Annotated in this window: 99 protein-coding genes, 1 pseudogene and 1 riboswitch (1 of these 101 running past the window's edge); of the genes and pseudogenes, 55 read left to right on the forward strand and 45 right to left on the reverse strand. The window is 59.2% G+C overall.

All coding sequences use genetic code 11. From position 1 onward, the window contains the following. Positions 1-198: 198 nt before the first annotated feature. Positions 199-1,164 (reverse strand): GlxA family transcriptional regulator, encoded by a 966-nt coding sequence (locus JZX87_RS15295; protein ID WP_148146756.1) that lies wholly within the window; start codon positions 1,162-1,164, stop codon positions 199-201. A gap of 105 nt (positions 1,165-1,269) precedes the next feature. Here JZX87_RS15295 and bcoG point away from each other — a divergent pair, with 105 nt between their 5' ends. Together bcoG and JZX87_RS15305 are read left to right on the forward strand one after the other, a co-directional pair. Beyond that, complete coding sequence (gene bcoG, locus JZX87_RS15300) at positions 1,270-2,172, forward strand: 3-dehydrocarnitine:acetyl-CoA trimethylamine transferase BcoG (protein ID WP_206826586.1); 903 nt, start codon at positions 1,270-1,272, stop codon at positions 2,170-2,172. A 184-nt stretch (positions 2,173-2,356) separates the two neighbouring features. Beyond that, positions 2,357-3,838: pseudogene (locus JZX87_RS15305) on the forward strand (carnitine 3-dehydrogenase); the annotation flags it as partial. Between the two features lie 153 nt (positions 3,839-3,991). Here the strand turns inward: JZX87_RS15305 and JZX87_RS15310 are convergent. The 5 genes from JZX87_RS15310 to JZX87_RS15330 form a co-directional block, all read right to left on the reverse strand. Further along, complete coding sequence (locus JZX87_RS15310; RefSeq protein ID WP_148146762.1) at positions 3,992-6,172, reverse strand: malate synthase G; 2,181 nt, start codon at positions 6,170-6,172, stop codon at positions 3,992-3,994. A gap of 104 nt (positions 6,173-6,276) precedes the next feature. Beyond that, positions 6,277-7,188, reverse strand: coding sequence for a LysR family transcriptional regulator (locus JZX87_RS15315; protein WP_148146763.1), 912 nt, complete (start codon positions 7,186-7,188; stop codon positions 6,277-6,279). Between the two features lie 324 nt (positions 7,189-7,512). Continuing rightward, complete coding sequence (locus tag JZX87_RS15320) at positions 7,513-8,127, reverse strand: flavin reductase family protein (protein WP_206826589.1); 615 nt, start codon at positions 8,125-8,127, stop codon at positions 7,513-7,515. Between the two features lie 81 nt (positions 8,128-8,208). Further along, a complete protein-coding gene (locus tag JZX87_RS15325) occupies positions 8,209-9,057 on the reverse strand; it encodes a transporter substrate-binding domain-containing protein (protein WP_286194715.1) in 849 nt (282 codons plus the stop codon). 264 nt (positions 9,058-9,321) lie between these two features. Further along, positions 9,322-10,230, reverse strand: a complete 909-nt coding sequence (locus tag JZX87_RS15330; protein WP_206826591.1) for a LysR family transcriptional regulator — start codon at positions 10,228-10,230, stop codon at positions 9,322-9,324. Positions 10,231-10,464: 234 nt separating this feature from the next. Here JZX87_RS15330 and JZX87_RS15335 point away from each other — a divergent pair, with 234 nt between their 5' ends. Further along, the gene (locus JZX87_RS15335; RefSeq protein ID WP_206826593.1) at positions 10,465-10,611 is read left to right on the forward strand and encodes a hypothetical protein; all 147 of its coding nucleotides are present in this window, start codon (positions 10,465-10,467) and stop codon (positions 10,609-10,611) included. A 4-nt stretch (positions 10,612-10,615) separates the two neighbouring features. Then, positions 10,616-12,031 carry an amidohydrolase family protein gene (locus JZX87_RS15340; protein WP_206826595.1) on the forward strand — a complete coding sequence of 472 codons (1,416 nt, stop codon included), beginning with the start codon at positions 10,616-10,618 and terminating at the stop codon, positions 12,029-12,031. A gap of 151 nt (positions 12,032-12,182) precedes the next feature. Here the strand turns inward: JZX87_RS15340 and JZX87_RS15345 are convergent, their stop codons facing one another. The 6 genes from JZX87_RS15345 to JZX87_RS15370 form a co-directional block, all read right to left on the reverse strand. Beyond that, a complete protein-coding gene (locus JZX87_RS15345) occupies positions 12,183-14,054 on the reverse strand; it encodes an ABC transporter ATP-binding protein (protein WP_286194717.1) in 1,872 nt (623 codons plus the stop codon). A gap of 5 nt (positions 14,055-14,059) precedes the next feature. Beyond that, positions 14,060-14,923: an ABC transporter permease gene (locus JZX87_RS15350; protein ID WP_206826596.1), complete on the reverse strand. Its 864-nt coding sequence runs from the start codon at positions 14,921-14,923 to the stop codon at positions 14,060-14,062. Between the two features lie 13 nt (positions 14,924-14,936). After that, positions 14,937-15,878 carry an ABC transporter permease gene (locus JZX87_RS15355; protein ID WP_206826599.1) on the reverse strand — a complete coding sequence of 314 codons (942 nt, stop codon included), beginning with the start codon at positions 15,876-15,878 and terminating at the stop codon, positions 14,937-14,939. 11 nt (positions 15,879-15,889) lie between these two features. Then, a complete protein-coding gene (locus JZX87_RS15360; protein WP_206826601.1) occupies positions 15,890-17,227 on the reverse strand; it encodes a hydantoinase/carbamoylase family amidase in 1,338 nt (445 codons plus the stop codon). Between the two features lie 118 nt (positions 17,228-17,345). Further along, positions 17,346-18,926 carry an ABC transporter substrate-binding protein gene (locus tag JZX87_RS15365; protein WP_206826602.1) on the reverse strand — a complete coding sequence of 527 codons (1,581 nt, stop codon included), beginning with the start codon at positions 18,924-18,926 and terminating at the stop codon, positions 17,346-17,348. A gap of 236 nt (positions 18,927-19,162) precedes the next feature. Continuing rightward, on the reverse strand, positions 19,163-20,080 hold the full coding sequence (locus tag JZX87_RS15370) for a LysR family transcriptional regulator (protein ID WP_183685551.1): 918 nt from the start codon (positions 20,078-20,080) through the stop codon (positions 19,163-19,165). A 231-nt stretch (positions 20,081-20,311) separates the two neighbouring features. Between JZX87_RS15370 and argH the strand changes: the two genes are divergently transcribed. The 8 genes from argH (at position 20,312) to JZX87_RS15410 (ending at position 29,348) form a co-directional block, all read left to right on the forward strand. After that, a complete protein-coding gene (gene argH, locus JZX87_RS15375) occupies positions 20,312-21,772 on the forward strand; it encodes an argininosuccinate lyase (RefSeq protein ID WP_148146782.1) in 1,461 nt (486 codons plus the stop codon). Further along, positions 21,769-22,641, forward strand: a complete 873-nt coding sequence (locus JZX87_RS15380) for an amino acid ABC transporter permease (protein WP_206826603.1) — start codon at positions 21,769-21,771, stop codon at positions 22,639-22,641. Before argH ends, JZX87_RS15380 begins: the two co-directional genes overlap by 4 nt. 8 nt (positions 22,642-22,649) lie before the next feature. Beyond that, positions 22,650-23,420, forward strand: coding sequence for an amino acid ABC transporter ATP-binding protein (locus JZX87_RS15385; protein WP_210349062.1), 771 nt, complete (start codon positions 22,650-22,652; stop codon positions 23,418-23,420). Positions 23,421-23,504: 84 nt separating this feature from the next. Continuing rightward, the gene (locus JZX87_RS15390; protein ID WP_183826503.1) at positions 23,505-24,332 is read left to right on the forward strand and encodes an ABC transporter substrate-binding protein; all 828 of its coding nucleotides are present in this window, start codon (positions 23,505-23,507) and stop codon (positions 24,330-24,332) included. Between the two features lie 101 nt (positions 24,333-24,433). Next, entirely contained in the window at positions 24,434-25,825 is a 1,392-nt protein-coding gene (locus JZX87_RS15395) for an MmgE/PrpD family protein (protein WP_148146790.1), read from the forward strand. 11 nt (positions 25,826-25,836) lie between these two features. Further along, positions 25,837-26,712 (forward strand): polysaccharide deacetylase family protein, encoded by an 876-nt coding sequence (locus JZX87_RS15400; RefSeq protein WP_183685552.1) that lies wholly within the window; start codon positions 25,837-25,839, stop codon positions 26,710-26,712. A 27-nt stretch (positions 26,713-26,739) separates the two neighbouring features. Then, entirely contained in the window at positions 26,740-27,798 is a 1,059-nt protein-coding gene (gene speB / locus JZX87_RS15405; RefSeq protein ID WP_148146794.1) for an agmatinase, read from the forward strand. A gap of 71 nt (positions 27,799-27,869) precedes the next feature. After that, complete coding sequence (locus tag JZX87_RS15410; protein ID WP_206826604.1) at positions 27,870-29,348, forward strand: FAD-binding oxidoreductase; 1,479 nt, start codon at positions 27,870-27,872, stop codon at positions 29,346-29,348. Positions 29,349-29,496: 148 nt separating this feature from the next. Here the strand turns inward: JZX87_RS15410 and JZX87_RS15415 are convergent, their stop codons facing one another. Beyond that, positions 29,497-31,011 carry an aldehyde dehydrogenase (NADP(+)) gene (locus tag JZX87_RS15415; RefSeq protein WP_206826835.1) on the reverse strand — a complete coding sequence of 505 codons (1,515 nt, stop codon included), beginning with the start codon at positions 31,009-31,011 and terminating at the stop codon, positions 29,497-29,499. A gap of 74 nt (positions 31,012-31,085) precedes the next feature. Further along, entirely contained in the window at positions 31,086-31,811 is a 726-nt protein-coding gene (locus tag JZX87_RS15420) for a ribonuclease activity regulator RraA (protein WP_148146797.1), read from the reverse strand. Positions 31,812-32,350: 539 nt separating this feature from the next. Here JZX87_RS15420 and JZX87_RS15425 point away from each other — a divergent pair. The 7 genes from JZX87_RS15425 (at position 32,351) to JZX87_RS15455 (ending at position 38,299) form a co-directional block, all read left to right on the forward strand. Next, the gene (locus JZX87_RS15425) at positions 32,351-33,058 is read left to right on the forward strand and encodes a GntR family transcriptional regulator (protein WP_206826605.1); all 708 of its coding nucleotides are present in this window, start codon (positions 32,351-32,353) and stop codon (positions 33,056-33,058) included. A 499-nt stretch (positions 33,059-33,557) separates the two neighbouring features. Beyond that, positions 33,558-34,304, forward strand: a complete 747-nt coding sequence (locus JZX87_RS15430; protein WP_148147062.1) for a FadR/GntR family transcriptional regulator — start codon at positions 33,558-33,560, stop codon at positions 34,302-34,304. Positions 34,305-34,368: 64 nt separating this feature from the next. Continuing rightward, positions 34,369-34,683: a cupin domain-containing protein gene (locus JZX87_RS15435; protein WP_183826480.1), complete on the forward strand. Its 315-nt coding sequence runs from the start codon at positions 34,369-34,371 to the stop codon at positions 34,681-34,683. 105 nt (positions 34,684-34,788) lie between these two features. After that, the gene (locus JZX87_RS15440) at positions 34,789-35,811 is read left to right on the forward strand and encodes an ABC transporter permease (RefSeq protein WP_148146802.1); all 1,023 of its coding nucleotides are present in this window, start codon (positions 34,789-34,791) and stop codon (positions 35,809-35,811) included. Beyond that, the gene (locus tag JZX87_RS15445; RefSeq protein WP_148146804.1) at positions 35,811-36,698 is read left to right on the forward strand and encodes an ABC transporter permease; all 888 of its coding nucleotides are present in this window, start codon (positions 35,811-35,813) and stop codon (positions 36,696-36,698) included. The genes JZX87_RS15440 and JZX87_RS15445 overlap by 1 nt, the downstream gene beginning before the upstream one ends. A 3-nt stretch (positions 36,699-36,701) precedes the next feature. Next, complete coding sequence (locus JZX87_RS15450; RefSeq protein ID WP_148146806.1) at positions 36,702-37,541, forward strand: ABC transporter ATP-binding protein; 840 nt, start codon at positions 36,702-36,704, stop codon at positions 37,539-37,541. Next, positions 37,538-38,299: an ABC transporter ATP-binding protein gene (locus JZX87_RS15455; protein WP_148146808.1), complete on the forward strand. Its 762-nt coding sequence runs from the start codon at positions 37,538-37,540 to the stop codon at positions 38,297-38,299. The genes JZX87_RS15450 and JZX87_RS15455 overlap by 4 nt, the downstream gene beginning before the upstream one ends. Before the next feature lie 85 nt (positions 38,300-38,384). Here JZX87_RS15455 and JZX87_RS15460 read toward each other — a convergent pair whose 3' ends face one another. Continuing rightward, a complete protein-coding gene (locus tag JZX87_RS15460; RefSeq protein WP_148146809.1) occupies positions 38,385-39,281 on the reverse strand; it encodes a LysR family transcriptional regulator in 897 nt (298 codons plus the stop codon). Positions 39,282-39,416: 135 nt separating this feature from the next. On the opposite strand from JZX87_RS15460, the gene JZX87_RS15465 reads away from it, so the two are divergent. Then, the gene (locus JZX87_RS15465; protein WP_206826606.1) at positions 39,417-40,394 is read left to right on the forward strand and encodes an MBL fold metallo-hydrolase; all 978 of its coding nucleotides are present in this window, start codon (positions 39,417-39,419) and stop codon (positions 40,392-40,394) included. A gap of 135 nt (positions 40,395-40,529) precedes the next feature. Here the strand turns inward: JZX87_RS15465 and JZX87_RS15470 are convergent, their stop codons facing one another. The 3 genes from JZX87_RS15470 to JZX87_RS15480 all read right to left on the reverse strand — a co-directional run bounded on the left by JZX87_RS15470 (position 40,530) and on the right by JZX87_RS15480 (position 43,997). Next, positions 40,530-42,125, reverse strand: coding sequence for an ABC transporter substrate-binding protein (locus JZX87_RS15470; RefSeq protein WP_206826607.1), 1,596 nt, complete (start codon positions 42,123-42,125; stop codon positions 40,530-40,532). An 89-nt stretch (positions 42,126-42,214) separates the two neighbouring features. Continuing rightward, on the reverse strand, positions 42,215-42,844 hold the full coding sequence (locus JZX87_RS15475) for an SGNH/GDSL hydrolase family protein (RefSeq protein WP_148146815.1): 630 nt from the start codon (positions 42,842-42,844) through the stop codon (positions 42,215-42,217). 4 nt (positions 42,845-42,848) lie between these two features. Then, positions 42,849-43,997, reverse strand: a complete 1,149-nt coding sequence (locus tag JZX87_RS15480) for a mandelate racemase family protein (protein WP_148146817.1) — start codon at positions 43,995-43,997, stop codon at positions 42,849-42,851. Positions 43,998-44,230: 233 nt separating this feature from the next. Between JZX87_RS15480 and kduI the strand changes: the two genes are divergently transcribed. Beyond that, positions 44,231-45,055, forward strand: a complete 825-nt coding sequence (kduI, locus tag JZX87_RS15485) for a 5-dehydro-4-deoxy-D-glucuronate isomerase (RefSeq protein ID WP_148147063.1) — start codon at positions 44,231-44,233, stop codon at positions 45,053-45,055. A gap of 248 nt (positions 45,056-45,303) precedes the next feature. On the opposite strand, the gene JZX87_RS15490 is transcribed toward kduI, so the two are convergent. The 7 genes from JZX87_RS15490 to JZX87_RS15520 form a co-directional block, all read right to left on the reverse strand. Then, a complete protein-coding gene (locus JZX87_RS15490; RefSeq protein WP_148146819.1) occupies positions 45,304-46,173 on the reverse strand; it encodes a D-psicose 3-epimerase in 870 nt (289 codons plus the stop codon). A 112-nt stretch (positions 46,174-46,285) separates the two neighbouring features. Beyond that, positions 46,286-46,975: a nucleoside triphosphate hydrolase gene (locus tag JZX87_RS15495; protein WP_353654202.1), complete on the reverse strand. Its 690-nt coding sequence runs from the start codon at positions 46,973-46,975 to the stop codon at positions 46,286-46,288. A 21-nt stretch (positions 46,976-46,996) separates the two neighbouring features. Next, positions 46,997-47,863: a sugar phosphate isomerase/epimerase family protein gene (locus tag JZX87_RS15500; protein ID WP_206826611.1), complete on the reverse strand. Its 867-nt coding sequence runs from the start codon at positions 47,861-47,863 to the stop codon at positions 46,997-46,999. Between the two features lies 1 nt (position 47,864). Beyond that, positions 47,865-48,860 carry an ABC transporter permease gene (locus JZX87_RS15505; protein WP_148146825.1) on the reverse strand — a complete coding sequence of 332 codons (996 nt, stop codon included), beginning with the start codon at positions 48,858-48,860 and terminating at the stop codon, positions 47,865-47,867. Beyond that, positions 48,860-49,888 carry an ABC transporter permease gene (locus tag JZX87_RS15510; protein ID WP_148146827.1) on the reverse strand — a complete coding sequence of 343 codons (1,029 nt, stop codon included), beginning with the start codon at positions 49,886-49,888 and terminating at the stop codon, positions 48,860-48,862. The genes JZX87_RS15505 and JZX87_RS15510 overlap by 1 nt, the downstream gene beginning before the upstream one ends. Beyond that, positions 49,881-51,371, reverse strand: a complete 1,491-nt coding sequence (locus JZX87_RS15515; protein WP_148147064.1) for a sugar ABC transporter ATP-binding protein — start codon at positions 51,369-51,371, stop codon at positions 49,881-49,883. The genes JZX87_RS15510 and JZX87_RS15515 overlap by 8 nt, the downstream gene beginning before the upstream one ends. Before the next feature lie 115 nt (positions 51,372-51,486). Then, positions 51,487-52,464, reverse strand: a complete 978-nt coding sequence (locus JZX87_RS15520) for a substrate-binding domain-containing protein (RefSeq protein WP_148146828.1) — start codon at positions 52,462-52,464, stop codon at positions 51,487-51,489. A gap of 241 nt (positions 52,465-52,705) precedes the next feature. Here JZX87_RS15520 and JZX87_RS15525 point away from each other — a divergent pair, with 241 nt between their 5' ends. After that, positions 52,706-53,794 carry a LacI family DNA-binding transcriptional regulator gene (locus tag JZX87_RS15525; RefSeq protein ID WP_148146831.1) on the forward strand — a complete coding sequence of 363 codons (1,089 nt, stop codon included), beginning with the start codon at positions 52,706-52,708 and terminating at the stop codon, positions 53,792-53,794. Between the two features lie 140 nt (positions 53,795-53,934). Here the strand turns inward: JZX87_RS15525 and JZX87_RS15530 are convergent, their stop codons facing one another. Together JZX87_RS15530 and JZX87_RS15535 are read right to left on the reverse strand one after the other, a co-directional pair. Then, the gene (locus JZX87_RS15530; protein ID WP_206826612.1) at positions 53,935-55,467 is read right to left on the reverse strand and encodes a DegQ family serine endoprotease; all 1,533 of its coding nucleotides are present in this window, start codon (positions 55,465-55,467) and stop codon (positions 53,935-53,937) included. 113 nt (positions 55,468-55,580) lie between these two features. Beyond that, the gene (locus JZX87_RS15535) at positions 55,581-55,898 is read right to left on the reverse strand and encodes a hypothetical protein (RefSeq protein WP_206826613.1); all 318 of its coding nucleotides are present in this window, start codon (positions 55,896-55,898) and stop codon (positions 55,581-55,583) included. A gap of 446 nt (positions 55,899-56,344) precedes the next feature. Between JZX87_RS15535 and JZX87_RS15540 the strand changes: the two genes are divergently transcribed. From JZX87_RS15540 to JZX87_RS15570, 7 genes are all read left to right on the forward strand, one after another. Then, a complete protein-coding gene (locus JZX87_RS15540; RefSeq protein WP_286194730.1) occupies positions 56,345-56,587 on the forward strand; it encodes a hypothetical protein in 243 nt (80 codons plus the stop codon). A 110-nt stretch (positions 56,588-56,697) separates the two neighbouring features. Next, the gene (locus JZX87_RS15545) at positions 56,698-57,474 is read left to right on the forward strand and encodes a DUF1194 domain-containing protein (protein ID WP_206826614.1); all 777 of its coding nucleotides are present in this window, start codon (positions 56,698-56,700) and stop codon (positions 57,472-57,474) included. A gap of 298 nt (positions 57,475-57,772) precedes the next feature. Then, positions 57,773-60,562 (forward strand): bifunctional aconitate hydratase 2/2-methylisocitrate dehydratase, encoded by a 2,790-nt coding sequence (locus tag JZX87_RS15550; protein WP_148146840.1) that lies wholly within the window; start codon positions 57,773-57,775, stop codon positions 60,560-60,562. 166 nt (positions 60,563-60,728) lie between these two features. Then, on the forward strand, positions 60,729-61,103 hold the full coding sequence (locus tag JZX87_RS15555) for a hypothetical protein (protein ID WP_206826615.1): 375 nt from the start codon (positions 60,729-60,731) through the stop codon (positions 61,101-61,103). A 121-nt stretch (positions 61,104-61,224) separates the two neighbouring features. After that, positions 61,225-61,626 carry a FixH family protein gene (locus tag JZX87_RS15560; protein ID WP_183685562.1) on the forward strand — a complete coding sequence of 134 codons (402 nt, stop codon included), beginning with the start codon at positions 61,225-61,227 and terminating at the stop codon, positions 61,624-61,626. Beyond that, a complete protein-coding gene (locus JZX87_RS15565) occupies positions 61,623-63,032 on the forward strand; it encodes an efflux RND transporter periplasmic adaptor subunit (protein WP_206826616.1) in 1,410 nt (469 codons plus the stop codon). Before JZX87_RS15560 ends, JZX87_RS15565 begins: the two co-directional genes overlap by 4 nt. Beyond that, positions 63,029-66,202, forward strand: a complete 3,174-nt coding sequence (locus JZX87_RS15570; protein ID WP_206826617.1) for an efflux RND transporter permease subunit — start codon at positions 63,029-63,031, stop codon at positions 66,200-66,202. Before JZX87_RS15565 ends, JZX87_RS15570 begins: the two co-directional genes overlap by 4 nt. A 61-nt stretch (positions 66,203-66,263) precedes the next feature. On the opposite strand, the gene JZX87_RS15575 is transcribed toward JZX87_RS15570, so the two are convergent. Beyond that, complete coding sequence (locus JZX87_RS15575; protein ID WP_206826618.1) at positions 66,264-66,623, reverse strand: ArsR/SmtB family transcription factor; 360 nt, start codon at positions 66,621-66,623, stop codon at positions 66,264-66,266. A gap of 198 nt (positions 66,624-66,821) precedes the next feature. Between JZX87_RS15575 and JZX87_RS15580 the strand changes: the two genes are divergently transcribed. From JZX87_RS15580 to JZX87_RS15600, 5 genes are all read left to right on the forward strand, one after another. After that, the gene (locus JZX87_RS15580; RefSeq protein ID WP_206826619.1) at positions 66,822-67,925 is read left to right on the forward strand and encodes an NADH:flavin oxidoreductase/NADH oxidase; all 1,104 of its coding nucleotides are present in this window, start codon (positions 66,822-66,824) and stop codon (positions 67,923-67,925) included. Between the two features lie 275 nt (positions 67,926-68,200). Continuing rightward, positions 68,201-68,746 (forward strand): OsmC family protein, encoded by a 546-nt coding sequence (locus tag JZX87_RS15585; RefSeq protein ID WP_206826621.1) that lies wholly within the window; start codon positions 68,201-68,203, stop codon positions 68,744-68,746. Between the two features lie 94 nt (positions 68,747-68,840). Continuing rightward, entirely contained in the window at positions 68,841-70,154 is a 1,314-nt protein-coding gene (locus JZX87_RS15590; RefSeq protein WP_206826623.1) for an NAD(P)/FAD-dependent oxidoreductase, read from the forward strand. Positions 70,155-70,174: 20 nt separating this feature from the next. Next, positions 70,175-70,456, forward strand: a complete 282-nt coding sequence (locus JZX87_RS15595) for a hypothetical protein (RefSeq protein WP_206826625.1) — start codon at positions 70,175-70,177, stop codon at positions 70,454-70,456. Between the two features lie 63 nt (positions 70,457-70,519). Next, positions 70,520-70,681, forward strand: coding sequence for a hypothetical protein (locus JZX87_RS15600; protein WP_404945540.1), 162 nt, complete (start codon positions 70,520-70,522; stop codon positions 70,679-70,681). Positions 70,682-70,801: 120 nt separating this feature from the next. On the opposite strand, the gene JZX87_RS15605 is transcribed toward JZX87_RS15600, so the two are convergent. After that, on the reverse strand, positions 70,802-71,659 hold the full coding sequence (locus JZX87_RS15605) for a VOC family protein (protein WP_206826627.1): 858 nt from the start codon (positions 71,657-71,659) through the stop codon (positions 70,802-70,804). A 229-nt stretch (positions 71,660-71,888) separates the two neighbouring features. Next, positions 71,889-72,782, reverse strand: a complete 894-nt coding sequence (locus tag JZX87_RS15610; RefSeq protein WP_206826629.1) for a LysR family transcriptional regulator — start codon at positions 72,780-72,782, stop codon at positions 71,889-71,891. Positions 72,783-72,992: 210 nt separating this feature from the next. Between JZX87_RS15610 and JZX87_RS15615 the strand changes: the two genes are divergently transcribed. Beyond that, positions 72,993-74,003, forward strand: a complete 1,011-nt coding sequence (locus JZX87_RS15615) for a GlxA family transcriptional regulator (protein ID WP_206826631.1) — start codon at positions 72,993-72,995, stop codon at positions 74,001-74,003. A gap of 113 nt (positions 74,004-74,116) precedes the next feature. Here the strand turns inward: JZX87_RS15615 and JZX87_RS15620 are convergent, their stop codons facing one another. Next, entirely contained in the window at positions 74,117-75,319 is a 1,203-nt protein-coding gene (locus tag JZX87_RS15620; protein ID WP_206826633.1) for a M24 family metallopeptidase, read from the reverse strand. Positions 75,320-75,359: 40 nt separating this feature from the next. Then, on the reverse strand, positions 75,360-77,225 hold the full coding sequence (locus tag JZX87_RS15625; protein ID WP_206826635.1) for an adenine deaminase: 1,866 nt from the start codon (positions 77,223-77,225) through the stop codon (positions 75,360-75,362). Positions 77,226-77,528: 303 nt separating this feature from the next. Between JZX87_RS15625 and adhE the strand changes: the two genes are divergently transcribed. Next, positions 77,529-80,183: a bifunctional acetaldehyde-CoA/alcohol dehydrogenase gene (gene adhE / locus JZX87_RS15630; protein ID WP_206826637.1), complete on the forward strand. Its 2,655-nt coding sequence runs from the start codon at positions 77,529-77,531 to the stop codon at positions 80,181-80,183. 138 nt (positions 80,184-80,321) lie between these two features. On the opposite strand, the gene JZX87_RS15635 is transcribed toward adhE, so the two are convergent. Beyond that, entirely contained in the window at positions 80,322-81,290 is a 969-nt protein-coding gene (locus JZX87_RS15635; protein ID WP_206826639.1) for a LacI family DNA-binding transcriptional regulator, read from the reverse strand. 319 nt (positions 81,291-81,609) lie between these two features. Between JZX87_RS15635 and JZX87_RS15640 the strand changes: the two genes are divergently transcribed. From JZX87_RS15640 to JZX87_RS15685, 10 genes are all read left to right on the forward strand, one after another. Continuing rightward, the gene (locus JZX87_RS15640; protein ID WP_206826641.1) at positions 81,610-81,915 is read left to right on the forward strand and encodes a type 2 periplasmic-binding domain-containing protein; all 306 of its coding nucleotides are present in this window, start codon (positions 81,610-81,612) and stop codon (positions 81,913-81,915) included. Then, positions 81,864-82,790, forward strand: a complete 927-nt coding sequence (locus JZX87_RS15645) for a hypothetical protein (RefSeq protein ID WP_206826643.1) — start codon at positions 81,864-81,866, stop codon at positions 82,788-82,790. Before JZX87_RS15640 ends, JZX87_RS15645 begins: the two co-directional genes overlap by 52 nt. A gap of 128 nt (positions 82,791-82,918) precedes the next feature. Continuing rightward, positions 82,919-83,248 (forward strand): hypothetical protein, encoded by a 330-nt coding sequence (locus JZX87_RS15650; RefSeq protein WP_206826645.1) that lies wholly within the window; start codon positions 82,919-82,921, stop codon positions 83,246-83,248. Positions 83,249-83,434: 186 nt separating this feature from the next. Next, positions 83,435-84,340, forward strand: a complete 906-nt coding sequence (locus JZX87_RS15655) for a LysR family transcriptional regulator (protein WP_206826647.1) — start codon at positions 83,435-83,437, stop codon at positions 84,338-84,340. A 177-nt stretch (positions 84,341-84,517) separates the two neighbouring features. Continuing rightward, positions 84,518-85,462, forward strand: coding sequence for an ABC transporter permease (locus tag JZX87_RS15660; protein ID WP_148146885.1), 945 nt, complete (start codon positions 84,518-84,520; stop codon positions 85,460-85,462). Next, positions 85,459-86,277: an ABC transporter permease gene (locus tag JZX87_RS15665; RefSeq protein ID WP_206826649.1), complete on the forward strand. Its 819-nt coding sequence runs from the start codon at positions 85,459-85,461 to the stop codon at positions 86,275-86,277. Before JZX87_RS15660 ends, JZX87_RS15665 begins: the two co-directional genes overlap by 4 nt. Positions 86,278-86,285: 8 nt before the next feature. Beyond that, positions 86,286-87,920, forward strand: a complete 1,635-nt coding sequence (locus JZX87_RS15670; protein ID WP_206826838.1) for an ABC transporter ATP-binding protein — start codon at positions 86,286-86,288, stop codon at positions 87,918-87,920. 13 nt (positions 87,921-87,933) lie between these two features. Then, the gene (locus JZX87_RS15675) at positions 87,934-88,776 is read left to right on the forward strand and encodes a serine hydrolase (RefSeq protein WP_148146889.1); all 843 of its coding nucleotides are present in this window, start codon (positions 87,934-87,936) and stop codon (positions 88,774-88,776) included. 31 nt (positions 88,777-88,807) lie between these two features. Further along, positions 88,808-90,352, forward strand: coding sequence for an ABC transporter substrate-binding protein (locus JZX87_RS15680; RefSeq protein ID WP_206826651.1), 1,545 nt, complete (start codon positions 88,808-88,810; stop codon positions 90,350-90,352). A 125-nt stretch (positions 90,353-90,477) separates the two neighbouring features. Continuing rightward, positions 90,478-91,926 (forward strand): M20 family metallopeptidase, encoded by a 1,449-nt coding sequence (locus tag JZX87_RS15685; protein ID WP_206826653.1) that lies wholly within the window; start codon positions 90,478-90,480, stop codon positions 91,924-91,926. Between the two features lie 65 nt (positions 91,927-91,991). Here JZX87_RS15685 and JZX87_RS15690 read toward each other — a convergent pair whose 3' ends face one another. From JZX87_RS15690 to JZX87_RS15700, 3 genes are read right to left on the reverse strand one after another with little or no spacing between them, the layout of a single operon-like run. Continuing rightward, positions 91,992-92,834 carry an FTR1 family iron permease gene (locus tag JZX87_RS15690; RefSeq protein ID WP_206826655.1) on the reverse strand — a complete coding sequence of 281 codons (843 nt, stop codon included), beginning with the start codon at positions 92,832-92,834 and terminating at the stop codon, positions 91,992-91,994. Position 92,835: 1 nt separating this feature from the next. Next, positions 92,836-93,168: a cupredoxin domain-containing protein gene (locus tag JZX87_RS15695; RefSeq protein WP_148147068.1), complete on the reverse strand. Its 333-nt coding sequence runs from the start codon at positions 93,166-93,168 to the stop codon at positions 92,836-92,838. Between the two features lie 40 nt (positions 93,169-93,208). Then, positions 93,209-93,760, reverse strand: a complete 552-nt coding sequence (locus JZX87_RS15700) for an iron transporter (protein WP_206826657.1) — start codon at positions 93,758-93,760, stop codon at positions 93,209-93,211. 228 nt (positions 93,761-93,988) lie between these two features. On the opposite strand from JZX87_RS15700, the gene JZX87_RS15705 reads away from it, so the two are divergent. The 3 genes from JZX87_RS15705 (at position 93,989) to JZX87_RS15715 (ending at position 99,890) form a co-directional block, all read left to right on the forward strand. Continuing rightward, the gene (locus JZX87_RS15705) at positions 93,989-95,449 is read left to right on the forward strand and encodes a 4Fe-4S binding protein (protein WP_206826658.1); all 1,461 of its coding nucleotides are present in this window, start codon (positions 93,989-93,991) and stop codon (positions 95,447-95,449) included. Positions 95,450-95,580: 131 nt separating this feature from the next. Continuing rightward, positions 95,581-96,810: an efflux RND transporter periplasmic adaptor subunit gene (locus JZX87_RS15710; RefSeq protein WP_206826659.1), complete on the forward strand. Its 1,230-nt coding sequence runs from the start codon at positions 95,581-95,583 to the stop codon at positions 96,808-96,810. Next, positions 96,807-99,890 (forward strand): efflux RND transporter permease subunit, encoded by a 3,084-nt coding sequence (locus JZX87_RS15715; RefSeq protein ID WP_206826660.1) that lies wholly within the window; start codon positions 96,807-96,809, stop codon positions 99,888-99,890. Before JZX87_RS15710 ends, JZX87_RS15715 begins: the two co-directional genes overlap by 4 nt. A 416-nt stretch (positions 99,891-100,306) precedes the next feature. On the opposite strand, the gene JZX87_RS15720 is transcribed toward JZX87_RS15715, so the two are convergent. Both JZX87_RS15720 and JZX87_RS15725 read right to left on the reverse strand, forming a co-directional pair. Next, positions 100,307-100,600 (reverse strand): acyl carrier protein, encoded by a 294-nt coding sequence (locus tag JZX87_RS15720; protein WP_206826661.1) that lies wholly within the window; start codon positions 100,598-100,600, stop codon positions 100,307-100,309. A gap of 93 nt (positions 100,601-100,693) precedes the next feature. Further along, entirely contained in the window at positions 100,694-101,425 is a 732-nt protein-coding gene (locus JZX87_RS15725; RefSeq protein WP_206826662.1) for a phosphatase PAP2 family protein, read from the reverse strand. A 245-nt stretch (positions 101,426-101,670) separates the two neighbouring features. On the opposite strand from JZX87_RS15725, the gene JZX87_RS15730 reads away from it, so the two are divergent. Beyond that, the gene (locus tag JZX87_RS15730; protein WP_206826663.1) at positions 101,671-102,393 is read left to right on the forward strand and encodes a response regulator transcription factor; all 723 of its coding nucleotides are present in this window, start codon (positions 101,671-101,673) and stop codon (positions 102,391-102,393) included. Between the two features lie 92 nt (positions 102,394-102,485). Here JZX87_RS15730 and JZX87_RS15735 read toward each other — a convergent pair whose 3' ends face one another. Next, positions 102,486-103,334, reverse strand: a complete 849-nt coding sequence (locus JZX87_RS15735) for a MipA/OmpV family protein (protein WP_183685601.1) — start codon at positions 103,332-103,334, stop codon at positions 102,486-102,488. A 234-nt stretch (positions 103,335-103,568) separates the two neighbouring features. Between JZX87_RS15735 and JZX87_RS15740 the strand changes: the two genes are divergently transcribed. Continuing rightward, complete coding sequence (locus JZX87_RS15740; RefSeq protein WP_206826665.1) at positions 103,569-104,933, forward strand: ATP-binding protein; 1,365 nt, start codon at positions 103,569-103,571, stop codon at positions 104,931-104,933. Between the two features lie 49 nt (positions 104,934-104,982). On the opposite strand, the gene ribB is transcribed toward JZX87_RS15740, so the two are convergent. From ribB to JZX87_RS15770, 6 genes are all read right to left on the reverse strand, one after another. After that, a complete protein-coding gene (gene ribB, locus JZX87_RS15745) occupies positions 104,983-105,615 on the reverse strand; it encodes a 3,4-dihydroxy-2-butanone-4-phosphate synthase (protein WP_148146912.1) in 633 nt (210 codons plus the stop codon). A 112-nt stretch (positions 105,616-105,727) separates the two neighbouring features. After that, a riboswitch (FMN riboswitch) is annotated at positions 105,728-105,871 on the reverse strand. Positions 105,872-105,969: 98 nt separating this feature from the next. After that, positions 105,970-106,779: a DeoR/GlpR family DNA-binding transcription regulator gene (locus JZX87_RS15750; RefSeq protein ID WP_183826337.1), complete on the reverse strand. Its 810-nt coding sequence runs from the start codon at positions 106,777-106,779 to the stop codon at positions 105,970-105,972. Between the two features lie 94 nt (positions 106,780-106,873). Then, positions 106,874-107,956 (reverse strand): ABC transporter permease, encoded by a 1,083-nt coding sequence (locus JZX87_RS15755; protein ID WP_183685605.1) that lies wholly within the window; start codon positions 107,954-107,956, stop codon positions 106,874-106,876. Beyond that, complete coding sequence (locus JZX87_RS15760; RefSeq protein ID WP_183685607.1) at positions 107,953-109,482, reverse strand: sugar ABC transporter ATP-binding protein; 1,530 nt, start codon at positions 109,480-109,482, stop codon at positions 107,953-107,955. Before JZX87_RS15760 ends, JZX87_RS15755 begins: the two co-directional genes overlap by 4 nt. Further along, the gene (locus tag JZX87_RS15765; protein WP_183685609.1) at positions 109,479-110,096 is read right to left on the reverse strand and encodes a DUF2291 family protein; all 618 of its coding nucleotides are present in this window, start codon (positions 110,094-110,096) and stop codon (positions 109,479-109,481) included. Before JZX87_RS15765 ends, JZX87_RS15760 begins: the two co-directional genes overlap by 4 nt. A gap of 70 nt (positions 110,097-110,166) precedes the next feature. Further along, a complete protein-coding gene (locus JZX87_RS15770) occupies positions 110,167-111,108 on the reverse strand; it encodes a D-ribose ABC transporter substrate-binding protein (RefSeq protein ID WP_148146921.1) in 942 nt (313 codons plus the stop codon). A gap of 379 nt (positions 111,109-111,487) precedes the next feature. Here JZX87_RS15770 and JZX87_RS15775 point away from each other — a divergent pair, with 379 nt between their 5' ends. The 4 genes in view from JZX87_RS15775 to JZX87_RS15790 are tightly spaced (at most 58 nt apart) and all read left to right on the forward strand, a layout consistent with a single transcriptional unit that may run on beyond the window. Continuing rightward, complete coding sequence (locus JZX87_RS15775) at positions 111,488-112,468, forward strand: sugar phosphate isomerase/epimerase family protein (protein WP_206826667.1); 981 nt, start codon at positions 111,488-111,490, stop codon at positions 112,466-112,468. A 58-nt stretch (positions 112,469-112,526) separates the two neighbouring features. Next, positions 112,527-113,348 carry a transketolase gene (locus JZX87_RS15780; RefSeq protein ID WP_206826669.1) on the forward strand — a complete coding sequence of 274 codons (822 nt, stop codon included), beginning with the start codon at positions 112,527-112,529 and terminating at the stop codon, positions 113,346-113,348. Next, positions 113,348-114,310: a transketolase family protein gene (locus JZX87_RS15785; protein WP_206826671.1), complete on the forward strand. Its 963-nt coding sequence runs from the start codon at positions 113,348-113,350 to the stop codon at positions 114,308-114,310. The genes JZX87_RS15780 and JZX87_RS15785 overlap by 1 nt, the downstream gene beginning before the upstream one ends. After that, a protein-coding gene (locus JZX87_RS15790) for an FGGY family carbohydrate kinase (protein WP_206826673.1) crosses the window boundary here: on the forward strand, positions 114,307-115,343 show its 5' portion. It continues 442 nt past the right edge of the window; only the first 1,037 of its 1,479 coding nucleotides appear in the window; the start codon lies at positions 114,307-114,309; the stop codon falls past the right edge of the window. Before JZX87_RS15785 ends, JZX87_RS15790 begins: the two co-directional genes overlap by 4 nt.

The following is a 115,343-nucleotide window of genomic DNA, read 5'->3' on the forward strand; positions in this document are numbered from 1 at the left end:
CGCTTCGTCATGAAAGAAGAATCTCATGATTTGCAGAAAACGGGAATCCCTCCTGCCACCGGATTTGCTCCAGTTACGATCTCGACACCATCTGTCCCCTATCCAGGCTATGCCCAAGGGTTTCACGATCCGTTAACGGACAGGCTGCTGCGGCTTCATCTTTCGTGCTCGAGACACGTTTGGCCGTAGGATCCGCTCTCAGTGTCCGATCGCAGGTTTCAGTCGGCGGCGTGTCTCGCTGGGGCTTTCGGCGTAACTGGCGCGGTAGCTGCGCGAAAACGCCGAAGCGGAATTGAAGCCGGTTTCGGCGGCAATATCGGCAAAGCTCGCTCTGGTCTCGATCACCTTTCGACGAGCGGCGTTGAGGCGGAGTGCGAGATAGTGGGCATGAGGCGCGACACCCATCGTCTGGTGAAAGAGATCCTGAAGGTGGCGGATGCTGACGCCAGATCGTCTGGCAAGTTTTGACAGAGAGAGCGGTGCCTCGACCGTCTTCTCCATGAGCTTCACTGCAGCCTGTACGCGCGGGTCGATTTTTCCCGTGCTGCTGATGAGCGGATGATCGGGACGGTCTTTTTCGCTGCGCTCCTGTTCGTAAATGAACAGCCTCGATATTTCGAGTGCCAGTGAATAGCCGTTGGTACGGCGGATCAGTTCCAGCATTAGGTCGAGCGTCGGGAGAGGCCCACCGGTGGTGATACGCTTGGCGTCGATGACGAACCGCTCGCGGACCATGATGACCTGCGGGTAGGCGCGGGAGAAATCGTCGAAATCCTCCCAATGGCTGGTAGCCGAAAAACCGTTGAGCAGACCGGCTTCGGCGAGGATGAAAGCGCCGCTCTCTATGCCGGCGATCGATGTCCGGTGGCGGGCGGTGCGCGACAGGAGAAATTTCAGCTCGCGGGTTGCCGCGCTTTTCCAGTTGTAACTGGCCAGAACAAAAAGCGGATCGGTTTCGCGGCCAGGGCGGAATGCGCCTGATACAGGGGCGGGGATGCCGGACGTTGTCTCGACCGGCCGGCCGTCAGGAGAGTAGATCGTCCAGCGGTAGAGATTTCGCCCGGCGATACGGTTTGCGGCGCGTAAGGGCTCGATGACCGAGGATAGCAGAATGAGGTTGGTTTCAGGCAGAAGGAGAATGTCGATATGCTGGTTATCATCCATGCGCTTCCCTTTGCAGCATTCCGAAAATGTATAGAGCAGCGCCGATAGTGGAAAGCATTTTCCTTTTCCCTCGCTCGTAATGGCGGCAGCGAAAAGGAGGGAACAATGCCGCTCGAGATGAACCGCGAGGTCTTCATTACCTGTGCCGTGACCGGTGCCGGCGATACGACCGGAAAATCCGGTCACGTTCCGATTACCCCGAAAGAGATTGCGGACTCGGCTATCGATGCCGCCAGGGCAGGGGCGGCGGTGGTTCACTGTCACGTTCGAAACCCCGAGACCGGGGCAGCGGCGCGCAACCTTGAACTCTACAGGGAAGTCACCAATCGCATTCGGTCTGCTGATGTGGATGTCGTGTTGAACCTGACGGCTGGCATGGGTGGCGATCTGGTCTTCGGCAATGTCGAGGCGCCATTCCCTTATAATCCCGATGGCACCGATATGGCGGGTGCGACCGAGCGTGTTGCGCATGTGGCCGACTGCCTGCCGGAAATCTGCACGCTCGATTGCGGCACAATGAACTTTTCACTCGGCGATTACGTGATGACCAACACGCCCTCGATGCTGCGCGAAATGGCGCGGCAGATGACGGCGCTCGGCGTGCGTCCCGAGATCGAAGCTTTTGATACCGGTCACCTGTGGTTCGCCAAGCAACTTGTGGAGGAGGGGCTGATCGAGGACCCGGTGCTGATCCAGCTCTGCATGGGCATTCCCTGGGGTGCGCCGGACGATCTCAACACATTCATGGCAATGGTCAACAACGTGCCGAAGAGCTGGACGTTTTCGGCCTTCTCGATCGGCCGCAATGCGCTCGCCTATCCGGCGGCCGCGGTTCTGGCTGGCGGCAATGTCCGGGTCGGGCTTGAGGACAATCTCTACGCCGGCAAGGGGCAGCTCGCGACCAATGCGCAACTGGTGGAGAAGGCCGTCGGGGTGATCGAGGGCATGGGGGCGAAGATCATCGGGCCGGATGCGGTGCGCGAGAAGCTGAAGCTGGTGAAGCGGTAGAGGTCGGGGTGTGCCCCTCATCCGCCTGCCGGCACCTTCTCCCCGCGCGCGGGGAGAAGGACAGATGTCGCAACGTCTCCGTTCCTCTCGAAAGTTGAGCAGGGCACGTCCCCTCTCCCCGCTTGCGGGGAGAGGGTTAGGGTGAGGGGCAGTGGTTAGGCCGGACGAAACAAGGGAAGAATTCATGACGAGCATCCAGAAGGCCGCCTGTATCGGCGGGGGCGTGATCGGCGGGGCATGGGCGGCCCGCTTCCTGCTCGGCGGGATAGACGTGTCGATGTACGATCCGCATCCGGAAGCCAAACGTATCGTCGGCGAGGTACTGGCGAATGCCGAGCGCGCCTATGCCATGCTGACCATGGCGCCGCTGCCGCCGAAGGGAAGGCTGACCTTTTGTGGGAGCGTGGAAGAGGCCGTCGCAGGGGCTGACTGGATTCAGGAAAGCGTACCCGAGCGCGTCGACCTCAAGCGAAACGTGCTCACCGAGATCGACAGATATGCCGATCCGGAAGCACTGATCGGTTCGTCGACCTCGGGCATCATGCCGACCGAACTGCAACGTGACATGCAGCATCCCGAGCGGATGTTCGTCGCCCATCCCTATAACCCCGTCTATCTTCTGCCGCTGGCCGAACTGGTCGGTGGGGAGAAGACATCGCCCGAGACGCTGGAGCGCGCCAGAGACAGGCTGGCGCCGATCGGGATGAAGGGCGTCATCCTGAAAAAGGAGATAGAGGCGTTTGTCGGCGACCGGCTGCTGGAAGCCATATGGCGCGAGGGGCTGTGGCTGATCCATGACGACATCTGCGATACCGAGACGCTTGATGACGTAATCCGCTATTCCTTCGGCATGCGCTGGGCTCAGATGGGCCTGTTCGAAACCTATCGGATTGCCGGCGGCGAGGCGGGCATGCGCCATTTTCTCGCGCAGTTCGGCCCCTGCCTTTCATGGCCCTGGACGAAGCTGACGGATGTGGTCGATCTCGATGATGCGCTGGTCGACAAGATCGCGGCGCAATCGGACGCGCAGTCCGGTGCCCGTGGCATACGCGAGCTTGAGCGTATCCGCGACGAGAACCTGGTCGGCATCATGCAGGCTCTCAAGGCAGGAGATGGCGGAAAGGGCTGGGGTTCCGGGAAGGTGCTGGCCGATTTCGAAAAGCTTCTCTGGGCAAGGGGTGGCGGCAGGAAGGATGCGCCGGACATTTCGCAGCCGTTGCGGCTGGTCGATACAAGGGTAAGCGCTGCATGGGTGGATTATAACGGTCACATGACTGAACACCGTTATCTGCAGGTTTTCGGCGACACGTCCGATGCGCTTTTGCGGCTGATCGGTGTCGACTTCGCCTATGTCGAAGCGGGACACAGCTATTATACGGTCGAGACCCATATCCGGCATCTCGGCGAGGCAAAGCTCGGGCAGATGCTTTATGCAACGCTGCAGGTGCTCGGCTTCGATGAAAAACGCATCCGGTATTTTACCACCATTCATGATGCGCAGAGCGGCGAGGTTCTTGCGACCGCCGAACAACTGATGCTGCATGTGAGTGCCAAGGCCGGCAAGTCTTCCGCCGCACCGCCGGAAATTCTGGCCAGACTTGCGCCCATAGCAGACGCTCATGCCAGGCTGCCGGTGCCGCAAGGGGTAGGGCGGTCCGTGGGGCAGACGGTCATGCAGGGTGCGGTTACGTCCAGCAAGCGATCCTTCTTGCCAGATCAGGGAAACGGCCTGATCCGGTAAGGACGCCACAATTGCGAAACCGAAAAAGCCGCCGAGGACATTCCCGGCGGCTTTTTGCTCATTGGAGGTGGCTCTGGATCAACCGGCCTTTGCCTTCAGCTCCAGCCTGCGACGGTGAAGGACCGGCTCGGTGTAGCCGTTCGGCTGCTCGCGCCCTTTCAGAACCAGATCGAGTGCCGCCTTAAACGCGATAGAGCCGTCGAAGTCTTTTGCCATCGGACTATAGAGCGGATCGCCGGCGTTCTGGCCATCGACCACCTTTGCCATGCGCTTCATCGTCTCGACGATCTGGCCTTCGGTCACGACCTTGTGGTGCAGCCAGTTGGCCATGTGCTGGGCCGAGATGCGCAGGGTCGCGCGGTCCTCCATCAGGCCGATATTATTGATGTCCGGCACCTTGGAGCAGCCGACGCCCTGGTCGATCCAGCGCACGACATAACCAAGAATACCTTGTGCATTGTTGTCGAGTTCGCGGCTGATTTCCTCCGGCGTCCAGTTGGGGCGCGGCGCCACCGGCACGGAAAGGATGTCGGAAAGCTTGGCTCGGGTACGGCTCTTCAGGCTCTTCTGAACTGCTGCCACATCCACCGTGTGATAGTGGGTAGCATGCAGCGTTGCCGCCGTCGGTGACGGAACCCAGGCGGTATTGGCGCCCGCCTTCGGGTGGCCGATCTTCTGCTCAAGCATCGCCGCCATGAGGTCGGGCATCGCCCACATTCCCTTGCCGATCTGGGCATGGCCGGAAAGACCGCATTCGAGCCCGATATCGACATTCCAGTTCTCATAGGCCGCGATCCATGCAGCCTGTTTCATGTCACCCTTGCGGATCATGGGGCCGGCTTCCATCGAGGTATGGATTTCGTCGCCAGTGCGGTCGAGGAAGCCAGTGTTGATGAAGACGACACGATCCTTCGCAGCCCGGATCGCTTCCTTGAGGTTGACCGTCGTGCGACGCTCCTCGTCCATGATGCCCATCTTGATGGCATTCCTGGGCAGGCCGAGCGCCTCTTCCACGCGCGAAAAAATTTCGGCGGCGAAGGCTACTTCTTCCGGCCCGTGCATCTTTGGTTTCACCACATACATCGAGCCAAGCCGTGAATTCTTCCGGCGGCCCTTGGGGCTGCCAGTCCGGCCAATATCGTGGATGGCGATCAATGCGGTGACCATTGCATCCATGATGCCTTCCGGCACTTCAGCGCCGTCGCGATCGAGGATGGCCGGGTTGGTCATCAGATGGCCGACATTACGAACCAGCATCAGCGATCGGCATTTGAGCTCGAAACTCGAGCCGTCCGGTGCCGTATAGTCGAGATCAGGATTGAGCTTGCGGGTGAATGTCTTACCCCCTTTGGACACCTCTTCCGTCAGATCACCCTTCATCAGGCCGAGCCAGTTGCGGTAGACGACGACCTTGTCTTCGGCATCGACGGCTGCGACCGAATCCTCGCAGTCCATGATCGTGGTAATCGCCGATTCAACCCAGACATCCGAGATATGGGCCGGATCTTGCCTGCCGATTGCGGTCGTCGCATCGACCAGGATCTCGACATGGAGATTGTTCTTCTTCAGGAGGATCTGCGTCGGCGCCGCAGCTTTACCCAGATAGCCGGCAAACTGAGCCGGATCGGTGAGCCCCGTCACCTGTCCATCGGTGAGCGTCACGAACAGGGCCGAGGCATCGATCTTGAATGACGCAACATCGTTCCAGCTCGCGCCGGAGAGCGGCGCGGAGCGATCAAGAAAATCGCGCACCCAGGCAATGACTTTCGCACCGCGGATCGGATTGTATCCCTTGCCCTTATCGGCGCCCTCGTTTTCCGGGATCGCATCGGTACCGTAAAGCGCATCATAGAGCGAACCCCAGCGAGCATTGGCAGCATTCAGGGCGTAGCGGGCATTCATCACCGGCACGACCAACTGAGGGCCGGCGATAGTGGCGATTTCCGGATCGACGTTTTCTGTCGAAACCTGGAAATCGGGGCCTTCGGGCAGAAGGTAGCCGATCTCACGCAGAAAGGCCTCGTAGACAGACATATCGCTCGGCGCACCGTTCTTCCGGTACCAGTCGTCGATCTTGGCCTGGAAGGCATCGCGCTTGGCGAGAAGGGTGCGGTTTTTCGGAGCCAGCTCGTGGACGATCGCCGAGAACTGCTCGAAAAAGCGATCGGTATCGACGCCCGTATCGGGAAGAGCTTCCTCCACCAAGAAGCGATAGAGTTGCTCGTCAATCTGAAGACCGGCGATTTCCTTGCGTGCCATACGGTTTCTCCCCTAAAACGTTTCTATTCTGCGAAAGATGGCGGCGAATGATTGGTAATTACAACAGACATCAATGAAAATGACTTGTTCCCAAAAGGATAAAATCATTTTTTTGAACCTGTCGTTTCCCAATAAGGTTCTGATCCGTAGATCCGCTGAAGATGTTCCGAAAATGCGCGAACCTTTGGCGGAATGAACTGACGGCTGGGGTAGACGGCCGAGACCGTTGTGTTTTGCGGCCCTTCATAACCTGGAAGCACCTGCACCAGTCTGCCTGTCGAAAGCTCCGTGCCGATATCCCACGTGGAGCGCAACGCTATGCCAAGTCCGGAAATCACCGCTTCACGGATAACTTCGCTGGAATTCGTCTTCAGTTTGCCCTCGGGCCGATAGGTGAGAGATCCTTCCGGCCCCTCCAGTCGCCAAGGCTCTCCGTTGTGCGCCGGCAGGCATGTGTGATTTGCAAGCTCCCGCATTGTTTTTGGAACGCCGAACCTCTCGAGATACTCTGGAGAGGCGCAGAGTATCCGTCGGGTTGCTGCCAGTTTTCGCGCGACCAGTCCGGAATCCTTGAGGGCGGAGATACGGATGGCGAGATCATACCCTTCACTGATGATATCCGTGAAGGCGTCAGACAACACGAGCTCTACAGAAACATTCGGATAAAGCTCCATAAAGCCTCTGAGATGCGGTGCTACATGCATGCGCCCGAAAGAAGTGGGAGCACTTACCCTCAACTCGCCTGCGATTTCTGCGGAACGTCCCGAAACGAAATTCTCGGCTTCCTGCACGCTTGCCAGAATTTCGATAACACGCTCGTAAAATGCTTGCCCCGTCTCGGTGACCGCGATCTGTCGGGTCGTTCTCTGGAGTAGTCGCACCCCCAGTGAAGTCTCGAGCCGCTTGATCGCCTTGGAGACGACGGCAGGAGAAAGGCCGAGAATGCGGCCGCTCTCCGACATGCTGCGCGTCGACGCGACCTTGGCGAAAATCTGGAGATCGCCCAAGTCCTTCATCGGTATTTTCTCCCCGCCAGAATAAATAGCTTTCATTAATTCCCATAGCGGACCTGAGAGGACTGCACCAGATTTCGATTTCTTCGTGCAGGAACCCTGCCGAATTCTGGAGGTCTTGGTGGTGTTGGCTGTCAAGCGTCTTGAGGATAGCGCTCCATCCGCAACGCTGACCGCACTTCCCGGTGTGCCGAGCGGCATCTTTGCCAGTTCCACGCCTATGTTTGGCGTGTGTGCCTACAAGATTTCGGCGTTCGAGAGCGGACACAACCGGATGAAATCCTACATGGTTTCAACCAGGGGTGTCCCCCGGTTGGAACGTAGATTTCACAGGGTGGGCGGCTTGATATCGAAACAGTCTCTCGTTGTTGAATAGGCGCTACCTCCCATCCTTCCAACGGCGTCGAGTGCTATTGGGTCTATGTGGAACCGCTCGTTGACGATGTCGCTTCGCAGTCGTGCGGCGACGATCTCGCCGAGAATAATCTCTCGCGATTTGCCCAGGTCGATGAAGCTATGCAGCCTGCATTCCAGCGCCGCGGGAGATTCAGCGATTGCCGGAGACGCGACCTTGATGCCCGTACGAAGGGTCAATCCCGCCATTTCGGCTTCGTTGACATGTTCGTCAAATGGGAAAGCAGTGGTGTTCATTGCATCGGCGAGCGAATGGGAGACTATGTTCACCGTAAAAACGCCGACATCGCGAATGTTGCGAGCGGTGTCCTTTGAACGGCCATCGGCTCGGTATTCGATGCCCAGGCCGATGATCGGCGGATCGGAACTGAGGCAACCGAAAAAGCTGTAGGGGGCTGCATTGGGCCGGCCGCCGGCGTCGACAGTCGTTACCCAGGCGATTGGCCTGGGTACGATCGTGCCGATCATGATCTTGTATTTGTCACGCGGCTCTATTTCCGAAAAATCGATGGTAATCGTGTCTGTCATTGACCTGCTTGAATTCCTGAAAGAGATACCTTCGGCCATGATGACGGCCGAAGGGAAAGAAGGCTTGCCTTTCGGCGGCTATTACTGGCCTGCGTCGATTTTCACCTCGGCCATCGCTTGTCTTTCCAGGCCGTACTTCTTGAGCAGGGACATATAGGTACCGTCCTTGATGAGGGAGGTGACCGCTCCTGCCACCGCGTCCCGCATGGCCGGATCTTTCTTGCTAACGGCAAGACCGAAAAGCGTCTCGATCAGCGGGTCGCCTACGAGAACATAGGTGTCAGGCTCGTCTCGCATCAGGTGGCTTACATATTCCGGGCCAAGCACGGCGGCATCGAGACGGCCCTGCTTGAGATCCAGGCGCGCCGCAGTGGCGCCTTGCGTGCCGTTCACGGTCATTGCAGCCTTGCCGGTGCCGACGCAATTCTTTTCATTCCATGCTTTTGTAGCAGGGAAATAATTCGTTGAGCTGGGCGCTCCTACGGTCAATCCGCAGAGGTCGGCACTGGTCTTCAACTTTTGCGCATTGGCAACGGTCGTGAAGGGCTGTGCCCCGGTGCGCAGATAATCCACGAATGTCATTTTCTCGCGGCGGCTCGGAAGATCGCTGATCGCAGTTCCCACCAGATCGACGCGCCCAACTTCCAAGGCGGTCGCCAACTGTTCGAAACTCAGTTCTTCCCATTTGACTTCAATACCCATTTTTTGGGCCATTGCGGTGACCAGGTCGACATTGAAGCCAAGTCGCTCATTGGTCTTTGGGTTCCGATAGGCCATCGGCGGATAGGTCGATTCGATCGCGACAATTATGCTGCCTTTTTCCTTCAGTGCCGGCGGCACGACAAGATCGGAGGCATTCGAGGTGTATGGAGCAAGCAGTGTCGCGGCGAGAAAAACGGCCGGGGCGAATATTGATTTTGCACTTTTCATATCTGTTCCCATTTTTTCTTTGTCACAGAGTATCCGGCCGCTAGCGGTGCCGGACTGGTATGCGCGGAAAGAATGCGAATGAGAATTTTTTCAGCCCAACGAATTAATTTCGTAGAATCTAGTCGCATTTGGACTAGATCGGGCTGACGTGATGAAAACCGGGCGGTTGGCAAGAATGTCTATTCGCGCGCCGAATAATCCTGCCCGATTTATTATAGTCAGGGCCAAAAGTACTCAGGGAGTGCGACCACGTGAATAGAAGGCTCAAGCCTTTGTATTCCGTGTGGTGTGTTGTTCCATCGCGACCTTAACGCTTCGAAGAAAGGCTCTTGCCACACGCGATAACGGCCTTTTCCCTGATTGCACGGCCGACGCACTGACCTCGCAGGACGTGCTGAGCGGGCGCACCACGATCGCATCCTGTTGTACACAGAGCGGCGATAAAGGATCGACGATCGCAACCCCTACCCCATTGCTGGCCAATATGCAGGCCGCGTGGCAATAGCGAACCTCGATCGAGAATTGATACGGCACGTTGGCCTTGTCGAAAATTGAGCGAACAAGATTTCCCATGCGCGTGTGGCGGTCGAGCGCAATGAACGTGTGCTGTGCCAAATCCTCCGGCATGATGATGGTTTTATCCGCAAGTGGATGTCCGAGCGGCATGACGCAAACCATGCTGCCGGAGTAGAGCCGTTCGGTGTCAAGCATCGGCTGGTGCTCGCCCAGCGCCATGACAAAGCCCAGCTCTGCAATGCCGGCGTCGACGCTGTCCAGCACATGCTCCAATCGCCGTACATCGAAGGAGACCTTCACATTGGGCATATCGCGTCGGAACGCCGACAGCGCCTTGGGGATGATGCTGTAACCCATGGGCGGGGTCGCAATGATCCGCACATGGCCGGCCTTGTGTTCCCGAAAGTCCTGCACCCGCAATTCAAGCGCGGCGTGCAGCGAGAAGATCGGCTCGGAGTCTTCATACAGCGAACGCGCTTCCATGGTCGGAAACAGGCGGTTGTTAATCCGCTCGAACAGGGGAAAGCCGAGTTGCGTTTCCAGATGCTTGATTGCATTGCTGACCGCCGGCTGAGAGAGCCCTAGCTCACGCCCCGCGCCTATCGTCGTTTCGTTGCGAATGACCGCCCGAAGCAGTTCCAGTTGACGCAGGTTCATATAATTTCGCTCGATATATCCATGCTGTTCCATTCAATATGCAAATAGTATGCCGCATGGGAACTCATTCCCCTATAATCACCTCGAATAGCAGGACGGTTTTTATAATAGCCGTCTCGACTGCCGCCATGAGCACCTCTCGGCTAAGCTATGGCAATCAGGTGCTCCGGATTTTGTGATCCTGCAAATCCAGCGCCAAGTGCTTTGTCGGCTTCCTTTCCTCGAATAAAAGTCATGCAGATACTGATCATCAATCCGAACTCGTCGCTCGAAGCAACGGAGGCCATCGATGAAAGCATCGCGGCGATGCGCCTTGCGGGCGCGCCGCAACTGCGTGTCGAGAGGCCTGAGGACGGCGCGTTTTCACGATTAATGGAGTAAGGACATGCCGCAAGTGCCGCAGAAGGCAACCGGAACCACAGCCGTTTATGGCAGCTACGTCCTCGTTCGCGAGGAAGGCTTGCCGGTTGTCAAACGCGACCAGTGGGTGGTGATCGAAGGAGACCGGATCGCTGCCGTTTCCGCATCCCGGCCGGCGAGTGCCGATCATGTGCTCGACCGTCCCGGACGGTTCATTCTTCCGGGATTGTTGAACCTGCACAATCACTGCTTCTCTGAAGCTGTCGCCCGTACCCATGCGGAGGATGGTGGCGGTCGCAAGAATAGCCAGAGCGTCGTCTACAGCGTGCTTCTGCCTCTGACGAAAAGCGGCATCGACATCCTGACGCCCGAGGAACGCATGGCGATCGGCCGCCTTGGCATCCTGCAGCTTCTCAAGGGTGGTGCGACGACGGTGATGGAACCGTTCCGCAACGGGATACCCGAAATGTTCGATGCGGCGCTCGAAATGGGACTGCGTTTCTATGGTGCTCCCTATCTGTTTTCCAGCGCCAACCCCAAGGCGGATGCAAAGGGTGTCGTGCAATATGATGTCGCCGATGCGTCAGGAAGCGATTCCGAGCGAGATCTCGCGACATGGAGCGATATCCACGGCAAATGGCATGGACTGGACGGCGGGCGTATCCAGGTCACGATGAGCCCGCATGCCACGGATACCTGCGATCCCGACTTGTTGAGGGCAGCGCATGCACGTGCCCGCGAACTCGGTGTCCAGGTGACAACTCATCTTGCCCAGAGCGTGCGGGAAGTCGAAGTGATTGGCCAGCGATACAACGGGCGCACCCCTGCGGAATATCTCGACTGGTTGGGGCTGCTTGGACCGGATTTGCTTGCGGCTCACTGCATCGCATGCTCCGACAGCGATCTCGACCTGATGGCGAAACGTGACATGACGGTTCTCAACTGCCCGCGTGTCTTCGCGCGCACGGGCAAGACGGCCGCCTTCTCCCGTTTTGCCGAAAAGGGCATTCGGACGGTGGTCGGAACCGACGGTTACAATATGGACCTGCTTGGAGAGATCAACGCGGCAGCGATGATTTCCAAGGTCGTTTCTGGCGATGCGACCGTCGCATCCTCGCAGACGATGATCGATGCCGTAACGGCGCAGGCCGCGGCCGCCATCAAGCGCCCTGATCTCGGAGAAATCCGCCCCGGCGCCACCGCAGATTTGACGATAGTCGACATGACCCATCCTCATCTGCAGCCGCTGTTCGATCCCATGAAGGCGCTTGTCGCGCTCGCCAACAGGGCCAATATCGACAGTGTCATCGTCGATGGCCGGGTTCTGGTCGAGAATGGCGGCTACACGCTGGGTGATGAGGCAGTAATCACCGCGGCAGGAAGTGCCGCTATCGCCCGCATATGGGATATGCCGGAAGCTAGGGCGGCTTTCGGGGCCTGATCAGCAGGCAGATGATCGGGAGGCAAGCCTGATCATCTGCGAATTCATCTGGCAAATACGACAGGTTCGCCGGTTAGTAGCGAGGAACGGAAAAGGGAGGCAGTGCCTCCCTTTTCCGTTCCTCGCTTGTGATCTGCCGATATGAACCTCTTCAGGCTTCGGTTTCCCATTCCTTCCCCCAGACCTGAACCTTGTGATCCGCTGAAATCTCGCGGAATTCGCGCTTTTGCGGAACATAGTCGATCGAGCGAATGGGGCTTTTCAATTCCAATGGCGCAGCGGCGCTTGGCCCCCGGCGTAAAGTGGGATCGGGGATCGGGACGGCTGAAAGCAGGCGCTTGGTATAGGGATGCTGCGGGTTCTCGAAAATTGCGGTCCGCGAGCCGATCTCTACGATTTCGCCCAGATACATGACTGCCACCCGATGGGCGATGCGTTCCACCACCGACATGTCGTGACTGATGAAGAGGAAGGAGACGCCGAGAGACGCCTGCAATTCCATCATCAGGTTGACGACCTGTGCCTTCACGGAAACGTCCAGCGCCGAGACGGATTCATCGGCGACGATCAGCTTCGGGTCCAGCATAAGCGCACGCGCTATGCAGATGCGCTGACGCTGGCCGCCGGAGAACTGGTGTGGAAACCGGTCGATCGCATCCGGCCCCAGGCCGACACGGCGCAGAATTTCCGCGACCTTCTCCATGGCCTCAGCGCGTGTGCCAAGGCCGTGTTCGAGGAAAGGCTCGGCAATCGAAGAACCAATCCGCGCGCGGGGATTAAGGCTGGAGAATGGATCCTGAAAGATCATCTGGATGCTGCGACGCATCCGACGCAGATCGGGGCCACGAACCGACTTGGCATCGAAACCGTCGACGGTGATGGAGCCCGAGACCGGCTCGGTCAGCCTCATGATCGAGCGCCCGGTCGTCGACTTGCCGCAACCGGATTCTCCGACCAGCGCCAGCGTTTCGCCTTCGGCGATCGAAAAGGAAACATTCTCGACCGCATGAACCCGCCCTGAGATGCGGTTGAGCAGGCCTGAACGGATGTCGAACCGCGTCACCAGGTTCTGCACGTCAAGGACCATCGGCCGGTAACGAGCCGGTGCCGCTGCCGGTTTCTCCGGTTCCTGAATTGCGCCGGTTTCCATATCCACTTTGGGGAAAGGAACCGGTAGTTCGGTGCCGCGCATGGAGCCGAGCCGAGGCACGGAAGCCAGCAATGCCCTTGTGTAAGGATGGGCGGGCTGCTGGAATATCGCTTCGGTACGCTCGGTTTCCACCTGATCGCCTCGGAACATCACCACCGTGCGGTCGGCGATCTCGGCGACGACGCCCATATCGTGGGTAATGAAAAGCACGGACATGCCGCCATCGGCCTGCAATTCCCGAATGAGGTCGAGGATCTGCGCCTGGATGGTGACGTCGAGCGCCGTCGTCGGCTCGTCAGCAATGAGCAGTTTCGGGCGGCAGGCGAGCGCCATCGCGATCATAACGCGTTGCCGCATCCCGCCGGAAAGGTTGTGCGGATACTCCGCCAGCCGCCGTTCGGCGGCCGGAATGCGGACACGGTCGAGTAGCCTGCGTGCCTCGGCGAGCGCCTCGGCATTGGAAAGATCGCGATGCCATTTTAACGCTTCCGCCAGCTGGAAGCCGATGGTCAGCACCGGATTGAGGCTGGTCATCGGCTCCTGGAAGACCATTGCCGCCTCATCACCGCGCAGGGCCTGCATGGCCTGCGGCGGCAGATCGAGCACATTGCGGCCGTTGAGCAATATCTGGCCGTCGATCCGGCTTGTCGCCTTGGGCAGGAGCCGCATGATTGCAAGAGCCGTAACGCTCTTGCCTGACCCGGACTCGCCGACCACGGCGACAGTCTCGTTGGCGCCGACATCGAAGGAAATATTGCGGACGACAGATTTCCAGTAATCGGCAGAACCGAAGGAAACGGTGAGGTCGCGCACGGAAAGGACTGCATCGGAAGTCGTTTCAGGTGCCGGATGAAGAGTGTCTGACATGATCATGGCGCTCACCGGGACGTCGTTCTTTGGGCATTGCGGGGATCCAGCATGTCACGCAGACCATCGCCGAGGAGATTGATGGCGAGGACCGTGATCGACAGGAAGACTGCCGGGTAAAAGATGATGAAGGGCTTCACCAGCCAGAGGGCACGCCCCTCCGCCATGATATTGCCCCAGGACGGAATGACGGGAGGCGCGCCCGCTCCGATGAAGGACAGGATCGATTCCGAAATCATCGCGCTGGCGCAGACATAGGTCGCCTGGACGATCAGAGGCGCAAGCGTGTTGGGAAGGATGTGCTTGAAAATGATCGTTGGCAGGCGCGTGCCTCCGGCGACGGCGGCTTCGACATAGGGCTGCTCACGCAAGCTGAGCACCGTGCCGCGCACCAGGCGCGCCGTTCGCGGGATTTCCGCAATGGTGATGGCGATGATGACGTTGGTCACCGATCCTTTGCTGATCGACATCAGCGCCACGGCAAGCAGGATCGCCGGAATGGACATGAGGCCGTCCATAAACCGCATCACGACGGCGTCGATCGCCTTGACGAAACCCGACATCAGGCCGATGGCAAGACCGCCAATGGTCGACAGAACCGCCACCGCAAAGCCTACGATCAACGAGACCTGGGCACCGTAGAGAACGCGCGTATAGAGGTCGCGACCGAGCATGTCTGTGCCGAACCAGTGGCTGGCCGAGGCAAGCTGGGCGCGGCGTGCAGCGTCGATGTAGGACGGATCGGTGTTCGACAGCAGCGGTGTGAGAAATGCGATCAGAAGGATGATGCCGAGCAGGATGGCTCCGGCAATGACAGTGGGATAACGCGTCGTTTCCTTGAGGAAGCCGCTTGCGGATGTGTTGATGGCAGACATCGTTTCGCTCCCTTCAATAGCGGATGCGTGGATCGACGAAGGTGTAGGCGATGTCGATCAGCAGGTTGACGAGAACGTAGGAAATGGAAAACAGCAGGACGATCGCCTGGATCACCGGGTAGTCGCGCCGCATGATCGATTCCATCGTCAGGCGTCCGAGGCCCGGAATGGCAAACACGCTTTCCGTCACGACGGCGCCGCCGATAAGAAGCGCGACCCCGATGCCGATGACGGTGATGATGGGAACCGAGGCGTTCTTCAGCGCATGAACGAACAGGATGGCGCGACGACCGACGCCCTTTGCTTCGGCGGTGCGGATGTAATCCTGCTGCAGCACTTCCAGCACGGCCGTTCGGGTGATGCGGGTAATCAGTGCGATATAGGCTGAACTCAGCGTCAGACACGGCAGGACGAGATGCTGGAACCAGCGCGAAACACCTTGGCCGATCGGCGCATAACCCTGAACCGGCAACCAGCCGAGCTTCAGGGAAAAACTCCAGACCAGCGCATAACCGACGACGAAGACGGGAACGGAAAAACCGAGGACGGCAAAAACGGTGATGAAGTGATCGACCTTGGTGCCGGCGCGCCATGCGGCGATGACGCCGAGCGGTACGGCGATGCAGACCGCCAGGATGAGGGTCGGCAGCATCAGGGACAATGTCGGTTCGATCCGCTGCCCGATCATTTGCGACACAGGCATATTGGTCAAAAGGGATGTGCCGAGATCGAACTGCATGATCGATGCGATCCAGCTGCCGAACCTGAGGAGGAATGGATCGTTCAGACCGAGATTGGCGCGAATGCGCGCAATGTCCTCAGCCGTCGCGTGTTCGCCGGCGATCACCGCCGCAGGGTCGCCAGGCGTTAGATAAAGAAGTGAGAAGACGATGAAGGCGACGATCAGCATCACCGGGATGGTCGCCAGGATGCGTCTCAGAATATAGGCATACATGGACTTTCCCCTTATGCGCTGTTTTCGGCGAGGGTATTCACTCGCGTAGCTGTTTTTTTCAGAGGGGAATCGACATGGTCGGCGACCCACAAGGCAAGCAGGGCGCATGCCTTCATGAAATCGTCGATCTCCATGGCTTCGTCCGGATTGTGACTGCCGTTTTCATTGCGAACGAAAAGCATGGTCGAGGCGACACCGGCTTCCGCAAAGGCTGCCGCGTCATGCGAGGCCGGGCTGCCGATCTGGGTCAGGTCGAGGCCGGCGGCCGTGGCCGTGGTCTGCATTTCCGAGATGATCTTCTGCGACATGACACCGACAGCCGCACTGGCGCGCTTGCCGAGTTCGAAATGCACGCCACGTTCGCGTTCGATACGAGCGACCTGTTCAAGGAAAAAAGCCTCGAGACGGGCAAGCACAGAGGGATCGTAGGCACGGACATCGAGGCTGAACGCGAAAGCGCCCGGCACGCTGGTCATGCCATGGATGGCCGAGTCCGTGTGGAAACGCCCGAATGTCATCGCCAGCGGCACGCCGGCTGCCTCCTCCTCGCGCCATTTTGCATCCATTGCCATGGCAAGGTCGGCTGCCGCCATCGCCGCATCTCGGCGAAAACGTCGGGGCGTGCCGACATGGTCCTGGCGGCCGATGATAGTTGCTTCCGGATAGCGGAAATTGCCCGGAATGCCGCTGCAGATCGCAAGCGGCACCTGCATCTCGGCAAGGCTGGGGGCCTGCTCGATATGGACCTCCAGAAACGCCCGTATGGAAGAGGCATCAAGGGATTTTTCCCGGCGGGCGATTGCTTGCGGATCGCCGCCGCATTCGGCGATATGTTCGGCCAGTGTCCGGTTTGTATCGATCCGGCGGGCTTCTAGCCCGCCATCCGGCAAGCTACCCAATGCCGACCGGCTGCCGATATAGGAAACGCCGAACCAGACGCTTTCTTCCGCCCTGACGCCCATGGCGATGACATCGCAAGCGGGCTTGATGCCCAAGTCCTTCAGGGCGGCGATTACCGTCAGTCCGGCGACAACCCCTGCAGCGCCATCAAAATTGCCGCCATGCGGGACGCTGTCGAGATGCGAGCCCATGATGATTGAGCCTGCCTGCGGGTTACTGCCTTGCCAGGTGACAAATGTGTTGAGGGCAGCGTCCCGCGTAACGGTCAGGGATAGTGCCTTTGCGTGGTCGGCGATGAGTGAATGTGCGAAATTCTCGCCGGCACCGTATGTGTCGCGAAGGATGCCGGGCTTGCCCGGGCTACCGGCCGCAAGTGACGCGAAAAGATGTTCGACATCGCCACGGCGTGCTTCGACGGCGGAGAGAATCTGCTGAATGCTAGGGGGCATGGAATTGAGGCTTCTGCTGGTGTGATGGCCGGCCCGCCCGAAGGCGAGAAGCCGGCTCCGGCTTGGTGGGGCCAGCCCGTTCGAAACGAGACGGGCGGCCCCAGGGATCGAATTGGGGTCAGACGCGGCGGACGTTCCAGAAGACGGACGTGCCCTTCATGATACCCTCGATATCGGCGCGGTGCAGAGCGGGCTGCTTGTACTGGCCGATCGGATAATAGGGCACTTCCTCGAAAGACAGCTTCTGGATATCGTCTGCGATGCGGACCTGTTCGCCAGCGTCCGCAGTCTCGATCCACTGTGTGCGAAGGGCTTCCATCTTGTCGCTTTTGTACCAACCGGGAAAGACGCCATCGCCGCGAAGCGTGCTGTGGCCGAGCGGGTTCAACCAGTCGATGCCCTGCCAGTTGCCGACGAATGCGTTCCAGCCGCCTTCTTCTGCCGTGCCCTTGTTGACGCGCCGCTTAAGGACCGATCCGAAGTCGATCGCCACATATTCGACGTTCATGCCGGCCTTGCGCATCACATCGGCTGCGATATCGCCAAGCGGCTTCTGAGCGAGTGAATCGGCAGGAACGAGCAGTACGACCTTTTCTCCATTGTAGCCTGCGGCCTTGAGCTCGGCCTTGACCTTTTCATAGTTGCGCGGACCGGTGAACACGTCGAGGCCGCTCTTGCCGGCCATCGGGGTATTCGGGGTGAAATAACCGAGCGGCGAATAACGGAAGCGTGGATCCGAGCCGGCGACCGCCGTCATGAACGCTTCCTGATCGATGGCCCCGAGCAGGGCCTTGCGGATGGCCGGATTGTTGAAAGGCGGTTGCAGATGATTGACGCGCATCTGGCAGGTGAAGCCTAGGTCGTCGAGGATCTGGGTTCGCAGGTTGGAATCGGCCTCGACAAGCGGCATGAAATCATGCGGCATCGCTTCCTGCCAGTCCTGCTCGCCGGCCTGGACAGCGGTCGTTCCGGTCGCCGCGTCCGGCATCGTGGTCCATTCGACGCGATCGAAATTGACGATCTTGGGTCCGGCGGTCCAGTCCGGTGTGCCGCTTTCACGCGGCTTGTACTTGTCGAACCGTTCATAGACATTACGCGAGCCCGGTACACGCTCGCTGGCGACATAGCGGAAAGGGCCGCTGCCGATCATTTCCGGGATCTGCTTGAAGGGATCCGTATTGGCAAGCCTTTCCGGCATCATGAAGCAGGCCGGCGAGGCCACTTTTCCAAGCGCCAGAGGAAGATAGGGGAATGGACGCTTCAGGCGGAAGCGGATGGTCTTGTCGTCCGGTGCCGAAAGCTCGTCCGTCACCTGCATCAGCGAGCTGCCATAGGTGTCGCGTGCTGCCCAGCGGCGGATACTTGCAACGCAATCGCGCGCCAGAACCTTCTCGCCATCATGCCAGAACAGCCCGTCGCGCAGCGTCAGCGTCCAGAGCTTTCCGTTGTCCTCGACCGTGTGACCCTCAACCATCTGCGGCGACACTTCGAGGTTCTTGCTCATTCCATAGAGCGTGTCGAAAACCATGTATCCGTGGGTACGGCTCACCTGAGCGGTCGTGGCGACGGGATCAAGAAAGGCAAGATCGATGACGGGAATGAAGCGCAAGGTCGATTGCGACGCCGCACGTGTAATGGAGGGGCTCCCGATAATCGTCGCGGCCGCAGCGGCCTGAAGGAAAGTTCGGCGTCTAAGCATGTGTTCCAGCCTCTTTAACGACGCAAGCCAACTCGCGCGCAGAGCATGGCTCTGCACGAGTGATCAGGTCGCGCCTTTGTTGTTATGACTTGGAAAGAATGCCGCAGGGGGGCAGCACAAAGCAATGGACGCTGGTATGAAATATCGAGGCGTTCTATTCATCTTCTGAATAGCCCGGTAGATCAGAATCTCATCGATATTCTGGACGTAGTCCGCCTCCGGCTGGTGCCGGGTACCTAATCTCTTGCGAGAGCGCCTTCCCTGTTAATCCATTGCGTGAAAAGCCGCATGGACTGGCTTGTGGGAAGACTGCGCGGACGCGCGAACCAATAGCCGTAATCGCTGCGGTAGCCGATACCTGCGGGGTTCACGAGACGGCCGGAGACAAGTTCCTCAGCGATCAGCCCCTGCGGAATCAGCGCCATGCCCTGGCCAGCGAGAGCGGCACGTATCACCATTGTATAATAACCAAACCGCATCGTATGGCGTGCTTCGAGAGTTGGACTACCGTGAAAGGCCGCCAGAAATGGCCAGTGAAATGGTGTCTGGGGATGTTCAAGCATTACACCTTTCGAAGCAGCTTCGACCGATGCCGGCTCGCCTATTTTTTCCCAATAAGAGGGCGCACTGACAAGACGGATATCGTGACCAAACAGATAGTCTCCCTCCTCCTCATCAGACGGCTTTACAACGAAACGAACCATACCATCGGGAACTTCGGTCTGGGTCTTGGAGACGAAGGTCGTGAACTGAACCTCGATTTCCGGATGAGCCTCGGTAAACTGAGCGAAGCGCGGCAGGAGCCAGCGATCCCCGAAGATCGGCGGCACCTGAAGGCGAAGCACGCGAGGCCCGGGTTTCAGACGTGAAACTTTCAGGGCTGCGTCTTCCATCGCCTTGATGGCAGTGCGTGCATGCTCGATATAAATGCTTCCCAGCTCCGTCGAGATCATGCCGTTCGGCGTGCGAATGAAGGCGGGGCCGCCAATGGCTTCTTCAAGATTTATCAACTGCTTGCTGACTGCACTCTGTGACAGCGACATGGGCTCGGCTGCGGCGCTGGTAGACCCTCTTTCAGCCACGGCCAGCAGCACTTGCAGTCCCGTCATGGAAGGGAATTGTTTACGACCTGCCACTTCGACCTCATGCAGCATTTGGCGCTCCGTTGCACGCACATGTCGGACAAAACGGAATGCGGAAAGAGAAGGGATATGGGGCGCATCTCATGTGAACCCGCATCACCTTACCATAGCTGTTTTCAGAATAGGCACTATACCATCCACTGGCTAGTCGCTTTCTTCATAGGGCAACCAATTATCTTCGCTTGCCTCTTTATAGGCCCAGTGAGACCGTTGCCTAAATTTTTGACAAATAAGGGAACACTGATGTCTGAACCGACACAGCTTTGGGGTGGGCGTTTCAAGTCCGGCCCGTCCGAAGCACTTGCCAATCTCTCTCGCGCACATCCCTCGTATTTCCGTCTCTATCGCGAAGATCTGGCCGGTTCCCGCGCGCATGCTTCCGAACTCAAGCGCGCTGGCGTATTGGACGAGACTGAATTCACCACGATTCGTGCCGCACTCGATCAGATCGAGCTCGACATTGCCGAAAAACGCGAAGAGCCGATCCCGTCGGACGAGGACATTCACACCTTCATCGAGCGCCTGCTGATGCAGCGTCTCGGCGCCCTCGGCGGCAAGTTGCGTGCCGGACGTTCGCGCAACGACCAGACCGCCAACAACACCCGCCTCTATCTGCGTCGCATGGCCCGCGAAATCTCGCGAGGCATCATCGATGTCGAGAAGTCGCTCGCCGCACAGGCTGCAAAGCATACCGAAACCGTAATGCCCGGCTTTACTCACCTGCAGCCGGCACAGCCTATCGTGCTCGGCCATCATCTTATGGCGCATGCGCAGAGCCTGCTGCGCGATATCGAGCGTTTCGAGGATTTCGATCGCCGCTTCGATCGTTCTCCGCTCGGTGCAGCCGCTCTTGCAGGTTCAGGCATCGTCAACCGGCCGGATCTGGCTGCCATCGAGCTCGGTTATTCCGCTGCCTGCGAAAACTCGATCGACGCCGTCGCAGCGCGTGACCATGTTGCAGAATTCCTGTTCATCTGCTCGCTGGTCGGCGTCAGCCTGTCGCGTCTGGCGGAAGAAATCTGCATCTGGGCCTCCAAACAATTCAGCTGGGTCAAGTTGCATGACAGTTATTCAACCGGCTCGTCGATCATGCCGCAGAAGAAGAACCCGGATATCGCCGAGTTGACGCGTGGCATGAGCGGCACGCTGATCGGCAACGTCGCGGGCTTCCTGGCGACGATGAAGGCCATGCCGCTTGCCTATAACCGCGACCTCGCCGAAGACAAGCGCGTCCTGTTCGAGAGCCTCGACGTTCTCGAACTCATCCTGCCGGCTTTTGCGGGCATGGTTGAAACGCTGGAATTCGACGTGGCCAAGCTGCGTGAGGAAGCGCCTAAGGGTTTCACGCTGGCAACCGAAGTTGCCGACTGGCTGGTCTCGCAGGGCGTACCGTTTGCCCAGGCTCACGAAATCACCGGTGCTGTCGTCCGTTACTGTGAGGAACACGGCCACGATCTGGCCGGCCTGACGGAAGCCGATCTGCCGAATATCGATGATCGCCTGAACTCTGGCGTTCTAAACGCCATCACGATCGAAGGTGCGCTTGCAAGCCGTACCGGTTATGGTTCCACCTCGCCGGCAAGCGTGCGCGATCAGATTGCGCGCTTCAATGCCGCATTGGAGGCCAAGGCCGCTTTCGCTGCCGCCGAACTGCTTCAGGCGGGCGCAGCAGCCGTACCGCAGCAGACGCGAGGCGCGCGATGAGCACAGTAGACGTAACATCTTCGACGACTGACCAGAAATACGAAATCGCCCATCTGAAACTGGTGCCGAAACGCCATATCGGGCGGATGATCGCAGCAGCCATCGTGCTGCTGATCCTCGCGGCGATCGTGCGCGCCTTCAGCGTCGGCCAGATCGAATGGAGCTATGTTCGCGACTTCCTCTTCGCCCCGGCCATTTTGGACGGATTGAAGAGTACGCTGATCATGACCGTTGCAGCAATGGCGCTGGGCATCGTCCTCGGCGTCGTCATTGCGATCATGCGTGTATCCGGCAATCCGGTGCTTTCCTCGATCGCGATCGGTTACGTCTGGATCTTCCGTGGAGCGCCTGCGCTGCTGCAGCTGATGATCTGGTTCAACCTGGCGCTGATCTTTCCGACGATGGGCATCCCCGGTTTATTCGAGTTCCGCACCGTCGACATCATGACGCCGTTTGTCGCCGCCATGCTCGGTCTGGGCATATCGCAGGGTGCCTACACGTCGGAAGTCGTGCGAAGTGGTCTTCTGTCGGTTGACAGCGGCCAATATGAGGCCGCCCGCGCGATCGGTATGACGCAGTTCAAGATGCTTCGTCGTATCGTGCTGCCGCAGGCCATGCGCGTCATGGTGCCGCCGATCGGAAACGAGGTGATCGGCATGGTCAAGCTGACTTCGCTTGCCAGCGTCATCCAGTATTCGGAGATCCTCCACAACGCCCAGATCATCTACTTCGCCAATACCCGCGTGCTCGAACTGCTTCTGGTCGCGTGCTTCTGGTACCTCGTCGTCGTCACTCTTCTGTCGATCGGCCAGTACTATATCGAGCGCTATTTCGGCCGTGGCAGCAAGTCCATCACGGCGTCGATGTGAGGTGTGAGATGACCAAGGATATTATTGTAAAGGCCGTCGACGTTACCAAGCTCTACGGCCCGTTCACCGCCCTCGACAAGGTCAATCTGGAGATCGCCAAGGGCGAAGTCTGCTGCATCATTGGCCCGTCGGGATCGGGAAAAAGCACGTTCCTCCGCTGCATCAACCAGCTCGAGAAAATGAACTCGGGTGCGATCTGGGTGAATGACGAACTGGTGGGTTATCGCCGTGAAGGCAATAACCTTCACGAGATCAACGATGCGGACATGGCGCGCCAGCGCCGGCGTGTCGGCATGGTGTTCCAGCGGTTCAATCTTTTCCCGCACATGACTGCGCTGGAAAACGTGATGGAAGGCCCCGTTCAGGTTCTAAAGGAGCCTGTGGCGGAAGTTCGCAAGCGCGCCGAGGATATTCTCGTTCGCGTCGGGTTGAGCGACAAGATTGGTCATTATCCGTCGCAGCTTTCCGGTGGGCAGCAGCAGCGCGTGGCAATCGCCCGTGCGATGTGCATGCGCCCCGATCTGATCCTGTTCGACGAGCCGACGTCTGCACTCGACCCGGAACTCGTTTCGGAAGTGCTGGACGTGATGAAGGATCTCGCCGCGAGTGGCATGACGATGATCGTGGTGACGCACGAACTCGGCTTCGCCCGAAATGTCGCCAACACCGTGGCCTTCATGGAGGCGGGCAAGATGGTTGAGATCGGCCCGGCATCGGAAGTCCTGACCTTACCGAAAAGCCCGCGCACTGCGGAATTCATCAGGGCTGTGCATAGCTGAGACAATCGGGCAGGCAGGAATTTTCCTGCCTGCAAATCAGAAAACAAACATCAATCCAATCCAGGTTCAATAAGGGGAACTTACATGAAGACTGCATTCATTGCCCTCGCGGCAGTTCTGGCATCGACGGCCGCACATGCCGAGGGGCTGCCGGACCGCGTCAAGACAGCCGGCAAGGTTGTCGTTGCCAACCAGCCGAACTACCCGCCGATGGAATACAAGGATCCGGCCACCAACACGCTGATGGGTGTTGACATCGATCTCGGCCTGGCGCTGGCAAAGCAGCTCGGCACCACCGTCGAATGGGCCGATATCGGCTTCGAGCAGATGGTCTCCTCGCTGGAAACCGGTCGCGTAGACCTTATCCATAGCGGCATGAGTGACTTGCCGAAGCGTCGCGAGACGCTCGACTTCGTCGATTACATGAAGTCCGGTGCACAATTCTACACCTCGGCTTCACGCAAGGAAGAGTTCAAGACACCTGCCGACTTCTGCGGCAAGACGATCGGCATGAGCCGTCGTACCTCCTTCCCGGATGAAACGGCGAAGTGGAGCGCCGCCAACTGCGAAGCAAAGGGACTGGCAGCCATCAAGGTCGTCGGCACTGAAGGTTCGGCGGATGCGCGCGCCCAGCTGAAGCAGGGCCGCCTTGACGGCGCAGTCCAGGGGTCTGAAACCCTTCCATACCTGACCAACCTGGAGAAGAACACCTATGCCATCGTCGGCGAGCCCTTCACGGCTGTCTACCAGGGTATTGCCTTCTCCAAGAAGGATCCGGCCCTGCGCGATGCCTATGCAGCGGCCCTCAAGGCTCTGATGGCATCCGGCGAATACAAGGCCATCTATGCCAAGCACGGTCTCGAAGGCACGATGCTCGACGGCATCTACATCAACGGCGAAGCCGTCAAGTAACGCCCATATCAGGATGTCCGGACGCGAAATCTCGCGTCCGGACGCTTCTGCGGCATCTGCCTTGAAGATGGCCGCTTCGTCGAGCATCTCCAGAGCATCCCATGAACCGTTCTCTCGCCGACTCGCCGGTCGACAGGCTGGCCCGCTTCGTTTCCTCTCTCGACTATGACGCCCTGCCGGCGAATGTCGTTGCCAAAGCCAAGATCCATGTTGCCGATACGCTGGGCGCCGCCCTGGCTGGCGCGCGCTCCAACGAGTTCGCCATTTCGGTAAAGTCACTTCGACCCGCCGGTCCCGTCCCGTTGTGGGGAACCGGTCTTGCTGCCTCGACCCGTGACGCTGCAATTCTCAACGGCTGTGCCGCGCATGCTTTCGAGCTGGACGATTCCGGCGGCTGCGACCATTCCGGCGCCGTGGTGCTGCCGGCCCTGTTCTCGGCGTTGCACGAGATAGGTCGACCAATGGACGGCCAGCGGATGATCACCGCTGTGGTCGCAGGCTATGATGTCGGGCGACGCGTCCTGGAGGCGACGGGCGGTTATGATGCCCATAATAGTCTCGGGTGGCACTCGACCGGCACCTGCGGCACTATTGGAGCGGCGGCCGCATGCGCCAACCTGCTCGGTCTCGATGCAGCCGCGACACGGGATGCCATCACTCTGGCCACGAGTTTTTCCTCCGGCCTTTGGGCCTTCATTCATGACGGCTCGCAGGCGAAGAAGCTTCACGCCGGCCGCGCTGCCGAAGGCGGCCTGCTCGCGGCCTTGCTGGCCTCAAACGGCTTTGCCGGCCCATCCCGCGTTTTCGATGATGTATGGGGTGGTTTTTTCAAATCCTATAACAAGTCCGCCTGCCAGCCCGAATTGCTTGCCGAAGGCTTGGGCGAAGTCTGGAAGGTCAATCGAGCTGTGCTGAAGCCTTATGCATCCTGCCGCGGTGCGCATTCGGCCGTTGATGCACTTGAAGACCTCCTGTCGGAAACCGGGCAAAACGCCTCCGATATTCAGCATATCGACCTTCGCATGAGCGCCATGCTCAAAGACATGTGCGGCGCCAAGGTGGGCGCTGCGATGGCCCCGACACAGATGAGCCTTCCCTATGCGCTGGCGGCGCGCTGCACATTCGGCACGGCCGGTCTGCAGGCTTATACCGAAGAGCATCGTCACCATCCTGATGTCCATGCGATGATGGACCGGATTGATGTTGCGGTCGATGAGGCCATGGATCCGATGGCCGAGCCGGTCGTGACGCTTCGGTTCAAGGATGGCATGGTGGTCGATCGCATGGTTCCCCGCGCGACCGGTTCCGCCGAGCGGCCAATGCAGGCAGCTGTCGTCGAAGCCAAGTTCCGCGAACTTGTGGCGATGAGCCTGCCATCCGATCAAGTCGAAGTCTTGTGGAAAACCTTGGGCTCGCTCGAACAAATCGAAGACTGCTCTGAAATCGAAGCGCTGATGGCAGGCAATGCCGACAGCATCCCCACCTTCCGTTGAAAGCTCAAGAGATGACATTCGATCTTTCCCCACGCCCGCTGAACCCCGCTCCAGCGACACCGAAGATGATCTGGCCGAATGGTGCAAAGAGCGCCTTGTTCATCGGCTTCGACGTTGATGCCGAGACCGCCTGGATCGGCAACAATCCCTCCAATGTCGACCGGATGGTCACGACATCGCATGGCGGTTACGACGCGCGCGTGGGCATCGCCAAGATACTCGAACTGATGGCGGAACTGGACCTGAAGGGCACGTTCTTCACGCCCGGCTGGACGGCACTCGCCCACCCAGCGCAATGCGAGGCGATGGTCGCTGGCGGCCACGAAATCGGCCATCACGGTTACCTTCACAAGCTTCCGGACCGGACCAAGCTCGATGAGGCCTTTGAAGAGATCGACCGCGGTTTTGACGCGCTAAAATCGGCTCTCGGCATCCGCCCGGTCGGCTACCGCGCGCCATCCGGCGAAAACTTTCCCGAACTGCTCGCTTATCTGAAGAAGGCCGGAATTCGCTATTCCAGCTCTTTCCGCGACGACATTCTCCCCTATCGCCACGCCGGCACAGATGGTGCGGTCGGGCCTGTTGAAATCCCCGTCAATTTCGCGTTCGACGACTGGAATTTCGGTATGTCGAGCCGCACCAGCTCGCGTCCGCTCTTCGGCCGCGATCCCGTGCTCCAGCTGTGGAAAGACGAATTCGAGGCGACCCATGCCTGGGGTGGCGTTACCACGCTCGTGCTTCATCCGCAGGTCTCGGGCCGGCCGATGCGTTGGCATATCCTGCGCGATTTCCTCAAGCACGTCATCGACAAGGGCGACGTCTGGATTGCCACTGGAGCTGAGATCACCGATCATTACGAGACGCTCGAGGCGGCTTCGGCCCGATAAACAGTTAGCATAGCGAAGGATTTGACCATGGCTCTCGATGAAGAAGCGCTCAAGCGTCTGCGCGAACGATATGGCGAAGGCCATGGCGGAAGCATCCACGACCCGGAATTTCGCGCGGTCGCCGACCGCATTTTCTCGGCTTCCGGAACACGGGCAGCGCCGTTCAGCGGCATCCCGACCTTGCTCGACGCGACTTACCGGCAGATCGATCCGGCAAAGCCGGATCTCTCCGATCTCGATGTAGCGCTGATCGGCGTTCCGATGGATCTTGGCGTCACCAATCGACCTGGCTCTCGTTTCGGGCCGCGCGCCTTGCGATCGATCGAGCGTGTCGGACCTTATAACCACGTGCTGAAAACCGCACCACTTTTCGAGATCAACGTGGCCGATATCGGTGACGTGCCGTTCCGCAGCCGTTACCGGCTGGAAATGAGCCACGAGGATATCGAGGCGCATTTCAACAAGGTCATCGATGCCAATGTCATCCCGCTGGCCGTCGGCGGCGACCATTCCATCACACACCCGATCCTCAAGGCTGTTGGTCGTGACAAACCGGTCGGCATGATCCATATCGATGCCCATTGCGATACCGGCGGTGCCTATGACCTGACGAAGTTCCATCACGGCGGACCTTTCCGCAATGCTGTTCTCGACGGCGTGCTTGATCCGACCCGCGTGATCCAGATCGGCATTCGCGGCGCCGCCGAATATCTCTGGGAATTTTCCTATGAGAGCGGCATGACGGTCATCCATGCCGAGGAAATCGGCAGGATGGGCATCGAGGCGGTCATTGCAAAGGCACGCGAAGTCGTTGGCGACGGACCGACCTATCTCTCGTTCGATATCGACAGCCTCGATCCGGCCTTCGCTCCCGGCACTGGCACACCGGAAATCGGCGGCCTGACCAACCGTCAGGCGCTCGATATCCTGCATGGACTGAAGGGCCTGAACTTTGTCGGCGGCGACGTCGTGGAAGTCGCACCGCAATACGATGCAACCACGAATACGGCCCATAATGGTGCACAGATGCTTTTTGAAATTCTGAGCCTGATCCGATTTAGCCCGGCTGTTTCGCCGCGGTCCTGATCATCGTTGAAGCATGTCTCCCGAAGCGGATTCCTGCTTCGGGAGACATGCTCTAAACAACACAGAAGATAATGGCCGATCCCATATCCACGCCCTCAACCAGCCCTACAGCTTCGGTCATCGAAAGCCTCAAGCAGGTCGTTGGCGCGCAAGGCTGGAAGGCCGACGAAGCCGAGCGCCGAAGCCATGCGACCGACTGGGTCGGACGCTTTTTTGCCGATCCTCTCCTTGTCCTGAAACCGTCAACCACCTTCGAAGTCTCGGAGATAGCAAGGATCTGCAACGACAACGGGCTGAAGATCGTGCCGCAAGGCGGGAATACCTCGCTGGCCTGCGGTTCCATTCCGACAGGTCAGGGTGACGAGATCATCGTCAACCTGTCCAGGCTCAATCGTATCCGTGGCATCGATATGTTCAACGACACGATTTCAGTCGATGCCGGCTGCACGCTTGCCTCCGTACAGCAGGCAGCCGAGCAGGCAGATCGACTATTCCCCTTAAAGCTCGGATCGGAAGGCAGCTGCCAGATCGGCGGCAATATTGCCAGCAATGCGGGCGGAACGAATGTGTTGCGTTACGGCAACATGCGCGACCTCGTTCTCGGTCTCGAAGTCGTACTCGCGGACGGTCGCATTCTTGATGGAATGCGGGCGCTTCGCAAGGATAACACGGGCTATGATCTCAAGCATCTCTTCATCGGCAGCGAAGGAACGCTCGGCATCGTCACAGGAGCCGTTCTTAAACTTTTCCCCATGCCCAGCAGGGCTGTCGCAGCAGTCTGCACCGTTTCGTCTCTGCAGTCTGCGCTTGATCTTCTAATCCTGTGCAAGAAGCACGGAGGTGAAAGCCTCACCACTTTCGAACTGATGCCACGCGCCGGGCTCGAACTTGTGTTCAAGCATTTTCCATCAACCCGCTTTCCACTCGGGGAGCTACAGGACTGGCAATTGCTGATTGAGTTCAGATCGAATGACGGAGAGGAGAGAGTTCGCGAACTGTTCGAAACCATTCTGTCTCAAGCGTTTGAATCAGAGTTGGTCGTCGATGCGGCGATTGCCCAGTCCATCCAGCAAAACAGGGATTTCTGGGCACTGCGCGAAGGATTAGCGGAGGCGGACTTCATGGAAGGGGCTGTGATCACCACAGATATCTCCTTGCCTCTTTCCGCCGTTCCGGCATTCATGGATGCCTGTTCGCGTGCCGTGCTCGCACTTGTTCCAATGGGACGCGTTATTGCCTTCGGCCATCTTGGAGATGGAAATATCCATTTTGGCCTGCTGCAACCGCTGGGTTCTGACTCTGAGCAATTTCTTAGCCGTAGCAATGAAATCCAATCCATCATTCACACCATGGCGCTGTCGATGAACGGCTCCATGTCTGCCGAGCATGGGTTGGGTTTTGTGAAAAACGGTGCGGTCGCCCAATATCGCAGCCAAGTGGAACATGATCTCATGCTGACGATGAAAGCAGCCTTGGACCCGAAGTCGACGCTCAATTTGGGCAAGGTTCTGACAATCGAAAATGGCGCGTTTAGCGCGTGCAAGACCTAGGTGACAAACAACATTTCCGCACGGATCATGAGCGCGCAAAAACAAGCGCTTTGATTTTTGTTCGGATAGATTGGGTCACAGCATTCTTTAGAATGCCGGCAAAACCGCGGCCCCGATGCGTATCAATGCGATCGGGGCCTCGATTTTATCAAGCCAGATCGTCCGGCAGGACGCCGGCCGGAATGTTCTGATAGCTCACGGGCCGCAGAAACCGTCGGATAGACATGGTTCCGACCGAGGTTGCGCCGAAATTGGTGCTAGCGGGATAAGGACCGCCGTGAACCATGGAGTCCACGACCTCGACGCCCGTTGGAAAACCGTTGACCAGAACCCGTCCCGCCTTGCGCTCAAGGATAGGAAGCAAATTCCGAGCAAGAGCGGTGTCTTCATCCGCCATCTGCATTGTGGCCGTAAGCTGGCCCTCGAAATTCTTTGCCAATGCAGGCATTTCATCAGCCGAAGCGACGCGCACGACAAGGCCAAGCGGGCCGAAGACTTCCTCGGATAGAGCATGATCTTCGATGAATGCCTCGGCCTGCACCTCGTAGAGATTTGGGCGGCATTCACGTCCGGTGCTTTCGGTTGCAAGCACTGAGCGAACGGAATTGCGGCCATCAAAGCGCGCCTTTCCGTCGTGATATGCCTGCGCTATCCCTGACGTCAGCATGGTTTGCGGGGCGGTCTTGGCAAGAGCTTCGGCCGTTGCCGCGACGAAAGCATCGCCTTCGCTGCCGCGAGGAACGATCGCGATGCCCGGATTGGTGCAGAATTGCCCGGCTCCCATGACAAGCGATCCCGCCCAACCGGCCGCAAGTTCTGTTGCCTTCTCCTTCAGCGCGCCTGGAAGTACGAACATCGGGTTGACCGATCCGAGTTCACCAAAGAACGGGATCGGTTCGGGGCGCTGTGCGCAAAGATCGAACAATGCTCTACCGCCCGCGAGTGAGCCGGTGAAGCCGACAGCCTTGATGAACGGGTTTTTGACCAGAGCGTGGCCGACGTCCCGCTTGCCGCCCTGGATAAGCGAGAAGGTTCCCGGATGAATGCCGCAGCTTTTGATGGCGGCAAAAATGGCCTCTGCGACGATCTCGCTGGTGCCTGGATGCGCCGAATGGGCTTTGACCACAACGGGGCAACCCGCGGCAAGCGCTGCAGCCGTATCGCCGCCGGCTGTGGAAAACGCCAAAGGAAAGTTTGATGCGCCAAATACGGCGACCGGCCCAACTGGACGTTGCATCAGCCGTATTTCCGGTCGAGGTGCAGGTTTGCGATCCGGCTGAGCCTCGTCATGTCGGCGATCGAGATAATCGCCCTTGAGGATATGGTCGGCGAAAAGCCTCAATTGTCCAGTCGTTCGACCTCGCTCACCCTGCAGGCGGGCGGCAGGCAAACCGGTTTCGGCACTACCGATTTCGGTTATCGCTTCGGCGCGCGCCTCGATCTCGTCCGCGATCGCGTTGAGAAAGGCCGCGCGTTGCGCCCTGCTGGTATAGCCGTAGGACCAGAATGCCTCTTCTGCGGCCGCGCAAGCGCGGTTGACCAGATCTACTGTTCCGACCGAAAAATTAGATATCTCGCCATGTGCCGGATCGTTGGAGAAGGTTTCGGCTGTTGCTACCCATTCTCCGGCGACCAGATGCTGGCCATGTGGTTTAAACACGATTTTCACTCCAGTTCATTGAAATCATGATGCTAAAGATTGAGCGCGCAGGTTTTAAGTCTGTACGCTGTGGTCGCTCAGCGTCCGTGTTTCTTGCGCCAAGCCTCATATTTTTCTCGGTATTCGTCCTTTGTTTGAGGGTATAGGCCGATGATCGCATCACCGGCTTTGACCTGTTCAAGAACAAAATCCTCGTAGCTTTCCATTCCGGTGCATTCGTCAGCGAGCTCATCTGCCAGATGCGCCGGAATGACCATAACGCCATCGCGATCTCCGACCAGCACGTCCCCTGGAAAAACAGGGGCGTCGCCGCACGAAATCGGCACATTGATGTCCAAGGCTTCATGCAGCGTCAGGTTGGTTGGTGCAGAGGGCTTGGCATAATAGGCCGGCATGTCCAGTTCGCCTATGCCGTTGGCATCGCGAAAACCACCGTCTGAAACGACCCCGGCAGCGCCGCGAAGCGCCAGGCGGGTGATAAGAATAGATCCAGCAGTTGCAGCTCGTGCGTCCTTGCGCGCGTCCATTACCAGGACCCAGCCTGGAGGGCAGGTTTCCATTGCGACGCGTTGGGGATGCTGGGGATCACGAAAGACGGTGATTGGATTGCGGTCCTCGCGTGCAGGGATGTATCGCAACGTGAAAGCCTGGCCAACCATGTTTTCGGCTTTTGGAGAAACCGGAATGACACCCTGAATGAACTGGTTTCGCAGCCCGCGCTTGTAGAGCGCGGTCGCAATCGATGCCGTGGAGATTTTCTTGAATTTGGCGCGTGTCGCCTCGGAAAGGATATAGTCTGTCATGATGTCCTCAAAAGATATCAGGTTCGCCAGGTGCGCAACTCATTTCTCTCTGCCAAAGATATACTGATGCATTAGTGCTCCAATGGCAATGAGTCTATGGCAAGAGCATTCCGTCGTGCCGCCGAGCCGGTTGCCACTGCGCGAAAAGACCTCGAAATGCGATCGCCATTACGGTCAGCAGCGCCGTGCGCCCCTCGACGGTAACGCCTTCGAGCCGTTCCTCGGCGGTTTGTTTCTCGATGAGTTTCTGTGTCTCCATCCCATGGCTTGCGAGATCCAGAATGCCAGGTTGACGGGTGATCGATACTCGTCTTTTCCCGCGCCATGCTCGGACAAGCCGGTCCCATCACCCTAGCAATTGCAGTTACGCCGCTGATGAACAATCGCAGAACTATCCTCCCGAAAATGATGGGCGCTTGCCCTGGCTTCGCGTTACTCCCAAAGCGAATAAATACATTGAAGCACTAAAACATCAGTGCATCAAAGCGAGATTTATGTTCTAGATGTGCTGGCGTTATTGGGGTTAATGGAAACGATAAATGGGTGACGTTATCAGGCGTGGTCAATTGGACCGTTCTAGGCCGGTGGCACTGCAGGTGCATGAGATCTTGCGCGAACGGATCCTGAAAGTTGAGCTTGTGCCGGGCACGGTACTTTCTCGGGCCTCACTCCAGCTGGAATTCGGCGTGAGTCAGACGCCTGTTCGCGATTCGCTGATGCGTCTGCAGGAGGAGGGACTTGTCGAAGTTTATCCGCAATATGCAACGGTTGTCGCCAAGATTGATGTCGATCACGCGAGGCAGGCGCAATTTCTACGGCTGTCCATTGAGCTTGAGGCCGTGCGGCGACTGACCGGCAGCGCTCCCATGGAAACGGCCGATGAATTGCGCGAGATTTTGTCACGGCAGAGAGCTGTGGCAAGCCCCGTGACTTATGACAAGTTCGATGCAATCGATCGTGAGTTCCATCGACGGCTCTATGAGAAGGCCGGTATTGCGCAGCTTTGGGCGAATGTCCGCAGGCAGAGCGTGCATCTTGACAGGCTTCGACGGCTTCATTTGCCAATGCCGGGTAAGATGGAAACAGTTCTCGCAGACCATCAGGCAATTATCGATGCCATTGCGTCTGGGGATCCGAATTCAGCAGCCGAGGCCTTGCGCAAGCATCTTTCGGGAACACTATCGATTATCGATGTGATCAGCGCCGAATTTCCAGAATATATCGAGGAAGTCCTGTCTCGGAGCTAGGACGTTCTCAATGACCGGTCATAATTAGCTTTATAGAGAAAATACCTTCGGGGTGTCGGCTGATGCGGTGGAAAGCTAGCCCGAAACAAGTGTAAGCCACATCCCGATTGAACCTTGATCCCGGTTCCTGGGGCGGTTCTCGATCAACGGAAAATTGCTTCACGCCTGTCCGTTACAGCACGTAAGACCGATGCACGCGATGCCAATAGGTTCTGGATTTCGGCGCTACGCATGGCCAGATCCTTCTGACGATCGCCATCTGGATCGGTTCGACTGCCTCGATGTCTGTCGGAGCAGCTTGTCTTTCAGCTTTTGACGACGCCAGCGACAGTTCTGTCGATGCGGGGATATCTCGGAACCTTCTCGGTCGTTGAAGTCCAATGTCGTCTGTTCCGAAGTCGTTCGGAGAAAACATCTTGCTTGCAGCTAGAACGAACTCCTGCGATAGCTAATCGAACGTGCCTGACAGGTTGGTAATAGCGAGGCGATATTGGAAGACATTACCGCGACAGCTGGACTGGATACATCCCACGCATCAAGGATCAGTTCGGATCTCCGCAAGCAACTGACGAGCGGTGTATTTCAAGCTGGTGACCGGCTGCCCAGTGAAAACGCACTTGCCAAGCAATATTCCGTCAGCCGAACAGTCGTGCGCGAAGCGATCGCCATTCTACGTGCAGACGGTCTCGTTCAGGCGCGTAAAGGGGCGGGGGTTTTTGCGCTCGAGGCCAGGCGCGAAGAGGAACGCCCGTTCAAAGATCTGAAAACCGAGCGTATCTCGTCGGTCATCGAGCTGCTCGAATTGCGAACGGTTTTTGAAGTTGAGGCCGCTGCACTGGCGGCGGCGCGGCGTTCGGCCGCTCAGATCGAAGCCATACTCGAGGCGCATAATCAGGTCAGGATCTGCCTTGCAAACGGAACACCAACCCGCGATGCGGATTTCGGCCTGCATCTGGCTATTGCCCAGGCAACGCAAAACCGGCGGTTTCCCGAGTTTCTTCAGTTGATCCGTTCAGGGATCATTCCTCGCGGAGAGCTTCAGGGGGCTGCGCCGGGATCCCGTCCAAAGGATTATAATCTTCATCTGCAGGAAGAGCATGCGCGAATTGTCGATGCCATCATTGAAGGTGATGCCGATGCCGCGCGCGAGCACATGCGCGCCCACCTGCGTGGAAGCCTGGAGCGTTACAAGGCTCTGCTGCGTGCGAGAACCTTGCCCATGGACGACGTAGTCACTTCGGCATAGACGTGTTGTCATACAGAAGTTAAACCTTATATGGTGACATTGTGATTGTTGTCAGTGAGGTTTCATGTCTCTACCTGTTTTTCCCATCATATCGCCCGATAAGGGTGTCCAGCGGCAGGTCCTTTCCGAAGCGCCTGAGCTGATGGTTGTGTCGTTTCGCTTCGAGGCTGGGGCCGAGGGCAAGTTGCACAGCCATCCACACGTGCAGTCGACCTATGTCGCTCGTGGTCGCTTTCGGTTTATCCGTGGAAACGAAGCTTATGAGCTGGCTGCGGGTGACAGTCTCGTCATTCCCGGCAATGTCACGCATGGCTGCGAGTGCCTTGAAGAAGGCGAGTTGATTGACTGCTTTACGCCTCGGCGCGAAGACTTCCTCTGATCAGTGCTTGACAGTACGAACAGCATGTGACAACTTTCATTAAGTTGTCTGACAGGATGGGAGCCTGTCTCCGCCGATGACCGGCGGCCGACATACGGAGGATACATGTCGACAAGACGCCCCTCAATGCAGGGCGCTTTAGGGCAAATCGGTACCATTCTGGTGACTTTGCTCGGGCTGCTCGTACTTACCTTCATCATTGGCCGGATGATGCCTGCGGATCCCGTGCGCGCCATGGTCGGCGAGGACGCGACCCGCGAGACCTATGAGCAAGTTTTCCGCTCGCTCGGTCTCGATCGGCCGCTGTGGGAACAGTTCTTCTACTATCTCGGCGACGTGCTGACAGGCAATTTCGGCACGTCGATCCGCACCGGCCAGCCGGTCATCCAGGACATCCTGCATGTCATGCCAGCAACGATGGAGCTGGCGACCTTCGCCATTCTGATCGGTGCTGGCCTTGGCGTGCCGATGGGGGTCATCGCTGCGGTCAACAAGGACCGCTGGCCTGACCACCTTGTGCGCGTGCTCAGCCTCTTCGGCCATTCGATGCCGATCTTCTGGACCGGCATGATCGCGCTCATCGTACTTTATGCGAAGCTCGACCTTGTCGGGGGCAGTGGCCGCATGGACCAGTTCTATATCGGCCTTGTTCCTGAAACGACCGGCTTCCTGTTGATCGACAGCCTGCTTGCGGGCGAGATGGACGTCTTCTGGTCGGCGGTGAACCACCTGATCCTGCCGGCGTCGCTGCTCGGTTACTCTTCGTCCGCCTATATCACGCGCATGACGCGCAGTTTCATGCTCGACCAACTCGGGCAGGAATACATCACGACCGCCCGCGTGAAAGGACTGTCGAAACACCAGACCATATGGCGTCATGCGTTCGTCAATATCCGCGTGCAGCTCGTCACCATCGTGGCGCTTGCCTATGGTTCGCTTCTGGAAGGCGCGGTGCTGATCGAAACGGTATTCGCCTGGCCGGGCTTCGGGCAATACCTGACCAGCAACCTGATCATCGGCGACATGAATGCCGTGATGACCTGCGTGCTGATCGTCGGCGTCATCTTCATCGCGCTCAACCTGCTTTCCGACATGCTTTACCGTCTGTTCGATCCGAGGACCCGCTGATGTCAGTCACAACCGCTTCCAAGCTGCGCGTGCCGGCCTCGGTCAATGCCCTGCGCAACATCGTTCTCTTCCTGATGAAGAGCCCGACCTCGCTTTTCGGCCTTGCCGTGCTCGCGCTGCTGATCCTGGTCGCCATCTTCGCGCCGCTCATCGCAACGCATGATCCCTATGCGCAGGATCTCGCCAACACGCTTCAGGCGCCCGGCAACGGGCATCTGTTCGGGACCGACGAACTCGGCCGCGACATCTTCAGCCGTCTGGTCTGGGGATCCCGCATCACGCTGACGATCATCTTCCTGGTGTCGATCGTCGTCGGGCCTATCGGGCTCGCCGTCGGTGCGGCCTCGGGTTATCTGGGTGGTCGCTTCGACACGGTGATGATGCGCATCACCGACATTTTCCTGTCCTTCCCGAGCCTGATCCTGTCGCTGGCCTTCGTCGCTGCACTCGGCCCGAGCCTCAACAACGCGATCATCGCCATCGCGCTGACATCCTGGCCGCCGATCGCCCGGCTTGCGCGCGCCGAGGCGATGACTTTTCGCAATGCGGACTACATTGCCGCTGCACGCCTTCAGGGGGCTTCACCGACCCGCATCATCGTCAAGTCGATCGTGCCCATGTGTCTGCCTTCGGTGCTGATCCGCCTGACGCTCAACATGGCGACCGTCATCCTGACGGCGGCCGGTCTCGGCTTTCTCGGCCTCGGCGCACAGCCGCCGCTGCCGGAATGGGGGGCGATGATTGCCACGGGGCGTCGTTACATGCTCGACAGCTGGTGGCTGGTTACCTTTCCGGGCGTCGCCATCCTGTGCGTCAGCCTCGCCTTCAACCTACTTGGCGACGGACTGCGCGATGCGCTTGATCCCAAGCAGATGAACCGGAGGTAGGCCATGACCCGTCCAATCCTCGACGTTGAAAATCTTCACATCCGTTACGGCGGTGCTCCGACCGATGCCGTGCGCGGCGTGTCCTTCACGCTCGGGCGCGAGCGGCTGGGCATTGTTGGCGAAAGCGGTTCGGGCAAGTCCACCGTTGGCCGAGGGCTGCTGAGACTGCTCCCGTCGGCCAAGATTACCGCCGACAAGATGCGGTTCGAAGATGTCGAACTGCTATCGCTGACGGAAGAACAGATGCTCGGCGTGCGCGGGCGGCGCATGTCGATGATCCTGCAGGATCCGAAGTTTTCGCTCAATCCGATCCGCAAGGTCGGCGACCAGGTGGCCGAGACCTATCTGCGCCACTTCAAATGCAGCCGGAAGGATGCCCTTCAAAAGGCGATCGCCATGCTGGAAGCGGTCAAGATCCGCGATCCTGAGCGTGTCTGCGAGCAATATCCGCACGAGATTTCCGGCGGCATGGGCCAGCGCGTAATGATCGCGATGATGCTGCTTGCCGATCCGGATGTGGTCATCGCCGACGAGCCGACCTCGGCGCTGGACGTTACGGTGCGGCTGCAGGTGCTGAACATTCTCGACGGCCTGGTGCGGGATCGCGGGATCGGTCTGATCATGATCAGCCACGATCTCAACCTGGTGCGCAATTTCTGCGACCGGGTGCTGATCATGTATGCGGGTCGCGTGGTGGAAACGCTTGCCGCCCGCGACCTCGACAAGGCGCAACACCCCTATACGCGGGGTCTTATTGCGGCCCAGCCGCGCATCGGCGGCGCGCGTGCGCCGCTGGCGGTGCTGGACCGCCGCCCCGAATGGCTGGAGGAGGTTTCCCGATGACGGTATCAGTCGAGACACGCAATCTCTCCATTACTTTCGGCCACGGGCCAACAGCGCTCAAGGTCCTTCCCGACATATCCTTCCTGGTGGAGCCGGGAGAATGTTTCGGCCTGGTGGGCGAAAGCGGATCGGGCAAATCCACCGTGCTGCGCTGCATCTCGATGCTGACCGACTTCTGGAAGGGAGAGATCCTGATCAACGGAAAGTCCGTGCGCGACATGCCGCTCATCGAACGCTGCCGCACGCTGCAGATGGTTTTCCAGGATCCCTACGGTTCGCTGCATCCGCGCCAGTCGGTAAGAACCGTGCTTTCGGAGCCGCTGAGAATCCACAAGCTCACAAATCACGAGGAGCGGATGCAGAAGGTGCTGTCCGATGTCGGACTGCCCGGGTCCTTTCTCGATCGTTTTCCGCATCAGCTTTCCGGCGGGCAGCGCCAGCGTGTCGCAATTGCGCGGGCGCTGATCCTCGAGCCTTCGCTGCTGCTTCTGGACGAGCCGACATCGGCTCTCGATGTTTCCGTGCAGGCGGAAATCCTCAACCTTTTGCAGCGCCTGCGCGAAGAACACGGATTCACCTACATCATGGTGACGCATGATCTGGCGGTGGTCGATCACATGTGCGACCGGTTCGCCGTGATGCTGCGCGGTGAGATTACCGAGATATTGCCGCGCGAGGCGATCCCAGGCTGCGAGGCGGTTCATCCCTATTCCCGCGAGCTGATCGGCGCGTCTCTGGAATATGAAGGGCATGTCTGACAGGCAGTGCGGTTAAAAAAACTCCTCCCTGGCCCGGCCTTGAGTGCCGGGCTCTTTTTTTGGCTGGAGGAGAGGGGAATGAGAATTACAGAGCCATCTGCGCGCGCAGGCGGGGAGAGATCCAGTCGAGGAAGCATCGCACCTTTTGCGGCATGGGGTCTGCTGGGTGATGGATCACGTTGACCGGCAGGGGTTCTGGCGCAAACTCCGTCAGTAACTCTTGCAGTGCGCCGGAGCGCAACTCATCGGAGATTTGGTAGGAAAGCACGCGAATGATGCCGATACCGGCCAGCGCCGCCTGAATGGCAGCCTCCGTCGTGTTGACGGAGAGCTTCGAGCGCGGCTCTATGGTGAAGGCGGCGCCATCGCGGCGATAACGCCATTCCGGAGAGGTCGCGAACCCCTGAAAGCTTATGCCGTCATGCCGGGCGAGGTCTTCCGGCCGGCGCGGCACACCCCGGCGGGCAAGATAGTCGGGGCTGGCGCAGATCACCCGACGCACGGCGCCCACACGCGTCGCGATCAGTGCGCTGTCCGCCAGATGCCCAATCCGAAGGGCCACATCAACATGCTCTTCGGCGAGGCTAAGCTGCCGGTCGGCCAGGGTCAGGCGCAGGTCGATTTCGGGTTGTTCCTTGAGGAATTCCAGTGCGATCGGCAGAAGGTGGCGCTCGCCAAAGGCAATCGGAGCCGTCACGTGCAGCCCGCCGCGCAGAGCGCCATGATCGCTGCCGGCCTGTTTCTCTGCGGCATCCAGCGCCTCGAGAATGCTCCGGGACGCGGCGACGAAGGCGCGGCCTTCTTCCGTCAGGGCGAGGCCGCTGCGGGTGCGCAGAACCAGCCGCACGCCGAGATGCTTTTCAAGATCGGCGACCTTGCGGCTGACCGTGGCGAGCGGTGAACGCAATCGCCGCGCGCCGGCCGAGAGGCTGCCAGCCTCGACCACGGCGAGCAGAACCGACATTGCTTCGAAACGGTCCATCTAAACCTTCCGGAATTTGAGAGGGCAGCTTTCCGATCGGCAGAGTATCTTATCGGTTGCGTGTGTCATAGCCTGCACGCGTTCTTGGGGCGGCGGCTGTCGCCCGTATTTTTCAATTTTCCGGGGGGCCGCATCATGGCTGAATTTTCACGCAGATCCTTTGTCTCCACTCTTCCTCTCGGCCTCGCCGGGGCAAGCCTGATCGGAGGCGCGCCAACAACGGTCATTGCGGCGGCGCAGGCGGCCACGGGCTCGCCGGTCAGCGTTACGCCGCTCGCGCAGATCCGCATCGGCCGCTTCACGGTCACGGCCCTGACGGACGGTTATGCCGATATGCCCTTCACCTATTTTCCGGGACGCGAGGCGGCCGAGGTCGAAAAGGCGGCTACCGCGCAGTTCACCGCCCGGCCGAGCGGCGTGCGGTTTCTGTTCAACCAGTATCTCATCGAGGATGGCCAGCGCCGCATACTGATCGATGCCGGTGCCGCGGGCTCGATCGGCCAGACGGGCCAGTTGCCGCAGGCTCTATCCGCGCTGGGCTTGAAACTTGACGAGATCGACGCCGTGATCGTGACGCATCTGCATCAGGACCACATGGGTGGGCTGATCGCCGGCGGTAAGAACAATTTTCCGAAGGCGGAACTCTATATCGATCGCCGCGATGTCGCCCATTGGACAGACCCCGCCAAGCGCAACGGTGCGCCCGATTTTCTGCAGCCCAGCTTCAAGATGGCGGAGGAGGTCGTGCGGCTTTATCCGAAGCTTCAGGCGATCGACGGCGAGCGCGAGATCTCACCGGGCGTTTCGATCGTTGACCTGACGGGGCATACACCCGGCCATATCGGGGTGCGGGTCGAAGAAGGCGGGCAGAGCCTGATCATGGTTTCGGACATGATCTTCCCGGTCGTGCATCCTGCCGCAACCGATGTGTTCTTCCTGTTCGAGCAGGACCGCGAAGCCGCCAAGGCGATGCGCGACCGCTTTTTCCCCATGGCTGCTTCAGAAGGTGCGCTTATTGCCGCCACGCACATGCCTTTCCCAGGTCTCGGCCGTGTCGTCGCCGATCGCGGACAAATGCGCTGGCAGGTGGCGGACTGGGCGCTGCAGAACTGAGGCCCGTTCGGCACGATGTGGGCATGCGGTGCAATTTCGACCTTCCTGTCTGGGCCAACCACCTAGAGGATGCCCCGTGCGAAAAGAGGCGCATGTTGCCATGCGCCTCTTCATCGAAACAGCTGCCTGGAGGGGTTAGCGCTGTTTCGTGATGCCCTCGAAACGGGAGAGCCAAGGATTTACGATCATGCCGCCGACATCGCTGCGGAATGCGGCGGTATCGAACACTTCCGAGAACGGCTGGAGCGACATGACGATCTCTTCCATGTAGGCTTGGATGTCTTCATAGGCCTTGGTCTGCTTTGCCGGATCGCGCTCGACAAGCGCGTCGCCGATCATCTTGTTGAGCTTTTCGTCATAGAAGCTCGTACGCCAGCTCTGATAATTGGTGAGCTTGGCTTCATCCGAGTTGTCCGGATTATAGGCAAGCGCGCGCAGGTTGTTGTCCGGGTGAGGCTGCTGGCCGCCGCCGCCGCGGCCGACAAGCAGCTCGAACTTGCGCTCGCGCATTGCGCCATAGATCTGGTCGCCGGAACCGGTGATCAGTTCGGCCTGGATGCCGGCCTGGGCGAGCGTATTCTGGATGGCGGTTGCCGCCTTCATGAAAGGATCTTCCGACAGGACGCGGAGCGTTGTCTTGAACCCGTTCGGATAACCGGCTTCCGCCAGCAGTGCCTTTGCCTTTGCAACGTCGAGCTTGTAGCCCGGATCCGGCAGCGAGCCCATGACGCCGGTGCTGATCTGGCGCTGGCGAACCTTGCCGTAATAGGGCATGACGGCCTTGTCGAGACCTTCATAATCGATGAGGTAACGCAGCGCCTCGCGCACCTTCGGCTTGGCGAAACGTTCGTCCTTCATCGATACGCCGAGATAATAGAAGCCGGAACCGGGGGTCGATTCTATCTTGATCTCGGCATTGGTTTCGAGCGACTTCAGGTCTGGCGCCTGCAGCGAATAGGCGACGTCGATATCACCTTTTTCGAGCATCAGGCGCTGCGACTGCGATTCCGGCAGATGGCGCATCAGCACGCGCTTCATCGCCGGAGCCTCGCCCCAGTAATCGCTGTTTCGGGTGAGGATGATATATTCGTTCGACTTCCACTGGCCGAGCGTGAACGGACCGGAGCCGGCCGAATTCAAGGTCAGCCATCCGGCGCCGAGATCGCCGTCCTTCTCGTTTTCAAGCGCCGTCTTGCTGTCGATGATCGAGCCGGGACCGTTCTGCGCCAGCACCATCAGCACGAGGTTAGGGTCATCCGGCTGGGGCAGGTTGAGAACGAAGGTCTGTTCGTCTTCGGCGACGAAAAGCTTGTCGGCGGCATCCGCTTTAAAGCCGCGGGTCTTGAGCAGCGATGCCTGTGCAAGGTTGCGGGTGAGCAGGCGTTTAAGGCTCCAGACCACGTCATTGGCGGTGACCGGATTGCCGGAGGCGAAGGTCGCCTTGCGCAGGTGGAAGCGGATCGACATCCGGTCCTCGGAAATCTCCCAGCTTTCCGCGATGCGCGGCTGGATCGAGCGATCCTTGTCGCTCAGGACGACCAGCGTATCGTAGATATTGTTGAGTACCTGAACAGTCTCGCGGCCGGTAATGGCGGCCGGATCGAGCGTCAGGATGTTGTTCATCGTGGTCGCCACGACAAGCTGGTCTTTCGGCGTTTCCGCCAGAGCGTTGAGAGGCATGGCGCCGAGCAGGAGCGCTCCGACGGCTGCAGTTGCAAAAAAGTGTCGCATGTTTCCTCCGTTTGATGCCGCTTCGCGTGGAATACGGCCCCTCCATGATTTCTATCCTTTCGGCCTATCGCTCTCCCAAGCCAGGCCGATCACCCGAGAATGTCTGCCACCGGGCCCGACAGCGCCCTGCCCAAAGCCTCCGTGTTTGCGATATCCATGTGCACGCCGTCGATCGGCGAAGCGCTTGCGGCACTGCCTGCATCGAAGAAGTCGTGTCCGAGTTCTGCGGCAAGTTTGCGGTAGAGCGGCGCAAGTCTTTGTGATTCCGCAATGCTACGGCCGCCTGCCACCTGGCCGTTGTCGTCCGTCACGCAGGGTGGTGGAGCAACCAGCATCAGCCGCGGACGTGCCGAGCGCGGCTTATAGGGAAAGGTCTCGACGATCTCGGCAAGCCGGCGCATGCCGGAAAAAGCCGCCTCGGCGCGGCCACCATGGACCGGCTTGAGGTCGTTGGTGCCGAGCATGATCACCACGAGATCGAGCGGCATGTGGACTGCGAGCGCCACCGACAAGGCCCGGGCGCCGTTTCGGCAGGCCGGCCCCGTGTGATCGTCATAACAGGTGGTGCGACCGCCAAGCCCGTCGGACAGGACATCCACCCGAAAGCCGAGTTCAGCCTTCAACACTTCCGGCCAGCGATGCTGACGCGGATGGCGCAGGCCCGTTTTCGGATCTGCTCCCCAGGTCAGGCTGTCGCCGAAGGCCAGAAGTGTTTTCATGATTTCACCTCACCCGGTTGTTTTCGATGAAGGCGAAATCGATGTCTTCACCGAGGCCCGGACGATCGGGGACATGCACGTAGCCGTCCCTGTCCATCGGATCCGAAAGCGACTTGAGATAGTCGTGGCCATCATCATATTCGAGGAAGGGATGAAGCAGGCCGCGCTCATACCAGCGGCAATTTTTCACCGCCGCAACGACATGCAGGTTCATCGCCGTGTTGCCGTGCACCTCGCATTCGATTCCGAAGGATTCGGCCATATGCATCGTCTTCAAGGCCGGCGTGATGCCGCCGACATCGTTGACGCCGGTGCGCAGGATGTCGCAAGCGCCGGATTTTACCCACTCGGCACGATGCCAGTGCTTGCCGGCGGCGCTTTCCGGGCCGACGACCGGGATATCCAGATTGTCGGCAAGCCACTTGTAGGAAGACATTGACTGCTCGTCCATCGGCTCCTCGATCCAGTCGAAGCCGAGCTTTTCAAGACCGCGTCCGAGTTCCAGCGCATCGGTGCGCGAATACCAGTGGAACGCATCGATCATCAGCCGGATATCGGGGCCAACAGCTTCGCGTACAGCGGCGCAGGCCTTGATGTCCATCTTCACATCCGGGGCCCAGCTGACCGGCGGCATCCAGGTATGCAGCTTGATGCCCTTGTAACCGCGCTTTACCAGCGTTTCGGCAAAACGTCCGTAATCTTCGGGCGTTGCAAGGCCGCCCTCGATCTCGTCGCCGCACATGATGGAGCCATAGGCGAGCACCTTGTCGCGATAGGCGCCGATCAACTTGTAAACAGGTGTGTTGGTCGCGCGGCCGGCGAGATCCCAGAGCGCGCAATCGACGACGGCAAGGGTGCGATCGGTCAGCTGTGCGGCGGAGCCGCGCTGCCAATGGGCAAGATCCTGCCACAACCTTTCCCGATCCCGGTAATCCTGACCAATCAAGACCTTCTTGACGAATTTCTCGATGACATGCGGGCGAACGATTTCCGGCGCGGTGAAGGAGTGGCCTTCGTGGCCGTCCTCGGTACGAATGGTCAGCATCGCCTGTTCCACCTGATGCGGCGGACCGGGATGCGCGTGACCGGCGCTGTCGGAATGCCGACGAGTGGTCGTGCGGAAGACGCGGACTTCGACGTCGGTGATGATCATAGTTCCTCCCAGAAATATTCTAACTTGCCAGACAGATTTACGCATGTTGTTGACAGCATGTCAAATGCGTTCTGCATATCCGTTGCCTGATCGCCAATTTGATCGTTTCTGGCAGACAGGTGCTGTCACCTCATCTGCTCGGCCACGAAGATGCCTTGACCTGAATGAGGTTGTCGTACAGATATACGCAACACGTAGGATGAGATGGCTGCGGCCAATAGGAGGAGATGTCTATGCTAAACGTCGAGACGAGGCACGCGGTGCACCCCGCTCAAGCGAAAGCCATGGGCACCGCGGAACTTCGTGCGCATTTCCTTGCCTCGGATATGTTTCGCGAAGGCGAAATCCGGCTGATATATACGCATTACGACCGTTTCATTGTCGGTGGCGCTGTTCCTGCCGGCGGAACGTTGGTGCTCGATAAAGTGGAGGAAACCAAAACCCCTTCCTTACTTGATCGGCGGGAAATGGGCATCGTCAATATCGGTGACACCGGCACGGTAAGCATTGCCAGCGAGAGCTGGGAGCTGCAACACGGTGACGTGCTTTATATCGGCGCGGGCGCAGGTGCTGTTACCTTCAGCGGTGCAGGGCGTTTCTATATCACTTCTTGCCCGGCACACCGTTCCTGCCCCAACCGATTGATCACCAAGGCGGACAGCAAGGAAGTGAAGCTTGGCGCGTCCGAGACTTCCAACAAGCGGACCATCAACCAGTTCATTCACCCGCTGGTGATGGAAAGCTGCCAGCTCGTTCTTGGATATACGGAACTCGAAGACGGCTCCGTCTGGAACACGATCCCCTCACATATCCATGATCGCCGTATGGAAGCTTACCTCTATTTCGGCATGGAGCCGAAATCCCGGGTCCTGCACCTGATGGGCGAACCGCAGGAAACCCGCCACCTCTTTATCGGCAACGAGGAAGGCGCGATTTCTCCGCCGTGGTCCATTCATTCCGGTGCCGGCATCGGCAGCTATACTTTTATCTGGGCGATGGCCGGGGACAATATCGATTACACCGACATGGATTTCATCCAGCCTGAGGATCTTCTCTAGGCATGCGGCCAAACTCGAGGGCCGCAGGGCCCTCGTTTCCAAATGGAACAAGAACCATTCTCTTTCAAAACGAAGCCAGTTCGGGTGCTTGCGCCGCAAGCGCGCTGGAGAAGTAAAGATTATCGGGCGGCGATCGTTGGTGATCCGTCACCTCATGATTCAACTGATAGACGATGCGAGAGACAGGTCTCTCGCATGCGTTCCAGTCAAACGTAGTGCAAGACTACGACAGGGTAGCGACTGCCTGATCAGCCACCGAGCACAAAGCGTGAGAAAGCGAGCGCATTGCGTGCGTCTTCGTCCATCTTCGCCTCGTCTGCACCATTGGTCAGGTCGCGCCAGACCTTGATGTCTGATCCGATCGTTCCGCCGGTCTTGACGAAGGGTTCCATCACCACGGCGCCCGTGTAGTTGATCTCGCGCAGCGCAAGACCGATCTCATGCCACGGCATTCTGCCGACACCCGGCACGCGACGATTGCTTTCGCCCGTGTGGAAATGGCCAAGCAGCGGGCCGGCGGTGCGGATGGCTTCGCCAAAGCTGTCTTCCTCGATGTTCATATGGAACGTGTCGAGCATGACCTTGACGTTCGGCTTGCCGACTTCCTTGACGAAGGCCACACCTTCGGCTGCAGTGTTGAGAACGTGGTTCTCAAAGCGGTTGAGCACTTCGATGCACAGGTTGATGCCAAGGTTATTGGCGAAGTCGGCGATGCCGTGGATGCCTTCGACGCCGCGGGCGCGATCGCCTTCCTTGTCGACCGGTTTCGAATAATCGACCGGCCAGTAGGAATGAAGCGCGCCGCCGATCGTCTTGATGTCGAGCTTGGCGACATTGGTCAGCGTCTGTTCGAAGAATGCCTTGCCGGCCTTGCGCACGTCGGCATCGGGCGACGAAAGGTTCTTCGTCTTTGATGGGCCGATACCCGCGGTCAGGATGATACCATTATCCTTGGCGCTCTGCTTGATGGCGGCGAGATCGGCATCGCTATATTCGTTGATGTGATGGGCCGCGACTTCGATAATGTCGAAGCCGAGCTTGGCGACCTTTTCGACATAGGGGCCGAATTTGGCGCTCCATTCATGTTCCCAGTAGGAGTAATAGATGCCGTGTTTCATGGGAGCCTCTCTCAATTTTCAGCTGTCGCTGTCGGGGTTTCGATAAAGCGGCCAAGGGCTTGCCTCATTCGGCATCTCCTCCCTCTGACCAGTGTCGAAGGCATTTGGAGCGTCAGTCCTTTGTCTGACTGCTCCCCGGATTTTTCACGCGAAGGTCGGGCTCACTGCTGTTGGCGATGATCGACAGGCCGTTGGGAAGATCGTTTTCCTCGACCTTCCTGTTGATCTCGGCCTCATCCAGACCAAAGCCGCGCCAGCGATCCTGCAACCTGGTTCGCAGATCGCTTTCATCGACATCGACGAAGACGGTGAAGTCGAAGATCGGCTTCAGACGATCCCAAGGTGACTGGCTGGCGAGCAGGTAATTGCCTTCGCAGACGATGATATCGATGGATTGCGCGATCAGACGACCGCCGGCACGGGCGATTTCAATCGAGCGATCGAAGACCGGCACGGCGATCACGTCATCCTGATTGGCCCTGAGGCGCTCCAGCATATGTCGAAGCCCATGCGCATCGAATGTATCGATAGCGCCCTTGAACGGTCGACGTCCCATGTCTTCCAGCACCAAGTCATCATAATGGTAGCCATCCATCGGGAAGAGCGCTGCCGAAATATCGCCCTTGCCGTTCAGCTCATCCACGACCCGCTCGGCGATCGTCGATTTACCCGATCCGGGAGCTCCGGCGATCGCGATCATCACCCGTCGGCCTTTCTCCTGGCCGAAGCGATGGTGGGCTTGTGCGGCGATCTCGCGCGCATTGTCTTCTATCTTGCTCAAGGTGGTCCTCACCACGGTCATTGAAGAATAGGGCCGGCCGTCTCAAGGGTGGGCGGTCGCTTGGAAAATCCGGTATTGTTCCGCCTTGTTGCGCAGGAATGACAGGCCATTGTCGAGCACTTCGTCAACATCACGGGCGACGGGGCGCCAGGTCGAGATATCGCCCGGCATCACAGCCTGCATGGCCACGAAGCTTTCAAGCGTCAGCAGGCCCTTGAAGCCGATCGCTGCGAGCGCACCAAACAGTTCATCCCAGGCGATGTTGCCATAACCCGGCGTGCCGCGGTCGCTTTCCGACATATGCATGCATTTCAGATGATCACGCGCGGCAATGATGCCGTTGGCAATGCCCTTTTCCTCCATGTTCATATGGAATGTGTCGAGGTGGACAAAGACATTGTCGAGGCCGATCCGCTCGACCAACGCGACGGCCTGCTCGGCGGAATTGATCAAGTGGCTCTCATAGCGGTTGACTGCCTCGATGCCGAATTCCAGCCCGAGCGCCTTGGCATGTTTGGCGGCGGTACCGAGCGCACGGGTCAGGTTGTCGTATTCGCCTTCAGTCGGCGGAAAACCGGTCCGCTCATTGGTGCCACCGAAGGTCACGCCGGTGAGTGCCTCGGCGCCGATCTCCTTGGCCTTATCAAGGGCCGCCGTCAGATGCTCGATCGCCGCATCAGGGCGAACCGAGGCCCAGGCTCTTTCCGGCAGCACGAGCGAGCAGACGGAACGGAGACTATGCTTTTCGAGCAGCGCACGCGTATGGCCTGTATCGACAGACGCAAGATCGATCAGCGGGATCTCGATATAATCCTGGCCATGCTGGGCAGCACCGGCAATGGCGCGCTCGGCACCGGCATGGTCCCAGACGGTGGACCAGACCATTGCATGAATACCGAAACCTTGCATGTCAGATCTTCTTTCTACGGGATGCGAAATAGGAGGAAACGATGGTGCGGGCCGCCATCACCACGATCATCAGCACGCCCCAGAGCGCCGTTGCCAGATGCTGGTTGGCGCCCATCAGGTTGAGGCCGGAAGAAAGAAGCTGCAGCACGACGAGCGCGACGAACACTGGCAATACGCGACCAAAGCCGCCGAACGGATTGATACCCCCGAGAAATGCCGCAAGCACGGTGATCAGCAGATAGGATTCCCCGTGGCCGATACGAACCGAGTTGAAACGGGCAAGCATGATAATGCCGGCGACGGCACACATGACACCCGACAGCGTGTAGACGAGCATGATGATGCGGCGGGTGTTGAGGCCCGAATACTGCCCGGCCTCGACATTGGAGCCGATCATCAGCAGCCCGAAGCCGAGTTTGCTGCGGGTCAGGAGAACCTGCCAGATCCCAACACAGACAATGAAGATCAGAAGCGGGATCGGCAGACCGAAGATCGATCCATGACCGATCGGCTCCATATAGCTCGGGAAGCCCGAGACATCGCCGCCACGCGTCAGGAACTCGCCAAGACCGCGCAGGAAGATCATCATCGACAGGGTGACAAGGATCGGGTGAGCGCGTGTGTAGGCAATCGCCGCGCCGGTCATCAGGCCGGCCGCGGCACCGGTTGCCACGGCGGCCGCAACCGCAATCACGAAGGCGCCACCCGACGCATCGACGCCGCCAAAGGCCTGCAGAACGCTTGCGGCGGCAAGGCCGGAGAGATTGGCGGTGAAGGTCACCGACAGATTGATGCCACCGGTCAGGAGAGGCAGCAGCATGGCAAGTGTGAGCAGGCCGAGTTCAGGAAGCTGGAACGCAACCGAACCAAATGTGCCAAGCGACAGGAAGTTGTCTGCGCCAAGGCCGAAGATGACCATCACCACCACGAAGGCGATGACCGGGCCTGCCATGTCAGCGCCGAACGTTTTGTTGAACTTCTGTATCAGCGACGACATCAGTGCGCCTCCCTCTTCTGGGCTTGACCCTTCTGGATATTGCCCTTGGCAAAGAACGGCAGAAGCTTGTCGATCCGCGCGGAGGAGAGCGTGATCGCGACGAGGATGATGGCGCCGACGATCATCTTGAAGGCGAAGGGCGAAACGCCCATCAGGTTGAGACCGTTCTGGGTAATCGACACCATCAGCACGCCAAGCACACAACCGATGACCGATCCCTTGCCGCCGCCAAGCCGCGCACCGCCGAGAACGGTTGCGGCAAGCACGTCGAGTTCACGGCCGTAAAGGGCGTTCGGCACGACTTCTTCGGCATAATGCGCCTGCATCAACCCGCCGATTCCCGCCATCAGGCCAAGCCATCCAAACGAGATGTAATGCATGGCGCCGATATTGATGCCGAAGCGGCGCGCACCTTCCGGATTGTCGCCGAAGGCATAAAGCTGGCGGCCGATCGTAGTGCGGGACATCATGAACCAGGTGGCGACGCAGCAGAGGATCATCACCACGACCGGCAATGTCAGTTCCAGCCAGGAGCCGTCACTCATCTCACGTTCGTAGAAGACGACACGCGTGGTCAGCCATTCCGGCAGGTCGTAGATCGATACGCCCTTGGTGAAGAACATCAGCAAGCCGAAGAAGATATTGAAGGTCGAGATGGTCGCGACGATCGAGATGATCTGCAGCTTGTAGACAAGCGCTGCATTGATCAGCCCGAGCCCGATGCCGACCGCACCAGCGATGATGAAGCCTTCGGCCCAATTGCCGCCGCCCAGATACGCAATTGCCAGCGCGGTCACATACTGCACCACGGAGGCCGCCACCGCGAATGAGATGTCGATGCCGCCGGAGATCAGCACGACAAGCAGGCCGACCGCGAAAATGATGTTGACGGCCGAGACGTTCAAAACGTCGAAGGCATTGGAGATCGTGAAGAACCTGTCCGTCGCGAACGAAAGCGCGATGCAAAGGACGATCATCACGGCGAACAGTGTGAACTCGGTCGTGTGGCCAAGCATCAACCTACGCATAGACTTTTCCTTCCAGGTCGGTCAGCGACATCTGCCGCGGGTCATAGGTCGCCTTGATCCGGCCTTCGGCCATATGGATGATGCGATCCGCGTTGAAATAGACCTCCGGCGGCTCGTCGGAGATGAGGATGATCGACAGACCGTCGGCAGCAAGCTTGCGTACGATCTCGAAGATGCCTGCGCGGGCGCCGACATCGACACCGACCGTCGGCGCATCGAGGATGAGAATTTTGGGTCCGATCGCGAGCCATTTGGCGATCGCGACGCGCTGCTGGTTACCGCCCGACAACGTTCGGATTGGATCTTCCGGCTTGCCGATCTTGACGCCGAGCGCGGAAATCCAGTGCGCGACGACATTTTCCTTTTTCGGAGGCGAGATGAGGCCACCCGACAGGATGCGATCAAGCGAAGCCATGACGAGATTGTCAGCGATCGACTGCGGCTGGTTGAGGCCGAGCGACAGCCGATCCTCCGAAAGATAGGCGACACCCGCACGAATGGCTTCCCGGTTGGAGCCGAAGTGGACCGTCTCTCCATCGAGCACGATCTCGCCGGAATGCGGTTTGCGCATGCCGAAAAGGGTGAGCGCCAGTTCTGTACGGCCGGCACCCAGAAGCCCGGTCACGCCCAGCGTTTCGCCGCGGCGTAGATCGAAGGAAATATTCTCGAATTCGTTGGCACGGGAAAGGTTCTTCACCGACAGAACGACCGGCTGATCGTCGTGATCGGCAGCGATGACGGCGCTGTCGAAATTGCGGCCGGTCATCAGCTCTGTCACTCGTGACTGGGTCATGCCTTCGACGGGGAAGACGCCGACCAGCGCGCCATCACGCAGGACGGTCATGCGATCGGAAATCTCCAGCACTTCGGCCAGGCGATGCGAAACGAAGACAACTGCCACGCCGGATGCTGAGAGATTGCGGACGATCTCGATCAGGTAATCGGTTTCGGATTGGGTCAGTGACGCCGTCGGCTCGTCCATGAAGACAAGTCGCGCTTCGCCGACCAGCGCGCGGGCGATGGCGACGATCTGGCGCTGCGCGATCGGCAGCTCCTTCAACGGCAGATGCAGGTCGAGCGAGACGCCGAGGCGGGCAAGCGCCTTTTCGGCGGCCTTCTCCATCGCGCGCTTGTCTACAAGGCCATATTTGCCGCTCACTGCGTATTGGAAGCCGATATTCTCGGCGACGGTCATCTCGCCGAACAGCGCCAGATCCTGCCAGATCACCTGAATGCCGAGCGACTGGGCCATGCTCGGCGTCATGGCGGTGATCGGTTGCCCGTCGAAGTAAAACTCCGCGCCGTCTTCAGGCTTGTAGACACCGGTAATGATCTTGATCAGCGTACTCTTGCCGCAGCCGTTTTCGCCGGCAAGGCAATGCACTTCCCCGGGATTGACCTCGAACGAGACGCCTTTCAGGGCGCGAACGCCGCCGAATGTGATCTTGATGTTCTTGAGGGACAGGAGCGGTTCGGCGCTCATCATGGCAAATCTCTTCGCTCAGCCGCCTTTGTGGGCGGATGCTGTGGACGACGGAATTGTCGAGGATGGGTCGCGCCCGGCATGTCCGGGCGCGACCCGTTGGGCTTGGGGAGGATCAGAGGCCCATGGAAACCAGCTTGTCGATGCTTTCCTTATCGATCTTCAGCAGCTGATCGACGACGATCGTGTTACCTTCAGGATTGATCTTGCCGAGGCCCGGAATGTCGTCGCCAGCCTTGGGATCCTGACCCTTGGCGATGCGATCGGCAAGCGTGATGAACACTTCCCCGGCCTGTTTGGGATTCCACATGAACCCGCCTGTCAGCGCACCGGACTTGATCAGCTTTGCACCCTGTCCCGGCGAGAACGGACCGATCACGAAGACCTTGCCGTCCTTGCGGCGTTCTTCCACCGCGCGGCCAGCGCCAATCGGTCCCTGCGAACCGAAGGCCAGGAAGCCCTTGAGATCAGCGTTGGCCGACATGAGATCGAGTGCCGTCGAGCGGCTCTTATCCAGATCCTCGGCCACGCCGTAACGATCACCGATGAGTTTCATGTCGGGATAGTTGGCCTTGATGTACGCGATGGCTCCATCCGCCCAGGCATTGTGCAGCGGCACGGTCAGCGAGCCGACAAACACCGCGTAGGAACCCTTGCCGCCCATCTTTTCGGCAAGCAGCTTGCCATGTGCCTCACCAAAACCCTTGGCGGATGCAAGTTCGAAATCCCAGGTGGCCCCGGCCTGATTGGGCGATTCATGGGTGATGACCTTGATGCCTGCGTCCTGCGCTTTTTTCAGCACGGGCTCCAGCACCTTGGCATCGTTCGGGACGACGCCGATGAAGTCAACCTTCTGAGCGATCAAGTCTTCGATGGCGCGCACCTGAAGCGCCGGGTCTGCGCTCGTCGGGCCGACCATGAAGCCCTGGACGCCGAGCTTGGCGCTCTGCTCCTTGATACCGGCTTCCATGGCGTTGAACCACGGAATGCCACCGATTTTCACGACGACGCCGACCTTCGGTCCATCGGCAAATGCCGCGGATGAAAGCAGCGCCAGCGACAGGCCGATAGCGGCCGCGATCATTTTCTTCATGGATGTTCCTCCTCCAAAGACACTGCGGCAAGCAGATCCGCGCAACAGCTCTTCCCCGCTGCGCTTGAAAATCTCCCGTCTCGCCCATTCGAGACGCTCCCTTGCCACTCCCATAGCAATCTACATACGCACAATCGATATTGCATTTTTGCACAATCGATGGTGCAATAACCATAGCACGAACATGCCTTTCGTCAAGTGGACTAATATTCTACCAATCAGAATCATTCGGGAGATGAGGATGACGGTTCAGAATTCCAAGAAAGCCACCATTTACGACCTGTCAGTCCTGTCCGGCGCTTCGGCCTCGACCGTGAGCGCGGTTTTGAACGGGTCATGGCGCAAACGGCGGATTTCCACGGAGACGGCCGAGAGGATACTCTCGCTTGCCAAAGCGCAGCGTTACACGACAAATCTTCAGGCGCGTGGCTTGAGAAGCTCGAAGTCCGGTCTCGTCGGGCTATTGGTTCCGGTTTACGATAACCGCTTCTTTTCCTCCATGGCGCAGACGTTCGAGGCGCAGGCGCGTTTGCGCGGTCTGTCCCCCATGGTTGTCTCCGGGCGTCGTGATCCTGACGAAGAGCGCCGGACTGTGGAAACCTTGATCGCCTATTCGATCGATGCGCTGTTTATCGCAGGCGTTACGGACCCGGACGGCGTCCATCAAGTCTGCGCGCGGGCCGGCCTTCCCCATGTGAATATCGATCTTCCCGGCAAGCTGGCATCCTCGGTGATTTCCGATAACAGGAACGGAGCCGAGGTGCTGACCTCGGCAATTCTGCGGCATGCGGCCCAAGGAGGCGCACTGGTTCCTGATGATGTCGTCTTGTTCGGCGGCCACGACGACCATGCCAGCCGCGAGCGTATTGCCGGCTTTCATGCGGCGAAGGATGCGTTCTTCGGCATTGAAAGCCAAAACGACATCGAGATTACTGGTTACTCGCCGCGTATGACGGAGCTGGCTTTTGAACGGTTTTTCGCCCGCGAGGGCCGGTTGCCGCGCTGTCTTTTCATAAACTCGTCCATCAATTTCGAAGGCCTGCTTCGTTTCATGGGACGGCACGATGAAGCGGTCTTCGCAAACATCGTCGCTGGCTGCTTCGATTATGATCCGTTCGCATCGTTTCTGCCTTTTCCAGTCTACATGGCCAAACCGAATATTTCTGCGATGCTGGAGAAGGGGTTCGAACTGCTCGAGGCGGCGCCGGTTCATCCCGTCGTTACCATTATCGAACCGCAATTGATCCCTCCGCGGACGGCGCTTGAAGGCCCTCTCGATGATATCAGGGATCCGGTGCCTGCATCACGCATCCCTGCGCCCACATCCTGAGAGCATCCATCTCCAGGCCGGGTTCATGGTATGGGCTCTCTCGTTCTGCGTGATCGTTTTTCTGTAACGACAGGCACAAGTAAGTAGGTTTGACCCCGCATGTCTTTCGACAGCGGGGTCAGGTAGTCGTATGACAAAAGTCAGCCGATCGAGAATGGAACGGTGACAAAGCTCTGGTTGTCGCCACGCTGGATCAGCAGCAGCACTGCCTTGCGTCCGGCCTTGCCGGCATCAGCGACCGCGGTCTTGGCTTCGTTTGCAGAATTGACCGCATGTTGGTTGACCGACACGATGATGTCGCCCTCTTGCAGGCCTGCGTCCGCCGCGGGTTTGCCGGATACAACGCTTGCGATGACAGCACCTTTTTCTTTCGCTGGAAGGTTCAGGGCCTGCCGTACCTCCGCCGTGATATCGGCAAGCCCAACTCCGATGTTTGGGATTTTGTGAGCTGCCGGGCCGGATTTTCCTTCATCAGACGAAGCTTGCTGCTGATCCTCGCTGTTTTCACCGATCGTCAAACGCAGGTCTTTCGGTGTGCCCTGGCGCCATACCGTCAACTCCTCTTTCGATCCGGGAGCAAGATCGGCAACCATGCGCGAAAGATCACGTGGTGACGAGATTGGTTTACCGCCCAGCGCAGTAATGACGTCGCCGGCCTCGACGCCGGCCTTGGCTGCTGGCGTGTTGTCGTTGACGCCGGCGACCAGTGCGCCTTCAGCCTTGCCGAGGCCAATCGCGTCGGCGATATCTGCAGTTACCGGCTGGATCTGTACGCCGATGAAACCATGATCGATCGAGCCGTCTTTCATCAGCTTGGCGACAACCTGCCTCGCCTGATCGGAGGGGATGGCGAAGCCAACCCCGACACTTCCGCCATTCGGGGAGTAGATGGCCGTATTGATACCGACGACATGGCCGTCGTGATCCACCAGAGGGCCGCCGGAATTGCCATGGTTGATCGGCGCATCGATCTGGATGAAGTCATCATAAGGGCCGGAATGCAGGTCGCGGCCGCGGGCTGACACGATGCCGGCCGTGACTGTCGTGCCGATCCCGAAAGGGTTGCCGATCGCCAGGATCTGGTCCCCGAGTTTCAGGGTGTCGGAATCACCCCAGGTGACGGTTGCGAGCGGTTTCTTGGCTTCGATCTTGACCACGGCGAGATCGGACTTCGGATCGGCGCCAATCAGTTTGGCGGGAAGTTCGGCGCCGTCATCCAGCGTCACCTTTATGTCCAGTGCCTTGTCGATCACGTGGTTGTTGGTAACGATATAGCCGTCGGGAGAAATAATGAAGCCGGAGCCGAGTGCTTCGGCACGTTCGGACTGACGTTGCCGAGGCGCTTCATGCGGCATCGGAATTCCGTTCTGGCCGAAGAACTGTCTGAATTGCTCATTGAAGGGAGAGTTCTCGCCAAAGGGAGATGTTTCGTCGCTGGCAGCAGCCTCTGCTTTCATCGTTGTGGTGATGGTGACAACTGCAGGTTTGTCAGCGGCGACGATCGAGGCAAACGACCCTGCCGGCGCGATAATGCCGCCTACGGCTGCGGCGGGAGACGAAGATGCGGCAAACGCTGCGTTGTTGCCGAGAATGATCGGCGTCGCCAGGGGAACTGCGATGATTGCAGCGCCAACGAGAGCCAGGATGCGTTTTCTGCGAATGATGTTGGACATGGCGTTTCACTCTTCAGGTAAGTTGAGAGATGTAAGGGCGCGAAAGCCGAGAAAGCGGCGCGCCGGAACTTGAAGTTATGTCGGGAGGGGGCTGTGATACCGCCTGTGTCGGCTCAGTCGCAGACGCGGGTGCGATACATGTCGCCCCAGTGGTCCTGATGCCAGATAACATGGCAGGAAGGGTAATAGGCAGCGACCGGTGGAGGTCCGTATCGCATAGGAGGAGGGCCATAGGGTGCTGCAGCATAGGCAGGCGCGTGGCTGGCGCCGGCAATCAGCGCTCCGCCGATGACTGCGCCCGCTATGCCAGCGGCGAAGCCGCGGCCGAAATTGTTATGTGCTTCAGCCTGGGAGGCGGTGGCGAGAGCCGTTCCGGCAATCGTCAAGGCGACCAGACCGGTGGTGACGAATTTACGTGCTGTGATCCACATGGCTCTGATCCTAAGTTGCGGTCTGTATTCGCCTGTTTCAGGCGTCATGACCATGAAGCCACGTTAGTCCTCGCTTGATTACCGTTGGATATCCGTCTCGTTAAAGCTTGGTAAGCTTTGCGCGAAATCCCGTGTCTGCACATCTAGTGGTGAAGATCGGCGCCGCACTTTGTGCGGATCGCCCTCATCGTTGCATGAGGTCGTGAAGAAGAGAATGAAAATCTCTCAGCATACATGCCGTTCTGTGCGTATCGTGTCGGAACGCGTGAATGTAAATGCGATTGTTCAACGCGTTATGGTGTCTGTTTTTACCGATGAAAAATCGGGTTTGTTGAAAATGTTCGTATTTTTCTCTTCTTCCCATCAATACTTCGATGTCTCACGGATTCACTTGGACATGAATCTGTATTAGCGTCGGTTTTGCGAGATGATTCGCAGTAACGCTGATGAATAGCGAGGCTACATTGAACGCGCAAAGTCATGCACTGGATCATGGCAGTTCAATTGAACACTGGGCCATGAATCGCGCGCACCAGATCGTAGTGCATCAAGGCATGCGGCTCATAGAGGCCGCCCAAAGCCTGGACCGGAAACAAACAAGTGCCAATACTTACGCCCTGCGAGCGGCGATCATGGATTGCCTGATCGAAGCGATGAAGGATGGTCCGCACCCCGCGGCTGCAGAATAAGACATCACTGAAATTTGAGCCACGCGCTGCCCTTGCGTCAGGGGAGGGGATCGCGCTGGCAATATCCTGTGTTACAGTCCGGCAATCGACACTGCAGTGAATGGATTGCCATGCTCACAACACTTGCAATGTTAATGACCCTGAACGCGACCAATACCGCAATCGTGCAAGGCGGGCAGGAAGTGGATGTCGAACTCGTACTCGCAGTCGATACGTCCCGATCTATGGACACGGAAGAAGCTCGCATCCAGCGCGAAGGTTACGTGTCGGCACTCAAGCACAAAGAGTTTATCGATGCGGTCAGGAACGGGCTGACCGGGCGCATCGCCATCAGTTATTTCGAGTGGGCAGGCGATGTCGTTCAGGGTTCGGTGATTGACTGGCAGATCATCGAGAACGAACAGGATGCGATCGCCTTCGCCAACAAGGTCGAGGCACGGCCGGTCGAGATGCAGCGCAGGACATCGATTTCGGCCGCCATCGTGCACGGTGCGACCATGCTCGTCTCCAATTCCTATCATGGTCTTCGCCAGGTGATCGATGTCTCGGGTGACGGGCCGAACAATTCAGGCAACCCGGTCACGCCGGCGCGCGACAAGGCTGTCGAGGCGGGCATCGTCATCAATGGTCTCGCCATCATGCTCAGGCCGTCGGGAACGCCGGGCGGGCTCGACCAATATTACAGCGACTGCGTTGCGGGTGGGCCGGGGTCTTTCGTTCTGCCGGTTCACGATATCGATGATTTCGGTGTTGCGGTTCGCCGCAAGCTGGTGATGGAAGTCAGCGGTATCGAAGCCCAGCCGCTCATTCGCCGGATTGCCGACAAGCCGGTCAAAAGCGATTGCATGGTCGGCGAAAAGCAATGGCAGGACATGTTTGATCGTTGAGTGAAAACCTCAAGAATTTCCGCCGAAAAGCCTTGCCGGACACCGTTTCTGCAGGGCGAATCGGGAATGCCGGTCGTAGTTAAATCGATGGCTTCCGGCGCGTCGATCCGCTAAGAACGCGCTCGGTCATCGTCAGCCGATAAATGCTGGAGCCGAAGGACTGCATTTACCGAATTGCGGTATCTTGTCACACGGGCTCGGTTGACGTACTCCAAACCCGAAGGCCTTGGGCCGCATAATTTTCCGGTGGCGCTGCGTTTTTTTTCAGCGCCAAAAAGCTAATGACGTTGGGACTGTGATGAACCTGTACTCGGAATACCTGGCTGAAATCAAAAGCAGAGAACCCCAAGGGCTTGCCCCCAAGCCGATCGATGATGGCGCGCTGATCGCTGAAATCATCACATTGATCGAGGATGCCGGTAACGAGCATCGGGCGGATGCCCTGAAATTTTTCATTTACAACACGCTGCCGGGCACGACGAGTGCCGCCGGCGTCAAGGCCGCCTTCCTGAAGAAGATCATTCTCGGCGAAACGGTCGTTCCGGAAATCACACCGACATTTGCGCTCGAACTCCTGTCGCACATGAAGGGCGGTCCTTCGGTAGAAGTGCTGCTCGACATCGCGCTTGGCGATGACGCGGCAATCGCCAAGGAAGCCGGTGACGTCCTGAAGACGCAGGTCTTCCTTTATGACGCCGACATGTTCCGCCTGCGCGATGCCTACAAGGCCGGCAACGCCATCGCGAAGGACGTGCTGGAAAGCTACGCCAAGGCCGAGTTCTTCACCAAGCTTCCCGACGTCGAAGACGAGATCAAGGTCGTTACCTTCATTGCCGCCGAAGGCGATATCTCGACCGACCTTCTGTCGCCGGGCAACCAGGCGCATTCGCGTTCCGACCGCCAGCTGCATGGTCAGTGTATGATCACGCCGGAAGCGCAGGCGGAAATCGTCGCGCTTCAGAAGCAGCATCCCGACAAGCGGGTGATGATGATCGCCGAAAAAGGCACGATGGGCGTCGGCTCGTCGCGCATGTCCGGCGTCAACAACGTCGCCTTGTGGACCGGCAAGCAATCCAGCCCTTACGTGCCCTTCGTCAACTTCGCTCCGATCGTCGCCGGCACCAACGGCATTTCGCCGATCTTCGCGACCACCGTCGACGTGACCGGCGGTATCGGCATCAACCTGAAGAACTGGGTCAAGAAGCTCGACGAGAACGGCAAGCCGATCCTCAACAATGACGGCAACCCGATCCTCGAGCAGAAATACTCGGTCGAGACCGGTACCGTTCTGAAGATCGATGCGAAGAACCGGAAGCTGCGTGACGAAAACGGCGAAGAGCTGGTCGACATCGCCTCCTCCTTCACGCCGCAGAAGACGGAGTTCATGAAGGCGGGCTCGTCCTACGCGATCGTCTTCGGCAAGAAGCTGCAGACTTTTGCCGCCCAGACGCTCGGCGTCGAAGCAACGCCGGTTTTCGCTCCGAACAAGGAAATCTCGCTCGAAGGCCAGGGCCTGACCGCGGTTGAGAAGATCTTCAACCGCAACGCCGTCGGCGTGACGCCGGGCAAGGTTCTGCATGCCGGCTCCGACGTTCGCGTCACCGTTAACATCGTCGGCTCGCAGGATACGACCGGTCTGATGACGGCGCAGGAACTGGAAGCGATGGCGGCAACCGTCATTTCGCCGCTCGTCGACGGCGCATACCAGTCGGGTTGCCACACGGCTTCCGTCTGGGACAAGAAGGCTCAGGTCAACATTCCGAAGCTGATGTCCTTCATGAACAACTTTGGCGTCATCACCGCGCGTGACCCGAAGGGCGTCTATCACTCGATGACCGACGTCATCCACAAGGTGCTGAACGACATCACCGTGGATGATTGGGCGATCATCATCGGCGGCGACAGCCATACGCGCATGTCCAAGGGCGTCGCTTTCGGTGCGGATTCGGGCACCGTTGCTTTGGCGCTCGCAACCGGCGAAGCGACCATGCCGATCCCGCAGTCGGTCAAGGTGACCTTCAAGGGCACGATGCAGCCTTACATGGACTTCCGCGACGTGGTGCATGCCACCCAGGCGCAGATGCTCAAGCAGCATGGCGACAACGTCTTCCAGGGCCGTATCATCGAAGTCCATATCGGCACGCTGCTCGCCGACCAGGCCTTCACCTTCACCGACTGGACGGCCGAAATGAAGGCCAAGGCGTCGATCTGTATCTCCGAGGACGAGACGCTGATCGAAAGCCTGGAAATCGCCAAGTCGCGCATCCAGATCATGATCGACAAGGGCATGGACAATGCCGCGCAGACGCTACAGGGCCTGATCGACAAGGCAGATGCCCGCATCGCCGAAATCCGCTCCGGCGCAAAGCCGGCGCTGAAGCCGGACGATAACGCGAAGTATTTCGCCGAAGTCGTCGTCGATCTCGACTTGATCGACGAGCCGATGATCGCCGACCCGGACGTCAACAATGCCGACGTCTCGCGCCGCTACACCCACGATACGATCCGCCCGGTTTCCTATTACGGCGGCACCAAGAAGGTCGACCTCGGATTCGTCGGTTCCTGCATGGTGCACAAGGGCGACATCAAGATCGTCGCCCAGATGCTGAAGAACCTCGAAAAGGCCGAGGGCAAGGTCGAATTCAAGGCACCGCTCGTCGTTGCCGCGCCGACCTACAACATCATCGACGAGCTGAAGGCCGAAGGTGACTGGGAAATCCTGCAGAAGTATTCGGGCTTCGAATTCGACGACCTGAAGCCGAAGACGTCCAACCGCACCGAATACGAGAACATTCTCTATTTGGAGCGCCCGGGCTGCAACCTTTGCATGGGCAACCAGGAAAAGGCGGAAAAGGGCGATACGGTTCTGGCCACCTCGACCCGTCTGTTCCAGGGCCGCGTTGTTGAAGACACGGCGGAAAAGAAGGGTGAATCGCTTCTTGCTTCGACGCCGCTGGTCGTGCTTTCCGCGATCCTCGGCCGTACGCCGAGCATCGAGGAATATCGCGTCGCGGTCGAAGGGATCAACCTGACGAAGTTCGCGCCGCCGAAGACGACACCGATCGACAGTCTGTCGGTCCACTACTAAGCTTTCGAGCCTGACTTACGATGCCCCGGTAAGGTGACGCCTTGCCGGGGCATTTGCTTTTCTGCCTGCGGTCTTTTGGCCTATTCCTTACTTTCAGCATAAACGGGATAATCGAGCTCGTAGTAGGAAACAGGTTCCTCGTCTGGTTACAGGCGGGGAATGCGCCATGAGACTTATTCGCAATCTCTTTTTGATCATTGCATTGCTCGCAACGGCAACCGGCAGCCAGGGCGTGACGCCGCTTGCCGGGCCTGATACGCTGCATTCGTCTCATATGAACTCGGATCAGATGCAGGTCTCGATGGTTGGCGATCACGTCAACTGCGAACAGCCGTGCCCTTCTGATGATCAGGGCTCCGATAGCCAGCGCCATCATTCCTGCCCATCGGCGCTTCTTTGCGCACCGCCTGTCGCTTCGATACCGGCCGCCACAACTTCGGACATGGAGTTTGCCTTCAAGCACGTCCGCTACGATGCGGCCCCTGCGCGACAGATGATATCTGCAACGATCGTTCCTGCCGGGCCGCCGCCCAAAGCCTGATCTCCGCTGAAATCGAACTGCCCTCTGACCAAGGCCGAGCGCATACCGCGCGGGCAGTGTCGGATGGCTCGTAGTTTCACCTCGCGACGCAAGGACAGACGTCGCAGCGAGATCCAGAACCATGAACAGAACATTGTCTTCCGGGAGAGCCGTGCTCCTCCTCGGCCTTTTGGCCATGAACCCGGTCAGTGCCGGTGCCGCCGCACAGGATTATGAATTCACCCTCCTGAAAAGCGATATCAGGCAAAGTCGCAATGCGATGGTCGAACTTCGGATGACGGACCGGCGCAGCGGCGCGCCCGTTTCGGACGCCATCATTTTCAACACGGCGCTCGACATGGCTCCAGATGGCATGCCGGATATGGGCGCGGCGATCGAGCCGGTCGGGTCGAGTGAACCCGGGGTCTATCACTTCAAGGCGGACCTTTCGATGGTAGGCGCCTGGCGCTTGCGGATCGGAGCGATGATCCAGGGCGAGCCTGAACCGGTCGAGCGTGATCTTATCCTCAAGGTGTCGCCATGAACTGGCTGCCCCGTTTTGGAATGATCCTCGCTGCTTCCGCCGTTATCGGTTCCAGTGGTTATCGGGTGTTTGCCGAGGAGCGTCATTCGGGTGCGGCGCATGGCGCTGCTGCCGGCGCGGCACATGAACATTCGCATGAGGATGGACGCATCCTCTACTATCGGCACCCGGATGGATTGCCGCAATTTTCGGCACAGCCGAAAACCACGGATGACGGCAGGCCTTATCTCGCAGTGAGGAAAAAAGCGGGTGAGGCAGGCGGAAATGCTGAGGCCGCCAAACCTGCCAAGGCCATGCTGGCGGAGCTTGGCTCCACCGCGCCCCGGCGCATCCTTTATTATCGCAATCCGATGGGGCTGGCCGACACGTCGCCGGTGCCGAAGAAGGACAGTATGGGCATGGACTACCTGCCCGTTTTTGCCGACGAGCAGCAGGACGGGGCGACGATCAGGGTCTCTCCCGGAAAACTGCAGCGGACGGGGGTGAAAACCGCGACCGCCGGGATGGCCCGGATCGGTCGGGCAGTCCGGGCACCCGCCACCGTGACCCTGGACGAGACCCGTGTCAGCGTGATCGCGATGCGCACCGATGCCTTCATCGACACGGTTTCGACCGTGACGACGGGCGACCGGATCGGGAAAGGGCAGGTGCTTTTCGGCTTCTATTCCAAGGAAATTGCCACTGCCGGAACGGAATATGCCGCGCCGGGAGGAGATAAGGCAGGTTCGGCGCTTCGCCTGAAAAATCTCGGCGTGCCAGATGAGGCGATCAGCACAATCGCTGAGCGGCGGCAGGTGCCGGCGACCATTGATTACACCTCGCCGCGGGATGGCATCGTTCTCGAACGGCTTGCCATTGCGGGCATGATGGCCAAGCCGGGCGATGTGCTGTTTCGCATCGCGGATATGTCGCATCTGTGGGTGCTGGCCGATCTTCCGGAATATGACTTGGCCGCCGTCCGGATCGGCGCCGACGTGCGTTTGACCGTTCGTAGCCTGCCCGGCCGCGCATTCCATGGCACTGTCGACCTCATCTACCCGCAGGTCGATACCCAGACGCGGACAACGAAGGTCCGCATCGAACTTGCCAATCCGGATGGTGCGCTGCTCATCAACATGTATGCGGAGGTGGAGATCGATACGCGCTCCGAAGACCCCGTCATCGTGGTTCCGAACAGCGCCGTGATCGACACGGGTGATCGCAAACTCGTGTTCCTCGACAGGGGCGAAGGGCGGTTCGAACCGAGAGACGTCAAGCTTGGCGCGCGCGGCGACGCGCAGACCGAAATAGTCACTGGCATCAAGGCCGGTGATCAGGTCGTGGTCGCTGCAAACTTTCTGCTCGATGCCGAGAGCAATCTCAACTCGGCGCTGAGCGCGATGACAGCGGAGGGCGCGAAACAATGATCGCCCGTGTCATATCCTGGTCCGCCCGCAATCTTGTCCTGATCTTTGTCGCGACCATGCTGGTCGTCGCCGGTGGAATTTACGCCTTGCGGTCGCTGCCGCTCGACGCCATTCCCGATCTCTCCGATGTTCAGGTGATCGTCTACACCGATTATCCCGGTCAGGCGCCGCAGGTCGTCGAGGACCAGGTGACCTATCCGCTGACGACCTCCATGCTGACAGTGCCGAAATCCAAGGTGGTGCGTGGTTTCTCCTTTTTCGGCGCTTCGTTCGTTTATGTGATTTTTGAGGATGGCACCGATCCGTACTGGGCGCGCAGCCGCGTACTTGAATATCTCAATGTCGCACAAGCCCGCCTGCCGGATGGGATCACGCCGACGCTCGGCCCTGATGCGACAGGTGTCGGCTGGGTCTATCAATATGCGGTGGTGGCAAAGCAGATGTCGCTTGCGCAGCTGCGGTCCCTGCAGGACTGGGTCGTGCGGTTCGCGGTATCGAAATCCGAAGGTGTTGCCGAGGTCGCCAGTGTCGGCGGTTTCGTCAGGCAATATTCCATCGTGGTCGATCCTGTCCGGCTGAAGGCGCAGGACATTTCGCTCACCGACATCGCCGATGCCGTGCGCGCCAGCAATACGGATGTCGGGGGCCGCACGGTCGAGCTTTCCGAATTCGAGTTCATGGTCCGTGGACGCGGTTATCTGAAGGACATAACCGATATCGAGAATATCGTCCTGAAAACCATGGGCGGCACGCCGCTCAGGCTCGGTGACATCGCAAGGGTCGAACTCGTTCCGGATGAACGGCGCGGGATCACCGAGCTCAACGGTGACGGTGAAGTCGCAAGCGGCATCGTGCTTCAGCGGTTCGGTGCCAATGCACTGTCGGTCATCGATAATGCCAAGGCAAGCCTTGAGTCCATCAAGGACAGCCTGCCGGCTGGTGCCGAGATCGTGCCGGTCTATGACCGCTCGCAATTGATCGAAGCAGCGATCGAAACCTTGAAGGGTACACTTGTCGAAGAGGCAATCGTCGTTGCGCTCGTTACGATCGTCTTTCTCCTGCATGTCCGCAGCGCGCTTGTCGCCATCATCATGTTGCCGGTGGGCGTTCTGATGGCGTTCGTCGCCATGCACTTCCTCAACATCGGCGCCAATATCATGAGCCTCGGCGGCATTGCGATTGCCATCGGAGCGATGATCGATGCGGCGATCGTGATGATCGAAAACGCCCACAAGCATCTGGAGCGTGCACCGCCGGACAAGCCGCGTATCGATATCCTCATTGAGGCGGCGAGCGAGGTCGGTCCGGCGCTGTTCTTCAGCCTGCTGATCATCACCGTCTCCTTCCTGCCGATCTTCACGCTGGAATCACAGGAGGGGAGGCTGTTCAGTCCGCTTGCCTTCACCAAGACCTTTGCAATGGCGGCGGCTGCGATCCTGTCGGTGACGCTGGTGCCGGCGCTGATGGTCGTCTTCGTCAGGGGGCGGATCGTTCCGGAGCATAAAAACCCGATCAATCGTTTCCTGATCTGGATCTACCGTCCGGTGATCGCCGGGGTGCTGAAGGCGAAGGTTCTGACGATAGTGGTGGGGCTTCTCGTCCTCGGGGCCACGGTCTGGCCGATCCAGCATATCGGCAGCGAGTTCATGCCGGATTTGGACGAAGGTAAGCTGATGTACATGCCGACGACCCTGCCCGGCCTGTCGGTGACCAAGGCAGCGGAACTGCTGCAGACCCAGGACCGGATCATCAAGTCCTTTCCGGAAGTTGAAAGCGTCTTCGGCAAGGCCGGGCGTGCCTTGACGGCGACCGATCCCGCGCCGGTCGAGATGTTCGAGACGATCATCACGCTGAAGCCGAAATCCGAGTGGCGGCAGGGCGTGACGACGGCAAGCCTGAAAAAGGAGATGAACGAAGCTCTGCAGTTTCCCGGCGTCGCCAATGCCTGGACGATGCCGATCCGCGCCCGCATCGACATGCTGTCGACAGGCATCCGCACTCCGGTCGGCGTGAAGGTTTACGGTACCGATCTGAATGAGCTGGAGACGGTCGCCCGGCAGATCGAAACCGTGTTGAAGGATGTGGAAGGCACGTCCAGCGCTTATGCGGAACGGGTGATCGGCGGTTATTATCTCGATATCGTGCCGGACCGGATGGCGCTCGGGCGCTACGGGCTGACCATCGGGGATGTGCAGGACGTCGTGTCCATGGCGCTCGGCTCGGAAGTCGTGACCTCTACCGTGGAGGGCCGCGAACGTTATGGCGTGGCGATCCGCTTTCCGCGCGCGTCGCGCAGCGATCCGCAGTCTATCGCAAGAGACGTGCTTGTCTCGCTGCCCGGTGGTGGAACGGTTCCACTGGGCGAAGTTGCCGAGGTCAGCCTGACGCGGGGTGCAACAACGGTGCGGACAGAAAACGGCCAACTCGCGGTCTATATCTATGTCGACATCACCGGCCGCGATCTCGGTGGTTATGTCGCCGAGGCCCGGCAGGCGGTGGCGACACGGGTGGAGCTTCCAACGGGTTATTCCGTGGCATGGAGCGGCCAGTTCGAATATCTCGAACGGGCGGCAGCACGGCTCTCCATCGTCGTGCCGCTGACGCTTGCGCTGATTTTCCTCCTGCTCTACCTGAATTTCAGGGCGCTGACGGAAACCCTGATCGTCATGCTCTCCCTGCCCTTCGCGCTCGTCGGCGGCATCTGGCTGATGTGGTGGCTCGGGTTCAACGTGTCGGTTGCGGTCGCTGTCGGTTTCATCGCTCTTGCGGGTGTTGCGGCGGAAACGGGCGTGATCATGCTGATCTATCTCGACCACGCCCTGAAGGAGCGGCAAGCCTCATGTGCAAGCGAGGGGCGGGCGCTGACGAGAGAGGATCTCCATCGCGCCATCATGGTCGGCGCTGTCGAACGTGTTCGGCCGAAGATGATGACCGTGGTTGCCATCATGGCCGGTCTCCTGCCGATCCTGTGGAGTACCGGCACGGGAGCGGAGATCATGCAGCGCATAGCGGTGCCGATGATCGGCGGCATGGTGTCCTCGACGCTGCTGACCCTGATCGTCATTCCGGCGATCTATGCTCTGGTCAAGGGGAGGAGGCTGGGTAGCGAAAGTTCCAGTTCGGCCAATGTGGCTGAAGCCGATCTCGGCATCAAGGCGCCGGCAAGATGAACTGAACGCGATTGAAAAATTCGGGAGCCGGGTACAGCCCGGCTCTTTCCGATCGCTGAAGTCAGCGTTTTCCAGCCGAGGTGACCGCTTTTTCGGCGCCGCCATCTTGCTCGAGTTCCTTGACCAGCATGGCAAGGAGGCCGGGAAAGCGTGCCTCGATATCTTCGCGGCGAAGCGAGGAGGCGCGACGGTTTCCGTAATCGATCTGGCTGATCAGGCCTGCCTCGCGAAGGATTTTGAAGTGGTGGGTGAGCGAAGCCTTGGCGACCGGAAAGCCGAAGGAAACGCAATTGCGCTCCATGCCGTCCGGCAAGGTCGCCAGGATGGCGATTGCGGTGCGGCGAAGCGGATCGGACAGCGTCGAGAAGACAGTGCTCAGGTCGATCTCGTCGCGTGCTGGCTGGGGAAGCAGTTCTGACATAGGGTAATTCTACGAAAATTGGCATCTCGATGCAAGTAACAGGTATGTCTTGACGCATACCTTTGTAAGGCATAGGTATGTCTTACACCATACCAGCACTTCTATTGCACCTGCGGATATCGGTCGAATCTATAAGCAGCCGGCGGCGTCTCGATATTGAATGCGGCGTCGAACCCTATCATTCCGAAAGTGAGCGACATGCCTCAGCCACAGCTTTTCACACCGTTCAAGATCCGCAATCTCGAGCTTGAGAACCGTATCACCATCGCACCGATGTGCACCTATTCCGCGGTGGATGGATGCATGACCGACTGGCATCTGATCCATCTGGGGCAATTGGCGCTTTCCGGTGCCGGTCTGTTGACGATCGAGGCGACGGCTGTCGTTCCCGAAGGTCGGATCAGCTATGCCGATGTCGGCTTGTATGATGACGCGACGGAAGCGGCGATGCGCCGGACGCTGGAAAGCGTCCGCAAGTGGTCGAACATTCCGATCGCCGTTCAGCTTGCCCATGCCGGGCGCAAGGCATCGTCAAACCTGCCGTGGCTCGGTGGTGCGCAGCTTCCCGCCGATCACAAGGATGGCTGGCAGACCGAGGCACCGTCCGCAGTTCCGTTCAAATCGACCGACACGGTGCCGACCGAACTTTCCCGCGAGCGGATGAACGAGATCCGCGACGCATTTGTCCAGGCCGCAATTCGCGCGGCGCGTATCGGCATCGATGCGGTGCAGATCCATGCCGCGCACGGCTATCTGCTGCATTCATTCCTGTCTCCGCTCGCCAACCAGCGGACCGACGAATACGGCGGAAGCCTCGAAAACCGCATGCGCTTCCCGCTGGAAGTGTTCGACGCGGTGCGGGCCGCTTTCCCGGCCGACAAGGTCGTATCGGTTCGCGTCTCGGCAACCGACTGGTATGATGGCGGCTGGAACCTGGATGAAACGATCGAGTTTGCCAAGGCATTGGAGAGCCATGGCTGCGACGCGATCAACGTGTCGACCGGCGGGCTGCATGTCGACCAGAAAATCCCCGTGTCGCCGAGCTATCAGGTGCCGTTCGCGCGTGCCGTCAAGGCCGCGGTGAAAATGCCGGTCGTCGCCGTCGGGTTGATCACCGAACCGTCTCAGGCAGAAGCGATCGTTGCGACAGGTGATGCAGATCTTATCGGCCTCGCCCGTACGATCCTCTATGATCCGCGCTGGCCGTGGCATGCCGCTGCCGCTTTGGGCGGCGAGGTTTCCGCCGCCCCTCAGTATCACCGCAGCCAGCCATCGACGCTGAAGTCGCTGTTCAAGGCGTGAGTGAAGAATGACGCAAAGGCCTTCGCTCCGGCATGGATCGAGGGCCTTTTTGCAAATCAAGGAGAGCGATCCCGGCTCTTCTGGCTTTCGTCAACAGCTTGCGGGCATGAGGTGGAATTTCCGCGGTTCCGCCAAAGGTCGTAACTTCGTTTCCGCTTGTGGGCGGCAATAGTATATAATTTTTGTATACTGCCAGAGTCGGCCGGCGGTAAGCTCCTGTGCCCGGCGGTGTTCATCTGAACAACGGCCGGTTCATCGATCAGGAGACGAAACAGATGTCGACATTGAAGGATTACCTGGCTCAAAAGCGGGCGGCACTGCTTGAGCGGCGCAGGCGTATCAAATCCGGCGAACTTGGTGTCGCAACACTGAAGGCGAGTGCGAGTGCGGAAGGCCGCAGCGGTGTGCGCCGTATTCGTATTCGGGATTTCCAGGTCGTCTCCGACAGGCCGCCGGATTTTGCCGGTTACAATCTCGGACCGGCGTCTCCGGAGTTGCTGGTCGGTGCGCTTTCTAGTTGCCTGACCCATACCTGGCTCATCCACGCGGCAGATCAGCAGGTCGCTCTGGAAGAGTTGCATGCGGAAGTCTCGGCAAGGATCGACCCGCGAGGCGGCTCCGAAGGGCATGAGGATATTCCGGTCTATCCGCATGATTTCGAATACACGGTTTCGTTGGTTTCGGACGCCAGCCCGGATGCGATTGCCCGTGTTGCGGCGGCTGTCGAAAAGGCCTGCCCGATCCTCAATCTTCTCAAGCGCGGTACCAATGTTACCGGTCGTATCGACCACAAGTCTCCTGCATCCGTAGCTGCCGCTTAACTTCCAACGCGACCAGGCAATGCTCGAAAATAGGTGATCCGCAAGGCGATTGGTGCGGATTGCTTTTCCGGTTTCGATATTATGGAACATAATTATGAGTGATATTGCATCCCCCGATTTTCCTCCTTCACTCTGGAACGCGGTAACGCGCCCGCGGACCTCCAATTCCAGCCTCTCAGGCGAGGCGAGGGCAGGGGTTGCGATCATCGGAGCCGGCTTTACCGGCCTTTCGGCCGCTCTTCATCTTGCCGAGCGTGGCCACAAGGTGATCATGCTCGAGGCCGTTCAGGTTGGCTGGGGGGCGTCCGGCCGTAATAACGGTCAGGTCATTCCCACCATGACCGGTGCCGAACCGGACAGCATTGCGAAAACCCATGGGGAGGCCGGGGAGCGGTTCGCCCAGCTGGTCAGCGATAGCGCTTCCTATCTTTTCGACCTCGTACGTAGACACGACATCGATTGCGAGGCGCAACAGAACGGCTGGTTTCAGCCGGCGCATTCGCCCGGGCGTGTGCGGCTTTCGGCAAGTCGCGTGGAAGCCTGGTCGCGCCGCGGCGCACCGGTTCGCCTGCTCGATGCGGCAGAGACTGCCGATCTAATCGGCTCGCGAGACTGGTATGGCGGCATGCTCAACAGCAGTGGCGGGCACATCAATCCGCTGGCCTTTGCCAGAGGGCTTGCCGATCGCCTCACCGCCGCCGGCGCAGTGCTACACGAAAACACGCCTGTCCGGTCGATCGAGAAAACATCGTCGGGATGGGTGATCTCGACCCCCGCTGGGCGCGTCATATCCGATCAGGTCATTTTAGCCTCGAATGGCTACACGGACTGGTTCGAAAGCCGGCTGGCGCCGAAGGTCGCGCATTCGCTCGTACCAATCCTGTCGTGGCAGATGGCGACTGAACCGCAGCCGGACGCGGTGCGCGCCAGTGTTCTGCCAGGGCGACAGGCATTGTCGGATACCCATGGTGACCTGCGTTTCTTCCGCTGGGATGCCCGTGGTCGGCTTGTGACCGGTGGGGCGCTGATGTTTCCGTTCAACGGTGCGGAGCGGCTGAAAGAGCGGATCGGCAAACGATTGGCCGGGATCTTTCCGCAGATGGGCAGGCCGAAATTCGACTTCGTCTGGAATGGCCGTATCGGCATGACGGTGGACCGGATGCCGCAATTCTATAATCCCGCGCCCGGGCTGTGGACATGGAGCGCCTGTAACGGCCGCGGTGTCGCCTTGGCAACCTCGCTCGGCAAGGTCTTTGCCGACGCGATCGAAGGTGTCGGTCAGCGGGATCTGGCTGTTCCGATAACCCCGGTCCGCACCATTCCCTTCCATCCGATTGCAAAACGTGTCGCTCCGGCCATGCTCGGTTGGTACCGGCTGAAGGACAGGCTTGAGCCTGCCTATAAGTGAACTGGGAGACGATCTGCGTCATGAGTGAGAACAGCAAAACCGGCCATCTGGTGCCGATCGAATGGCTGCAGGCGGCTTTCAATATGCGCGCCGCAGCCTATGCCAACATATTCGACGTGCTGCGGGACGCGTTCGGCACGCAAAAGTCCGTCGAGCTTCTGTCCGAAGCGACGCGCCGTATGGGTATTACCGCCGGCGCCCGGTTTGCCGATCTCGGCCCGGATAGATTGATGGCCCTGAAGGAGCGGTTTCTCGGCACCATTCCGGCAGGTGATATCCTCTTTCAGCCGGAAGTTCGTTGAAACGACGACGAGCGCCTGGAAATCAAGTTTCATCGCTGTCCGCTGAAGGAAGCATGGCAGGCGATGGGGCGGTCCGATGACGATCTCGAACTCTTGTGCAAGGCGGGCGGAGCGATTGATGGCGGCCTGTTCAAGGCGGCCGGTTTTGTCTTCAAGGGGGAAACCTGGAGGCCAGGTGAAGAGGGGTGCTGCAAGCTTGTGGTGGAACCGGGGCCTGCCGCCTGATCAAGGCTCTTCGATTTTTCGCGAATATCGGGCCCGACAGAGAGCGCTTCTCTTTGTCGGGCCTCAGCCTCTAATTCTCAAGGAATGCCGCGGCGAGATCGCCACGGCATTCCTGTGATCTCAGATGAACTCGACCACTGCTCCGCTCGCATCCGCCGGTGAAACGGCAATGCCTCCGGCAGATGTCCTGATGAACGCGATGCCCTGAGCGGAGAGAAGCTCTGCTGTCTTTTCGCGATCCTTCACCCGAATGCGCAGCACGGCAAAGCCATTGGCGGGTGTCCTGGCAATATCGAGACCCGGGTAAAGCGCGGCAATCGCTGCCGGTTCGAAGAAGAACAGCGGTGCCGAATTCTGGCCGGTCTCAACACGAAAACCGCCTTCGATTTCCTCGACACGACCTGCGGCATAGAAGCTTGCATAGGTTTCCGCCGTCTTGCGAGGATCGTCGCTGATGCCGGTTATGCCGCCAAGACCAATCGCGCCATTGGCATGGTCCTGAAGTTCCGGCCTCCACACCATGTCGCGCGTTTCGTGCTGGCAAAGGAAGAAGTGCCCGAGCGGTACTTGCTCAGGGTCGAAGCCCAATGTCCTGAAGCTTGCAATGCCTTCGCCGCCGCCGGGCAGGGGGAGTGGACGTGAAAACGCGCTGATCTCTCCCGTCCTGATGCCGAGTTCGGCAAGCGCAGGCTTGGCTGCGTCCGCACTTGCGGTGCGATTGGCAATCGCCTGCAGGCCCTGGCCATAGGTCGCGAGCGTCTTGCGCTGCGGTGCATTGAGTTCGGTCTCGGCGACCAGTCCAAGAAGCTCGAGATAGTCGTCCTGAAAAATGATCGTGTAGTTGGCCGATCCTTTTTGCGGACTGTGAAGCCCTCGGGGAGAAAGCGTGAAGCCAAGGCGGCGGTAACGTTCGGCGCTGTCATCGAGATCATTGACCAGCAGATAGCTGTGATCCACGCCAAGCACGGGGTGGGACATGATTTTCCTCATCGGATCGAAGGATGGTACCCGCCGGCGGCAAGCCGGCCGAGCGATTGATCGATGATCACGAGCCTATCTGGTCCCGACAGATTTCTACTGACTTGGTATTCTATTTTCAGGGCAAGTGCGGAAGTTTCTTTGCGGCCCCGGTGCGTCTGGAACAATCGTGTTCCAGACATAAAACCGGCGACGATCGATGGACAAATCCCTAGAAAGCTCCGGTCTCTCAGTCACGATAACGCAAGGCTTCGATCAGCAGGCGGAAGGCGGGAGATACCTGTCGGCGGCTGGGATAATAGAGGTGATATCCGGGGAATGGCGGGCACCAGTCCTCAAGCACACGTTCCAGCTTTCCCTCATCGAACAGCTTGCCGAACTGATCGTCCGGAAGACACACAAGGCCGAGGCCGTTGACGGCTGCCTCGACCAGCATGGGCACATCATTGCAGGTGAACTGGCCCTGGACGCGCACATTGAGCGGTCTGTCGTCCTTCTCGAATTCCCAGGCATAAAGGCCGCCAAGTGTGGGAAGCCGAAGGTTCATGCAGACATGCTGTGTCAGGTCATGCGGCGATAGCGGCCTGCCTTTCCTCTCGAAATAGGCGGGTGATCCGGCAACGACCATGCGCAGTTCCGGGCCAATCCGTACCGCCACCATATCCTTCTCCACCCGCTCGCCCAGCCGAATGCCCGCATCGTAACGTTCGGTGACGATGTCGGTGAAACGCTGGTCGACCGAGATTTCGATATTGATGTCGGGATATTCCGCCATAATCCGGCTTGCCGCGGGCATGACGATGCCGACCGCTGGCTGGCGGCTCGATGTCAGACGAATGGTTCCGGCGGGCTTGGCACCGAGCGCGCTTATCGCATCGACGCGAGTTTCGATGTCATCGAATGCCGGGCGCAGCGTTTCAAGCAATTGTTCGCCAGCATCGGTCGGTGCGACGTTGCGCGTCGTGCGGGTGAGCAGGCGTACGCCCATCCGCTCCTCCATCCGCCGGATCGTGTGACTGAGCGACGATTGCGACGTGCCCATCCTTGCGGCCGCGCGGGTAAAGCTCCGTTCCTCTGCAACGGCCATGAACGCCAGAAGATCGCCGATTTCATCGCGCCGCATTTATTAATCTCCAGCATATGTCCATGTAGGATTTAGCGCATGGATGGCTGGGTGCGCCAATGACAAAGCCGAGAGCATAAAGGCGCTCAGACGCGCGAGAGTGATCGGCCACGACCGATCTTCGTTGACGAGCGCGATCTGCTTGCCCATGGTTTTCAAATCAGGTGATGTATTGCGGCATCGCACGAAGCCGCAGCAAGGGAGAGATCGGTGCAGCCCGAACAACGCAAGCGGCAGGACGCCGCACAGCCGCAAAAATCTCTCAAGGTGGGTTTCATTCTCGCCCGGTCGTTCACACTGTCGGCGTTTGCCATGTTCGTCGACACGTTGCGTCTTGCCAGTGATCAAAAGGATCGATCCGGCAGGGTTCTTGCCGACTGGCAGGTTCTCAGCAGCACCCGCCATATGGTCACGTCAAGCTGCGGAATACAGGTTGCTCCGACCACGGATTTCATCGACCCGGCCCGATTCAATTATATCGTCGTGGTCGGCGGGCTCCTGTCGGTGTCGCAGCCGGTGGACAACGAGACTGTCTCCTACCTGAAACAGGCGTCCGCCAGGGGCGTGCCGCTTATCGGCGTCTGTACCGGCTCCTTCATTTTGGCCGAGGCCGGCCTGATGGCGAACCACGAGAGCTGCGTCAGCTGGCTCCATCACCAGGATTTTCGCGAGCGGTTTCCGGATTTGAAGGTTCGCTCGGATCGGCTTTTCCATATCGACGGTGAGCGTGGTTCCTGTGCCGGCGGCAGCAGTTCGGCGGATCTGGCTAACGTTCTGGTTCAGCGCCATATCGGCAGAGACGCAGCCAGGAATGCTCTTGAAGTCCTGCAGATCGATCAGGCCAGATCGGCTACCCATTCGCAGGCCCGGCGCCCGTTTGTCGTTGAAGCGAGAGATCCGCGTATCATCTCGGTGCTGATTACCATGGAGCAAAATCTGGAAGGCGACGTGTCGCTGGAGGGGTTGGCAAAGTCGGTCGGGCTTTCCCGGCGTCAGCTTGAACGGCTGTTCGAGGAGCAGACGGGGCTTTCCCCGGGAGCGGCCTACCGCAAGATACGCCTGGAGCGCGCCAGAGAACTGCTTCAGAACACAAACCGCGCCGTGATCGATATTGCCTTCGACGTCGGATATTCAAGCGCATCGCATTTTACCAAGGCGTTCAGGCTTGCCTTCGGCAAAACGCCGTTGGGTATGAGAGAAGGCCAAGCTGCAATCCATTGAGGAACAGGGATGTCGAACCATTCGCCCTGTCGATTACGACTGGTCTGGTATGGATAGTGCGGGGGCGCGGCCAGAAAGCCGCACCCCCGTCAAAATTTGTTTGATATCTCGACTTAGCCGAAAGGTCGGTCGATCGAATGGGCCGGTTCGGTGAAGAAGACCGGGCCTTCTCCTGACATGTAGATAATGTCTTCGAGACGCACGCCGCATTCGCCGTATACGCAGAGCATCGGCTCGTCGGAGAAGACCATGCCGGGCTGAAGTTTCGTCTTGTTGCCGCGAACGATGAACGGGTTTTCGTGCAGGTCCATGCCCAGCCCATGACCGGTGCGGTGCGGCAGGCCGGGGACCTGATAGTCCGGTCCGTAGCCGGCATCCGTCAGTACCTTGCGGGCGGCTGCATCGACATCCTCGCAAGGGCAGCCGAGCCGGGCTGCCTCGAAGGCGGCGCGGTGGGCTGCCTTTTCCATGTTCCAGAGTTCGCGCTGACGCTCCGTCGCTTCACCGAAGACATAGGTGCGGGTGATATCCGAGCAATAGCGGTGGATATGCGCGCCGAGATCGATCAGCACCATGTCGCCTTTGGCAAGCGTCTGTGCGTAGGGCACGCCATGCGGATAGGCGGTCGCCTCGCCGAACTGGGCGGCGGCGAAGACATGGCGCATGCCGAGTTTCTGATGGGCGCTCGCGATGAAATCCGTCACTTCGGTGGTCGATACACCTTCGTAAAGTCCTTCCCATACGGCCTTGTGGACGCGCAGGCTGGCGGTCATCGCCGTCTGGATGATGGCGATTTCGGTGGCCGACTTGATCTGGCGGCAGGCTGCGATCAGATCACCGGCGCCGATGACCGTCAGACGCGCGCCGATATGGGCGGTGATCGGGCTTGAGAACATGAAGGGCGTGGCGGGATCGAAGGTGAGTGTCTTGCCCTCTACGGGCAGATCGCAGATCAGGTTTGCGACGAGCAGGGCCGGGTCTTCATGCTCTTCCCAGGTGGCGATCTCGCCCTGGATCCTGATGAGGGTTACCGTCTTCGGCTCCTCGAAGGCCGGGCTGATATAGATCGGCGCGCCCGTGGACGGGATGATCGCGCCGTGCAGGCGCTCGCTGGCGCCGAGCGACATGCCGGTGAAATAGGTGAGGCTGGTCGAGGTATCGAGATAGACGGCCTTGACGCCCGCCTCCCGCATCAAGGCCTGCAGCTTGGCGATGCGGGATTGAAGCTCTTCGACGGAGATCGGAGCAATTGCGGCGGCGATGTTTTCAAATTCGGCAAGCGATTGTTCGAAAGATTTGTAGACGGGGGCACTCATGGTCTTGTTCCTGAAACGGACTGGATTTCACATATTCTGACTAGAAGACAACGGGGTGGGTGGCGCCGGTCTCGACATTGACGAGGCCCTGCGGGGCATGGTCGCTTGGCGCGACCAGAACCCAGCGCCACGGCGCGCAGGTGAGCGTGGCAAAGGCCAGCCGCTCCGGGAACCCGGCGAACCAGCGCGGATGAAAACTCGGCTCGTACATCCAGTCGACCTTTTCGCCCTCGGCATAAAGCGCCTGCATCTCTTCATGTAGGTCTTCCGCCGGGCGGCAGCTCATCAGGCCGGCGACTTCGTAGCGCACGCGGGCGACGACCTGTCCTTCGCGCACAAGCGCCCAGCCGCCGTCATTGTCGGCGACCGCGTTGACGGCTTTCGCCATGGCTTCGTCGGAAGAGCCGACGCACCAGATATTATGCTTGTCATGCGCCATGGAGCAGGCGAGTGCCGTATCGGGTGTCGACGGGCCGCAACCGAGCCAGAACATTTTCGACACGGCAGCCTTGCCGGAAAAACGGTCAATGACCGAGAATTTGGTGATGTTGCGGGCGTGGTCGCGCTCCACGAGACCATCTTTGACCTGCAGGTCAAAGGTCAAAAAGTCGTCGGTCCAGTGGAAGGGGCGCAGAACAGCGGCGGTCATCGTCTCGCGGCCGGGTTCGGCCTTGATGGCGAAATCCTTGGCCGTCAGGTCGCGGCCGATATTGATGGTGTTCGTCGCCCATTCCGGCCAGTCGATCTTTGGCACGTCCGGCAGATAGGTATTGCCGTCGGAGACCTGTTTTCCATCTGCCCAGACCTTTGCGATCTCGAATTTTTCGACATTCGACAGAAGCACGATATCGGCATAGCGGCCCGGCGCGATGGAGCCGACCCAGGGGGTGAGGCGCATGTGGCGGGCGGGGTTGATGGTGACGCACTGGATAGCGATTTCCGGCGCAAGGCCGGCCTCGATCGCAAGCCGCACATTGTGGTCGGTGGCACCGAGTTTCAGCGTGTCGGACGCAGACCGGTCGTCGGTGGTGAGCGCGATCTGCGACCAGTCGGCAAGGCCACGGTCGAGCAGGCCCTTGATCACTTCCGGCAGGCTGTGTGGGCGAAGTTCCATGAACAGGCCGTGGGTGAGCTTGTCCCAGAACTCTTCCGGCGTCCAGGCTTCATGGTCGGAGGCAAGGCCTGCGGCGGCGAAGGCGTTGATTGACGGCAGGTCGCGGATGCCGGCGGCATGGCCCTCAACGACGGCGCGCTTTTCGAATGTCGCGCGGATCATGCCCCAGAGGCGTTCATGCGACGGATTTTCCGGGTTCCACACGGCCGGCCAGTCCATCACCTCGTCGAGGCCTGCCGTCATCAGGCTCTGTTGAAGAAAGGCCTTCTGCTCGTCATACCCGAGATAACCGCCGCCATGCTCGTAGGCTGTGGGTGGGACGGCGGAGCCGGGCAGGGGAAAAATCTTCAGCGGCGAACCGGCCTCACGGGCCTTCAGCCAGAATTCCAGCGTCTTTGCGCCGTTGACGTTGGAGAATTCGTGGCTCGCCTCGCAGGTCCAGGTGTTTCCGCGCGGAAGAACCAGGGCTGCCTCCCATTCGGGCGTCAGATGCGAGCTTTCGATATGCTTGTGCACTTCGCCAAGGCCCGGCACGGCGGAAAGATCCGGTTCGTGAACACGGGTGCTCACTTCGCCCGGATAGGAGCCGGCCTTGCCGACATAGGCGATGCGGCGATCCTTGATGATGATTTCCTGGTCTTGCGACCATGTGCGGGTCGCGACATCCAGCAACCGCCCGACACGCAGAGCCACATCGGCCTTTTCCTTGCCGAGCGCGACCAGCGTCAGGCGCTGGCGGATCCGCACTTCGCTGTCGGCATCGATGATGGTGTCTTGAATTTCAAAAGGCATGGTTTTCTCTGCGTCGTATTTCCGGGTCGCGGGCCCTGCAGTGATAGTCCGTGGCGGGGGCCAGTCAACCGTTCAAATCCATCGGACCGGATTGTGAGCCAAGCTTTCGCCGCTATGCTCGGATCGAGCGAAAATTGACATATGTCATTGTAGGTTTTCGAGACCGCGACATAGTTTCCGGGAGGCCGCGAAAGGCTTGCTTCCTGGCCGCATTGGTCCAGAATTTAGTCTTCTAAATCGATTTAGTACGCGTGATGAGCGCGACTTACCACGCACCATGATTCAATTTGAGGTGGAATTATCATGACAGTTAGCACGATTGCGGAGCTGGACGCGCTTGTGGCGCGGGTTGAAGCTGCACAGAAGGCTTATGCGAGTTTCAGCCAGGAGCAGGTTGACGAAATCTTCCGCAACGCCGCACTGGCGGCTGCGAATGCTCGTATCCCGCTTGCCAAGATGGCGGTTGAGGAGACCGGCATGGGTGTGATGGAGGACAAAGTGGTGAAGAACCATTTTGCCTCCGAATATATCTACAACAAATACAAGGACGAGAAGACCTGTGGCGTTCTCTCCGAGGAGCCGGAATACGGGATTGCAACGGTTGCTGAGCCGATCGGCCTGATCTGCGCCATCGTGCCGACCACCAATCCGACCTCGACGGCGATCTTCAAGGCGCTGATTGCGCTGAAGACCCGCAACGGTATCGTCTTCTCTCCCCATCCGCGCGCCAAGCGCGCCACCTGCGAGGCGGCTCGCCTCGTTCTGGAAGCCGCCGTCAAGGCCGGTGCGCCGAAGGATATTATCGGCTGGATCGACGAGCCAAGCGTCGAGCTTTCCAATGCGTTGATGCATCATCCGGCGATCGACCTGATCCTGGCAACCGGTGGCCCCGGCATGGTCAAGGCCGCCTATTCATCAGGCAAGCCGGCAATCGGCGTGGGTGCCGGCAATACGCCTGCCGTCATTGATGAATTTGCCGATATCAAGCGCGCTGTTGCCTCGATCCTGATGTCGAAGACCTTCGACAATGGCGTCGTCTGCGCCTCGGAACAGTCCGTTGTCGTGGTCGATGCCGTCTATGATGCGGTACGCGAGCGTTTCCGCACCCATGGCGGTTATGTTCTGTCGAGCAACGAGGCGGGTGCGATCAAGAGCCTGATCCTGAAGAAGGGCTCGATCAATGCCGAGATCGTCGGCCAGTCAGCGCACAAGATTGCCGAGATGGCAGGCTTCGAGGTTCCGAACGGCACCAAGGTTCTGATTGCCGAAGTCGAGGCGATCGACGAGACCGAACCCTTTGCCTATGAGAAGCTGTCGCCACTTCTGGCCATGTACAAGGCGAAGAACTTCGAGGCTGCCTGCGACAAGGCCGAGGCGCTGGTTGCCTTCGGCGGCGTCGGTCACACCTCGGTTCTCTATACCGACCAGGATCTTCAGCCCGAGCGCATTGCTACTTACGGCGCGAAGATGAAGACCTCGCGCATCCTGATCAACTCGCCGGCCTCGCATGGCGGTATCGGCGATCTCTACAACTTCCGTCTCGCGCCGTCGCTGACGCTCGGTTGCGGCTCGTGGGGGGGCAATTCGATCTCGGAAAATGTCGGCCCGCAGCATCTGATCAACAGGAAGACGGTGGCCATGCGCGCAGAGAACATGCTCTGGCACAAGTTGCCGCCATCGATCTACTTCCGCCGCGGCAGCCTGCCGTTTGCGCTTGAAGACCTGAAGGACAAAAAGCGTTGCCTGATCGTCACCGACCGCTTCCTGTTCGAAAACGGCAATGTCAACGACACGATCCGCATCCTCAAGGATCTCGGTCTCGAGGTCGAAGTCTTCTTCGAAGTCAGCGCCGACCCGACGCTTGCCGTCGTGCGCAAGGCGACAGCACTCGCCAACGCCTTCCAGCCGGACCTGATCCTTGCCGTCGGTGGCGGTTCACCGATGGATGCGGCCAAGATCATGTGGGTCATGTACGAGCATCCGGATGTCGAGTTCACCGATCTGGCGTTGCGCTTCATGGATATCCGCAAGCGCATCTACCGCTTCCCGACGCTCGGCAAGAAGGCCATGTTCGTGGCCGTTCCGACGACCTCGGGCACCGGTTCGGAAGTGACCCCGTTTGCGGTGGTGACCGACGAGAAGACCGGCATCAAGTATCCGATCGCCGACTACCAGCTGACGCCGCATATGGCGATCGTCGACGCCAATCTGGTCATGAACATGCCGAAGTCTTTGACCGCGCATGGTGGTATCGACGCGGTTACGCATGCGCTTGAGGCCTATGTTTCGGTCATGGCCAACGAGTATTCCGATGGCCAGGCGCTGCAGGCATTGAAGCTGCTCAAGACCTATCTTCCCTCGGCCTACAAGAACGGCGCCAAGGACCCGAAGGCTCGCGAGCAGGTTCATAATGCCGCAACGCTTGCCGGGATTGCCTTTGCCAATGCCTTCCTCGGCGTATGCCATTCGATGGCGCACAAGATCGGTGCGGAATTCCACATTCCGCATGGCCTGTCTAACGCGCTGCTGATCTCCAACGTCGTCCGCTACAACGCAGTCGACAATCCGAGCAAGCAGGCGGCGTTCAGCCAGTATGACCGGCCGAAGGCGCTATGCCGTTATGCCGAGATTGCCCAGCATCTCGGCCTCGGCGGTAAGAACGACGCGGCATCCGTCGAGAACCTCGTCCAGTGGCTGGAACAGCTGAAGAAGGATCTCGACATTCCGGCCTCGATCCAGGCAGCCGGTGTCGGCGAAGCCGACTTCATGGCCAAGGTCGACAAGCTCGCCGAAATGGCCTTCGACGACCAGTGCACGGGTGCCAACCCGCGTTATCCGCTGATCGCCGAAATCCGCGACGTTCTGATCGCCAGCTACCACGGCGAGGCTTATGTCGAGGAACAGGACAAGCCGGCCGCCAAGGAACCGCGTGTGGTTCCGATGAAGGCCAAGGGCTGACACTGACGTAAAACAACCTGCGCGCTGGCGGTCGCCGGCGCGCAGGGCCGCCTTAAATCTGGGTTGCGACTGGCTTGGGCAGGGTCACCAAGCCTGATGTTGTTGGCCGGTATCCAATGGATCAGGCTGGAATCGCATTCAGGTGAAATGGCGCTGGGTCGACTCGCGAATGATCAGCGCAGGCTCCAGCGTAAGATCCGTGGGTTGCGGCTTTTCTTCGATCATCGCAATGATCTTCTTCATCACCACTTCGCCGGTTGCCTGGCTACAAACGTCGACAGTTGTCAGCGGTGGCGTGACGTAGCGGCTGATCGGAATATTATCGATCCCGGCAAAGGCCACGTCATCGGGAACCTTGAAGCCAAGCGAACGGGCCTCGTTCATCATGCCGATCGCCACAAGGTCATTCCAGCCAATGATCACATCCGGGCGATCCGGACGCAGCAACACGCGGGCCGCGGCGCGTTCTCCTGCTTCATTCGTCGGTTCATCCACGTCGAAGATCAGAAGTTCCATCCCTGCCGGCTCCAGGATTTGCCTCAAGCCCTGAATGCGGTCGGCATTCGATGGTGCGCGCGAGTAGCCCATGTAACCGAACCGCTTGAATCTCTGCCGAACGAGATATTGCGCGAGCAGTGCAGCAACCTGAACGCTGTCCGTCCCCACTGTCAGGACATCATCGCGCTCTGGCTGTCCTAAAAAGGCGACCGGTTTGTCGAGTTCGGCCAGCCAGTCAGTGACGTCTTTCGGAATGCGGGCGCTGACGATCAAACCATCCGTGCGCGGCGCCAAGGCCTCCAATAGCGGGCGAACTGCCGCAATACTCTCCTCCATGTCCACGACGAAGAGATAGTAGCCGTTTGCCAGCGCCACCCGATTGGCACCCTTCACGACATTGGAATAATGAGGATTGGCGAGATCCATCACCGCAAGCCCGATTGCGGTCGTACGGCCGGTGACCATGGCGCGGGCAAGAGAATTCTGGCTGTAGCCCAGATCCTCGATCGCTTCGCGCAGCTTCTCTTCCACTGCCGGTGAGAATGACTGCTGGCCATTCACATATTTCGACACCGTCGCGATCGATACGCCGGCTTTCTCCCGCAACATCCCGGATGGTCGGTCTTTTCGGGCGCTTCATGCAGATAAACGCTTTCCTTGTTTTCTTCTGTTTAACGTAACTGCCGGCGATGCGGATTTCGTTCTCATTTCGGGTGTTGACAATAACACATTATTTTCCGCGATTTCGGTTGATCCATATCATTCTATCAAGCTCCTGCCGCGCTAAAAATATCAGTTAAACGTTTTCCTTTTATGGGAAGCGTGCCTTTGAGCCGCTGGCTTAGAGGAAAGCGGCTCTGCCGGGGACAGACGTTTGGCATGTTCTGGAGGCGTGCAGGGCGAATGGCTATTTTAGAGGAGGTTTCCCATGAAGAAGGTAAGGGCGTTCGCGTTTGCAGCGCTGGCAAGCACGACGATGGTGTCTACGGCCTATTCGGCAGAGACGATCAATGTCTGGATGCGATACGGCGATGCCGAACGGCCGACGATTGCGCGCATCGTTGACGGGTTTACGGCCGAGACAGGGATCAAGGTGGACCTCTTTCTCGCAAATATCGATTTTGAAACGCGTCTCACACGTGCCGCTGCGGGTGGCAGCCTGCCGGATCTCTGCTCGAAGCCGTGCCTTCCCTCTACTATCGCATACAGGGCGAGATCGATCGCCGTGCGTTGAAGCTTCTCGAAGGGCCGAAACATTACGGCTGGTATCTGGGCCGGAACAACTGGACGGCATGGTGCGCGCACAATCTCTTGCTCGCCGCCTGCTACACGGTCGAAGACGACCAGCGCCTCGCAGCTATCGCGATGAAGCTGATGGTGCCGATGCAGCGCTTCTTCGATACAATCGAGCCATCCGGCGCCTGCATCGAGGGACCGGGCTACTGGGTGGTCAGCGCCGGACGGCTTGCCGGTTTCGTCAGCCTTGTCGAAGAACGTTTCGGCATCGATCTGAAGGCGGGGGATAATCAGAAATTCCGCAATTTCGGGGAGCATATCCTGCCGCTCAATATCGGGGGCAACCTCTTCGTCAACTTCGCGGATGGCAGTCTGAAGATCGATCTGGATCAGGGACTGCTCAGCCGCTATGCGAGCCTTATCGGCTCTGACCAACTATCCGGTCTTGTCGCCGATGATATCGACCGTTCGGCGCGGCACAAGCTCGCCAATCCGGGCCGGGGCCGTGGGCGCAATGACTATGCCCGCCAGTTTCTCGTTCACCTGACCCGACTGCTTTTCTGGACACCGGAAAACAGAAAGTCGGCGGCAAGGACATGTGAGAAAAGCGTCTGGCTCGCCGACATGCAGATGATGATTGCCCGATCCGAGAAAAAGGCCGGAGCCGGGCTGATGCTGAGCGCGATCGCCGGCAGCAATGACCCGGAGGTCAACCATCACTCCCATAACGACGTTGGCCATTTCAGCGTCTATCTGGACGGTGAGCCGATGATTATCGATCTGGGGCAGGGGCCTATTCGCGCGCTACTTTCACCGAGACGCGATATGATATGTGGCATATCAGTTCGAAGGGGCACAACGTTCCTGCCGTGAACGGCCATCTGCAATATGCGGGAAAAGGCTCGCAAGCGCGCGATGTTGCGTACCGCCACGAGGGTACCAGCAGCTATCTGTCTCTCGACGCAAGCCCGGCTTATTTCCCTGATCCCGGATCGCGGCGAATGACCCGACACCTCAATTTCAGCCATGACACGGCAAAGATAGAGATCAGCGACGAGATCGATTTGGGCGAGCCGCTCACCCGCTTTGAACTTCCTCTTTATGTCTCCGATCGAAAAATAGTGGTTGGGACTGACGGAGTGTGCCGGCTCTACGGGAAACACAGCGTACTGGTCATCACCCCGGAAAATCTTCGCGTCACCGGTTTGGAGCCGATCGAGATTACAGATCCGCGCCACCTCGATGTCTGGGGAAACCGGGTTTTCAAGATCGGCTTCGAGGCGATTGACATCGAAAAGGCGATCTTCGGTTTCTCGATCGAGATCGGTTGATCTCTGTTGAGTTCTGCGCAGCGCTTATCGCTGATCCATCAGAGGGTGAGTGAAAGCGCTGCCGATGTTGGCCCCGAGCTCCGTGCCGGATGCTGGCAGATAGCATATCGTGAGAGATGTGGCATATGTTGTCGGAAGCGGAAGATCCGGCCTGGCAGTCATTATCGAAATCACGAGATCCAATCCATGAACATCAAGCAACTGGAAGTGCTTCGCACGCTTCTGGCAACCGGCTCGACGATTGCCGCTGCAAAGACGATGGGCCTTAGTCAGTCCGGTGTCAGCCGCATGCTGCAGCAGCTGGAGCAGGATCTCTCGATCACCTTGTTTGCGCGTGACAAGGGCCGTCTCATCGCGACGCCCGAGGCGCTTGCGCTGGGCCATGACGCGGAAAATGTTCTTCTTGCCGTGGACCGTATGTCCAGCCATGCGGAAGATCTGCGCAGCGGTGCATCCGGCCCGGATATCGTACGCATCGGGCTGCCAAGCAGCATGTGGGAAAATTTCGCTCCGGCCATGCTGGTGGATTATATTCGTGACTTTCCCGGTGTGCGCATCGAGACTTTTTTCGAAACCACGACGGCGATCAACAAGCTGGTTGGGGAACGTATCATCGATCTCGGTTTCCTGCGCATGGAAGGGGAGACAGGACCGGGGATTGTGGTCGACAAGGTGGCAAGCGGCACGAGTGTCTGCGTCGTGCCCAAGGACCATCCATTGGCGCAACTGGAAACAATCTCGGCAAAGGACCTGCGCAATGTGCCGCTGGTTCTTATCGGCCGGCAGAGACCGAACCGGATGGCACTCGACCAGCAGTTTGCACGCGCCGGTGTGAAGCAGATGGTGAAGATCGAGACGCATACCAACAGCTCGGCCTGTGCCTATGTTGCGCAGGGGTTGGGTGTGTCGATCATCAGCAGTTTCTACGCCAATCTGTATCGGCATCTGCCTGTCGTGCAGCGCCCTTTCGTTCCACAGGCCAGGCAGGATTTCGGCCTGGCGCGGGCTGCGGGCTTTCCGCTGTCGATCGCGGCGCAAGCCTTGAGCGATGCACTGCAGCGGCAAATTCGGCTTTCTCAAAAAATCGAATGAGATTAGCTAATTAATCCTGAAACTCGGGCTTTCCGGCCGACGAGATGCGGCCCGCGAGATGCATAGACATATGACAAAATCACATAATATTGCGTATCAAAAGTCATTTCGTCATAGTCTTAACTAACGAAACCGATGCTGGCGGAATGGAAAGCCGCCTTCAATCGTGGGGAAACAATGCTAAGATTTATCCTGAGCCGTCTTCTGATGGCGCTGCCGACGATCGTGCTTGTCTCGATTACAGTGTTTGCGCTGATCCGCTTCATTCCCGGTGACCCCGCAGCCCTGATGCTGGGCGACATGGCGCAGCCCGACCAGATCGCCGCCATGCGCACCGAGCTTGGCCTCGACAAATCGATGCCGCAACAATTCGCCATCTGGGCCGGAAATGTCCTGCAGGGTGATTTCGGGCGCTCGATCGTCAATGACGAGGAAGTCCTGCCGCTCGTCGTCTCGCGCTTCATGGTCAGCGCGGAAATCGTCGTGATCGCCGTTCTGCTGGCCAGCCTGATTGCGGTGCCTGCCGGTGTGATTGCAGCCTGGCGGCAGAACAGCGCAACCGATCTGGCGCTGGTCGGTACTGCGACGGTGCTTTTGTCGATCCCGACATTCTGGCTCGGCCTTCTGCTGCTGCTTCTGTTCGGGCTGAAACTCGGCTGGCTGCCGGTTCTCGGTTACGTGTCGATCGGCGACAATGTAGTCGGCGGCCTGCTCTATCTGGTGTTGCCGGTGATGACGCTTGTCATCCATGAGGCGGGCGTGCTGATCCGCATGGCGCGTGCCTCGACACTGGAAGTGCTGCGTCTCGACTACATCACCCATGCCCGCGCCAAGGGTCTTTCGGAAAGCGCCGTGTTATGGCGGCATGCATTCAAGAATGCATTCGGCCCGACATGGACGATGATCGGCCTCATTCTCGGCAACCTGCTTGGCGGCATTGCGGTCATCGAGACGGTGTTCACCATTCCCGGTCTCGGCCGCCTGATGGTCGACAGCATTTTTGCCCGCGATTACCCGGTTATCCAGGGCTGCCTGCTGTTCGTCTCCCTCTCCTACGTGCTGGTCAATCTCGTCGTCGACCTGCTTTATCCCCTGTTCGATCCGCGGGTTGTCGCCGAATGAAAAAGTTCACTCTCAACGGCCTTATCGGCGGGTTTCTCATCACCGTTCTCATCGCAACCGCCGCACTTGGCCTGTTCTGGACGCCGTTCGACCCGATGAAACTGTCGTTCACCGCCCGTCTTGCCGGGCCGAGCGCCACGCATCTTCTCGGGACTGATGAATTCGGCCGCGATGTGCTGAGCCGCCTGATGGTCGGAGCCCAGGCGAGCGTCTGGATCGGCTTTCTGACCGTCAGCTTCGCCACGATCTTCGGCACTCTCATCGGCCTTGTCAGCGGTTATGCCCGCGGCTGGATGGATGGTGTCATCATGGCCGTCAACAATGCGCTTTTGGCCTTTCCCGGCATTCTTCTGGCGCTTGGCCTGCTTGCCGTCTTCGGCGCCAACCAATACGGCATCATCTTTGCGCTCGGTATTGCCTACACGCCGTCGATGGCACGCGTGGTGCGCGGCGCCGTGCTGTCGCTGCGCGAACGCGAGTTCATCGAAGCCTCGCGGGTGATGGGCAATGGGGAGCTGTTCACGCTGTTCCGACATGTCCTGCCGAACTGCCTTGCGCCGATCACCGTGCTTGCCACCTCGATGTTCGGCTGGGCGATCCTGTCGGAAAGCGCGCTTTCCTTCCTCGGTCTCGGCGTGCCGCCACCGGCACCCACATGGGGCAATATGCTGGCCGCCGGCCGTCCCTTCATCCAGCAGGCCGTCTGGCTGGGTCTTTTCCCCGGTATCTGCATCGCGCTGACCCTGCTCGGCATCAATCTGCTCGGCGACGCCCTTCGCGACCGCCTCGACCCGCGCATGAGGGGCCTGAAATGACCAAGGACATGTCCGCAGAAACGCTTTTGAGCGTCAACAGCCTTTCGCTTGAAGTTGCCCATACCGGTCTCGAGGTGGTCAAGGGCATCTCCTTCGACATCGCGCCGGGCGAAATCTTTGGCATCGTCGGCGAAAGCGGCTCCGGCAAGACGCTGGCCACCCGTGCGCTGATCTCGCTTCTGCCTCCGGCGATCAAGGTTACGGGTGGCTCCGTCCGCTACAAGGGCCGCGATGTCCTGACAATGAAGGACAGGGAGCTTCGGCATCTGCGCGGCGGCGAAATCGGCGTGGTTTTCCAGGAGCCGATGACATCGCTCAACCCGTCGATGACCATCGGCCGGCAGCTGGAGGAGGGGCTTGTCCTTCACACCAAACTGTCGCCACAGGACCGTCGCGCCCGCATTCTCGACATGCTGAAGCGTATCGGCATCAAGAATCCGGAGGGAGCGCTTGCCGCCTATCCGCACGAGTTTTCCGGCGGCATGCGCCAGCGTATCATGCTCGCGTCGGTCATGCTGCTGAAACCGGCGCTGTTGATCGCCGACGAACCGACCACGGCGCTCGATGCCGTCATCCAGCGCGATGTCATGGAGCTTATGGTCGAGCTGACGCGGGCCGAAGGCACCGCCGTTCTTCTGATCAGCCACGACCTGCCGATGGTGGCGCGTTATACGAGCCGCATCGTGGTGATGGAAAAGGGCTCGATCGTCGAACAGGGGCGCACCGAAGATCTGCTCGATGCCCCGCAGCACGATTATACGAGGAAGCTTCTGTCCTCTCTGCCCTTCCGCGGCGAGGCGCGTGCGCTCGATACGTCGAAGGCACCGATGGTTTCGGCCCGCAATATCGTTGTCGATTATGCGGGACGCAAATCTTTGCTCAAGAAGGCGAAACCCAAGCGCGCCCTGCATGGCATCAGCATCGATATCCACGAGGGCGAGGTCGTCGCGCTGGTCGGCGGCTCCGGTTCCGGCAAAACCACGCTTGGCCGCACGATTGCCGGTCTGGTCAAGGAAAGCGAAGGCGATATCCGCTTTCAGGGGCGTTCACGCGACGAGGACTGGCGCGACTATCGCCTGAACTGCCAGATGGTGTTTCAGGACCCGTATTCCTCGCTCGATCCGCGCATGACGATCCTGGCGCTGGTCGAGGAGGCGCTCCGACTGGTGCCCGATCTCGACGCTCAGGCAAAGCGCAAGCGGGCGCTGGAAACGCTGGAGGAAGTAGGCCTTAACGCCGATTACGCCAGCCGCTATCCTCACGAGCTTTCCGGTGGCCAGCGGCAGCGTGTGGCGATTGCCCGCGCGATTGCCCGCCGGCCGCGCTTCCTGATCGCCGACGAGCCGGTCTCGGCGCTCGACGTGACGGTGCGCGCACAGGTGCTCGACCTCTTTTCCGACCTGCAGAAACGCTACGGCTTTTCCTGCCTGTTCATCAGCCACGATCTCGGCGTGGTCGAGCAGGTGGCTGACCGTGTCGTCGTCATGCAGGACGGCCGGATCATCGAAGAGGGAGATCGCGACACGATCTTCGACAACCCCAGGCAAGCCTATACCCGCCGCCTGCTCTCGGCCATTCCCGCGCTCGGCCACAACGAGCGGGGCGGCGTGACACTCAAATGGCGGCTCGAAAACGATGCATAACAGGATGAATACGATGACTACTGCCGACCAGCTGTTCGCGATCTGCGACGCCCAGCCCTTTGTCACGCGCTTCATGGTGCGCAATCTGTTGACGGGTGAGGAAATCCGCCGTGGCGCCGACGAAGAAACGCCTTCCGGCAGCACCCGCAAGACGTCGATCATGATGGCCGCACTCAAGGCGGCACATGAAAGGCGGCTCGATCTGGATGAACCGGTGACCTACGAGGAAAGGTTGGCCAAGGAAGTGGCGAGCGGCATGTTCCGCTACATGACGCCGGGTATCGTGATTTCGCTGAGAGACGCGATCACCGGCATGATGACGCTGAGCGACAATGTCTGCACGAAAATGGTGCTGGAGCGGCTGACGCTGGAAGAGGTGGATGGCTATTGCAAGGCGCTCGGCATGGCCAATACACATCATCGTTTCCTCATTCCGCCGCTCGCCCTGCCGGCCGACCATGCGCTGACGACGGTGACGACGACATCGGCCGCCGATCAGGTTCTGCTGCTGCAGACCATTCTCGATGCGCAATCCTCGACGCAGGCGCAGGAGAAGCTCGGATGTAGCGCCGAACTGTGCTCCTTCGCCATGGAGACGCTGAAGCACCAGATCCTGCGTTACGGCATCCGTTCACGCCTGCCGTTCGAAACGCTGGTGGCGAGCAAAAGCGGGCGCGGCAAGCGCGGCCGCATGGATGCCGGCATCGTTTACAAAGGTGGCGCGCCGTTCTTCATCATCACCGCCTATACCGATGACGTGCCGCAGGTCATGGCCGATGGCACGCCGGGATACACGCTTTCGCTCGAAACGATCGGCCGGTTGGCGCAGGCCTGCTGGAACGGGTTCCAGTCGTAGACATCAACAATAGCAAAAAGAGGGTAGAACAATGAAAAAGCTTCTTCTGGCAGGCACGGCTCTGCTTGCAATGACCAGCATAACCAATGCCCGCGATATCACGATCGCGCAGAGTTCCGATCTGCGCAGCGCCAATCCCGGCGTCAACCGCGATGGCAATACCGATGGCGTCATCCTGCATATCGTCGAGGGGCTTGTCGGTTACAACAATAGCGGCGAGGTGAAGCCGCTTCTGGCCAAGAGTTTCGAAACCTCCGCCGACGGCCTGACCTATACGTTCAAACTGCGCACGGATGTGAAATTCCACAACGGAAAGACGATGACGGCGGAGGAGGTCGTCTGGAACTGGACGCGGTACCTGAAGCCGGAAACCAAATGGACCTGCCTCAACGACTTCGCCAAGGGCGGTGCAGCACCGGTTACGGACGTGAAGGCCGCGGATGCTTCGACCGTCGCAATCACTCTTGAAAAGCCATCTGCGGTTTTCCTCGGCCTGATGTCGCGTCCGGAATGCGGTTATACCGGCATGATCTCACCGGATTCCGTTGCTGCCGATGGCAGCTTCGTCAAGCCGATCGGCACCGGACCGTTTCAATGGGACGAGTGGAAGAAGGGTGAGTATATCCATCTGAAGAAATTCGCTGATTACGTCTCGCCGGAGAATGACGGCAAGCCGGATGGCATGGTCGGCTCCAAACGGCCGCTGGCCGACGGCATCAAGTTCATGATTATCCCGGATGCATCGACCGTGAAGGCCGGTCTGGAGTCCGGTGTACTCGATACGGCCGAAATTTCACCCGATCTTATCCCGGAGTTCAAGGCCAGCGATAAGACGCAGCTGATCGTTTCGCGCAACAACGGCAAGAACCTTTTCTATATCCAGACCCGCGACAAGGTCTTGAGCAATCCTGGCGTGCGTCGCGCCATGGCAATGGCGCTCGATCTCGATGAACTGGTGGCCGCTGCATCGAACGGGACCGGCGAGGCGAACGGCTCGATGGTATCGCAGGACAGCGTCTATTTCGACGAGGCCCAGAAGACGCGTCTTCCCTACGATATCGAGGCTGCCAAGAAGGAACTGGCAGATGCCGGCTACAAGGGTGAGCCGATCTCGATCATCGCCAACAAGCGCGGCAACGTGCCGAGCTTCCCGGCGGCCGTCATGGCGCAGGCGATGATGCAGCAGGCGGGCCTCAACGTGCAGATCGAAGTGCTGGATTACGCGACCCAGGTCGACCGCCGCCGCTCCGGCAATTATCAGGTGATCTCGCAGTCGGTCGCGCCGCGTCTCGACCCGGCGCTGATGTATTCTTTCTATGTCGGCAACAAGGACAAAAACGCATCGCTGATGTGGGACGATCCGAAAGCCGTCGAACTGATGAACGCCGCTTATGCTGAAGCCGATCAGGAAAAGCGTCAGAAGATCTTCGATGAGTTCCATGAGCTGATGCTGAAGGAAATGCCGGGCATCTTTCTCTACGACATGGTGGACGTCTGGGGCGCGACGAAGAAGCTGAAAGGCCAGCCGGTCTGGCAGTCGAATGCCCGCCTCTGGGAAGTCTCGGTCGAAAACTGAGTCTTGAGCGCGCCGGCAAGGATCGGCGCGCCTGTCTACCTTTTCAAGGAAATTCAACCGACGGGAGATCGCCGGATGTTTTTCTGCGTCCTGAGGGCGCTCACACATTCATGCGAGGACAGGCCATGAACCGCGATGCCGTGACGTCGATTGCCAACGCGATCGAAGAGATGAAACCGGAATTCTCCGAACTCAGCGACAGAATCTGGGATTTTGCCGAGTTGAAGTTCGAAGAAAGGCGTTCGTCGGATATGCTGGCAAAGGCGCTGGAGAAGAATGGGTTTGCTGTGCGTCGTGGCGTGGCGGGCATGGACACGGCCTTCATCGGCGAATTCGGCAGCGGCAAGCCGGTGATCGCGCTGCTCGGAGAATTCGACGCCTTGGCGGGAATGAGCCAGGCTGCGGATGTGGCCGAGCCCAAGCCGATCGTTTCCGGCGCGACCGGCCACGGCTGTGGCCACAATCTTTTGGGTGTCGGTTCCCTGATGGCGGCCATCGCGCTCGCCCGGCATATGAGGGACAACAACCTAGCTGGCACCGTGCGTTATTACGGTTGCCCCGGGGAAGAAGGCGGCTCGGGAAAGACGTTCATGGTGCGTGCGGGCCTGTTTGATGACGTCGATACGGCGCTTACCTGGCATCCGGCGCCATTCAACGGCGTACGCTCCACCAACAATCTGGCGGTTCTTGAATATTTCTATCGCTTCAAGGGCCTCGCCGCCCATGCCTCGAATGCAGCGCATCTCGGCCGTTCGGCGCTGGATGCCGTTGAACTGATGAACGTCGGCGTCAATTTCCTGCGCGAACACATGCCGCAGGATTGCCGCGTGCATTATGCGATAACCGATACCGGAGGGCGCGCCGCCAATGTCGTGCAGGCCCATGCGGAAGTTGTCTATCTGGTTCGCGCGCCGGAAATGTCGCAGGCGCTCGATCTTGCCAAGCGTGTCGACAAGGTCGCCCGCGGCGCGGCAATGATGACCGAGACAGAGGTCGAAATCGTCTTCGACACGGCCTCCACCAATCTTCTGCCAAACATCACCCTTGAAACGGCCATGCATGACAACATGGTGGCGCTCGGTCCCATCGCTTTCGATGAAACGGATCTCGCATTCGCCAAGTCTATCCAAGACACATTTACTGACGAAGCTATCAGGAGCAGCATCCGCCTTTATCAGATCAAGGGCGATGTTTTTTCCAATGCAAAGGTCGATGGTTCGACACCGTTGCATCTGGGTCTGCGCGACTTCGAGGGGTCTTCGCATTTCCGTGCCGGATCTACGGACGTGGGAGATGTAAGCTGGGTAACGCCGACAGCGCAATGCTGGACGCCCACCTGGGCAATCGGCACCAATCCTCACACCTGGCAGGTGGTGGCACAGGGAAAAAGCGCGGGGGCTCACAAAGCCATGGCACATGCAGCAAAGACGCTGGCGGCGACTGGCCTCTCGCTTATGACGTCTCCCGAACTTCTGGAAGCCGCAAAGGCGGAATGGACAGAGAAGACCGATGGCCGGAAATATGTGTGCCCGATCCCCGACAATGTGATGCCCGCCACACATTCCTCTGTGTGAAAAGAGATACGGCCATTCAGGCAATGGCCACACCATATGCTGACACAAAGCACCCGGGCAAATCGCTAGTGATGCGCAGCGGTGGAGAACGAACCTTTGCGTGGCCGGTAGATGATGGCCAGCACCGCGATCCAGTAGCCAAAGAAGACAATGAGCTGCATCAGGTTCGGCCGGGCGCGATAGCCGGTCATGGATGCGAAGAAACCGCCGGCTGTCGTGCCGTCGGACATTAGGAAATTGCTGTTCCACAGCGCGTGCGACAGGCGCGGCAGGATATCGAGATTGATCAATCCGTCGATCCCTGTCATCAGCAGGCCGCAGGCGAGGAAGAGCAGCACGATCTCGGAAATCCGGAAGAAAACCCGCCAGGAGATGACCCGGCTGCCGGTCATCAGCAGGGCATAGGTGATTGCAGCCGCGACGAAACCGGTCACTCCGGCAAGAATTCCGGCAAGCAGCGAGCCCATGACACCAGCAGACAGAATACCGTAGATGAACACGACCGTTTCGCTGCCTTCGCGGGCAACCGCAATGAGCGCAAGGGCGAAGACACCCCACCAACTGCCTGCGGCAACCGCCGTGCTGAGCGAACTTTCGAGCTCGCCGCGCATCGAGCGGCCGTGGCTGCGCATCCAGAAGACCATCTGCAGGATCAGCCCGGCTGCGAGCAGCGCGATCACCGTCTGGTAGATCGTCTGGGCGTCGTCGGAGACTGTTTCGCCCAGCCAGAGCAGGAGTCCTGCAAGCACACCGGCGACGCCGAGCCCCGCCGCTGCGCCGCCCCAGAGAAAACCGCGGGCGCGGCGCGTCTCCACGCTCCGGCTGACCAGCCAGGCATCGAGAATGCCGATCACCAAAAGGGCTTCGACGCTCTCGCGCCAGACGACAAAGGCAATGGAGGCAAACATGTCAGTCCTCAGAAGGAACCGCGACGAGAACGGCGGGCGGAGCGTCCGGATGAAAATCGTCGAAGAACGAATATTCGCCCGGATCAAGATATTTGATGACGATGAAGGTGGAGACCCCCGGTCCGATCACCTTCTCCTTGCTCAACGGAATGCTCTCGAACTCCGCCGGTGTCTTGCCGTTGTTGATCAGCCGGATTTCGAAGCGGGTTTCGGCCGGCACTTCGAGACGCGACGGCGAAACCACGCCATCGTTGAACGTTATGGTGAAGCTTGGATCGTCAGCGGCCGCCACTATTGCCGGCGGAACAATCGAAAACGCGAGGAACAGCGCCATGGTGAGGCCAAGGCACTGTTCCTTACGGGGGGAAGAGTGATCAGTAGCCACCCTTTTTGCCCACGCCCGTGAAAGTGAAGTCATAGCTGGTCTCGAACGGCTCGAACCATTTGGCGACGCCGGTTTCGTCATCGACATGGCGGCCGAACATCATCCCGTCCGGCGCTGCAATCTTGAACACGAGGTTATAGTCGCCGGGGCCGTCGAGCTTGACGTTGTCGCCGTAATGCGGCCCGTCGGAGGCAACCATCGGCATCAGCGGGCCTTCCGACACTTTCACGCCGCCCTTGGTCAGCACATAGCTAATCGTCAGGTTCGGCACCCAGTCGCCATTGGCAAACCCGTTCTTGTTATCCTTCGTCGCGTGGATATCGGCTTCCAGATGCACGTCGGAATCGGCGGCTGCGCGCATCATGTGAGCCGGCTCCATCAGGATCGGCTGCAGATAGACCGCAGCCACTTCCATACCGCCTGCTTCCTGCGGCTCGCCGATCGGATATTCCAGGGCAGATGCCGAGCCGGCGGAAAAGAGTGTTGCAGCAGCAAAAGCGGCGGGCAGGAATGCCGTCTTGAAAATTTGGGTTTCGCGCATAACAGGTCCTTTTCGGGAAAATGTGGCGCGAACATCTGCCTGGAAAAATGTGGAGTCAAGCCTGAAAGTTTTCATCAAGGTCATGATATAAATGACAAAATTCAAGTACTTCGGCTGATCTCCATGTTAAATATGAGAGTGTTTATCCTGATTGATTGGTATCTCATTCCAATTCGGGCGTGCGACATATTTACACGCTGGAATTGTTGTTGTGCCGAGAGAGATGAAATGACAGAGGTTTACCGTCATCGTGATTTCGCTCCGGCGGCAACGTTCGCGCCATCGCTGCTGGTTGAGGCGGAGGAACTGCCCGAACGCCCGAACTGGCTCATCGCACTCGAAGCATTCTTCGTGCGGACGCGCCCGTATTACTGGATCATCCAGGGCATCATGTTTCTCGTGTTTCTTCTGGTGCTCGGCCTGCCGCTTCTGCTGCCTGATCCGCCGCCGGAAACGACGCCGCTGTCGAATGGAACGCTGGCGCTGCAATATCTGCTCTGGGGCATCTGGTTCCCGCTTGTCTTTCTGTCGGTCATCGTCTTCGGGCGGATCTGGTGCGGTCTTTTGTGCCCGATGGGGGCTGCGTCCGAGCTTGCCAATCGTTACGGGCTGCAGCGCCGGATCCCGGCCTGGATCCGCTGGGAAGGCACGCCTGCGCTCAGCTTCATCGTAATGACGCTTTACGGCCAGACGATCGGTGTGCGGGATCATCCAGAAGCTGCTGCCGGACTTTTCGGCGGCACCATGCTTTTGGCAATCGCGATCGGCGGCCTTTATGGCCGCAAGAAACGCGTCTGGTGCAGGCATCTCTGCCCGATCGGCCGGGTGCTCGGGCTTTATTCCCGGCTTGGCGCGGTTCAGTTCACGCCGAAAATCCGGCTGCCGGGCGGCGATGCCTATAGCCAGAAAGGTGCCTGCCCGACGATGATCGACCTGCCGCGCAAGAGTGAAAGCCGGCACTGTATCGAGTGCTTTCGCTGCGTCCACCCGCACGCGGCTGGCAGTATCCGGCTGGATATCCGTCGTCCGGGCCGCGAGATCGAGGATATTCGTGATCATCGCGCCAACAAGGCGGAGGCCTGGTTCCTGTTTCTGGATACCGGAGTCGCCCTCGGCGGCTTCCTCTGGCTGGTGCTGCCGCAATATCAGCAATGGCGGCAGGCTTTTGGCGTGTTTGCAATCCAGCATCACTGGAACTGGGTCACTACTGTCGGCCCATCCTGGCTGATGAGTATTCATCCGGCGCGTGCGGAAGTGTTCCGCTGGCTCGATTTCGTCATGATCGTCTTCTTCATGTTGGCGGTCATGGCGGCATTGACCGCTGTCCTTGCCTTGTTGACTGCGGCGAGTGCCTTTCTGGCGAAGCGTGCAGGGGCAGATGGCGGCTTCGGGCAGTTGTTTACCGAACTCGGTTATCAATATGCTCCGATTGCGCTGATTAGCCTGATCATCGGGCTTGGGGCAGAACTGCTGGAACCGTTGCGATATACCGCTTTTGGTGCAAGCGGCGCGGGCGCGATCCGCGGCGGGCTGTTTCTCATGGGGCTGCTGTGGAGCGTCTGGCTCGGAATAAAGATCCTCGAACGACAGCAGGTCGCACCAATCAGGCGCTTTCTGCCTCTGCTTCCGGGCATTGCCGGCAGCCTTTTCGTCGGCCTTGGCTGGTGGCCGGCGATCATCGGGCTTTGATCGACAGCATTGCCGCGCTGGCGGCGGGTGTAACCTTTCTTAACGTGACGACACACCGGCCGCGCGTCTGATCGCTACGGTTCCTTCCGTATCATCCGCAGACATGTGCGGATAAAACCGAAAGGTGCCTCATGTACGGGATATCCCGATCAGTGCTGCCGCAACTGCGTCTTGCCGTCTCGGCATTGGTGCTGTGGTTGGTGTTCTTCTCCGCGTCACAGGCTGAAAGCCAGACGCCGGTCACGGTCGTCGTCGCTCGAAAAGGCGAGGTGACCGAGAAGATCCCCGTTGTCGGCTCGCTGGTTGCCAGGGAAGAGGTGGAAGTTCGTCCTTTCATCGAGGGACGGGTGATCGAACATATCCTTGCCGAATCCGGGCAGCGGGTCGAGAGAGGGCAGCCGCTTGCGCTGATCGACACGACCGAAGCACGCATGCTGCTCGACAAGAATTCGGTCAGCATGCTGCGGGCAAGAGCCGCCGCTGAAGTGGAGGAAAGCAGGCTGGAAGTTGCCGCCGTCAGCGAGGCGGAGGCGCGCAAGCTCCTGGAGCGCAGTCGGGCGCTACAGCCGAGAGGCGCCGTATCGCAGCAGCTTCTGGACGAACATGAAAATGCCCATGCCCGTGCGGTGGCGGAACTGCGGCTTGCCCGCCAGTCGCTTGCGCTGGCGGAAGCCGATGCGGAGCTGATTGCCCGCGAGCGGAAGGAAATCGAGCTGACGATCGAGCGCAGCACGGTCCGTGCGCCCGATGCCGGGCTGGTGCTCAAGCGAACAGCGCGCATCGGGGCGATGACGTCTGCTTCCGCCAATCCGCTATTCGTCATCGCCAAGGATGCTGAAATCGAGTTTTCCACGCAGGTGACGGAAACGAGTTTTCTGCGGCTCGATGAAGGCATGCGGGCGCAGATCAGCCTGCCGGGATATGAGGGGCAGCTCGGTGGCAGGTTGCGGCTGAATGCAGCGCAGGTCGATCCGGTTACGCGCAGCGGCGAAGTGCGCATCGAACTGGATGAGGCGGATGGGCTGAAGCCCGGCGTCTTTGCCCGCGGAAGCATTAACGCTCCGGCGCGGCGTAACATTCTTCTACCCGGCAGTGCGGTGAATACCGCAAGCGGCGCAAGCAATGTCTTCGTCGTCAAGGACGGTGTCGTGGATCGTCGCGATGTGACTGTCGGCATCCGGCAGGAGGGCTTTGTCGAAATAATTGCCGGTGTCAGCGATGGCGAGATGGTCGTGCTGAAATCCGGCGGGTTTCTGAAAGCCCAGGAAAAGGTCCGGCCCGTTATGGCCATGTCGGAGCGGTCTGTTTCCGATCACATGGCCTCGGCCCTTGCCATGGAAAGCAGGGAGATGGCGCGATGAGCGGCAATATTTCCGCCTGGGCGATCCGCAATCCGCTTCCCTCCATCCTGCTTTTCGTCATCTTGACGGTTGTCGGCATCTACAGCTTTACCCGGCTACCGATCACCTATCTCCCGACGATCATAACGCCGGCCGTGAAGGTCACGGTCGAGCAATCCGGCGCCACGCCGGTCGAACTGGAAACCGAGGTGACGCGGCTTGTCGAAAATGCGATCGCCTCGCTTCCGGCGATCAAGGAATTGTCGTCGACGATCGGCGAGGGGCGTTCGGTCACCACGGTCGAATTCGAACTCGGCCTGGTTTCGCCGGATCGGGCGATGAACGATGTGCGAGATGCCGTGACAAGGATCAGGGGTGATCTGCCGAGCGCGATCGACGAGCCGATCATCGAACGGATCGAGGAGGAGGCGCAATCGATCGTCACTTATGCCGTCTCCAGCCAGGAAATGACGGTGACCGAACTATCCTGGTTAATCGATGACACGGTAAAACGCGACCTGCAGGGGCTCTCCGGCGTCGGGCGTATCGATCGGATCGGCGGGGCCGACCGCGAGATCCATGTCGAGCTCGATGCCGACCGGCTGCAGGCATTGTCGCTTTCGGTCAACTCGGTCAACGAGACGATCATGGAAACCCAGCTCGACCGTTCGGGCGGGCGCAGTGATATGGAGGGCCGCGAACAGGTGCTGACGACAGCCGCCGCCGCTAGCACCGTTTCCGGCTTGGCGGAAACCCGCCTGTCGCTTGGCGGCGAAAACTCGGTCCGGCTGGCGGATGTCGCAACCGTCAGCGACACCTTTGCCGAACCGCGCGCGTTTGCGACTCTGAACGGTTCCGATGTCGTCGGTTTCTCAGTCTATCGGTCCCAGGGCGCAAGCGCCGTCACCGTGGCGAATGGAGTATTCGCTGCGGTCGAAAAACTACGTCTCAGCCATCCCGGTCTTCGCTTCGAGATTGTTGATGACACGATTTCATACACGGAAGGAAATTATCATTCGGCGATCAATACCCTGCTCGAAGGGGCGGCACTTTCGATCATCGTCGTGTTCCTCTTCCTGCGCGATTGGCGCGCGACGCTGGTTGCGGCTGTCGCATTGCCGCTGTCGATCATCCCGACATTCTTTGCCATCGACATGCTCGGCTTTTCGCTCAACATCCTCAGCCTGCTCGCCATTACGCTGGTGACCGGCATCCTGGTCGATGATGCGATCGTCGAGATCGAAAATGTTGTCCGGCATCGCAACATGGGAAAATCCGCCTATCGCGCGGCACTCGATGCATCGGACGAAATCGGTCTGGCAGTGATTGCGATCTCGGCAACGATCATCGCCGTCTTTGCGCCTGTCGGGCTGATGAGCGGTGTCGTTGGGCTATATTTCCGCGAATTCGGCCTGACCGTGGCTATCGCGGTGTTCTTTTCGCTTCTCGTCGCGCGGCTGATCACTCCGGTCATGGCCGCCTATATCATGACCGCCGCTCCGCCGGTCGAACCGAGAAAAGGAAAATTGTCGCTCGCCTACGAGTGGCTGCTGCGGCTGACGCTGCGGTGGAAATGGTTGACGGTCACAGCCGCCTTCGGCCTGTTCGCGCTGGCGATGATGTCACTTATGTCGGTTCCGACCACGTTCCTGCCGGAAGAAGACACCGGCCGCCTGACGCTGGCCGTCGAATTGCCACCCGGCACAAGCCTCGACGAGACCCGTCAGGTCACCGACGGGATTGCCGCCACGATCGGTAAGCTCGCCGAAGTCGAGGGTGTGCTGGTTCGGGCCGGATCGAGCATGAGCGGCCAGCAGGATGTGCGTTATGCTGTCGTCTCCGTCGACCTCGTGCACAAGGCGGAGCGTAACCGGTCTTCCTTTGCTATCGAAGCCGAACTCGAAAAGGCGCTGGTCGATATTCCAGATGTGCGACTGCGCTTTCTCAACGATCGCGGCGGTCGCGACATATCTTTTTCCGTGCTGGGCAGTGACGGCGATGCCGTTCAGGCCGCGACCGATCGGATCCTTCGCGAGATGGCATCAGACAGCAGCTTTGTCGGGGCTTCGAGTGACAATGTCGCGATGCGGCCGGAGCTGCGCATGACGGTCGATACCGAAAAGGCGGCGACGCTCGGTGTCTCCACCGCAGCCATTGCCAGCACGATGCGGATTTCGACGATCGGCGATGTGGATTCGCGCCTGGCGAATTTTATCGAGGGCTCGCGGCAGATCCCGATCCGCGTGGTTCTCGATCGCGCCGCGCGGGGAAATTTGGGGGTCTTCGAGACGCTGAGCGTTCCGGCCGCAAATGGTGGACAATTGCCGCTGTCGGCGGTCGCCACGATCAGTCTCGATGAGACAGTTGCGGCGATCGATCGTTTCGAGCGCCAGCGCCGGATCGAGATCGGCGTTGACATGGCGAATGGCCTCACATCAGGCCAGGGGCTTGAGCGGTTGATGCAGCTCGAAAGCGTGAAGACCCTGCCGGATGGCGTGCGTGTCCAGGCGACCGGCGATTCGGATACGGAAGGAGAGATATTCGAGAGTTTTGCCGTTGCCATGGGTGGCGGCATCATGCTGGTGCTCATCGTCCTGATCCTGCTTTTCAAAAGCGTCCTGTCGCCTTTCACCATCCTGGCATCGCTGCCACTTTCCATCGGCGGGGTCGTCGCGGCGCTGCTTCTCAGCGGCTACCCGATATCCCTGCCTGTCGTGATCGGTATCCTGATGCTGATGGGTATCGTCACCAAGAATGCGATCATGCTGGTGGATTTCGCCGTCGAGCGGGAGGCGCATGGGCTTTCGCGCGGAGAGGCGGTTGTCGAAGCCTGCCGCGAGCGGGCGCGCCCGATCATCATGACGACACTTGCCATGGTAGGCGGCATGTTGCCCTCGGCTTTCGGTATCGGAGAGGGGGGCGAGTTTCGGGCTCCGATGGCAATCGCGGTGATCGGCGGGCTGCTGGTTTCCACCATCCTCTCGCTGGTGGTGATCCCCTCCCTGCACCTGATCGTCTCCGCCGGCGGCGATCGTGCAGGCCAAATCTTCAGGCCTTTCCTCCAGTCGGCCGAAGCGGACCTGAAAGAGGTCCAGAAATAGGCGCGCCATGATCCGACGGCCCCCCAGGCCGATCCCCGGCGCGTCTGGACGGGGCCAGCTTCCGCAGGCTGGCCCCGTCATCCGTTTCTGCATATTGTTTGGGAATGCGATGTCCGCAAACTGGAGCTTAGTGCGTCACCTATTCCGAGCTTGCCGCAGGCGAGGCGTGGCCTCGATACTTCAATAGCTGCGATCCACCAAAAGCATCAGGATAACAGGGCCGCCCAGAAGCGCGCCGGCAAGAACTGCCGATATCAGTACCTGAAAAATCAAACATGAGAGGGGGCTTCTATGCATTCAAAGCAACCTGCATCGGATGAACGTCAAATTCCCTGGCGAGGCTGTGAGAAGAAAAGGGATGCAAAAACAGAGCCATGCCGAAAGGCATGGGCCTTTGCTTCCCGGCACGTAAATTCTCAAAGCCGATCCGCCCTGGCGTTCTCAGAGGCTTGCAGATGTCGGATAATGTCGCCGACCGTCAGAAACCGGTCGGCCATGTCGTCATTGATGGTAAAGCCAAACTCTTCTTCGAAGGCCATCACCATCTCGGTGATCTCGAGCGAGTCCGCACCCAGATCCTGCGACAGGCTTGCATCTTCGACGAGAAGCTCTTCGGGAAGATCAAGATAGGTCGCGATGATGCTCTTTACCCTGTTCGCCAGGTCTTTTGTGATGGGCTGGTGAGACCCGGTAAGACGGGAATTTTCCATGGTGAAATCTCTTTGGCGTTGTCATGAAATAGGCCGCAGCCCGAAAGCTCGGGCTACGGCGCAGATGCGCGATATCGACGTCGGCCGTGGTTTTCACACCGGGTAGGCCTCACCATTCTTCTCGACAACAAATCGGACCCGCTGGACTTGGCGCAGCAGCAAATCCGCTGAGAGCATCACGATGGTGACGATGAGCATGGAAAGTACGACGTCGGAGAGATAATGCCCGCCAAACAGAATGCGGTTGAACGACAATGAGACGGCTAAAATGCCGAGCAGGGTCTGCACTATCCTGCGAATTGTCCTCTGGCCGGCCGGGAGGAGATAGACGAGAGACATCATTGCCATTGCGCCTGCTGCTTCTCCCGACGTGAACGAACAGTTCGATGCACAAGCCTGGGAAAATTCCCAGGCAGCGGACAGGGGATCCTCACCACCAAGCCCAAATGTGTCGCGTGGCCTTGCCCTTCCAAACGTGTTCTTCAGGAGCATATTCACGATAAGACCGACGCCCACGCCGTAGGTGATCAGCGGAACAAATGTGCGGCCGAGACTGACACCAATCGCATTCCTCAGACGCTGCGAGAGCAGCAGGAGCATTGACGCACCTATCACGACCGTACCGGCCCAGAAATTCGCCTGCCGCAGTGTCTGCAGCGATCCATTATGCTTCAGGGGGAATTGTTCGCCGTCAAAGAAATGCTGTGAAACGGTCATGTCGATGGATGGATTGAGATAGAATGCGACACTCGTAACCACCGTCGCCATGACGACGAGCGAAAGGTGGAAGCCTGCTTGCTTGTTGCGCGAGACTGGTAACGTCATAGGTTTGCTCCAGGTTTTCGGAGCAAGCTATTCCTGGCGACATGGCCGGTTCATTTTGTCTTGTTTCGTATTGTTGCGTGCCATCTCACAAAGCTTCCCGGAGGCTTTTCGGGCATGCAGAAATGCGTAACTGCTTGTATTGTCGATTTCTTCCCAAGCTTCGTAACAAAACTTAATAAAGCGAAACATATGCTCCCCGGCGGGCATGCGAAACGCGTGCAGTCAGGCGATCAAGGACGACAGCCGTGCAAGCAAACTCAGCCAATGCAAAGATCCTGATTGTCGAGGATGATCCCGAAATCGGTAAGCTGCTCGCGCTTGCCATTCAGGAAAACGGCATGGTGGCGACCGTTGCCGAAGACGGGCATGTAATGAACGCCCTCTTACGCACCAACGAATTCGACCTCATCATCCTGGATGTCATGTTGCCCGGTGAAGATGGTCTGAGCATCTGCCGGCGCATCCGCTCGGAAAAGACGACGCCGATCATTCTTTTGACCGCGCTCGGTGAAGAGGTTGACCGCATCGTCGGGCTGGAGGTCGGTGCCGATGACTATGTCACCAAGCCGTTCAGCCCCCGCGAAGTCGTTGCCCGTATCCGCAGCCTGCTTCGGCGTGCATCCTACGGGCTGGTGAACACCGCGGTTCAGCGAAAGCTCCGCTTCGAAGGCTGGCAGATAGACCCCCTGCGCCGACAACTGCATGATCCGAGCAATGCCCGGGTTTCCGTGACGACGACGGAATTTGATCTTCTGCTCGCCTTCTGCCGCAATCCCGGCCGGGTGATTACGCGCGAAGAGCTTCTTTCGCTCACCCATACCGGCCTTGCCGGTCCGATCGAACGCAGTGTTGATGTCCATATCAGCCGTCTCAGACAGAAGATCGAGGCCGATCCGAAAAGCCCGGTTCTGCTGCAAACCGTGCGGCTCGGCGGCTACATGTTTACCGCCAATGTCGAACAGGCTTGAATGGCTGCGGTGCGCTCAGACGCGGGTGCGATGCACCCGATAAAAAAGCCGGGGCAATGCCCGGCTTTCATCGTCTTTGACGCCCGTCTTCTTCAGAATTTGTAGCCGACAAATAGAGAAGCGGAGGGCTGTGTCTTTTCTTCCACGATCGGGCTGTCTGCAGCGTCTCCTGTCAGGAAACCCACGCCGGCTTCGCCGCGGATAAGCCAGTTTTCGCTCAACAGGTAGATTGCCGATGCCGAAACGTTGACGCGTTTCAGGCCGGCTTCGGCCTTGTATTCCGCAAGACCGGATCTTGCCGCCTGGGCGGCGGTGACGCCGAAATAGGATTGCATGTGCTTGTCGTTGGCCACCACCGCCTCGACGCCTGCGCCGAGGATCAGCCGTTCGCTGACCGGCGCCTGATATTCTGCGCCGAATGTGCCGATCAGGCTCTCGCTGCCTTCGATGGTCTGGTCGACGCTCGCATAAATCTCGAAGCCGTCCCATTTATAGGAGGCCTTGGCGCCGACGGTGGCTGCGAAGTCGATATCGCCCAGCCCCCTCAGGCGGTCAGCGTCGTCTTCATCGCGTCCGCCTTCGTAACCGACCTTGGCGGCGAGTGCGAAACCGTTGTGCTCGAATGCGGTGATCGTCACGCCGCGCGGATCGATCTCCAGCCACTCGCCATAGGTGAAGACGACGAATGGTACGGGCTGGACCTTGAAGTCGCCGCTACCTTCATATTCCGGCTCGTAAATTCCACCGGCGCCGACGATTAGGCTCCAGTTGCGTTCCGGTTTTTCCTTGTTGAACCGCTCCTGGTCGAATGGCGGTTCCGGCGGCTGTCCTGCAAGGCCTGCATCGGCGGCGAGCGTGGTCGAAACCGTGCCGGCGATCGCGAGCGTGACGTATATGGCGCTTGCGAGAAGTCGCCGATCGGTCCGTTGGATAAAAGACATGGGTGCTCCAGTGAATTTAACACGGGCACCACCTCAAGGGCGAGCCGTGCATGCAACACGTCTGTCCTGTCACGGATGGATGCGGTGCAGCATGTCTTTGTGTTACGCTTTGTTGCGGGCAAGGCGGATTGGACGGCCTGGGTGCAAGGCAGGGTGCGATCGACACAAAACTTAATGTGGTTTTGCAGCGGATGGCCTTATCTTCAGGGCAATGGGCCTGCGATAAGGGCCGCAATGCAATCTGTACCGGGCGGAACGGCCCAAGGGGGCGTTTTGGGATTTCGGGTCTCCCGGTTGATTTCGACCATTCACGGCCAGATCACCGCAGTCATTTTCGCCTGCCTGATCATTGCTTTCATCATCGGTTCGACGCTCGAAAGTTGGGTCAGGGAGGAATACAGCGCTCCAGATATGGAAAGTATGTCGGCCCACGTGACCGCGATCGCTTCTGTGTTTGCGTCGGCAACGCCCAGCGACAGAGATGTGATACTGGCGGCGGCTAATCACGAAGACGGGCGTCTGACATTGCAGCCGCTCTCGTATTCAGAACGTTTCACCACGTCCTCGCCTGACGAGCCTTTCCTCCAAGTCATCCTCGATCGCCTACTTCCTCCAGAAAACCACCCCGTACCATTTGGTGGCTGGAGGACATTTGCCGACGGCAGACGTGTGCTTGCCGCGCAAGTCGATCAGGATACACTTCTCGTCATGGAATTGCCCGAAAGCTTCCTTCGCAACGATGCACTGATATTCGGTTCGAACTATCTGGTGGCAACAGTCACGCTGCTCATCCTGTTTTCGCTTTTTGCAGTACGGGCGCTGACCAGCCCTTTGCGACGTATCGCTTCCGCGGCGATGAAAGCGGACATTTCTCTCGGCCCGGCGATCTTCGAAGAACGTGGAAGCTCCGAAATCGTCACACTCGCCCGGGCGCTGAATGGCATGCAGCGGCGAATCTCGACCATGGTGGAATCGCGAACAAGGATGTTGCGTGGCATCAGCCACGACCTGCGGACGCCGCTGACGCGCCTGCGGCTTCGCGCGGAAAGGGTGAGCGAAGAAGAGATCAGGGAAGGTCTTCTGGGAGATATCGAGCGGATCGACAGGCTGTTGAAGGAAAGCCTCGGTTATCTTCGCGACAACCACCAACGCGAAGTCTCGCAACGCGCGGATCTCGCTTCCATGCTGCAGACGACCTGTGACGAATTCGCCGATATGGGGCATGATGTGCAGTATGATGGCCCGGCGCGGATGGTCACCAACTTCAAGCCGCTGGCGCTGACACGCGCGATTACCAACCTGTGCGAAAACGCGATCAAGTTCGGCACGCATGTGACTGTCGAGCTTCGCGCAGTCGATGGTCAGGCGGTTATCGACATCAGCGATGACGGGCCGGGAATTCCCGAGCAATATCGCACGCGCGTGCTGGAACCCTTCTTCAAGGTGGATACAGCGCGCCAGGACACGGAAACAGGTTTCGGTCTCGGGCTTTCGATCGTTGCCGAGATCGTCCAGGCGCATCATGGAAAACTGGTCCTGCTGGATCGTCAGCCCAATGGGCTCGTGGCGCGGATCATCCTGCCTCTGGAGCACAAATAAAAAACGGCGAGCCTGTGGGGCTCGCCGTAACTTTCTCAATCCCGAGCTATCAGGCTGCTGCCAGCGCTCCGGCTTTCGCGTCATTCAGGTATCGAACGAGATCCTCGATGGTAATGACCAGCAGGCCGTTCTGTTCGGCGAAGATCTCGAGCTGCGGAAGACGGGCCATCGTGCCGTCTTCATTGGAAATTTCGCAGATGACGCCGGCCGGGGATTTTCTGGCCAGCCTGCAAAGATCGACTGCCGCTTCCGTGTGACCGGTGCGACCGAGAACGCCTTCCGGGTTTGCCCGCAAGGGGAAGATATGGCCGGGGCGGGCAAAATCTGCAGGGCGGGCGCTCGGGTCGACAAGCGCCTTGACGGTCGCGGCGCGATCGGCCGCTGAGATGCCGGTCGTGGTGCCCGGAATGTAATCGACGGATACGGTGAAGGCCGTTTTCATCGATTCCGTGTTGTTCGGCACCATGAGGGGAAGTTCGAGTTCGTCGATGCGATTGTGGTCCATGGCGATGCAGATCAGGCCACGAGCCTTGTTCATCATGAACGCTATCTTTTCGTTTGTCGCATCTTCTGCAGCAAAGATCAGATCGCCTTCATTTTCGCGATCCTCGTCATCGACAACGACAACCATTTCGCCGCGGGCGAAGGCTTCTACTGCATCTTCAATTCTGGAAATCGTCATTTCAAGTCTTTCAAGGGTTAAGCCGGTGAAGGCTGTTGCATCGGCTTTCGCCGACAAAACTTATCCCTTGGGCGAACAAGCGCCACGGGCAGCCCGGTCAAAGGCCGCCGCGGGTTGGTCTCTTCCATCCGGACTATAACCGTCGGCTCCGGCATCTCACCGGATCTGCTGACCTTCCTTTTGGGAAGCGCTCGCGGGCTCCGGGGGAGACCCCGATACCGCCGGTGGGGAGTTGCACCCCGCCCTGAGAACGGGCCAAGTTTATTTCAACAGACGCTTGAATTGCAACAGGCAAACGCACCCAGAAAATTCAGATAGGGATGAAAATATTGCGCAATCGCTGGAAGATGCGCTTTATTTTGCTATCAGAACCTCGATACCGCGCTTCTCGAATTCTTTCGCATCCCGGTCGGAAATCCCGTCATCAGTGATGAAGGAATTGATCACGTCCAGCGAGCCGAGACGGGTGAACGACGAGCGGTTGATCTTGGTGCTATCGGCGACGAGATAGACATGCGCCGCGGCCTTGATCATCGCTTCCTTGAGCTGAAGGTCGGCAAAGCTCGGATAGGTGAGACCCGCATCGAGCGCCACGCCGGCGGTGGCGAGAAACAGCTTGCCGGCGAAGATGTTGCGGAAATACTCGACCGACTTGTCGCCCGAGAGCGACAGCGTCGGCGATTTGAACTGGCCGCCCGGCATATGCACCGCAAAGGTCGGTACCGAGCCCAAGATGATCGCGATGTTCAGCGCATTGGTGATCAGCGTCAGGTCGCGCCGGTTGGTCAGTCGGGTGGCGATTTCGGTCGTCGTCGTGCCCGCATCCAGGATCAGCGTCTCGCCGTCCTTGACAAGGCTTGCGGCAAGCGCGCCGATGCGGCGCTTCTTGTCCATGTTCTCCTGGTGGTGGAGCGTCATCGTGCCGGTCGCGGGTGCTGCGGTGTTGAGGTAGGCGCCGCCATGCTCGCGGGTGATGAAGCCTTCGCTTTCCAGCCGCTCCAGATCCTGCCTGATCGTCGCTTCCGACACGCGGAAGGCGCCGGCGAGATCTCTCACCCGCGCCGACCCTTCTTCCTGTAGCCATTCGAGGATACGGCGCCGTCTCGGCTCGGACAGGAGGCCGATCATCGACTCCGAAGCATCCTGCTCTTCTCTCGCTTCCATTCCGGCCTGCCTAGTCCTTTAATCGCAAACAATCGAAACCATTCGATTCACTTCCTATGGGATCATTACAGGAATGGCCTTGCGCTTTAAATCCTCAATTCGCGTTCTGCTGCAGGACGACACGAGCCTGCAGCTTCTGCTGCACCTGATCGACGACAACGGCGGCGATGATGACGAGACCTTTGATGACGGTCTGCCAGAAGGACGAAACGCCCATCATGATAAGCCCATCCGCAAGAATGCCGATCACGAATGCACCAACAATGGTGCCGGCGATGCGGCCGCGTCCACCTGACATGGATGTACCGCCAAGAACGGCTGCGGCAATGGCGTTGAGTTCGAATGTCTCGCCGGTCGCCGGATGGCTGGCCTGCAGCTGTGACGAAATGATCAGGCCGACAAGTGCGGCGCAAACCCCGGAGAACATGTAGACGAACAGTTTCGTGCGGTCGACATTGACGCCGGAGAGTGCCGCCCCGCGCTCGTTGCCGCCGACAGCATAGATATGCCGGCCAAGCGGTGTGCGCGTTGCAAGATAGGCAGCGCCCAGTGCGACCACGACCATGATCCAGACGGAGACGGGCAGGCCGAAGAATGTACCCGAGCCGATGATGCGGAACGTGTCCGATCCGTATTCCGGATTGCCCGCGAGGTTGGGAAAGGTCCGGCCGTCGGAGAAGAGAAGCGCCGAGCCGCGGGCGACATAAAGGATGCCGAGCGTCGCGATGAATGGCGCGACATTCAGCTTTGTTATCAGCATCCCGTTAATCCAGCCTATGAATATGCCGACGACAAGCACGATGAGGCAGATCTCGATCGTGTTGAACTGGACGCTGTAGGCGACACCGATAAAGCCGAGGTCGATGCCGTAAAGAACCAGATAGCCGGCGACCATGGCGCAGAGGCCGACAATGGAGCCGACCGAAAGATCGATCCCGCCTGCGATGATGACGAAGGTCATGCCGATTGCGAGGATCGCGTTCAGCGCCACATGCTTGGAAATGATCAGCATGTTGCCTGTCGTCAGGAAGTTCGGTGCGGCAATGGCGAAGAAGGCGAAGACCAGGATCAGCGCCACGAAGGTGCGCATGTGCAGAAGCAGCAGAAGCGCCGATGTTCTGGATTTGTGACCGCCGATGACGGTCTTGGCGTTGCCCGAGGCGTCGATGCTGCTCATTGTGTTTCAACCCTGTTCAGATTTGGGGTTGCCGCGGAGATGACCTCCGCAGCGCTTGCGCCGGCCGGGAATTGTCCGGTCAGCCGTCCATTCGCCATGACGAGTACGCGATCGGAAAGGGCGAGAACTTCTTCCAGATCGGATGTTACGAAGAGGATGCCGAGGCCATCGGCGGCAAGCCGGCGCATGGTGCGAAAGATTTCCGCCTTGGCGCCGATATCGATGCCACGCGACGGCTCGTCCATCAGCAGGATTTTCGGCCTTGTCATCAGCGCCTTGCCGATCACCACCTTCTGCTGGTTTCCGCCGGAAAGGCTGGAGACGGGATGTTCGAGGCTGGCGATCTTGATCGCCATCCGCTTGACGAATTCCGCGGCCTTGGCGGCTTCGGCCTTCAGGGATAGATGAAACCCTCGGGTAAAATCGTAAAGCGACGACATGGTCAGGTTTTCGCGGATCGTCATGATCTGCACGAGCCCGTCGCGCTTGCGATCTTCGGGGATGAGTGCAAGGCCGCGACGGATGCGGCCGGAGACGCTTTTCTCCTTCACCGGCTTGCCGCCGATGAAGATCTGGCCCGAGGAATTCGGGTGCTGCGCCATGATGCATTCGAGAAGCTCGGAGCGGCCGGCGCCCATCAGGCCGTAAAGCCCGACGATCTCGCCCTCGCGCACGGAGAGCGACATGTGGTCGACGGCGTAGCCGCCCGCTTGGCTTGGAAGGCAGACATTATCGACACGAAACACTTCCTTGCCGAGTTCATGGTCGCCGGTCTTCGGAAATTCCTTCGAGGCGCTGCCGATCATGTTGGCGACGATCCACGGGATATCGACGCCCTGCATCGAGCGCGATCCGGTAATGGCGCCGTCTCGCAGAACGGTGATGTAGTCGCCGATGCGGATCAGCTCTTCCAGCCGATGGGAAATGTAGACAATGCCGACGCCCTGCTTCTTCAGGTCGTTGATCACCCTGAACAGAACCTCGACCTCTGTGGCCGACAGCGCGGACGTTGGCTCGTCGAGGATCAGGATGCGGGCGTTTTCGGCAAGCGCCTTGGCGATTTCGACGATCTGCTGCTGGCCGATCCGCAGGTTTCCGAGCGGCGTATCCGGGTCGATATTCTGCTCGAGACGTTTCATCAGCGCCGCTGCGGCCGTTCTCTGCGCCTGGCTGTCGATATGGATGCCGGCGCGGGTCTTTTCATGGCCGACGAAGATGTTTTCCGCCACGGTCAGATTGGGGAACAGGTTGAGTTCCTGAAAAACGATACCGACGCCGTGTTTTGCGGCATCCGTCTTGTCGGCGAAGACGACCTGCTGGCGGTCTATTTCGATCGTGCCGCCGTTCAGCTGTTCGACGCCGGCGATGATCTTCATCAGCGTCGATTTTCCGGCGCCATTTTCACCGACGAGAACGTTCACCGCTCCCATGCGCAGGTCGAAATCGACATTTTTCAGCGCCTGGGTGCCGGGATAGATTTTCGAGCCATTGCGGATCGAAAGGCCGATGGGATTGGCTTCCGTCATGGCGCGACCTCGATCGATACCGGCGTGATTAACGGCTTTTCGCTGGCCGTACGGATGACCACGGCACCGACAAAATTCACCTTCTTGCCCTTCAGCTCGATATCGGCAGCGGGGAGCTTGGAGACGGCCTTGTCGTTCAGCGCGCGCCCGAGTTTCGCGTATTCGATCTGGTCGCGGAATGTCGAGAAATCGTAGAGATTGGTGGTGTCGCGCAAGGCGCTGCCCTTGACGACCGGGCCGAGCTGCAGCGTCGCATCAGCCTTTCCGTCGCCATCGACGTCGATTTCCGCAACGCCGGCCTTGGTGCTGGCGCGGGTATCTTCCAATACGGTGGCCGTGCCCTTGACCGGGAAATTCCAGCCGCCTCCGGCACCGCCAACACGGACGCCGTAGCTTTCGCCCGCCTTGTCGAGGCTGCCCTTGATCGCATTTTGCAGCGTTGCAAGCTCGGCCGCCTTTTCGGTCAGGGCCGGAACCAGCTTGGTGTCGAATGTCGTCTCGACGATCTCGGCGATTGGATCGGCAGCAGCTTCGCTATCACCGGTTTTCACCAGTTTGCAGCCGGAAACGGACGCGGCAAGAAGGCTTGCCACAAACAGGGTCGTGATTTTCATGGTACCCGCACTTCTTTTAAAGCAAGAGGCACCCGGGACATATGGCATGTCCCGGGTGGGGATGGCGGTCTTATGGCTTCAGCGCGAAGGTCTCGAGCTTTTCGGCATTGGCGGCATTGATGAGAATGCAATCCATCAGCTGCTTTTCATCGAGGCCGGTCTTGCCGGTCTTGATGAACTTGTCCGCCTGTTCGACGGCGTTCTGCGCTTGCTGGTAGGCAGGCTGGAGAACGGTCGCCTTGATGCCGCCCTTCTTGATCGAGTCGCGGACGTCGTTGGAACCGTCGAAGCCGACGACGATCACATCCTTGCGGCCGGCGGCCTCAAGTGCCGCATAGGCGCCCATGGCCATCGTGTCGTTGCCCGAGATTACACCCTTGATATCCGGATGTGCCTGCAGCATCGATTCCATCACGGTGTAGGCTTCGGTCTGTGACCAGTTGGCCGTCTGCTTGGCAACCAGCTTCATCTCCGAATACTGGTCGATGACATCATGATAGCCCTGCGAGCGAATGCCGGCATTGGTGTCGGATTCCTTGCCGAGCAGTTCTGCATAATTGCCCTTTTCGCCCATCAGCTTGACGAATTCTTCCGCCCCGAGCTGGGCGCCCTGATAGTTGTTGGAGACGATCTGCGAAACGGCAACGCCGGCCGTGGTGATTTCGCGGTCGATCAGGAACGAGGGAATGCCCTTGTCCTTGGCCTTCTGTACGGCGGCAACGGAGGCATCCGCGCCTGCATTGTCGAGAATGATGGCCTTCACGCCAGCTGCGATGGCGCTGTCGAAAAGTTCGCTTTGCTTGTTCGCGTCATCGTCGTGAACCAGAACCATGGTCGCATAACCCAGTTCCTTCGCCTTTGCCGCAGCGCCATCGGCTTCAGCCTTGAAGAATGGGTTGGAATGGCTCGGCGTGATGATCGCGATCGTATCGGCAGCAAGTGCCGTGCCTGACATGGCGCCGGCAATACCCAGCGCGACGACAGACATCAAAAGACGTTTCGTAAGCTTCATGATTACCTCCCGTTGAAAAAAGACCACCCTCCCGTGGCGTCTATTGCGAACTATCGATCACTTTCGTTTATTGTCAATATGTTTTTGATGGCTGCGCTTTTGTGTGGCAATCAAGCCTTCTTGTTCTCTCTTATGTTGCAATGCGGCATATTTTTTAGACCTCATGCCTCTTGAAGCTCCAACAATTCACTTGAATGTTCTCCCGTCGTATGTCAGTTATCTTCAAAACGAAAGAGATCGAAAGTAATCAAAAGTCTTTTGTTGGTTTGTCCGGGATGTGCGCCTCATTCTGAGGAGGAGGCGCATAGCGGCGCCACGAGCGCGCGGCATCATTCTTGAGATCCGATAGGGGCGACACGGAATAATCGGAGGAAACATCATGACTGCACAACGTTTCGGCGCCGGGATCTGGCATTTCGCAACCTATCTCGACCGTTACGCGACGGATGGTTACGGCAGGCCGCGCAGCGTCATCGAGGCGATCGATCTGGCCGGCCAGGTCAAGGATCTGTCGGTCGTCGATATCAACTATCCCTTCTTCGGCGGCGACTTTTCCAATGCGCAGGTAAAAGAGGCGCTGGATCGCAATAAGCTCGGTGTCATCGGCATCACGCCGGAAATCTACACGCGCGAATTCGTCAAGGGTTCCTTCACCAACCCGGATGCGGGCGTCCGTCGCCGCACTCATGAACTGGTGACCGAGGCCTGCGATCAGGTCCGTTATTTCGGTGCCGATTACGTCAAGCTGTGGCCGGGTCAAGATGGCTGGGACTATCCGTTCCAGGTCGATTACGGCACGCTGTGGAAGCATTCGCTCGATGGTGTCGGCCAGCTCGCCAGCGAAAACCCGGATTTGAAATTCGTCATCGAATACAAGCCGCGCGAACCGCGCGTTCGCATGAGTTTCGGTTCGGTTGCCCGCACGCTTCTCGGCATCGAGAAGATCGGCCTGCCGAATGTCGGCATCCTGCTCGATTTCGGCCACGCCATCATGGGCGGTGAATCGGCCGCCGACAGCGCACAGCTCGCGATCGACTACGGCCGGCTGTTCGGCATGGACGTGAACGACAACTACCGTTCCTGGGATGACGATCTGGTCGCTGGCAGCCTGCATCCGATCGAAATCTTCGAGTTCTTCTACGTTCTGCGGAAGAACAAGTGGGAAGGCGTGTGGCAGCTCGACCAGTTCCCGTTCCGTGAAGACAGTGTCGCGACCGCCAATCACGCGATCGATTTCCTCAAAGCCGCCGACAAGGGGCTCGAGGCGCTCGATGTCGATGCATTGAAGGAAGCCCAGAGCCGCCACGATGCGATCGGTGCGCTGAAAATTGCGCAGAAGGCCCTGTTCGGCGCCATGTAGGCGCCCCTTGCGGCAACAGCCAGGTCCGGCCCAATCCGGCAATGAAAGGCCAATACCCATGTTGAAGAATGACCTCGTCGATACCATTCGCGAGAAAGCATTGTGGATGCGCCGCAGGGCCTTCACGATGGTCCATGATGCCCAGCTCGGGCATCCCGGCGGCGATTTTTCGGCGATCGACATCATTGCGACGCTCTATTTCGGCGTGATGCGGTATGACCCGAAAAAGCCGGATATGCCGGAGCGCGATCGCTTCATCATGTCGAAAGGCCACGCAACGGGCGCGCTTTACACCGCCCTTTCCGCTGCCGGTTATTATCCGGAAGACTGGCTGAAAACCTATATGCAGCCGCAGTCGAAGCTGAACGGCCATCCCAACCGCAATTATCTTCCCGGCGTGGAAACCAATACCGGGCCGCTCGGCCATGGCCTGCCGGTGGCACTCGGTATCGCGATCGCCGGGCAGATGACGGGCAGCGACTACCGCACTTTCGTGCTCACCGGCGACGGAGAGTTGCAGGAAGGGTCGAACTGGGAGGCGGCGATGAGTGCCGGCAACCGCAAGCTCGGCAAGTTCACTTTGATTGTGGACCGCAACCGGCTGCAGCAGGGCATGGGAACGGAAGAGACCAACGGTCTCGATCCGCTCGACGACAAGTTCCGCGCCTTCGGATGGGATGTCGAAGTGATCGACGGGCATGATGTCGGCGCGCTCGTCAATGCTCTCTCCGAACCGCCAGGCGGCCGTTCGAAACCGCTCTGCATCATCGCCAATACCATCAAGGGCAAGGGCGTCTCCTTCATGGAAAACAAGGCGTCCTGGCACCATGGCGTGCCGAATGCCGAGCAATATAATACTGCCATGGAGGAACTGGTCTGATGGCTGCACCCGCTGCAAAACAGGAAGGTTTTTACGATTGTCGCGATGCCTGGGCGCGCACGATCGAGGAGCTTGCCGAAAGTGATTCGCGCATCGTCGCCGTCGTCAACGACTCCGTCGGCTCCTCCAAGCTCGGCGGCTTCCAGAAGAAGTTCCCGGATCGGCTTGTGAATGTCGGCATTGCCGAACAGAACATGGTGGGCGTCGGTGCCGGTCTTGCTAATGGCGGCCGCATCCCCTTCGTCTCGGCGGCCTCCTGCTTTTTGACCGGGCGCGCGCTCGAACAGGTCAAGGCCGATATCGCCTATGCCGGTTTCAACGTGAAGCTTGTAGGTCAATCGTCCGGCGTCGCTTATGGCGAGCTTGGGCCGACACACCATTCGATCGAGGATTTTGCTTGGCTCAGACCGCTGAGTAATATCAAGGTGGTGGTGCCGGCCGACAGCTGGGAAACCGCCGAGGCCGTGAAATGGGCGGCAGCATACGAAGGCCCGGTCTATATCAGGCTGAGCCGCATGCCGGTGCCGGATCTCGCGGTTGAAAACCGCAAATTCCAGCCCGGCAAGGCCGAACTTGTCCGCAAGGGTGATGATGTCACGATCATTGCCTGCGGCACCATGGTACATCTGGCCGTCCAGGCAGCAGTAGAACTCGAAGCGGAAGGCATTTCCGCCCGTATCCTCAACATGGCGACCATTTCGCCGCTCGATGAGGCTGCGATTTCGGCGGCTGCCAGCGAGACGGGCGCGATCGTTACGGTCGAGGAAGCTAATATACACGGCGGTCTCGGCGGCGCGGTGGCTGAACACACCTCCGCCAATCTTCCGGTGCCGATCGAGCGGATGGGCTTTCCGGGCTTCGTGCCGACCGGCTCGGTCGAATGGCTGTTCGATCATTTCGGCCTGACGGCCACCGGGATCGCCAGATCCGCACGCAAGGCGATCGGGCGCAAGCGGGGATGAGTGAAGCCGGGAGGGGAGAATTCATCATTGCCGTTGACCAGGGGACGACCAATACCAAGGCGATCCTGGTCAATTCGGCGGGGGATGTCGTCGCCAAGGCGTCTGCTCCCCTGACATCCAGCTATCCCCGCCCCGGTTGGGCGGAGCAATCGGCAGAGGATATCTGGGCGACGGTGCAGGCGGTCATCGCCGATATCGTCGGCAGGGCCGATGCCAGGATCGCCGGGCTTGCGATCGCAAACCAGCGCGAGACGCTGGTCGTCTGGAATGCCGAAACGGGCAGGCCCATCGCGCCGGCCATCCTGTGGCAGTGCCGCCGCACGGCAAGGGCCTGCGAGGCGCTGATTGCCGAAGGCCGCGACCCGATGGTGGTCGAGGCGACCGGGCTTTCCATCAACGCGCTTTTTCCTGCCTCAAAACTCGCCTGGGTGATGGAAAACGTGGCCGAGGCGAAGACGCTCGCCGCGCAGGGCCTGCTTCGTGCAGGCACGGTCGATAGCTGGCTGCTCTACAAGCTGACGGGCGGAAAGGAGTTCGCCACCGATCATTCGAATGCATCGCGAACGCAGCTGTTCAATACCGGCACGCTGCAATGGGACGAAGGTCTCTGCGATCTGTTCGGCGTTCCTGTCACGGCCCTGCCCGAAGTTCGCTCGTCGGACAGCCGGTTCGGCGAAGTGGCCGAAGGCGCGACTGCACTCGATACCGGCGTCCCGATCCTTGCGATGATGGGTGACAGCCATGCAGCCCTTTATGGCCATCGCGTCCGCGCGCCGGGCCTTGTCAAGGCAACCTATGGAACCGGATCGTCGCTGATGACGCTGACGCCCGGACGGGTGTTGTCGAAAAACGGCCTTTCCAGCACGATCGCATGGAGCGACCGGAACGGCATCGCCTATGCGCTGGAAGGCAATATCACCGTTTCCGCGCAAGCTGCCGCCTTTGCCGCCGAGATGCTTGGCCTGCTGGATGCAAAGGCCCTGTCCGCTCTTGCCCAGAGCGTTCCGGATGCCGCCGGGGTTGTCTTCGTTCC

The organism is Agrobacterium sp. Ap1 (assembly GCF_017313375.1).
Classification (GTDB): domain Bacteria; phylum Pseudomonadota; class Alphaproteobacteria; order Rhizobiales; family Rhizobiaceae; genus Neorhizobium; species Neorhizobium cellulosilyticum.

Coding starts and splice junctions, on each gene's coding strand:
- JZX87_RS15295 (WP_148146756.1), bottom strand. CDS start 1,164: ATGGATGATAACCAGCATATCGACATTCTCCTTCTGCCTGAAACCAAC.
- bcoG (WP_206826586.1), top strand. CDS start 1,270: ATGCCGCTCGAGATGAACCGCGAGGTCTTCATTACCTGTGCCGTGACC.
- JZX87_RS15310 (WP_148146762.1), bottom strand. CDS start 6,172: ATGGCACGCAAGGAAATCGCCGGTCTTCAGATTGACGAGCAACTCTAT.
- JZX87_RS15315 (WP_148146763.1), bottom strand. CDS start 7,188: ATGAAGGACTTGGGCGATCTCCAGATTTTCGCCAAGGTCGCGTCGACG.
- JZX87_RS15320 (WP_206826589.1), bottom strand. CDS start 8,127: ATGACAGACACGATTACCATCGATTTTTCGGAAATAGAGCCGCGTGAC.
- JZX87_RS15325 (WP_286194715.1), bottom strand. CDS start 9,057: ATGAAAAGTGCAAAATCAATATTCGCCCCGGCCGTTTTTCTCGCCGCG.
- JZX87_RS15330 (WP_206826591.1), bottom strand. CDS start 10,230: ATGAACCTGCGTCAACTGGAACTGCTTCGGGCGGTCATTCGCAACGAA.
- JZX87_RS15335 (WP_206826593.1), top strand. CDS start 10,465: ATGCAGATACTGATCATCAATCCGAACTCGTCGCTCGAAGCAACGGAG.
- JZX87_RS15340 (WP_206826595.1), top strand. CDS start 10,616: ATGCCGCAAGTGCCGCAGAAGGCAACCGGAACCACAGCCGTTTATGGC.
- JZX87_RS15345 (WP_286194717.1), bottom strand. CDS start 14,054: ATGATCATGTCAGACACTCTTCATCCGGCACCTGAAACGACTTCCGAT.
- JZX87_RS15350 (WP_206826596.1), bottom strand. CDS start 14,923: ATGTCTGCCATCAACACATCCGCAAGCGGCTTCCTCAAGGAAACGACG.
- JZX87_RS15355 (WP_206826599.1), bottom strand. CDS start 15,878: ATGTATGCCTATATTCTGAGACGCATCCTGGCGACCATCCCGGTGATG.
- JZX87_RS15360 (WP_206826601.1), bottom strand. CDS start 17,227: ATGCCCCCTAGCATTCAGCAGATTCTCTCCGCCGTCGAAGCACGCCGT.
- JZX87_RS15365 (WP_206826602.1), bottom strand. CDS start 18,926: ATGCTTAGACGCCGAACTTTCCTTCAGGCCGCTGCGGCCGCGACGATT.
- JZX87_RS15370 (WP_183685551.1), bottom strand. CDS start 20,080: ATGCTGCATGAGGTCGAAGTGGCAGGTCGTAAACAATTCCCTTCCATG.
- argH (WP_148146782.1), top strand. CDS start 20,312: ATGTCTGAACCGACACAGCTTTGGGGTGGGCGTTTCAAGTCCGGCCCG.
- JZX87_RS15380 (WP_206826603.1), top strand. CDS start 21,769: ATGAGCACAGTAGACGTAACATCTTCGACGACTGACCAGAAATACGAA.
- JZX87_RS15385 (WP_210349062.1), top strand. CDS start 22,650: ATGACCAAGGATATTATTGTAAAGGCCGTCGACGTTACCAAGCTCTAC.
- JZX87_RS15390 (WP_183826503.1), top strand. CDS start 23,505: ATGAAGACTGCATTCATTGCCCTCGCGGCAGTTCTGGCATCGACGGCC.
- JZX87_RS15395 (WP_148146790.1), top strand. CDS start 24,434: ATGAACCGTTCTCTCGCCGACTCGCCGGTCGACAGGCTGGCCCGCTTC.
- JZX87_RS15400 (WP_183685552.1), top strand. CDS start 25,837: ATGACATTCGATCTTTCCCCACGCCCGCTGAACCCCGCTCCAGCGACA.
- speB (WP_148146794.1), top strand. CDS start 26,740: ATGGCTCTCGATGAAGAAGCGCTCAAGCGTCTGCGCGAACGATATGGC.
- JZX87_RS15410 (WP_206826604.1), top strand. CDS start 27,870: ATGGCCGATCCCATATCCACGCCCTCAACCAGCCCTACAGCTTCGGTC.
- JZX87_RS15420 (WP_148146797.1), bottom strand. CDS start 31,811: ATGACAGACTATATCCTTTCCGAGGCGACACGCGCCAAATTCAAGAAA.
- JZX87_RS15425 (WP_206826605.1), top strand. CDS start 32,351: ATGGGTGACGTTATCAGGCGTGGTCAATTGGACCGTTCTAGGCCGGTG.
- JZX87_RS15435 (WP_183826480.1), top strand. CDS start 34,369: ATGTCTCTACCTGTTTTTCCCATCATATCGCCCGATAAGGGTGTCCAG.
- JZX87_RS15440 (WP_148146802.1), top strand. CDS start 34,789: ATGTCGACAAGACGCCCCTCAATGCAGGGCGCTTTAGGGCAAATCGGT.
- JZX87_RS15445 (WP_148146804.1), top strand. CDS start 35,811: ATGTCAGTCACAACCGCTTCCAAGCTGCGCGTGCCGGCCTCGGTCAAT.
- JZX87_RS15450 (WP_148146806.1), top strand. CDS start 36,702: ATGACCCGTCCAATCCTCGACGTTGAAAATCTTCACATCCGTTACGGC.
- JZX87_RS15455 (WP_148146808.1), top strand. CDS start 37,538: ATGACGGTATCAGTCGAGACACGCAATCTCTCCATTACTTTCGGCCAC.
- JZX87_RS15460 (WP_148146809.1), bottom strand. CDS start 39,281: ATGGACCGTTTCGAAGCAATGTCGGTTCTGCTCGCCGTGGTCGAGGCT.
- JZX87_RS15465 (WP_206826606.1), top strand. CDS start 39,417: ATGGCTGAATTTTCACGCAGATCCTTTGTCTCCACTCTTCCTCTCGGC.
- JZX87_RS15470 (WP_206826607.1), bottom strand. CDS start 42,125: ATGCGACACTTTTTTGCAACTGCAGCCGTCGGAGCGCTCCTGCTCGGC.
- JZX87_RS15475 (WP_148146815.1), bottom strand. CDS start 42,844: ATGAAAACACTTCTGGCCTTCGGCGACAGCCTGACCTGGGGAGCAGAT.
- JZX87_RS15480 (WP_148146817.1), bottom strand. CDS start 43,997: ATGATCATCACCGACGTCGAAGTCCGCGTCTTCCGCACGACCACTCGT.
- kduI (WP_148147063.1), top strand. CDS start 44,231: ATGCTAAACGTCGAGACGAGGCACGCGGTGCACCCCGCTCAAGCGAAA.
- JZX87_RS15490 (WP_148146819.1), bottom strand. CDS start 46,173: ATGAAACACGGCATCTATTACTCCTACTGGGAACATGAATGGAGCGCC.
- JZX87_RS15495 (WP_353654202.1), bottom strand. CDS start 46,975: ATGACCGTGGTGAGGACCACCTTGAGCAAGATAGAAGACAATGCGCGC.
- JZX87_RS15500 (WP_206826611.1), bottom strand. CDS start 47,863: ATGCAAGGTTTCGGTATTCATGCAATGGTCTGGTCCACCGTCTGGGAC.
- JZX87_RS15505 (WP_148146825.1), bottom strand. CDS start 48,860: ATGTCGTCGCTGATACAGAAGTTCAACAAAACGTTCGGCGCTGACATG.
- JZX87_RS15510 (WP_148146827.1), bottom strand. CDS start 49,888: ATGCGTAGGTTGATGCTTGGCCACACGACCGAGTTCACACTGTTCGCC.
- JZX87_RS15515 (WP_148147064.1), bottom strand. CDS start 51,371: ATGAGCGCCGAACCGCTCCTGTCCCTCAAGAACATCAAGATCACATTC.
- JZX87_RS15520 (WP_148146828.1), bottom strand. CDS start 52,464: ATGAAGAAAATGATCGCGGCCGCTATCGGCCTGTCGCTGGCGCTGCTT.
- JZX87_RS15525 (WP_148146831.1), top strand. CDS start 52,706: ATGACGGTTCAGAATTCCAAGAAAGCCACCATTTACGACCTGTCAGTC.
- JZX87_RS15530 (WP_206826612.1), bottom strand. CDS start 55,467: ATGTCCAACATCATTCGCAGAAAACGCATCCTGGCTCTCGTTGGCGCT.
- JZX87_RS15535 (WP_206826613.1), bottom strand. CDS start 55,898: ATGTGGATCACAGCACGTAAATTCGTCACCACCGGTCTGGTCGCCTTG.
- JZX87_RS15540 (WP_286194730.1), top strand. CDS start 56,345: ATGAATAGCGAGGCTACATTGAACGCGCAAAGTCATGCACTGGATCAT.
- JZX87_RS15545 (WP_206826614.1), top strand. CDS start 56,698: ATGCTCACAACACTTGCAATGTTAATGACCCTGAACGCGACCAATACC.
- JZX87_RS15550 (WP_148146840.1), top strand. CDS start 57,773: ATGAACCTGTACTCGGAATACCTGGCTGAAATCAAAAGCAGAGAACCC.
- JZX87_RS15555 (WP_206826615.1), top strand. CDS start 60,729: ATGAGACTTATTCGCAATCTCTTTTTGATCATTGCATTGCTCGCAACG.
- JZX87_RS15560 (WP_183685562.1), top strand. CDS start 61,225: ATGAACAGAACATTGTCTTCCGGGAGAGCCGTGCTCCTCCTCGGCCTT.
- JZX87_RS15565 (WP_206826616.1), top strand. CDS start 61,623: ATGAACTGGCTGCCCCGTTTTGGAATGATCCTCGCTGCTTCCGCCGTT.
- JZX87_RS15570 (WP_206826617.1), top strand. CDS start 63,029: ATGATCGCCCGTGTCATATCCTGGTCCGCCCGCAATCTTGTCCTGATC.
- JZX87_RS15575 (WP_206826618.1), bottom strand. CDS start 66,623: ATGTCAGAACTGCTTCCCCAGCCAGCACGCGACGAGATCGACCTGAGC.
- JZX87_RS15580 (WP_206826619.1), top strand. CDS start 66,822: ATGCCTCAGCCACAGCTTTTCACACCGTTCAAGATCCGCAATCTCGAG.
- JZX87_RS15585 (WP_206826621.1), top strand. CDS start 68,201: ATGTCGACATTGAAGGATTACCTGGCTCAAAAGCGGGCGGCACTGCTT.
- JZX87_RS15590 (WP_206826623.1), top strand. CDS start 68,841: ATGAGTGATATTGCATCCCCCGATTTTCCTCCTTCACTCTGGAACGCG.
- JZX87_RS15595 (WP_206826625.1), top strand. CDS start 70,175: ATGAGTGAGAACAGCAAAACCGGCCATCTGGTGCCGATCGAATGGCTG.
- JZX87_RS15600 (WP_404945540.1), top strand. CDS start 70,520: ATGGGGCGGTCCGATGACGATCTCGAACTCTTGTGCAAGGCGGGCGGA.
- JZX87_RS15605 (WP_206826627.1), bottom strand. CDS start 71,659: ATGTCCCACCCCGTGCTTGGCGTGGATCACAGCTATCTGCTGGTCAAT.
- JZX87_RS15610 (WP_206826629.1), bottom strand. CDS start 72,782: ATGCGGCGCGATGAAATCGGCGATCTTCTGGCGTTCATGGCCGTTGCA.
- JZX87_RS15620 (WP_206826633.1), bottom strand. CDS start 75,319: ATGAGTGCCCCCGTCTACAAATCTTTCGAACAATCGCTTGCCGAATTT.
- JZX87_RS15625 (WP_206826635.1), bottom strand. CDS start 77,225: ATGCCTTTTGAAATTCAAGACACCATCATCGATGCCGACAGCGAAGTG.
- adhE (WP_206826637.1), top strand. CDS start 77,529: ATGACAGTTAGCACGATTGCGGAGCTGGACGCGCTTGTGGCGCGGGTT.
- JZX87_RS15635 (WP_206826639.1), bottom strand. CDS start 81,290: ATGTTGCGGGAGAAAGCCGGCGTATCGATCGCGACGGTGTCGAAATAT.
- JZX87_RS15640 (WP_206826641.1), top strand. CDS start 81,610: ATGAAGAAGGTAAGGGCGTTCGCGTTTGCAGCGCTGGCAAGCACGACG.
- JZX87_RS15650 (WP_206826645.1), top strand. CDS start 82,919: ATGACCCGACACCTCAATTTCAGCCATGACACGGCAAAGATAGAGATC.
- JZX87_RS15655 (WP_206826647.1), top strand. CDS start 83,435: ATGAACATCAAGCAACTGGAAGTGCTTCGCACGCTTCTGGCAACCGGC.
- JZX87_RS15660 (WP_148146885.1), top strand. CDS start 84,518: ATGCTAAGATTTATCCTGAGCCGTCTTCTGATGGCGCTGCCGACGATC.
- JZX87_RS15665 (WP_206826649.1), top strand. CDS start 85,459: ATGAAAAAGTTCACTCTCAACGGCCTTATCGGCGGGTTTCTCATCACC.
- JZX87_RS15670 (WP_206826838.1), top strand. CDS start 86,286: ATGTCCGCAGAAACGCTTTTGAGCGTCAACAGCCTTTCGCTTGAAGTT.
- JZX87_RS15675 (WP_148146889.1), top strand. CDS start 87,934: ATGACTACTGCCGACCAGCTGTTCGCGATCTGCGACGCCCAGCCCTTT.
- JZX87_RS15680 (WP_206826651.1), top strand. CDS start 88,808: ATGAAAAAGCTTCTTCTGGCAGGCACGGCTCTGCTTGCAATGACCAGC.
- JZX87_RS15685 (WP_206826653.1), top strand. CDS start 90,478: ATGAACCGCGATGCCGTGACGTCGATTGCCAACGCGATCGAAGAGATG.
- JZX87_RS15690 (WP_206826655.1), bottom strand. CDS start 92,834: ATGTTTGCCTCCATTGCCTTTGTCGTCTGGCGCGAGAGCGTCGAAGCC.
- JZX87_RS15695 (WP_148147068.1), bottom strand. CDS start 93,168: ATGGCGCTGTTCCTCGCGTTTTCGATTGTTCCGCCGGCAATAGTGGCG.
- JZX87_RS15700 (WP_206826657.1), bottom strand. CDS start 93,760: ATGCGCGAAACCCAAATTTTCAAGACGGCATTCCTGCCCGCCGCTTTT.
- JZX87_RS15705 (WP_206826658.1), top strand. CDS start 93,989: ATGACAGAGGTTTACCGTCATCGTGATTTCGCTCCGGCGGCAACGTTC.
- JZX87_RS15710 (WP_206826659.1), top strand. CDS start 95,581: ATGTACGGGATATCCCGATCAGTGCTGCCGCAACTGCGTCTTGCCGTC.
- JZX87_RS15715 (WP_206826660.1), top strand. CDS start 96,807: ATGAGCGGCAATATTTCCGCCTGGGCGATCCGCAATCCGCTTCCCTCC.
- JZX87_RS15720 (WP_206826661.1), bottom strand. CDS start 100,600: ATGGAAAATTCCCGTCTTACCGGGTCTCACCAGCCCATCACAAAAGAC.
- JZX87_RS15725 (WP_206826662.1), bottom strand. CDS start 101,425: ATGACGTTACCAGTCTCGCGCAACAAGCAAGCAGGCTTCCACCTTTCG.
- JZX87_RS15735 (WP_183685601.1), bottom strand. CDS start 103,334: ATGTCTTTTATCCAACGGACCGATCGGCGACTTCTCGCAAGCGCCATA.
- JZX87_RS15740 (WP_206826665.1), top strand. CDS start 103,569: ATGCAATCTGTACCGGGCGGAACGGCCCAAGGGGGCGTTTTGGGATTT.
- ribB (WP_148146912.1), bottom strand. CDS start 105,615: ATGACGATTTCCAGAATTGAAGATGCAGTAGAAGCCTTCGCCCGCGGC.
- JZX87_RS15750 (WP_183826337.1), bottom strand. CDS start 106,779: ATGGAAGCGAGAGAAGAGCAGGATGCTTCGGAGTCGATGATCGGCCTC.
- JZX87_RS15755 (WP_183685605.1), bottom strand. CDS start 107,956: ATGAGCAGCATCGACGCCTCGGGCAACGCCAAGACCGTCATCGGCGGT.
- JZX87_RS15760 (WP_183685607.1), bottom strand. CDS start 109,482: ATGACGGAAGCCAATCCCATCGGCCTTTCGATCCGCAATGGCTCGAAA.
- JZX87_RS15765 (WP_183685609.1), bottom strand. CDS start 110,096: ATGAAAATCACGACCCTGTTTGTGGCAAGCCTTCTTGCCGCGTCCGTT.
- JZX87_RS15770 (WP_148146921.1), bottom strand. CDS start 111,108: ATGAAGCTTACGAAACGTCTTTTGATGTCTGTCGTCGCGCTGGGTATT.
- JZX87_RS15775 (WP_206826667.1), top strand. CDS start 111,488: ATGACTGCACAACGTTTCGGCGCCGGGATCTGGCATTTCGCAACCTAT.
- JZX87_RS15780 (WP_206826669.1), top strand. CDS start 112,527: ATGTTGAAGAATGACCTCGTCGATACCATTCGCGAGAAAGCATTGTGG.
- JZX87_RS15785 (WP_206826671.1), top strand. CDS start 113,348: ATGGCTGCACCCGCTGCAAAACAGGAAGGTTTTTACGATTGTCGCGAT.